General features: G+C 69.1%; 101 protein-coding genes and 6 tRNA genes. 72 read left to right on the forward strand and 35 right to left on the reverse strand.

Features of this window, described 5'->3' with window-relative positions; all coding sequences use genetic code 11:
* Positions 1-106: 106 nt before the first annotated feature.
* Positions 107-196: transfer RNA gene (locus G6032_RS10985), tRNA-Ser, on the reverse strand.
* An 83-nt stretch (positions 197-279) separates the two neighbouring features.
* On the opposite strand from G6032_RS10985, the gene nikR reads away from it, so the two are divergent.
* The 9 genes from nikR to G6032_RS11030 all read left to right on the forward strand — a co-directional run bounded on the left by nikR (position 280) and on the right by G6032_RS11030 (position 9,394).
* Positions 280-750 carry a nickel-responsive transcriptional regulator NikR gene (gene nikR, locus G6032_RS10990; protein WP_165282206.1) on the forward strand — a complete coding sequence of 157 codons (471 nt, stop codon included), beginning with the start codon at positions 280-282 and terminating at the stop codon, positions 748-750.
* 102 nt (positions 751-852) lie between these two features.
* Positions 853-2,838 (forward strand): TonB-dependent receptor, encoded by a 1,986-nt coding sequence (locus G6032_RS10995; protein ID WP_165282207.1) that lies wholly within the window; start codon positions 853-855, stop codon positions 2,836-2,838.
* A gap of 35 nt (positions 2,839-2,873) precedes the next feature.
* Positions 2,874-3,644 carry a DUF4198 domain-containing protein gene (locus G6032_RS11000; protein ID WP_165282208.1) on the forward strand — a complete coding sequence of 257 codons (771 nt, stop codon included), beginning with the start codon at positions 2,874-2,876 and terminating at the stop codon, positions 3,642-3,644.
* Positions 3,645-4,118, forward strand: a complete 474-nt coding sequence (locus G6032_RS11005; RefSeq protein WP_165282209.1) for a hypothetical protein — start codon at positions 3,645-3,647, stop codon at positions 4,116-4,118.
* Positions 4,119-4,123: 5 nt separating this feature from the next.
* Positions 4,124-4,774 carry an energy-coupling factor ABC transporter permease gene (locus tag G6032_RS11010; RefSeq protein ID WP_165282210.1) on the forward strand — a complete coding sequence of 217 codons (651 nt, stop codon included), beginning with the start codon at positions 4,124-4,126 and terminating at the stop codon, positions 4,772-4,774.
* Positions 4,753-5,334, forward strand: coding sequence for a hypothetical protein (locus G6032_RS11015; RefSeq protein WP_165282211.1), 582 nt, complete (start codon positions 4,753-4,755; stop codon positions 5,332-5,334). The genes G6032_RS11010 and G6032_RS11015 overlap by 22 nt, the downstream gene beginning before the upstream one ends.
* Positions 5,327-6,142, forward strand: a complete 816-nt coding sequence (locus G6032_RS11020) for an ABC transporter ATP-binding protein (RefSeq protein ID WP_165282212.1) — start codon at positions 5,327-5,329, stop codon at positions 6,140-6,142. Before G6032_RS11015 ends, G6032_RS11020 begins: the two co-directional genes overlap by 8 nt.
* Positions 6,132-8,222, forward strand: coding sequence for a phosphate acetyltransferase (pta, locus tag G6032_RS11025; protein WP_165282213.1), 2,091 nt, complete (start codon positions 6,132-6,134; stop codon positions 8,220-8,222). The genes G6032_RS11020 and pta overlap by 11 nt, the downstream gene beginning before the upstream one ends.
* The gene (locus G6032_RS11030; RefSeq protein ID WP_165282214.1) at positions 8,219-9,394 is read left to right on the forward strand and encodes an acetate kinase; all 1,176 of its coding nucleotides are present in this window, start codon (positions 8,219-8,221) and stop codon (positions 9,392-9,394) included. Before pta ends, G6032_RS11030 begins: the two co-directional genes overlap by 4 nt.
* Before the next feature lie 3 nt (positions 9,395-9,397).
* On the opposite strand, the gene G6032_RS11035 is transcribed toward G6032_RS11030, so the two are convergent.
* The 5 genes from G6032_RS11035 to G6032_RS11055 all read right to left on the reverse strand — a co-directional run bounded on the left by G6032_RS11035 (position 9,398) and on the right by G6032_RS11055 (position 14,917).
* Positions 9,398-9,787, reverse strand: coding sequence for an acyl-CoA thioesterase (locus G6032_RS11035; protein ID WP_206211947.1), 390 nt, complete (start codon positions 9,785-9,787; stop codon positions 9,398-9,400).
* A gap of 18 nt (positions 9,788-9,805) precedes the next feature.
* The gene (locus G6032_RS11040) at positions 9,806-10,771 is read right to left on the reverse strand and encodes a GGDEF domain-containing protein (protein WP_165282215.1); all 966 of its coding nucleotides are present in this window, start codon (positions 10,769-10,771) and stop codon (positions 9,806-9,808) included.
* Positions 10,772-10,969: 198 nt separating this feature from the next.
* Positions 10,970-11,815, reverse strand: a complete 846-nt coding sequence (locus G6032_RS11045; protein ID WP_165282216.1) for an HDOD domain-containing protein — start codon at positions 11,813-11,815, stop codon at positions 10,970-10,972.
* Positions 11,815-13,533, reverse strand: a complete 1,719-nt coding sequence (menD, locus tag G6032_RS11050; RefSeq protein ID WP_165282217.1) for a 2-succinyl-5-enolpyruvyl-6-hydroxy-3-cyclohexene-1-carboxylic-acid synthase — start codon at positions 13,531-13,533, stop codon at positions 11,815-11,817. Before menD ends, G6032_RS11045 begins: the two co-directional genes overlap by 1 nt.
* Entirely contained in the window at positions 13,526-14,917 is a 1,392-nt protein-coding gene (locus tag G6032_RS11055) for an isochorismate synthase (protein ID WP_165282218.1), read from the reverse strand. Before G6032_RS11055 ends, menD begins: the two co-directional genes overlap by 8 nt.
* Before the next feature lie 145 nt (positions 14,918-15,062).
* On the opposite strand from G6032_RS11055, the gene menB reads away from it, so the two are divergent.
* Genes menB through G6032_RS11070 form a run of 3 tightly spaced genes read left to right on the forward strand, consistent with a single transcriptional unit; the run spans position 15,063 to position 17,842 of the window.
* Positions 15,063-15,884, forward strand: coding sequence for a 1,4-dihydroxy-2-naphthoyl-CoA synthase (menB, locus tag G6032_RS11060; protein WP_165282219.1), 822 nt, complete (start codon positions 15,063-15,065; stop codon positions 15,882-15,884).
* Between the two features lie 4 nt (positions 15,885-15,888).
* A complete protein-coding gene (locus G6032_RS11065; RefSeq protein ID WP_346763805.1) occupies positions 15,889-16,800 on the forward strand; it encodes a 1,4-dihydroxy-2-naphthoate polyprenyltransferase in 912 nt (303 codons plus the stop codon).
* On the forward strand, positions 16,793-17,842 hold the full coding sequence (locus G6032_RS11070; protein ID WP_165282220.1) for an enolase C-terminal domain-like protein: 1,050 nt from the start codon (positions 16,793-16,795) through the stop codon (positions 17,840-17,842). The genes G6032_RS11065 and G6032_RS11070 overlap by 8 nt, the downstream gene beginning before the upstream one ends.
* 51 nt (positions 17,843-17,893) lie before the next feature.
* Here the strand turns inward: G6032_RS11070 and G6032_RS11075 are convergent, their stop codons facing one another.
* Positions 17,894-19,279 (reverse strand): AMP-binding protein, encoded by a 1,386-nt coding sequence (locus tag G6032_RS11075; RefSeq protein WP_165282221.1) that lies wholly within the window; start codon positions 19,277-19,279, stop codon positions 17,894-17,896.
* Entirely contained in the window at positions 19,276-19,998 is a 723-nt protein-coding gene (locus G6032_RS11080) for a class I SAM-dependent methyltransferase (protein ID WP_346763806.1), read from the reverse strand. Before G6032_RS11080 ends, G6032_RS11075 begins: the two co-directional genes overlap by 4 nt.
* A 100-nt stretch (positions 19,999-20,098) precedes the next feature.
* Here G6032_RS11080 and G6032_RS11085 point away from each other — a divergent pair, with 100 nt between their 5' ends.
* Genes G6032_RS11085 through G6032_RS11095 form a run of 3 tightly spaced genes read left to right on the forward strand, consistent with a single transcriptional unit; the run spans position 20,099 to position 22,865 of the window.
* Positions 20,099-20,485, forward strand: coding sequence for a DUF393 domain-containing protein (locus G6032_RS11085; protein ID WP_165282222.1), 387 nt, complete (start codon positions 20,099-20,101; stop codon positions 20,483-20,485).
* Positions 20,482-21,414: an NAD(P)H-binding protein gene (locus G6032_RS11090; RefSeq protein ID WP_165282223.1), complete on the forward strand. Its 933-nt coding sequence runs from the start codon at positions 20,482-20,484 to the stop codon at positions 21,412-21,414. Before G6032_RS11085 ends, G6032_RS11090 begins: the two co-directional genes overlap by 4 nt.
* Positions 21,411-22,865, forward strand: a complete 1,455-nt coding sequence (locus tag G6032_RS11095) for an SDR family oxidoreductase (RefSeq protein ID WP_165282224.1) — start codon at positions 21,411-21,413, stop codon at positions 22,863-22,865. The genes G6032_RS11090 and G6032_RS11095 overlap by 4 nt, the downstream gene beginning before the upstream one ends.
* A gap of 54 nt (positions 22,866-22,919) precedes the next feature.
* Here the strand turns inward: G6032_RS11095 and tagH are convergent, their stop codons facing one another.
* Positions 22,920-24,248, reverse strand: coding sequence for a type VI secretion system-associated FHA domain protein TagH (gene tagH / locus G6032_RS11100; protein WP_165282225.1), 1,329 nt, complete (start codon positions 24,246-24,248; stop codon positions 22,920-22,922).
* A gap of 142 nt (positions 24,249-24,390) precedes the next feature.
* Here tagH and G6032_RS11105 point away from each other — a divergent pair, with 142 nt between their 5' ends.
* The 5 genes from G6032_RS11105 to G6032_RS11125 all read left to right on the forward strand — a co-directional run bounded on the left by G6032_RS11105 (position 24,391) and on the right by G6032_RS11125 (position 32,222).
* Positions 24,391-24,732 (forward strand): DUF1820 family protein, encoded by a 342-nt coding sequence (locus G6032_RS11105; protein WP_165282226.1) that lies wholly within the window; start codon positions 24,391-24,393, stop codon positions 24,730-24,732.
* Positions 24,733-24,741: 9 nt separating this feature from the next.
* A complete protein-coding gene (locus G6032_RS11110) occupies positions 24,742-25,500 on the forward strand; it encodes an MBL fold metallo-hydrolase (RefSeq protein ID WP_165282227.1) in 759 nt (252 codons plus the stop codon).
* A gap of 108 nt (positions 25,501-25,608) precedes the next feature.
* Positions 25,609-29,490, forward strand: coding sequence for a phosphoribosylformylglycinamidine synthase (gene purL, locus G6032_RS11115; protein ID WP_165282228.1), 3,882 nt, complete (start codon positions 25,609-25,611; stop codon positions 29,488-29,490).
* A 28-nt stretch (positions 29,491-29,518) separates the two neighbouring features.
* Positions 29,519-31,213: a urocanate hydratase gene (hutU, locus tag G6032_RS11120; protein WP_165282229.1), complete on the forward strand. Its 1,695-nt coding sequence runs from the start codon at positions 29,519-29,521 to the stop codon at positions 31,211-31,213.
* 109 nt (positions 31,214-31,322) lie between these two features.
* Complete coding sequence (locus tag G6032_RS11125; protein WP_165282230.1) at positions 31,323-32,222, forward strand: SDR family oxidoreductase; 900 nt, start codon at positions 31,323-31,325, stop codon at positions 32,220-32,222.
* Here G6032_RS11125 and G6032_RS11130 read toward each other — a convergent pair.
* Positions 32,208-33,266 carry a cobalamin-dependent protein gene (locus tag G6032_RS11130; protein ID WP_165282231.1) on the reverse strand — a complete coding sequence of 353 codons (1,059 nt, stop codon included), beginning with the start codon at positions 33,264-33,266 and terminating at the stop codon, positions 32,208-32,210. The two genes, G6032_RS11125 and G6032_RS11130, sit on opposite strands and share 15 nt — an antisense overlap.
* Positions 33,267-33,457: 191 nt before the next feature.
* Between G6032_RS11130 and pepQ the strand changes: the two genes are divergently transcribed.
* Positions 33,458-34,822, forward strand: a complete 1,365-nt coding sequence (pepQ, locus tag G6032_RS11135; RefSeq protein ID WP_165282232.1) for a Xaa-Pro dipeptidase — start codon at positions 33,458-33,460, stop codon at positions 34,820-34,822.
* Positions 34,823-34,871: 49 nt separating this feature from the next.
* Here pepQ and G6032_RS11140 read toward each other — a convergent pair whose 3' ends face one another.
* From G6032_RS11140 to hutI, 3 genes are all read right to left on the reverse strand, one after another.
* Positions 34,872-35,573 carry a hypothetical protein gene (locus G6032_RS11140; protein WP_165282233.1) on the reverse strand — a complete coding sequence of 234 codons (702 nt, stop codon included), beginning with the start codon at positions 35,571-35,573 and terminating at the stop codon, positions 34,872-34,874.
* A gap of 119 nt (positions 35,574-35,692) precedes the next feature.
* Positions 35,693-37,198: a histidine ammonia-lyase gene (gene hutH, locus G6032_RS11145; RefSeq protein ID WP_165282234.1), complete on the reverse strand. Its 1,506-nt coding sequence runs from the start codon at positions 37,196-37,198 to the stop codon at positions 35,693-35,695.
* Positions 37,199-37,215: 17 nt separating this feature from the next.
* Positions 37,216-38,382 (reverse strand): imidazolonepropionase, encoded by a 1,167-nt coding sequence (hutI, locus tag G6032_RS11150; RefSeq protein ID WP_165282235.1) that lies wholly within the window; start codon positions 38,380-38,382, stop codon positions 37,216-37,218.
* A gap of 31 nt (positions 38,383-38,413) precedes the next feature.
* Here hutI and hutF point away from each other — a divergent pair, with 31 nt between their 5' ends.
* A complete protein-coding gene (hutF, locus tag G6032_RS11155) occupies positions 38,414-39,742 on the forward strand; it encodes a formimidoylglutamate deiminase (RefSeq protein WP_165282236.1) in 1,329 nt (442 codons plus the stop codon).
* On the forward strand, positions 39,739-40,566 hold the full coding sequence (locus tag G6032_RS11160) for an N-formylglutamate amidohydrolase (protein ID WP_165282237.1): 828 nt from the start codon (positions 39,739-39,741) through the stop codon (positions 40,564-40,566). The genes hutF and G6032_RS11160 overlap by 4 nt, the downstream gene beginning before the upstream one ends.
* Here G6032_RS11160 and G6032_RS11165 read toward each other — a convergent pair.
* Positions 40,556-41,365 carry a class I SAM-dependent methyltransferase gene (locus G6032_RS11165; protein WP_165282238.1) on the reverse strand — a complete coding sequence of 270 codons (810 nt, stop codon included), beginning with the start codon at positions 41,363-41,365 and terminating at the stop codon, positions 40,556-40,558. The genes G6032_RS11160 and G6032_RS11165 overlap by 11 nt on opposite strands.
* A gap of 118 nt (positions 41,366-41,483) precedes the next feature.
* Between G6032_RS11165 and G6032_RS11170 the strand changes: the two genes are divergently transcribed.
* A complete protein-coding gene (locus tag G6032_RS11170; RefSeq protein WP_165282239.1) occupies positions 41,484-42,224 on the forward strand; it encodes an FAD-binding oxidoreductase in 741 nt (246 codons plus the stop codon).
* Positions 42,225-42,264: 40 nt separating this feature from the next.
* Here G6032_RS11170 and ettA read toward each other — a convergent pair whose 3' ends face one another.
* A complete protein-coding gene (ettA, locus tag G6032_RS11175) occupies positions 42,265-43,929 on the reverse strand; it encodes an energy-dependent translational throttle protein EttA (RefSeq protein WP_165282240.1) in 1,665 nt (554 codons plus the stop codon).
* A gap of 139 nt (positions 43,930-44,068) precedes the next feature.
* Between ettA and G6032_RS11180 the strand changes: the two genes are divergently transcribed.
* The 13 genes from G6032_RS11180 (at position 44,069) to G6032_RS11240 (ending at position 55,283) form a co-directional block, all read left to right on the forward strand.
* The gene (locus G6032_RS11180) at positions 44,069-45,040 is read left to right on the forward strand and encodes an acetoin utilization protein AcuC (protein WP_346763807.1); all 972 of its coding nucleotides are present in this window, start codon (positions 44,069-44,071) and stop codon (positions 45,038-45,040) included.
* A gap of 67 nt (positions 45,041-45,107) precedes the next feature.
* Positions 45,108-46,361 (forward strand): serine hydroxymethyltransferase, encoded by a 1,254-nt coding sequence (glyA, locus tag G6032_RS11185; RefSeq protein ID WP_165282242.1) that lies wholly within the window; start codon positions 45,108-45,110, stop codon positions 46,359-46,361.
* 36 nt (positions 46,362-46,397) lie between these two features.
* Positions 46,398-46,901, forward strand: a complete 504-nt coding sequence (gene nrdR, locus G6032_RS11190) for a transcriptional regulator NrdR (RefSeq protein WP_165282243.1) — start codon at positions 46,398-46,400, stop codon at positions 46,899-46,901.
* On the forward strand, positions 46,898-48,010 hold the full coding sequence (gene ribD, locus G6032_RS11195; RefSeq protein ID WP_346763808.1) for a bifunctional diaminohydroxyphosphoribosylaminopyrimidine deaminase/5-amino-6-(5-phosphoribosylamino)uracil reductase RibD: 1,113 nt from the start codon (positions 46,898-46,900) through the stop codon (positions 48,008-48,010). Before nrdR ends, ribD begins: the two co-directional genes overlap by 4 nt.
* Positions 48,011-48,037: 27 nt before the next feature.
* Positions 48,038-48,682 carry a riboflavin synthase gene (locus G6032_RS11200; RefSeq protein WP_165282244.1) on the forward strand — a complete coding sequence of 215 codons (645 nt, stop codon included), beginning with the start codon at positions 48,038-48,040 and terminating at the stop codon, positions 48,680-48,682.
* Positions 48,666-49,811: a 3,4-dihydroxy-2-butanone-4-phosphate synthase gene (gene ribB, locus G6032_RS11205; RefSeq protein WP_276611018.1), complete on the forward strand. Its 1,146-nt coding sequence runs from the start codon at positions 48,666-48,668 to the stop codon at positions 49,809-49,811. Before G6032_RS11200 ends, ribB begins: the two co-directional genes overlap by 17 nt.
* A gap of 26 nt (positions 49,812-49,837) precedes the next feature.
* On the forward strand, positions 49,838-50,314 hold the full coding sequence (gene ribE, locus G6032_RS11210) for a 6,7-dimethyl-8-ribityllumazine synthase (RefSeq protein WP_165282245.1): 477 nt from the start codon (positions 49,838-49,840) through the stop codon (positions 50,312-50,314).
* Between the two features lie 3 nt (positions 50,315-50,317).
* Positions 50,318-50,770, forward strand: a complete 453-nt coding sequence (gene nusB, locus G6032_RS11215) for a transcription antitermination factor NusB (protein WP_165282246.1) — start codon at positions 50,318-50,320, stop codon at positions 50,768-50,770.
* Positions 50,771-50,804: 34 nt separating this feature from the next.
* Positions 50,805-51,359 carry a DUF2889 domain-containing protein gene (locus tag G6032_RS11220; protein ID WP_165282247.1) on the forward strand — a complete coding sequence of 185 codons (555 nt, stop codon included), beginning with the start codon at positions 50,805-50,807 and terminating at the stop codon, positions 51,357-51,359.
* Complete coding sequence (thiL, locus tag G6032_RS11225; RefSeq protein ID WP_165282248.1) at positions 51,356-52,309, forward strand: thiamine-phosphate kinase; 954 nt, start codon at positions 51,356-51,358, stop codon at positions 52,307-52,309. The genes G6032_RS11220 and thiL overlap by 4 nt, the downstream gene beginning before the upstream one ends.
* Complete coding sequence (locus G6032_RS11230) at positions 52,306-52,785, forward strand: phosphatidylglycerophosphatase A (protein WP_165282249.1); 480 nt, start codon at positions 52,306-52,308, stop codon at positions 52,783-52,785. The genes thiL and G6032_RS11230 overlap by 4 nt, the downstream gene beginning before the upstream one ends.
* Positions 52,782-54,098, forward strand: coding sequence for a serine/threonine-protein kinase (locus G6032_RS11235; RefSeq protein ID WP_165282250.1), 1,317 nt, complete (start codon positions 52,782-52,784; stop codon positions 54,096-54,098). Before G6032_RS11230 ends, G6032_RS11235 begins: the two co-directional genes overlap by 4 nt.
* Positions 54,099-54,797: 699 nt before the next feature.
* Positions 54,798-55,283, forward strand: coding sequence for a hotdog fold domain-containing protein (locus G6032_RS11240; protein WP_165282251.1), 486 nt, complete (start codon positions 54,798-54,800; stop codon positions 55,281-55,283).
* A 74-nt stretch (positions 55,284-55,357) separates the two neighbouring features.
* Here the strand turns inward: G6032_RS11240 and folE2 are convergent, their stop codons facing one another.
* The 4 genes from folE2 to G6032_RS11260 all read right to left on the reverse strand — a co-directional run bounded on the left by folE2 (position 55,358) and on the right by G6032_RS11260 (position 59,523).
* Entirely contained in the window at positions 55,358-56,194 is an 837-nt protein-coding gene (gene folE2, locus G6032_RS11245) for a GTP cyclohydrolase FolE2 (protein WP_165282252.1), read from the reverse strand.
* A gap of 143 nt (positions 56,195-56,337) precedes the next feature.
* Entirely contained in the window at positions 56,338-58,227 is a 1,890-nt protein-coding gene (dxs, locus tag G6032_RS11250) for a 1-deoxy-D-xylulose-5-phosphate synthase (protein ID WP_165282253.1), read from the reverse strand.
* A 127-nt stretch (positions 58,228-58,354) separates the two neighbouring features.
* Complete coding sequence (locus G6032_RS11255; protein WP_346763809.1) at positions 58,355-59,245, reverse strand: farnesyl diphosphate synthase; 891 nt, start codon at positions 59,243-59,245, stop codon at positions 58,355-58,357.
* Positions 59,242-59,523, reverse strand: coding sequence for an exodeoxyribonuclease VII small subunit (locus G6032_RS11260; protein WP_165282254.1), 282 nt, complete (start codon positions 59,521-59,523; stop codon positions 59,242-59,244). The genes G6032_RS11255 and G6032_RS11260 overlap by 4 nt, the downstream gene beginning before the upstream one ends.
* 244 nt (positions 59,524-59,767) lie before the next feature.
* Here G6032_RS11260 and G6032_RS11265 point away from each other — a divergent pair, with 244 nt between their 5' ends.
* From G6032_RS11265 to parC, 5 genes are all read left to right on the forward strand, one after another.
* On the forward strand, positions 59,768-60,190 hold the full coding sequence (locus G6032_RS11265) for a rubrerythrin family protein (protein WP_165282255.1): 423 nt from the start codon (positions 59,768-59,770) through the stop codon (positions 60,188-60,190).
* 155 nt (positions 60,191-60,345) lie between these two features.
* Positions 60,346-61,686, forward strand: a complete 1,341-nt coding sequence (locus G6032_RS11270; protein ID WP_165282256.1) for a heterodisulfide reductase-related iron-sulfur binding cluster — start codon at positions 60,346-60,348, stop codon at positions 61,684-61,686.
* A 44-nt stretch (positions 61,687-61,730) separates the two neighbouring features.
* Positions 61,731-62,312, forward strand: coding sequence for a DUF3501 family protein (locus G6032_RS11275; protein WP_165282257.1), 582 nt, complete (start codon positions 61,731-61,733; stop codon positions 62,310-62,312).
* Between the two features lie 133 nt (positions 62,313-62,445).
* The gene (gene parE, locus G6032_RS11280; protein ID WP_165282258.1) at positions 62,446-64,338 is read left to right on the forward strand and encodes a DNA topoisomerase IV subunit B; all 1,893 of its coding nucleotides are present in this window, start codon (positions 62,446-62,448) and stop codon (positions 64,336-64,338) included.
* Between the two features lie 31 nt (positions 64,339-64,369).
* Complete coding sequence (gene parC, locus G6032_RS11285) at positions 64,370-66,613, forward strand: DNA topoisomerase IV subunit A (RefSeq protein ID WP_165282397.1); 2,244 nt, start codon at positions 64,370-64,372, stop codon at positions 66,611-66,613.
* On the opposite strand, the gene G6032_RS11290 is transcribed toward parC, so the two are convergent.
* Positions 66,610-68,667, reverse strand: coding sequence for a sensor domain-containing phosphodiesterase (locus G6032_RS11290; RefSeq protein ID WP_165282259.1), 2,058 nt, complete (start codon positions 68,665-68,667; stop codon positions 66,610-66,612). The two genes, parC and G6032_RS11290, sit on opposite strands and share 4 nt — an antisense overlap.
* A 57-nt stretch (positions 68,668-68,724) precedes the next feature.
* Positions 68,725-69,786 (reverse strand): EF-P beta-lysylation protein EpmB, encoded by a 1,062-nt coding sequence (gene epmB, locus G6032_RS11295; RefSeq protein WP_346763810.1) that lies wholly within the window; start codon positions 69,784-69,786, stop codon positions 68,725-68,727.
* Positions 69,787-69,811: 25 nt separating this feature from the next.
* Between epmB and efp the strand changes: the two genes are divergently transcribed.
* The 3 genes from efp to G6032_RS11310 are packed head-to-tail and all read left to right on the forward strand — an operon-like array spanning position 69,812 to position 71,879.
* On the forward strand, positions 69,812-70,378 hold the full coding sequence (gene efp, locus G6032_RS11300) for an elongation factor P (RefSeq protein ID WP_165282260.1): 567 nt from the start codon (positions 69,812-69,814) through the stop codon (positions 70,376-70,378).
* Entirely contained in the window at positions 70,353-71,360 is a 1,008-nt protein-coding gene (epmA, locus tag G6032_RS11305; RefSeq protein ID WP_165282261.1) for an EF-P lysine aminoacylase EpmA, read from the forward strand. The genes efp and epmA overlap by 26 nt, the downstream gene beginning before the upstream one ends.
* A gap of 36 nt (positions 71,361-71,396) precedes the next feature.
* On the forward strand, positions 71,397-71,879 hold the full coding sequence (locus tag G6032_RS11310) for a GAF domain-containing protein (protein ID WP_276611020.1): 483 nt from the start codon (positions 71,397-71,399) through the stop codon (positions 71,877-71,879).
* Between the two features lie 51 nt (positions 71,880-71,930).
* On the opposite strand, the gene asd is transcribed toward G6032_RS11310, so the two are convergent.
* The 3 genes from asd to G6032_RS11325 are packed head-to-tail and all read right to left on the reverse strand — an operon-like array spanning position 71,931 to position 73,917.
* Positions 71,931-72,779: an archaetidylserine decarboxylase gene (asd, locus tag G6032_RS11315; protein WP_165282262.1), complete on the reverse strand. Its 849-nt coding sequence runs from the start codon at positions 72,777-72,779 to the stop codon at positions 71,931-71,933.
* Entirely contained in the window at positions 72,779-73,294 is a 516-nt protein-coding gene (locus tag G6032_RS11320; protein ID WP_165282263.1) for a copper chaperone PCu(A)C, read from the reverse strand. The genes asd and G6032_RS11320 overlap by 1 nt, the downstream gene beginning before the upstream one ends.
* Positions 73,291-73,917: an SCO family protein gene (locus G6032_RS11325; protein WP_165282264.1), complete on the reverse strand. Its 627-nt coding sequence runs from the start codon at positions 73,915-73,917 to the stop codon at positions 73,291-73,293. The genes G6032_RS11320 and G6032_RS11325 overlap by 4 nt, the downstream gene beginning before the upstream one ends.
* 97 nt (positions 73,918-74,014) lie before the next feature.
* On the opposite strand from G6032_RS11325, the gene prmB reads away from it, so the two are divergent.
* From prmB to G6032_RS11400, 15 genes are all read left to right on the forward strand, one after another.
* Positions 74,015-74,911: a 50S ribosomal protein L3 N(5)-glutamine methyltransferase gene (gene prmB, locus G6032_RS11330; RefSeq protein WP_346763811.1), complete on the forward strand. Its 897-nt coding sequence runs from the start codon at positions 74,015-74,017 to the stop codon at positions 74,909-74,911.
* Positions 74,911-76,011 carry a chorismate synthase gene (gene aroC, locus G6032_RS11335; protein WP_165282265.1) on the forward strand — a complete coding sequence of 367 codons (1,101 nt, stop codon included), beginning with the start codon at positions 74,911-74,913 and terminating at the stop codon, positions 76,009-76,011. The genes prmB and aroC overlap by 1 nt, the downstream gene beginning before the upstream one ends.
* Positions 75,998-77,251 carry an MFS transporter gene (locus G6032_RS11340; protein ID WP_165282266.1) on the forward strand — a complete coding sequence of 418 codons (1,254 nt, stop codon included), beginning with the start codon at positions 75,998-76,000 and terminating at the stop codon, positions 77,249-77,251. The genes aroC and G6032_RS11340 overlap by 14 nt, the downstream gene beginning before the upstream one ends.
* Positions 77,248-78,276, forward strand: coding sequence for an aspartate-semialdehyde dehydrogenase (locus G6032_RS11345; RefSeq protein ID WP_165282267.1), 1,029 nt, complete (start codon positions 77,248-77,250; stop codon positions 78,274-78,276). The genes G6032_RS11340 and G6032_RS11345 overlap by 4 nt, the downstream gene beginning before the upstream one ends.
* A gap of 105 nt (positions 78,277-78,381) precedes the next feature.
* Complete coding sequence (locus G6032_RS11350) at positions 78,382-81,507, forward strand: FimV/HubP family polar landmark protein (RefSeq protein ID WP_165282268.1); 3,126 nt, start codon at positions 78,382-78,384, stop codon at positions 81,505-81,507.
* Between the two features lie 4 nt (positions 81,508-81,511).
* Positions 81,512-82,228 (forward strand): hypothetical protein, encoded by a 717-nt coding sequence (locus G6032_RS11355; protein ID WP_165282269.1) that lies wholly within the window; start codon positions 81,512-81,514, stop codon positions 82,226-82,228.
* A complete protein-coding gene (gene truA / locus G6032_RS11360; protein WP_165282270.1) occupies positions 82,225-83,028 on the forward strand; it encodes a tRNA pseudouridine(38-40) synthase TruA in 804 nt (267 codons plus the stop codon). Before G6032_RS11355 ends, truA begins: the two co-directional genes overlap by 4 nt.
* Positions 83,029-83,119: 91 nt before the next feature.
* Positions 83,120-83,998 (forward strand): acetyl-CoA carboxylase, carboxyltransferase subunit beta, encoded by an 879-nt coding sequence (gene accD / locus G6032_RS11365; protein ID WP_165282271.1) that lies wholly within the window; start codon positions 83,120-83,122, stop codon positions 83,996-83,998.
* Positions 83,999-84,005: 7 nt separating this feature from the next.
* Positions 84,006-85,271, forward strand: coding sequence for a bifunctional tetrahydrofolate synthase/dihydrofolate synthase (gene folC / locus G6032_RS11370; RefSeq protein ID WP_165282272.1), 1,266 nt, complete (start codon positions 84,006-84,008; stop codon positions 85,269-85,271).
* 37 nt (positions 85,272-85,308) lie between these two features.
* Entirely contained in the window at positions 85,309-86,025 is a 717-nt protein-coding gene (locus G6032_RS15825) for an SPOR domain-containing protein (protein ID WP_206211948.1), read from the forward strand.
* A 17-nt stretch (positions 86,026-86,042) separates the two neighbouring features.
* Complete coding sequence (locus G6032_RS11380) at positions 86,043-86,537, forward strand: CvpA family protein (RefSeq protein WP_165282273.1); 495 nt, start codon at positions 86,043-86,045, stop codon at positions 86,535-86,537.
* A gap of 7 nt (positions 86,538-86,544) precedes the next feature.
* Positions 86,545-88,053, forward strand: a complete 1,509-nt coding sequence (purF, locus tag G6032_RS11385) for an amidophosphoribosyltransferase (RefSeq protein ID WP_165282274.1) — start codon at positions 86,545-86,547, stop codon at positions 88,051-88,053.
* A 22-nt stretch (positions 88,054-88,075) separates the two neighbouring features.
* The gene (locus tag G6032_RS11390; RefSeq protein ID WP_165282275.1) at positions 88,076-89,332 is read left to right on the forward strand and encodes a protein kinase; all 1,257 of its coding nucleotides are present in this window, start codon (positions 88,076-88,078) and stop codon (positions 89,330-89,332) included.
* Complete coding sequence (locus tag G6032_RS11395) at positions 89,329-90,669, forward strand: DUF3422 domain-containing protein (RefSeq protein ID WP_165282276.1); 1,341 nt, start codon at positions 89,329-89,331, stop codon at positions 90,667-90,669. Before G6032_RS11390 ends, G6032_RS11395 begins: the two co-directional genes overlap by 4 nt.
* A gap of 13 nt (positions 90,670-90,682) precedes the next feature.
* A complete protein-coding gene (locus G6032_RS11400) occupies positions 90,683-91,327 on the forward strand; it encodes a tRNA-(ms[2]io[6]A)-hydroxylase (protein WP_165282277.1) in 645 nt (214 codons plus the stop codon).
* 82 nt (positions 91,328-91,409) lie between these two features.
* Here the strand turns inward: G6032_RS11400 and G6032_RS11405 are convergent, their stop codons facing one another.
* Together G6032_RS11405 and G6032_RS11410 are read right to left on the reverse strand one after the other, a co-directional pair.
* Complete coding sequence (locus tag G6032_RS11405) at positions 91,410-92,156, reverse strand: UDP-2,3-diacylglucosamine diphosphatase (protein ID WP_165282278.1); 747 nt, start codon at positions 92,154-92,156, stop codon at positions 91,410-91,412.
* A 13-nt stretch (positions 92,157-92,169) separates the two neighbouring features.
* Positions 92,170-92,745, reverse strand: a complete 576-nt coding sequence (locus G6032_RS11410) for a peptidylprolyl isomerase (RefSeq protein ID WP_165282279.1) — start codon at positions 92,743-92,745, stop codon at positions 92,170-92,172.
* Between the two features lie 58 nt (positions 92,746-92,803).
* Between G6032_RS11410 and gltX the strand changes: the two genes are divergently transcribed.
* Both gltX and cysS read left to right on the forward strand, forming a co-directional pair.
* Positions 92,804-94,306 carry a glutamate--tRNA ligase gene (gene gltX, locus G6032_RS11415; protein WP_165282280.1) on the forward strand — a complete coding sequence of 501 codons (1,503 nt, stop codon included), beginning with the start codon at positions 92,804-92,806 and terminating at the stop codon, positions 94,304-94,306.
* Positions 94,307-94,317: 11 nt separating this feature from the next.
* Positions 94,318-95,808, forward strand: coding sequence for a cysteine--tRNA ligase (gene cysS, locus G6032_RS11420; RefSeq protein WP_165282281.1), 1,491 nt, complete (start codon positions 94,318-94,320; stop codon positions 95,806-95,808).
* Between the two features lie 8 nt (positions 95,809-95,816).
* Here the strand turns inward: cysS and G6032_RS11425 are convergent, their stop codons facing one another.
* The 4 genes from G6032_RS11425 to G6032_RS11440 form a co-directional block, all read right to left on the reverse strand.
* Entirely contained in the window at positions 95,817-97,193 is a 1,377-nt protein-coding gene (locus G6032_RS11425) for a tetratricopeptide repeat protein (RefSeq protein ID WP_165282282.1), read from the reverse strand.
* Between the two features lie 113 nt (positions 97,194-97,306).
* Positions 97,307-97,804: a hypothetical protein gene (locus G6032_RS11430; RefSeq protein ID WP_165282283.1), complete on the reverse strand. Its 498-nt coding sequence runs from the start codon at positions 97,802-97,804 to the stop codon at positions 97,307-97,309.
* Positions 97,801-98,535, reverse strand: coding sequence for a zf-HC2 domain-containing protein (locus G6032_RS11435; protein ID WP_165282284.1), 735 nt, complete (start codon positions 98,533-98,535; stop codon positions 97,801-97,803). The genes G6032_RS11430 and G6032_RS11435 overlap by 4 nt, the downstream gene beginning before the upstream one ends.
* A gap of 1 nt (position 98,536) precedes the next feature.
* Complete coding sequence (locus G6032_RS11440; protein ID WP_165282285.1) at positions 98,537-99,148, reverse strand: RNA polymerase sigma factor; 612 nt, start codon at positions 99,146-99,148, stop codon at positions 98,537-98,539.
* 178 nt (positions 99,149-99,326) lie between these two features.
* On the opposite strand from G6032_RS11440, the gene G6032_RS11445 reads away from it, so the two are divergent.
* Positions 99,327-100,298: a DUF4382 domain-containing protein gene (locus tag G6032_RS11445; RefSeq protein ID WP_165282286.1), complete on the forward strand. Its 972-nt coding sequence runs from the start codon at positions 99,327-99,329 to the stop codon at positions 100,296-100,298.
* 88 nt (positions 100,299-100,386) lie between these two features.
* On the opposite strand, the gene folD is transcribed toward G6032_RS11445, so the two are convergent.
* Complete coding sequence (gene folD / locus G6032_RS11450) at positions 100,387-101,241, reverse strand: bifunctional methylenetetrahydrofolate dehydrogenase/methenyltetrahydrofolate cyclohydrolase FolD (protein ID WP_165282287.1); 855 nt, start codon at positions 101,239-101,241, stop codon at positions 100,387-100,389.
* A 197-nt stretch (positions 101,242-101,438) separates the two neighbouring features.
* Here folD and G6032_RS11455 point away from each other — a divergent pair.
* The 9 genes from G6032_RS11455 (at position 101,439) to lon (ending at position 108,677) form a co-directional block, all read left to right on the forward strand.
* Positions 101,439-101,515, forward strand: a tRNA-Pro gene (locus G6032_RS11455).
* 434 nt (positions 101,516-101,949) lie between these two features.
* Positions 101,950-102,012 (forward strand) — tRNA-Ser (locus tag G6032_RS11460).
* 39 nt (positions 102,013-102,051) lie between these two features.
* Positions 102,052-102,127, forward strand: a tRNA-His gene (locus G6032_RS11465).
* A gap of 82 nt (positions 102,128-102,209) precedes the next feature.
* A tRNA-Lys gene (locus tag G6032_RS11470) sits at positions 102,210-102,285 on the forward strand.
* A gap of 173 nt (positions 102,286-102,458) precedes the next feature.
* Positions 102,459-102,547 (forward strand) — tRNA-Leu (locus G6032_RS11475).
* An 86-nt stretch (positions 102,548-102,633) separates the two neighbouring features.
* Positions 102,634-103,938, forward strand: coding sequence for a trigger factor (tig, locus tag G6032_RS11480; RefSeq protein WP_165282288.1), 1,305 nt, complete (start codon positions 102,634-102,636; stop codon positions 103,936-103,938).
* A gap of 81 nt (positions 103,939-104,019) precedes the next feature.
* Entirely contained in the window at positions 104,020-104,640 is a 621-nt protein-coding gene (gene clpP, locus G6032_RS11485; protein ID WP_165282289.1) for an ATP-dependent Clp endopeptidase proteolytic subunit ClpP, read from the forward strand.
* A gap of 111 nt (positions 104,641-104,751) precedes the next feature.
* Complete coding sequence (gene clpX / locus G6032_RS11490) at positions 104,752-106,056, forward strand: ATP-dependent Clp protease ATP-binding subunit ClpX (protein ID WP_165282290.1); 1,305 nt, start codon at positions 104,752-104,754, stop codon at positions 106,054-106,056.
* A gap of 194 nt (positions 106,057-106,250) precedes the next feature.
* Positions 106,251-108,677, forward strand: a complete 2,427-nt coding sequence (gene lon, locus G6032_RS11495; RefSeq protein WP_346763812.1) for an endopeptidase La — start codon at positions 106,251-106,253, stop codon at positions 108,675-108,677.
* 169 nt (positions 108,678-108,846) lie between these two features.
* Here lon and cydC read toward each other — a convergent pair whose 3' ends face one another.
* The 4 genes from cydC to G6032_RS11515 are packed head-to-tail and all read right to left on the reverse strand — an operon-like array spanning position 108,847 to position 114,602.
* Positions 108,847-110,502 (reverse strand): thiol reductant ABC exporter subunit CydC, encoded by a 1,656-nt coding sequence (cydC, locus tag G6032_RS11500; protein ID WP_165282291.1) that lies wholly within the window; start codon positions 110,500-110,502, stop codon positions 108,847-108,849.
* Complete coding sequence (gene cydD / locus G6032_RS11505; protein WP_165282403.1) at positions 110,499-112,199, reverse strand: thiol reductant ABC exporter subunit CydD; 1,701 nt, start codon at positions 112,197-112,199, stop codon at positions 110,499-110,501. The genes cydC and cydD overlap by 4 nt, the downstream gene beginning before the upstream one ends.
* Complete coding sequence (cydB, locus tag G6032_RS11510; RefSeq protein WP_165282292.1) at positions 112,189-113,196, reverse strand: cytochrome d ubiquinol oxidase subunit II; 1,008 nt, start codon at positions 113,194-113,196, stop codon at positions 112,189-112,191. The genes cydD and cydB overlap by 11 nt, the downstream gene beginning before the upstream one ends.
* A gap of 2 nt (positions 113,197-113,198) precedes the next feature.
* Positions 113,199-114,602: a cytochrome ubiquinol oxidase subunit I gene (locus tag G6032_RS11515; protein ID WP_165282293.1), complete on the reverse strand. Its 1,404-nt coding sequence runs from the start codon at positions 114,600-114,602 to the stop codon at positions 113,199-113,201.
* Positions 114,603-114,667: the final 65 nt, after the last annotated feature.

Raw genomic sequence — 114,667 nt, forward strand, 5'->3', positions numbered from 1 at the left:
TGGCGGAGGGGGTGGGATGGGTCGGTCCTGCGGACCGACGCCTGCGGCTCGAACCCCGGCTTCATGAACCGTGGGTTCGAATCCCGGTCAGGGATGTCGTTAGGCTTGGCGGAGGGGGTGGGATTCGAACCCACGGTACGGTAAACCGTACACTTGATTTCGAGTCAAGCCCATTCGACCACTCTGGCACCCCTCCGGAGGCCCGGCATTCTCCGCGCCGCGGCGGAGAGTGTCAATCTCGAGACCACGAACGACCATGATGGTGGAGTTGACCCAACGATGAGCGAACGATTCACGGTGTCCCTCGAGGCCGAGCTGGCGCAGCAGTTCGACGGCTACATGCAGCGCAAAGGCGCGAAGAACCGCTCCGAGGCGGTGCGGGACCTGATTCGCGAGGCCCTCGCGCGTGAGCAGCTCGACAAGGATCCCGATGTGCACTGCCTCGGGATCCTCACTTATCTCTACAACCACCACGAGCGCGAACTCAGCAAGCGCCTCACCGAAACGCACCACGCCCATCACGACCTGACCGTGACGACCCTGCACATGCATCTCGATCACGACCACTGTCTCGAGGCGGTGCTGCTGAAGGGTCCGGCCTCGCAGATCGAGGCCTTCGGCGATTCGGTCATGGCGCGACCCGGGATTCGCCATGGACGCCTGCACCGGATTCCGTCCCCGGCGGGCGAGGAAGACTCGCACAGTCATTCACATGGACACTACCGTGCGCACCATCACGATCACGACTGAGCCATCACGAAACGGCTCGCGCTGACTGCGGCAATCCCCTATTGAGGGACGGCCAGGCCATGGTAAGAATAATTCCGGAAAAATATTACCGGGAAGCTTGCCTTGGCGCCCCTCCGACTCTCCAACCGACTGGTCCACGCGTTCGCCATGGCCCTGGGCGTCGTTACGGGTATCACGACGCTGCAAGCCGAGACCGAGCAGCCCGCCTGGCTGGATGCGGTGGTGGTGACCGGGACGCGTTCGGCGCACTCGCTGGTCGGTGTTCCCGTCGACACGGTGCTGATCACCCGCGAAGACATCGAGCGTTCGCCCGCCCAGAATCTTCCCCAGTTGTTGCGCAGCATCCCCGGCGTCTCGATCACCAATCTCGATGACACGCTGGCCGCGGACAACCTGCGGCTGACGGTCCGCGGCCTGCAGGTCAACGAGGGTTACGGACTGGTGCTCATCGACGGCCGGCGCATTCACGGCGGGCTCGGCGCGCACGGCGATTATGGCGTGAGCCTCAACCAGGTCCCGATCGCGATGGTGGAACGTATCGAGATCGTCAAGGGCGCGAGTTCGGCGTTGTACGGTGCGGATGCCATGGCGGGCGTGATCAACGTGATCACGCGTCCCGTGCCTGCAACGGCCGGCGGGACGGTCTCGCTCACGCGCGGCCGCTACGACGTGCTGGCGCGCGACGGAGTGCCGGCGAATGACCCTGGCCGGGACGATCTGCGGGCGCATGCCGGTTTCGGCGCGCCGGTCGGCGAGTCGTCGGGTGTCCTGTTGCTGTTGAGCCGGGAGCAGGACGAATCCGCGGACCGTGATCCCGCAACGACCTGGCGGGAAGCATTGCTGGCGCGCTGGAGCACGGCGTTCGGGGAGCACTGGGCGGTCGAACTGCAGGCCGATGCCGCGCGTGCCCGCCGCGAACCGGCCACCGCGCCGGAACGCTTCGATCGCGAGTATGACGATCGCCGCGGCACGATCTCGCTGCGCCATGACACCGCGACCCATACCGCGAGAGCCTCGGCGTACCGCTTCACCCAGGACTTCGTCCAGGGCTACCCCGGTTTCACGCATGGCTTTCGCAGCGGCAAGATCGGCTATGACCAGGCCGAAGCCCGGTTCACCTGGCTCGGCGAGGACCACTGGCTGACCATCGGCGGGGAGTTCCAGCGCCAGGACCTCGACTATGAGTTCAGCAATTACCGCGACGGCCTGTTGGAGGCCACGCTGCCCGTGCGGCGCAGCGTGGACACATCGAGCGTCTATGTGCAGGACGAGATCTGGCTGTACGACCGGCGCCTGATGCTCGTCCCGGGCCTGCGTTTCGAACATCACTCCACCTTCGGCAGCGAGCTCAATCCGAAACTCGCCGCCAGCCTGCGCAGCGCCGACGAGCGGACTACCTGGCGCGCCTCGATCGGACGCGCTTTCAAGTCGCCGACCATCCGCCAGCTCTATTACGAAGGCCTGTACCGGCACGGTGAGAGCTACATCGAGTCGAATCCCCGGCTCGATCCGGAGCGGGCGATCAACTTCAACCTCAGCGTTGAGCGGCGCTGGACGGCGCACGGGCTCTGGGCCTCCTTCGGCGTGTTCCAGACGGATCTCGAGGACAAGGTGGTGCGCACGGACACGGGTCGCGAGACCGTGGACGGCGTGCCGATCGAGTCTTACGTGAATGTCGAGGAGGCGCGGATCCGCGGCGCCGAGTTGTCCCTGCGTGCCGGCGGCGCGCGCGGCTTCTCGATGACGGCGGGACTCGCATGGACCGGGGCGGACAATCGGGACACGGGCGACACGTTGGCTTACGTGCCCGAGTACACGGTGTCGCTGGCGCCGACGTGGGTGGCGCCGGGTGGACGTGGTGGCGTGCGCGTGGCGCTGATCGCGGTCGGCGAGCAGTTCCGCGATGTCAGCAACAGGCGGCGCGTAGACGCCCACCGCGTCGTGGATCTCCGTGCCTGGCTGGCGCTCACGACCCAGGCGACCCTCAACGTCGACATCGGCAATGCCTTCGAATCCGACAAGGGCGACGACGCCTTCGCCTGGCGACAGGGCCGGCGGATCGGCCTCACGCTGGATGTCCGATTCTGACCGGCGCCCTGCGGCGCAACCGACAGGAGAGTTTCATGAACTGTGCAAGATTCAGGATTTGCGGACGTAAAGGGCTGACCGCTGCCCTGGGGCTGGCCGTCCTGTGGCCGGCGCTGGCCGCGGCGCACTACCCGTGGATGACGCCTGCCGACTACCGGCCGGCGCCCGGTGCGACGGTCGCCTTCAATATTGGCTGGGGTCACGAGTTCCCCGGCACGGCCACGTTGGACCCCGAGCGGGTCGAGGCCGCGTGGCTCGTGGATGGCGCCGGGCCGGCCATCGCCATCGACCTGGCCGCCGGAGCGCCTTTCGTCACGCCTCCCTTGCCCGGCGACGGCCCGTGGTTGCTGGCCGCACGACAGGTGCCGGGCTTCTACAGCCGGACGCCGCGCGGGGGGCAGCGCAGCTCCCGTGCCGACAACCCGGATGCGCTCAGCTGTGGCTATTCGCGCAATGTCGTGGTCGCCTTGCTGGGCCAGGGCACGGCAATCGACACGGCGCTGGGGTTTCCGCTGGAGATCATGCCGCTGGATGGACAAGCCACGGCGGGCGAGCCGCTCGCGGTGCGGGTGACGCTGCATGGCCGTCCGTGGCGGGGCGTGGTCCGCGCCACCTATGCCGGGTTCACAGGCGGCGAGGACGAGTATCCGGCCAGTGCACAGACAGATGAGGCGGGCATCGCACGCCTGGCGCTCGAGCACGGCGGCCGCTGGATGGTCATGGCCAGGGCCAGCGAGCCTTACCCGGATCCGGCGATCTGCGACCAGAACAATTACAATGCGACCCTCACGCTGGAGGTGCGCTGAATGCCACGACGGCTGCGTTTTTTCTTGCCCGGCCTGGCCGCGACGTGTTGCTTGTGGGCGCCCGTGTCGCACGGCCATGCCCTGCTGCACGAGGTCCTCGACGGCGAGGCGGTCATCGTGCGGCTGACGTTTGCCGGCGGCGACGAATCCCCGTGGTTCGAGCCGTACGAGGTGTTCGCGCCCGGTGAAGAAACCGCGTTCCAGTCGGGTCGCGTCAATGCGCTCGGCGAGGTGACGTTCCGGCCGGACCGGGCCGGGGCCTGGAAGCTGCGCGTGATCTCCGCGGACGGCCACGGGGCGACGATCACGCTCGAGGTGGGCGACGCCGGCGACGTCCTTGCGGTGCAGGAGGCGCAGGGCAACGCGCATGGCCACTGGTCGCGCGTGTTCGCCGCGCTCGGCTACGTGCTGGGCCTCTTCGGCCTGCTGATGGTCTGGCGACAGTCGCGGGCGCGGCCGCCCCCCGCGGCCTGATCCGTATGCATATTCCTGACGGCCTGATCTCTCCGCAGACCTACCTGCCCGCGCTGGCGCTTGCGGCGCCCTTGTGGGTCATCGCAGGGCGCCGGATCCGCGACCGGCTGGGGGACGAGATGCTGCCCCGCCTCGCCGTGTTCACGGCGCTCGCGTTCCTGCTCTCGACGGTGATGCTGCCGTTGCCAGGCGGCACATCCGGGCACGCCGTCGGGGTGAGCCTGCTGGCGCTGGTGTTCGGTCCGTGGACGGCGTTCATGGCCTACAGCCTGGTGCTGCTGCTGCAGGCGGTGGTGGTCGGCGCAGGCGGCATCACGGCGTTGCCGGTCAATGCGCTGGCCATCGGTTTCGCGGGGGCGTGGACCGCTGTCGCTCTTTACCGGGGTCTCGGGTTTCTCGGTGAGACGCCGGCTGTCGTCCTCGCCGTGTGGGGCTCGGTCATGACCTCGGCATTGATTCTTGCGCTGGTGCTGGGCATGCAGCCCTGGCTGGCACATGCCCCGGACGGCACGCCACGCTTCTTTCCCTTCGGCCCGGCCGTGACGCTGCCGGCGCTGCTGATCCCTCATGCACTGATCGGCGCCGGCGAGGCGGCGCTCACGCTGTTGATCTTCCGCCACGCGCGGCGGCGGGCATGGCTGGCGGTGCGCGGGTGAGTCCCGGGGCGAATCCGCGCGTCGGCCTGTTCGCCTGGCTGGCCGCCGTCGTGGCCGCGACGCTCGTGCATGAGCCCGCCTGGCTCGCGGCCGGGTGTGCGGCGGTGGTGCTGCTCTCCGGCGCCGGGCGTCTCGACCTCGTGCTGCGCGCCCTGCGCGTGGTCCTGCCGGTCCTGTTGCTGATCTCAACGGGTTATCTCGTGATGAGCTGGCTGACCGGGACCCCGGCCTGGAGTTTCCTCCTGTTGCTCAACCTGCGCGTATTCCTGCTGGCGTTGTTGACCAGCTGGATGCTGCGCGATGTGCGGATCGAGCTCGCGTTGCAGGGCTGGCCGCGCGCGCGGCGCTGGCTGAGCATCGTCCAGGTGCAGGTGGCGACGTTCCGCCGGCTGGCGGGCGAATACCGCGATGCCGTGAAGAGTCGCAGCACCGTGGCGCCGACGCTGCGGCAACGGTATCGGGCCAGCGGCGCGCTCGGGCTGGCCGTGCTCGACAAGGCCGTGTACAACGCCGAGGCCGTGACCCAGGGGATGCGTTCGCGGGGTGCGCTGGATGACTGAGCCGCTGTTCAGTCTCGAGAAGGTCTCGGTCGATTATCCGGGCAGCGGCAAGGCGCTCGAGGGGCTGGACCTGGAGATCGCGCCCGGCGAGCGCGTCGTGCTGCTCGGCACGAACGGCTGCGGCAAGACGACCTTGCTCAAGCTTCTCGACGGGCTCGTCGCGCCCTCCGGCGGCATATTGCGCTTCGCCGGCGAGCCGCTCGACTCGGCGCGGCTGGCGCGCCCGGAGTTCGCGCGCGATTTCCGCAGGCGGGTCGCGCTGATGTTCCAGCACCCGGAGGCCATGCTGTTCAACCCGACGGTCGCGGCGGAGATCGGTTTCGGCCTGCGTCACCTGCCGGAGGCGGACGCCCGCGAGCGCGTCCGTCACTGGGCGGACGTGATGCGGCTCGACATGCGCCTCGACGCGCCGCCGTCGCAGTTGTCCGGCGGCGAGAAGCAGCGCCTGTGCCTCGCCTGCCTGCTGGCGATCGAGCCGGAGGTGCTGCTGCTCGACGAGCCGACGGCGAATCTCGACCCGCGCACCGTCGGCTGGCTGATCGACTGGCTCGCGGAGCGCGATATCACGACCGTCGTCGCGACCCACCACATGGCGCTGGCGCCGGAACTGGGCGCCCGGGCCGTGATCCTGGCGGAGAATCACACGCTGGCGTTCGACGGCCCGGTGAGCGATGCGCTCGCCGACCTGGACCTGCTGCTGGAGAACAACCTGGCGCATCGTCATCGGCACCACCATGATGGGGTGGAACACGAACATGTGCACGGCCACCCCGTGTGGGGCCCGGCCCGGGGCTTTGATGTCGAATAACCTGTATATCGCGGCCACGGAGCCCATGAGCGGCAAGTCGCTGGTGGCGCTGGGCCTGATGGAGCTGTTGTCGCGGCGCCAGGCGCGGCTGGGTTTTTTCCGTCCCGTGATCGCCCGGGCGGATCGACCCGATAACGATATCCGGCTCATCGCCGAGCGCTACGGGCTCGAGGTCGGCGTCACGGCCACCCATGCATTCAGCCACGACGAGGCGCAGCGCGAGCTGGCTGCGGGTCGTCATGACGAGGTGCTCAAGACTATTCTCGACCGCTACAAGACGCTCGAGGCGCAGTGCGACTTCGTGTTGTGCGAAGGCACCGATTACACCGGCGTGTCCTCGGCCTTCGAGTTCGACTTCAACGCCACGGTGGCCAAGAACCTCGGCGCGCCCATCCTGCCGGTGATCAGCGGCCGGGACCGCAGCGCGGACGAGATCCACAACGCCATCGAGGTCGCGCGGGAAGTGTTTCACGCCCGCGGTTGCGACGTGGTCGCGACGATCGTCAACCGCGCCACGGCCGACCCGGAGACACTCGCCGGCAACCTGCGCGAGGAACGCAACGGTGATGAACCGGTGTTCGTGATCCCGGAGGATGCGGCCCTGAGCCGCCCGTCCGTGGCGGACATCGCCCAGGCGCTGGACGCCCGGCTGCTGCACGGCTCCGCCGATTCGCTGCGCCGCGAAGTCGCGCAGGTCAAGGTCGCGGCCATGAGCCTGAACCATTTCCTGGAGCGACTCGAGCCGGGCAGCCTGGTGCTGACCTCGGGAGACCGGGCGGACATCGTGCTCGGTTGCTTCGTCGTCAATCGCTCGGCCAAGGCCAGCGGCCTGGCCGGCATCATTCTCACCGGTGACCTGGCGCCGCAGCTCGAGATCCGCCGCCTCGTCGGGGGGCTTTCCGACGAATCCCTGCCGGTGCTGGCGGTGGCCGCCGAGGCCTACGAAGCCGCCACGCGGGTACACGACGTGCGCGCCTGGCTCAGTGCCGACCACCCGGCGAAGATCGCGCGCGCACTCGGCCTGTTCGAGGCCCGGGTCGATGTCGAGGCACTCGAGGCGCGCATCGACCTGCCGCGCCCGGCGCGCGTCACGCCCCTGATGTTCGAATACGAGCTGATGCGTCGCGCGGCCCGGGCCCGCAAGCGCATCGTGCTGCCGGAGGGCGAGGACGAGCGGATCCTGCGCGCCGCCGATATTCTCGTGAAGCGCGGGACGGTGGAGCTGGTGCTGCTCGGTGACGAGACGCTCGTGCGGCGCCGGATCTCTGCGCTGGCGCTGGATCTCGGCGACGTCGAGATCATCGATCCGGCGCATGCCCCGCAGCTCGAGGATTTCGCCGCCGAGCTGCATCGCCTGCGCGCGCATCGCGGCGTCACGCCGGAGCGCGCGCTGGACATGATGCGCGACCGCAACTACTTCGGCACGATGATGGTGCACACCGGCGCGGTGGACGGCATGGTGTCCGGCGCGGTGACGACCACCGCGCATACCATCCGCCCGGCCTTCGAGTTCATCCGCACGCAACCCGGCGTGTCCACCGCCTCCAGCGTGCTGTTCATGTGCCTCAAGGACCGCGTGCTCGTCTATGCGGATTGCGCCGTGGTGCCGGAACCGACGACCGAGGAACTGGCGGACATCGCCATCAGCTCCGCGGGTACCGCGCGCATGTTCGGCATCGAGCCGCGCATCGCGATGTTGTCCTACTCGACCGGTGAATCGGGCGCGGGCGCCGAAGTCGAGCGCGTGCGCGCCGCGACGGCGCTGGTCCGCGAGCGCCGTCCCGACCTGCCCGTCGAAGGCCCCATCCAGTACGATGCAGCCGTCGATGCGGCCGTGGCGCGCACCAAGATCCCCGGCAGCGAAGTCGCCGGTCGCGCGACGGTGCTGGTCTTCCCGGATCTCAATTCGGGGAACAACGCCTACAAGGCGGTGCAGCGCTCCGCCGGCGCGGTGGTCGTCGGTCCGGTGCTGCAGGGCCTGAAAAAACCCGTCAACGACCTGTCGCGCGGCGCCAGTGTCGGCGACATCGTGAAGACGGTCGCGATCACGGCCGTGCAGGCGGAGGAGATGACGCGGTGAGGGTGCTGGTGCTGAATTCGGGCAGTTCGACGATCAAGTTCGGTCTCTTCGAACTGCCTGGCGAGACCCGCCTCGCACACGGCGTCATCGAGCGCATCGGCCAGGAGGACGCGTGCCTGCGTTACCACGATGCCGGGGGCGAGCGCACGGAGGCGCTGCCGGCGCCGGATCATGCCGCAGGCTTCGCCACCCTCCTGGAGCGGCTCGCGGCCTGCGGCCCGCCCGACGCCATCGGGCATCGCGTGGCGCATGGCGGTACCCGTTTCGGCGCGCCCGCGCGCATCACGCGCGGCGTGCTCGAGGCGATCCGCGAGATGGGCGACCTGGCGCCCCTGCACAACCCGGCGAACCTCGCGGGCATCGAGGCGGCGATGGCCGCGGCCCCGGGCGTGCCCCAGGCGGCGATCTTCGATACCGCCTTTCACCAGACGCTCCCGGAACACGCCTGGCGATACGCCGTGCCGGAGAACTGGCACGCGCGTTACGGCGTGCGTCGCTACGGCTTTCACGGCACCTCGATCCGCTACGTCAGCGGCGTGGCGAGCAGGGTCCTGGAGCGTCCGCCCGACGAGACCTCGCTGGTCGTCCTGCATCTCGGTAACGGCGCCAGCGCCACCGCGGTGCAGGGCGGGCGCAGCGTGGACACCTCGATGGGCCTGTCCACCCTGGAGGGCCTGGTCATGGGCACGCGTTGCGGCGATCTCGATCCCGCCGTGCCGGGCTATGTCGCCGCGCAATCCGGACTGGACAGCGCAGAGATCGACCGCCTGCTCCACGAGGAGAGCGGCTTGCTGGCGCTGTGCGGGGCGAGTGACATGCGCGAGATCGAGGGCCGGGCCGGCGCAGGCGATGAACGGGCGGAACTCGCCCTGGAAGTCTTCGCGCATCGCGCCAGGCGCCATGTCGGCGCCCTGGCGGCGACCCTGGGACGCTGTGATGCGCTCGTCTTCACCGGCGGGATCGGCGAACACCAGGCCGGCATGCGGGCGCGCATCTGCACGGGGCTGGAGGTGTTCGGCCTGGCGCTGGACGGCGCGAAGAACGCCGCGCCCGGACCGCTGCCGGCCGCAGTGCATGCGGCGGAGAGTCGTGTCGCGGCGCTCGTGATCGCGACGGACGAGGAGCTCGAGATCGCTCGCCAGGCCAACGCCTGCCTGGCGGACGAGGCCTGAACGTCAGGCGCCCGCGTTCTCCGGGAAGATCGGCGTGGGACGACCCGTTTCGTCGATCGACACCATGGTGACTTCGGCGCTGGTCACGCGCACGTCCACGTCCCGGTTGCGCGAGCGGGCCTGCACGTCCACGCGCAGGCGGATCGAGCTGCGGCCGATGTGAATGGTCTCGGCCCACAGGCTGACGATGTCGCCGTTGTGCACCGGCTTGTGGAATTCCACCTTGTCCATGGCGATCGTGACGAACTTGCGCGGCGCCTGGCGGCTCGCCTCGACGAAGGCGGCCTGGTCGATCAGCGACATGATCACCCCACCGAAAATCGAGCCGACCGCATTGGTGTCCTTCGGCATCATCATCATGCGGATGGCCGGTTGTTCACTGGGGGGTTTCAAGGCGCGTGCTCCGTCTGATCAGGTGCGCGCCATTCTCGCCGCAATGCGGTCGGCTGAGAAGTCCGGACGGCCGCGACGCAACGTCGTCGTCGTGCTCGACAATGCCCGGTCCTTGCCGGCGCGCTTGGCCAGGTACATCGCCTGGTCAGCCTGCTCGATGAGGTAATCCGGCGCGATTCCGGCCGCACTCGTGGCGATCCCGGCACTGAACGTCAGGGTCAGTCCGTGCAGGGCCGGGCCGTCCCGCACAAGGCCCTGGATCCGCTCGACGACCCTCATCGCGCCGTCCGCGCCGGTGGCCGGGAGCAGCAGGATGAACTCGTCGCCGCCGATGCGGAACGCGAGGTCCGACTGGCGCAGGGCGCGGGAAATCGACTGGGACACCCGGCGCAAGGCCTCATCGCCCGCGGCATGTCCCCCGGTATCGTTGACCTGCTTGAGGCAGTCGAGGTCGATCATCACCAGCGCCATCGGCTGGCCATTGCGCTCGGCCGTCGCCAGTTCCCGCGGCAACATCCGGTCGAGCGCCTGGCGGTTCAGCAGCCCCGTCAGCGCATCCTCGAACGCCTGTTTCTGCAACGAGGCGTGGGCCAGCGCGTTGCGTAGCGGCTGGAGCAGCAGGTCGGACAGACGGGCGAGTTCGTCACGCTCGCGCCGTCCGAAGGCCCGTTGGCGGTAGAACGCCAGGTGACCCAGTGAGTCGCCTTCCAGGTCCAGGCTGGCGGCGAAAGCCGGCTCGCCCTCGGTACCCCACTGGAGCCGATGTTCCGGGTGTTCGAAGGTCAGCCCCTCGACGGCGAAATGTTCATGCAGGCGGCTGGCGAAGGTGTCCACCACCACCTCGGGCTCGAGCGAGCGTTGCAGTTCGCGGAGCAGCTCGAGGGGCCTGGGCCGCGCGCTCGTAGTTGCCGTGGGCCGGGCGGTGCCGCGATCGCGCGCCTTCCGGGGCGGTATCGGGAGCGGGGTGGTATTGCTGGCATTCATGGCACGGGCATCCTGCGAGTGAACTGTGCAGAGCAGGATGCGAATATCATGCCAAAATCGGTCACATGCGTATAAGCTATTGTTATTTTTATTGTTCCTACCGATGCGCCAAGATCGGCCGGCGCCGGGAATCTCCCGTCGGTGGTGCGGGAAAGCTCCGCGGCGGCCGCAGCGTCAATTAATTGCCGCGCGCGGCCCTCAGTCCGTGAGGCCGAGACTTAAGCGCGTGGCTTCCCGGCCGGCCCAGATCGCACCGATCTCTTCGGGGCCGAGACCCACGGCGCGGAAAGTCCGGCGCTGCGCCAGTTCCTCGAGCGCGGCGGCATCCGGCTCGGCATCGAGCGCGTTGAGGGCGAGCGCTGCCCGCAACACATAGGTCATGACGCCGCAGGGCTGGCCTTCGTCCTCGGCCTGGTGCGCGACCGCTTCCGCCGCCTCGGCCGGAAGTCCCCAGGATTCCACGATCGCCTGCGCGACGTTCGTGTGCCAGCTGTCCACGAGTTCCTGCAGGACGACCGGGGAATCGAACAGGGTCGGATGATCGTCCGCGCGGCTGTAAAGGTAGATCCGGCCGATGTTGTGGATGAGCCCCACGATCAATGCTTCGTCCGGCTTGGCCTGCCTGCTGCGTTCCGCCACGAGATGGCACGTCGCCGCCACCCGGAGGCCGATCGCCCACTCTTTCTCGAGCAATTTCTTGCTCCGGCCCAGGTCCTTGTGGCTTTTCAACTGCTGCATGGCGAAGCGTACGGCCAGCACCTGCACCTTGCTCGCACCGATGCGCGGGATCGCGACCTTCAGGTCCAGGGTTTCCTTGCCGGAGCGGCGGAAGACGACGGAATTGGCCATGGTGAGAATGGAGCCCGCCAGTGCCGGCTCGGTGCCGGCGAGCTTGGCGAGGCGCGGCACGTCGAAGCCGGGTTTCGCCAGCTCGTTGCGCAGCCGTACCACGGCGCGCGGCAGCGAGGGCAGTTCGACCTGGCCCGCCGACAGTTCCGCGGCGAGGTTCTGCACGATGGCAAAGGCTTCTGCGTTGACGTTCATCAGGATCTCCCGGCTTTCGAGCCGCAGGTCTGGCTATTCCACCACGCCAGGCGTCCGGCGTGGCTGTCGGCGCGCTGGACGACGAATTCGAGTACGGCGCCGCGGCCGGTTGCGAGGGCGCTCAATATAGCGGTTTCCAGGTCGGCGGCTGCATCCAGTCGTACATGAGGCAGTTCGAACAGTGCCGCTGCACGGCCGATATCGATGCCCGGCGGCGTCAGCCAGAGTGCGTCGAACTCGGGCAGGCCGGCCTGCGGCAACTGGCCGAATATGGCCCCCCCGCCGTTGTTGACCACGATCACCACCAGGGGGCGGTCACGGCACAGCGAGAGGGCGTTCAGGTCGTGGAACAGGGCGAGATCGCCCACGACCGCGATCGTGGCCCGCCCGCAGCCAGCGGCGACACCGGCCGCAGTGGAGATGTTGCCGTCGATGCCGCTGACGCCGCGATTGGCGTACAGCGGCAACGGGGCCGCGCGCCGCGGCAGGAAACTGTCGAAATCGCGCACCACCAGCGAGTTCGCGACGAATACCGGCGTCTCCGGCGGTGCCGCGGCGGCGATCGCCTGCACGAGCGCCGCCTCCGCCGGCGGCGTCGGGAGGGCGCGCAGCGCCTCGAGCGCCGCGACTTCCCGGCGATCGAGGGCGTCCCAGGCGGCCGCTCGCAGCCCCGCCCGCGACACGGCGGCAGCGAGGGCCGAAAGGCTCGCCGCGGGCTCGCCGAGCAGCACCGTCCCGGCCGCGCGCAAAGGATCCGCCCAGTCGGTGCTGCCGGCGAGCAGCACGGTGTCGGGGCAGCGCGCCGCCCATTGCTCGACGAATCGCGACACCGGCGGCTGTCCGACGCGGATCAGCCAGTCCGGGCGCGGCGCCGCGGGATCGCGAAGAAAGGCGTCCGCGGCACAGAGAATCCGGGCATCTGCGGGTTGCCCGGCACGCAGTCCCGACAGCGGGTCGGCCAGCACCGCGCAGTCCAGCGTGCGAGCCAGTGCCACGATGGCGGCCGCGGCCGGATCGCCGGGCGCCAGGCGACCGGCGAGGATCGCGCCCCGGCGTCCCGCGAGGCTCGCCGCTATCGTCCCGAGCGCGGCGAGATCCGGCGTCATGCGCTCGGGCGCATGCACGCCCGCGCGGCCTGGCGACCACGCCGGGCAACTCGCCGGATCGGCGGCCACCAGCGGTTCCCTGAACGCCGCATTGATATGCACCGGGCCCGGCTGCGGCCACATGCAGGCCGCCGCCGCCCGGCGCCCGACATCATGCGCGTGTCCGATCGTGGCTTCCGCGTGCAGCGTGAACCGGGCGCGCGCATGAGCCGCGAACAGGCTGCCTTGGTCGGTGGCCTGGTTGGCGCCGCACCCCAGCAACTCGGCCGGGCGGTCCGCGCTGATCAGGACGAGCGGCTGGCGGTCTTCGCAGGCCTCGACGGCGGCGGGCAGCCAGTGGGCCGGCGCCGACCCCGAAGTGGCGACCAGGCCCGTCGGCCGTCCCGTCGCGCGCGCGAGGCCGAGTGCGAAGAATGCCGCGGAGCGCTCGTCGGCGATGACATGGACGCGCAGCGCGGTGCCGCGCGCCGCGGCCAGGGCAAGCGGGGTGGAACGGGATCCCGGGGAAACGACGATGGCCTCGAGACCGGTGGCACCGAGTCCGTCCAGCAGCGCCACAGCGCGCGCGTAGGCTGCCTCGGCGGTTCCGCCGGCCGCCTCCCGCTCAGTCAACGGCCAGCGCCTCGAGCATCGCCTGCAGCTTCCAGCCAGTTTCCCGCAGTTCCTGTTCCGGGTCGGATCCGGCGACGATGCCGGCGCCTGCATAGAGGCTCGCCTGGCGGTCACGCAAGGTCGCACAGCGCAGCGCGACCCAGATGTCGCCGCCGCTGTCGTCCAGCCAGCCCACCCCCCCGGTGTACCAGCCACGGTCGGCCTCGCCGTGGTGTCGCAGCCAGTCCAGGGCCAGCGCGCGGGGTGCGCCGCCGACCGCGGGCGTGGGATGCATGCGCTCGAGCAGTTCGAACACCCCGACCTCCGGCTTGACCCGCCCGTGCACATGACTGGCGAGGTGCTGCACGTTCGGCAGCCGCAACAGCGCGGGCGCATGGGACGCCACCAGGGCGGTGCACAGTGGCTCCAGTGCACTGAGGATCTCCCGCACCACCACCGCGTGTTCCGCCAGTTCCTTCGGATCGCCGAGCAGGCCGCCGCCCAGCAACTGGTCGGCATCGTCACAGGTGGCGCGCGGCGCGGAACCGGCCAGCGCGTCGGCGACGACGAGGCCGTGCTCGAGGCCGAGCAGTCGCTCCGGCGAGGCGCCGACGAGGCTCGTGCCGTCGCGGCGCACCGCGAACACGGTGGCTTCCTGGTAGCGCGCCGCGAGCCACTCGAGAATGTGGCCGAGGTTCGGACACGCGGCGAGCTCGAGATCCACACGGCGTGTCAGCACCAGTTTCTCGAGTGGCGGAGACTGGATCGCCGCCAGGGCGTGGCGCACGCGCGCCGCCCAGTCGGGGTCTTCCATGGAAAATGTCGCCGGCGCGGCCGATCGCGGCGGAGGCGCCATGCCCAGCGTGTCGGGTGACGCCGCCGCGAACAACTCGCGCGCGGTGCGGGCCCATGTCGCGACCAGTGCCTCCGGCGGCTCGTCACACCGCCCGTTGAAATGCATCAGGGTCGTGTTGCCGCGACGCTCGGCGATCACGCGGGGCACCGACAACAAGGCGTTGGGCAGTGTTTCGCCGTGGGAATCCGGGCTGAAGGCGAAGCCGAGGAAGGCCCCGCGCAGCGGTACGCTGCCGTCGAGGCTCCCCGCATGCCAGTCGGCCACCAGCGCGCGGTGGGCCGACGCAAGAGCGCGGAAACGGTCGTTACCTTCGCTTTCGGTTTCCCAGGCGCTGCCGGCGCCGACGCGAAAGTGGTGCTCGCCGCTGCGACCCCACCAGACGGCGGGACCGGTGGCCGGCAGCGCGGGACTGCCGGGAAAATCGTGCGCCCGCAGCGCCAGGCTCACGAAACGCTTGCCGGAGGCGTGCGCCAGCCCCCTGGCGAGCCGGTCCGGCAGCTCGTCGAGGAAGGCATCTTGCTGGTGTGCTTCGAGGGAAGTGGAATCCACGGTTTTCCGGCCGTTCTGGACCGCGAAAGTGTAGCACGCAGACTCGGGGACGCTCGCGCGGCGGGCGCGATGCCTGCGCTACAGGTAGACGGCGTTCCGGCCCGAAGTACAATGTCCCACTTCCGCCCAGCAGGCTGACGTAAAAATGGATTGGACAAAGGTCCCGGATCTCGGCTTCGAAGACGTGCTCTACCAGCATTCCGCAGGGATCGCACGGATCTCGATCAATCGCCCGGAGGTGCACAACGCTTTCCGGCCGGAAACCGTGATGGAGTTGCAGCGCGCGTTCACCCATGCACATCACGATCCGTCCATCGGCGTCATCATCCTGACCGGCGAAGGCGGCAAGGCGTTCTGTTCGGGCGGCGACCAGCGCGTTCGCGGCGAGCAGGGGGGCTACAAGGACGCCACCGGCACCCAGCATCTCAACGTCCTCGATCTGCAGATGCAGATTCGCCGTTTGCCCAAGCCGGTCGTGGCGATGGTGGCGGGCTGGGCCATCGGCGGCGGGCACGTCCTGCATCTCGTCTGCGACCTGTCGATCGCCGCGGACAACGCGCGTTTCGGCCAGACCGGGCCGATCGTCGGGAGCTTCGATGCCGGACTCGGCGCCGGACTGCTGGCGCGCACCATCGGCATGAAGAAAGCCAAGGAGATCTGGTTCCTGTGCCGCCAGTACGATGCTGCGCAGGCTCTGGACATGGGTCTCGTCAATACGGTGGTGCCGCTGGAGCGGCTCGAGGCGGAGACCGTGGAGTGGTGCCGGCGGATGCTGGAGCTGTCGCCCACCGCCCTGCGCATGCTGAAAGCGGCGTTCAATGCCGACACCGACGGGCTGGCGGGCATCCAGGAGCTGGCCGGCAACGCCACCGCCATGTTCTACATGACCGAGGAAGGACAGGAAGGCCGGAACGCATTCCTCGAGAAACGCCCGCCGGACTTCGGCCGTTTCCCGCGCCGCCCCTGAGACCGTGACGGCCTCGTCCGCGTCCGACGCGCTGCGCCACTGGCTGACCGCGATCCGGCCCCGGACCTTGCCGGTGGCGGTCGTGCCCGTGATCGTCGGCACGGCCCTGGCGTGGCGGGATACCGATGCGCTCTCCGGGACGATATTCGCCGCAACCGTGATCGCCGCGTTGTTGATCCAGGTGGCGACCAACCTGCACAACGACGTCAGCGACTTCGAGCGCGGCGCCGACGATCCGGGCACCCGGCTGGGCCCGCGCCGGGCCACTGCCGAAGGCTGGCTGACGGCCGGCGCCGTGCGGCGCGGTGCGGCCCTGGCCTTCGCCGGCGCCGGTCTCGTCGGCCTCTGGCTCGCGTGGCAGGGCGGCTGGCCGATCCTCGCCATCGGCGTGGCGTCGATCGCCTGTGCATGGGGTTACAGCGGCGGCGCCAAGCCGATCGCCTACTCGAGCCTCGGGGAGCTGTTCGTCTGGCTGTTCTTCGGCGTCGCAGCGGTGGCCGGCAGCTATTACCTGCAGACCGGGCGTTTCGACTCGACCGCGCTGACGGCCGGCGCGCTGCTGGGCCTGCCGGCCGCGGCCGTGCTCGTGGTCAACAACTATCGTGACCGCGACAACGATCGGCGGGCCGGGCGACGGACCTTTGCGGTGGTGTTCGGCCCACGCGCCAGTCGTATCGAGTACGGCGTACTGCTGTTGGCGCCGTTCCTCGCGTTGCCCGTGCTCGCGCTCGCCGCGGGTCCCGGCTGGTGGCTCGGGCTGCTGGCGCTGCCCTGGGCCGCCCGGCTCGTGTACCGTTTCGTGACCCTGCCCCCGGGGCCCGTGTTCAATGAACTGCTGGCCGACACGGCGCGGCTGCAACTCGTCCTCGGTGCCCTGATCTGCGCGGGATTGTTCGTCGGTGGCCTGCGTGGCTGAGCCGTTGACGCTCGCCTCGCTGCAGCTGTTCCCCTACGCGATCCCGCTGTCGCGGCCATGGAAATGCGCGCGCGGCGATACGGTGATGCGGCGCGGCTGGCTGATCCGGATCGAGGACAGCGAGGGTGGCCATGGCTGGGGCGAGACGGCGGCGTTGCCGGGCGCGGGCACCGAGACCGCGCCGCTGGCCGAAGCCGCGTTGGCCGAGGCCGTGGCGAACTTCCCGGGCCTGTCCATGGATATGGCCCATGCCCGGCTGCCGCGGCATGATCGCCCCGCCGCCCGCTGCGGCCTGGAATGCGCGTTGCTGGATCTTGCCGCGCGTCGCGCCGGGGTGCCGCTGTATCGTCACCTGCGACCGGATGCAGCGCCACGGGTGCGGGTGAACGCTTTCGTCGGCGCGATCGATGCCGGTCTCGGCGAACGCTTGGTGGCCGCCCGCGCCCAGGGCTTCGAGGTGGCCAAGCTGAAACTCGCGACGGCGCCGCTCGAGGACGAGTTGCCGCTGTTTTTCGCCGCCATGGAACAACTGCCGGCCGGGCTGCGCCTGCGCCTGGACGTGAACCGCGGCTGGAGCACGGCCCAGGCGGAAGCGACGCTGCCGCTGTTCGCCGGCCTGCCGATCGAGGCCTTGGAGGAGCCTGCCGCGGATGCCGACGCCGAAGCGCTCGCGCGGCTGCAGTCCATGGTGGATTTCTCCCTCGCGCTCGACGAATCGCTGGCGAGCTGGCCGGACGAGGGGCCGCTCCCCGTGCGCCGACAGATCCTCAAGCCGATGGTCGTCGGCGGGCCTTCGCGGGTGTTCGGTCTCGCGCTCAGGCCCCGCACCGAGAGTATCGTCACCAGCAGCGTCGATACCGCCGTGGGCCTGTGGCTGTCGGCGCATATCGGTGCGGCGCTGGATAACGGGCTGGCCCATGGCCTCGACACGGCGAGCTGGCTGAGCACGCTGCTCGGCCCGGTGCCGCCGCCGGGGGGCGTGCTCCGGTTGCCGGAGGCGCCGGGCCTGGGCTTCGATCCGGAGTTGCCCGAAGCCCGATAGGCCGTTCCGCCGGGCCAGGCTGCCCCGCCGGGCCAGGCTGTCCCGCCGGGCTCACTCGCGCGGTAGCAGCCGCCCCAGTTCACCGCGCAACAGCTTGCCCATGGCGTTGCGCGGCAGCGCCCCGACGTGCAGGAAGCGGCGGGGACGTTGCTCCGAAGCCAGCTGCGCGCGGGCCCACGCCTCGATGGCGGCGGCGGGGGCGGGGCCCGTGTAGAGCGCGACGAGGCTCATCCCCCAACGCGGGTCCGGCTGGCCGGTGACGGCGACCTCGCCGGCTCCGGGGCAGCGTGCGAGCACATCCTCGACCGGCCCAGGCGCCACGTTGACCCCGCCCGTGACGATGATGTCGTCGGCGCGCCCGAGGATGCGGAGGCGGCCGTCGTCGAGCAGTTCGCCCACGTCGGCGCTGGCAAAACGCCCGTCCGGTGTCAGGCCCGCGCCCGGCGCCAGGCCCGGCCGCGCATAGCCTGACATCAGCATGGGGCCGCCGATCGTGAGTCGGCTGTGTCCCGGGTCGACCGTCAGTTGCGCGCCGGTCACGGGCGGGCCGATCACGCCTTCGTGCCATGTCTCGTCCACTCGCCCGACGGCCACGTGGGCGCAGGTCTCGGTCATGCCCCAGCCCTGCCACAGCGGCCAGTCGCGCGCCCGGGCCGAGTCGGCGGCCCGCTGCGACAGCGGCCCCCCGCCGCTCAGCAGGCAACGCAATCCGCGCGGCGGGGGGCCGGGCGCATCGGCCAGCGCGTCCAGCATGGCCGGCACCACGGACACATGGCTGGCGCCCGCCGCCATCAACCCGCGGGCCTCGGTGGCGTCGAAGCGTTCCAGCAGGGCGAGACAGGCGCCCGCGGTCAGCGTGCGCCACGAGGCCGCCAGTGCGCCGATGGTGTTCGCCGGCAGGCAGACCAGCCACCGGTCGGCGGGACCCAGCGATGGCAGTGCGGCCATGCTGGCGACGACATGGGCATCGAGCGCCGCCGCCGGCAACATGGCCACGCGTGTCGTGCCGCCGGTGCCGCTGGTGGGCACGAGCAACGCCGGCCGGTCAGGCGCGACAGCAGCTTCGCCAGGTGGCAGGAACGCGCCCCCTTCGACTCGTGCGAGGCGTCCGGCCACGGCCTGCGCGAAGTCGGCGGGCTCCAGGAACCCGCCCGGCTCGCAGGCCGCGAGGCAGGCGTCGATGTCGCCGCGGGACGGGTCGAGGGGCAAGGCCGGGCGGCCCAGCCACAGGGCCGCGAGTGTTCCCAGGACCAGGTCCACCCGCGAGGGGGTGATCACGGCCAGCGGAGTGCCGGGCGCCCCTCGCCCGGCCGCTAGGCCGGCCAGTGCCGCCACGCGAGCGCGCAATTCTCCGTAGCTCAGTTCGCCGCCCGGCCAGGCCAGCGCGGCGGCCGCGTCGGGCCATCGCGCGAGCCGGGCGACCGGCCCGGCGGTCATGCGGGACGCGAGCCGACGTGCAGGGCGGCGATGCCCATGCTGTAGTTCCGATACCAGACGTCGGTGAACCCCGCGGCGCGGAACAGCTCGCTGAGCGCGTCCTGGTCGGGGAAGCGCCGGATGGATTCGATCAGGTAGCGGTAGGCGAGCTTGTCGCCGGCCACCGTCGCGCCGATCGCGGGGATGGCCCAGCGGTTGTACAGCGCATACGGTCCGCGCAACGGACCGATGACTTTGGAGAACTCGAGACACAGCAGCCGCCCGCCCGGTTTCAGCACGCGCAGGATTTCCTCCAGGGCATCCTCGATGCGGGTCACGTTACGGATGCCGAAGGCGATGGTGACGGCATCGACGCTGGCGTCCGGCAGGGGCATGCGCTCCGCCGTGCCCGCCACCCAGCGGATGGCGTGATGCCGGCTGTCGCGCCCCGCATCCATCATCTCGAAACTCGGATCGACGACGATCACCTGGCGATCCACGGCGGCGAGTTTCTGCGCGACATCGCCGGTGCCGCCCGCGAGATCGACGAGCACCTGTCCCGGTCCCGGGTTGACGGCCCAGGCGAGCGAGCGCTTCCACAGCCGGTGGATCCCGAAGCTCATCAGGTCGTTCATGAGGTCGTAGCGGCGCGCGACGCGGCGGAACACGTCCCTGACGAGTTGCTCACGCTCGCGCGGATCGACTTCCCGGTTGCCGAAGGTATGTGAGAGTTCTGCCACGTTCGCCGCCCTTTTGGTTAGCCGGCGTACCATACGGTAGGGTTGCGGGGGCGGCAAGGCGACGAATCCGGCGACGGCCCCGGCACCGAACTCAGGGAACATGAAGACGATCATCTATTTCGACAGCGGTTGCCCCGTCTGCGCGCGCGGCGCGGCGCACTGGCAGGCCAGGGACTGGGCCCGGCGCACCACCTGGGTGGATCTCATGGCCGAGCCGGATGCCCTGCTCGCCGAGGGCGTGGATTTCGCCACGGCCATGGAAACCCTGCATGTGCGGGACCGCAGCGGCCGGCTGATCGCGGGGGGCGATGCGTTCCTCGAGATGTGGGACCAGCTGCCGGGCTGGCGCCTGTTGTCGCGCCTGGTGCGAATGGCACGCCTCGAGCGCGCCTTCGATCGCGTCTACCGTTGGCATAGCCGCGGAAGGTTCGAACAACGTTGCGGCACCGGCGGCTGTCCGCTGCCGGGCCAGGGGAGAGCTCAATGAAGGTCGCAGTATTCGGCGGCACCGGTTTTGTCGGCAGCTACATCGTGGATGCGCTGGTCGCGCACGGTCACACCCCCCGCCTGCTGGTACGACCGGGCAGCGAGGGCAAAGTCCGGCATGCCGGGCAATGCGAGATCGTCAACGGTGACATCGACGCCCCGGCCACGGTGGCGGAGTGCCTGCAGGGGGCGGATGCGGCGATATACAACATCGGCCTGATCCGGGAAACGCCCAGCCGCGGCCTGACCTGGGAAGCCATGCATTACGAGGGCGCGGCCCGCGCGATCGACGCGGCGGTCGCGGCCGGCGTCGGGCATTTCGTGCTGATGAGCGCGAACGGCGTCAAGGCGGAGGGGACGGGCTACCAGACCACCAAGTACCGCGCGGAGCAGTACCTGGCCGCCAGCGGGCTCGACTGGACCGTGTTCCGGCCCTCCATCGTCTTCGGCGATCCGCGCGGCCGGCTGGAGTTCTGCAGCATGCTGCGCGACCAGATGATGAAGCCGCCGATTCCCGCACCGCTGTTCTACCAGGGGATCTGGCCGTCGGACGCGGGGACGTTCCGCATGTCTCCGGTGGCCGTGGAAGATGTCGCCGAATCGTTCGTGCGCGCGCTGCAAACGCAAGCCAGCCGCGGGCGGGTGTTGCATCTCGGCGGCCCGGAGGCCCCGCGGTGGCGGGAGATCCTCGAGATCATCGCCGCCGGCAGCGGCCGCAGGAAGTTGATGATGCCGGCGCCGGTCGGGCCGATCCGCGCCGTCGCGACGCTGCTGGATCGCTTCGAATGGTTCCCGCTGACCCGTGCGCAGTTGCGCATGTTGCTCGAAGGCAATGCCTGCGACGGCAGCGAGGCGTGGAAGCTGTTCGACATCGCGCCGAAGTTCTTCGTGCCCGGCAACCTGGGCTACCTGCGCGCGGGGGACGCATGAGCCGCCAGGCGGGGTTGAACCTGGTCTTCGGCGCCAGCGGCTATATCGGCGGGCACCTCGTGCCGCGCCTGCTGGCCGCCGGCAAGCCCGTGCGGGCGGCCGCTCGCGACGCGGCGTCCCTGGACCGAAACGGCTGGGAGGAGGTCGAGCGGGTGTCGGCAGATGCCCTCGAGCCGGAGACCCTGGATCCCGTCCTCGCCGGCGTGGACACCGCCTATTACCTGGTGCATTCCATGTCGGCCGGCAAGGACTTCGCCAGGCTGGACCTGGAGTGCGCGAAGAATTTCGCCGCCGCTGCCGAGCGCGCGGGGATCCGGAGGATCGTGTATCTCGGCGGACTGATCCCCTCCGGCGCCGATTCCGAGCACCTGGTGTCGCGCAAGGAAACCGGCGACCGCCTGCGCGCAGGCGCGGTGCCCGTCACCGAGATCCGCGCGGGGATCATCGTGGGTCCGGGCTCGGCTGCATTCGAAGTCATCCGCGACCTGGTGAACGCGTTGCCGGCCATGGTGACGCCACGCTGGGTGCGCGCGCGGACCCCGCCGGTGGCGCTGGACAACCTGCTGGAATATCTCGTGCGCATTCCGGAGCACGAGTCCGCCGCCGGACGGATCTTCGATGCAGCGGGGCCGGAGGTTTTGTCCTACGAGGAGCTGATGCGCGAGTTCGGGGAGATCGTGGGGCGCCAGCCGCTGATCGTTCCCGTTCCCGTGCTCACCCCGATGCTGTCGTCTTACTGGCTGGGACTCGTGACCACGGTGCCAACGCCTGTGGCGCGCGCGCTGATCGGCGGGCTCGCGTACGACATCGAGGCCGATCCGGAGCCGTTGCGGCGCCTCGTGCCGCAGAAGCTGTTGAGCTATCGCGAGGCCGTGACCGCGGCGATGGAGGCCGAACGGCTCAATGCGGTCGCGGGACGCTGGACGGAAGGCGCGCTGATGTATCGCAATTATCGGCACGACTACGCCTTTTATGCCAAGCGGGCCTCGGGGTCCGCCGTGACCTCGGCATCACCGGAATCGGCCTGGGACGTGCTCACCGCGATCGGCGGACGCAATCGGTATTACGCGCTCGATTTTCTCTGGACGCTGCGGGAGCTGGCCGACTGGTTCGTCGGCGGGTCCGGCTTCAACCGGGGGCGTCGCAACACCAGGGAACTGCGTATCGGCGATACCGTGGACTCCTGGCAGGTCATCGGCCTGGAGCCGGGGCGCAGGTTGACGCTGCTGTTCGGCATGAAGGCGCCGGGCGCCGGCGTCCTCGAGTTCGAGATCGAGCCGCACGAGGAGGGCGCAAGGATCACCGCCACCGCGTACTGGCATCCGCGCGGTGCGCTGGGACTGCTCTACTGGTATCCCCTGGCGCCGTTCCACCGCCTGATCTTCGATCGCATGACGGACGCGATCGGGCGTCGCGCTGCGGCAGGGGAGGCGGCACCGGCGACGACCTGAACCGCGCCAGCTCCTGAACCACGGCAGCTCAGGCCCGGGCGCGGTCAGGCGCGGTCAGTCCGGCTCCTTGGTTGGCTTGCGCGCCGCGGCGCGCCCCGTCAGCTGGTGCATCTCGCGATCGTAGGCGTCGGCAAACTTGCCGCCGACGATGCTGGCGAAGTTCTCGTCGCTGAAGCCGGCGATGCCCCGGTAGGCTTCTCGGTACATCTCCCAGTACTTGGTCTTGGCGGAGGGCGAGAGCAGCCCGCCGCGCTTCGCGGTGCGCTTGAAGCGCTCTTCCAGCAGCTCCGGCTCCAGCCGGTCGAGCAGGTCGCGGAACGCCACCTGCATGGCCTTGACCATGGCCGACTCGTGGGCCCGGATGTCGCGGAAGGCGTCCTCGACGGCGGCGACGGGGCCGAGGTAGCCCCCGGCCTCCTCGTAGAACAGCTGCTCGAGCGCATCCTGCGTCGTCGGCAGGAATTTCAGGGGATTGTTGTCCGACGACTGGATCGTGGTCTGTGCGAGGCGGAACTGGCCCTTGATCAACGCGCGGCTGCGCAACACCGATTGCAGGCCCTCGGCACTGGCGCGGATCAGCCGTCCGGCCGTGGCGATGACTTCCTCTTCGCTGTCGCGCGGCAGTTGCGTCGAATCGAGCCCCGCGCACTCCATCAGCAGGCGGACGGCTTCCGTGAAGTCACGTCGTCCCGCCGGCGAAAACGGGGCGCTTTCCTGCTCCGGTTCCGGCTCCGGCCGGGAATGCACTGCGTCGGCCAGGCGCAGATCGTCGATGCGCTGCCTGTCGACCTCTTTCGCCATGCTGGTTTCGATATTGCTGCGCGTCTCCGCCATTTCCTTCTCGAGCTCGTCGGCCAGCCGGACCGTCGTCTCGTATTCGTTCTCCTGGGCGGCCGCGACCAGCGGATCCGCCTCGAGCGCCAGCGCCGCATCCTCGAGCTGGTCGGCCTGGTCGCCGAGCAGTTTCAGCGACAGGCCGGCGCTGCTGTCGTCGCCCGCGACGGCCTCCTCATCGGTATCAGCCGCCGCATCGCCGCTGTCGTCGGCGCCGTCGCGGCTGACGTTCACGATGCTGACGTTGAAGACGTAATCGCCCATGCGCAGCTCGTCGCCATCGTAGAGCCGCAGCGGCGCGCCACGCCCCACCGCGTCCTCGGACTGGTTCACGTAGACGCCGTTCGTGCTGTTGTCGCGCAGGTAATACGCCCCATCGCGATAGTCGATGGTGGCATGATGGCCGGAGATGTAGCGGTCGGGATCGGGCAGCACCCAGTCATTGTCCGGCGCGCGACCAATGGATCCGCCGTGCACGCTGAACACGCGCAGGCTGTCGGCGCCGAGGATGTGCCGCTGCTTGCTGACGATTTTGAGGGTCAGGGGCATCGGTGATCCGGCAGAACATTGACTTGTATCGCCACCCGTCAAAAATAGTGTAACTCGCCGCCCCGAACAACAGCGCATAATGTGCGGCGCGTCACGAATCGTTCCGGTATTTTCTGTTCGCCCCTCATTTGCAGTGAATCGCATGCCAGCAAGACACGTCTACAAGGTCCTGTTCGTCAACCAGGGTAAGGTCTACGAGATCTATGCCCGCAGCGTTTCGCAGGGTGAGCTGTTCGGCTTCCTGGAGGTCGAGGAACTCGTCTTCGGGGAGCGGACCTCGCTGGTGGTCGATCCCGGCGAAGAGCGCATCCGGGCGGAGTTCGAAGGGGTTCGGCGAACTTACATTCCGTTGCACGCAGTGTTGCGTGTCGATGAAGTGGCCAAGCAGGGCATCAGCAAGATCAGCGCCGCCGAGGGCGGCAATGTGGCGCAGTTTCCGCTTGCCGGCTATGCGCCGGGTGGCGACAACCTGAAAGGCAAGTAGGGCCGCCGGGTGCGTTTCGCATGGCTCGGCAGCGGCAGTCGCGGCAATGCCGCGCTCGTCGAGAGCGATGGGCACTGCGTCATGGTGGATTGCGGCTTCGGGCTGAAAGCCGCGGAGCTGCGCCTCGCCCGGCTCGGGCGCACGCCGGCCGATGTCGATGCCATCCTCGTCACTCACGAGCACAGTGACCACATCGGCGGGGTGGGGCGGTTCGCGGCGAAGCACCGCATCCGCGTCATGAGCACCTGCGGCACCGCGCGCGGCTTTCGTGCGACGCCACCGCCGCGGCTCGAGCGCATCAGCGCCCACGAGGCCTTCTCGATCGGGCCGCTGGAGGTGACCCCGATGCCGGTGCCGCACGACGCCCACGAACCGTGCCAGTTCGTGTTTTCCGACGGCGCGGTGAAGCTGGGCATCGTCACGGACCTGGGCTGGGTGACGGCTCACGTGGTCGAGACCCTGCGAGGCTGTGACGCACTTGCCGTGGAGTGCAACCACGACGAGGCCATGCTGGCCACCGGTCCGTACCCGCTGCCGCTCAGGCGACGCGTCGGCGGGGATCTGGGCCACCTGTCCAACAGCCAGGCGGGCGGCCTGCTCGCGGCGCTCCAGCCGGGACGGCTGCGCCACGTCGTCGCCCTGCATCTTTCCGAGGCCAACAACACGCCGGCGCTCGCGCAGGCCGCGCTCGCGGGCGCGCTGGGCTGCGCGCCCGCCGAGGTGGCGGTCGCCGACCAGGAGGCGGGGCTCGCCTGGCGCGACCTCTGATCGGCCGGGCCTGGTTCGCGCAGCCTGCCCTTGTTCCCGGTGGGCAGGGGCGGTGGTCTGAAGTAGAATTCCCGGCCTCGCCTTTTTGCGTGCCCGCCCCGAGAAACCATGCTGACATTGCCCGGAGCGCTGGCTTGTTCGCGATTCCGGCTGGACAAGATCCTGGACGATCTCCGGGGCGCCTGTCCGGCGGTGACCTCAGTGGCGGCAAGGCACATGCACTTCGCCGACCTGGAGCGGCAACTCGATGGCGCCGAGATGCGGCTTCTCAAGCGCCTGCTCAGCTACGGACCGAGCCGGGACGTCGCCTTTCCCGAGGGGGAATTTCTCCTCGTGCTGCCGCGTTTCGGCACGATCTCGCCCTGGTCGAGCAAGGCCACCGATATCGCGCGCAACTGCGGGCTGGAGGCGGTGCGCCGGCTCGAGCGTGGCACGGCCTGGCATATCGTCGCGCGTCGGCCGCTGACCCCGGAGGAATTGCAGGCCGTCGCCGCACCGTTGCATGACCGCATGACGGAATCCGTGGTGCAGCGGCTCGACGAGGCGGCCCGGCTGTTCGAGCGGCATGCGCCGGCGCCGTTGGGGCACGTCGCGGTGCTGGACGGGGGCCGTGACGCCCTGGTGCAGGCCAACGGCAGTCTCGGCCTGGCCTTGTCGGATGACGAGATCGACTACCTGCTGGCGCACTACCTGGAGATCGGGCGCAATCCCACCGACGCCGAATTGATGATGTTCGCCCAGGCGAACAGCGAGCACTGCCGGCACAAGATATTCAACGCATCGTGGGTGATCGACGGCGAGGCGCAGGACAAGTCGCTGTTCGCGATGATCCGCAACACGCACGAGAAATCCCCCGCGGGCGTGCTCTCGGCCTACCGCGACAACGCGTCCGTGATCGAGGGCTGGGAGGCGGAACGCTTTTTTGCGGACCCCGCGGACGCCTGTTACGACTACGTCACCGAGCCCGTGCATATCCTCATGAAGGTGGAGACGCATAACCACCCGACGGCGATTTCCCCGTTCCCCGGTGCGGCGACGGGGGCCGGCGGCGAGATCCGCGACGAGGGCGCGACGGGGCTGGGCGCCAAGCCGAAGGCGGGACTCGCCGGGTTTTCCGTCTCGCACCTGCGCCTCCCGGGCCTCGAGCAACCCTGGGAAGGGATGGGGCCCGGCTTCCCGGGGCGCATCGCCACGCCGCTGGAGATCATGCGCGACGGCCCGATCGGCGCCGCCGCCTTCAACAACGAATTCGGCCGGCCGAACCTCGCGGGTTATTTCCGCACCTACGAGCAGGCGGTGGATGGCGTGGTGCGCGGCTACCACAAGCCGATCATGATCGCCGGCGGGCTCGGCAACGTGCGCGCCGGGCACGTCGAGAAAGGCGCGGTGTCGCCGGGCGCGAAGCTGGTGGTCCTCGGCGGGCCCGCCATGCTCATCGGCCTCGGCGGCGGGGCGGCCTCCTCGATGTCGAGCGGGGAGAGCACGGAGGACCTGGATTTCGCCTCCGTGCAACGCGGCAATCCGGAGATCCAGCGGCGCGCACAGGAAGTCATCGACCGTTGCTGGGCGATGGGTGACGACAACCCGATCATGCTGATCCACGACGTCGGTGCGGGCGGCCTGTCGAACGCGCTGCCGGAGGTGATCGATCACAGCGGGCTCGGCGGGCGCATCGAGTTGCGCGACGTGCCGAACGACGAGCCGGGCATGTCGCCCATGGCGATCTGGTGCAACGAGGCGCAGGAACGTTACGTGCTGGCCGTGGCGCCGGAGCGCATGGAAGTCTTTGCGGCGCTGTGCGCGCGGGAGCGCTGTCCCTGGGCGATGGTCGGCGAGACCACGGTCGAGCGGCGCCTCCTGGTGAACGATCGGCTGTTCGACGAGGCCGCCGTGGACATGCCGGTGGAAGTGCTGCTCGGCAAACCGCCGCGCATGACGCGCACCGCGCAGCGCATCGTCCGTGGCGGCGACGCGCTGCCGGAAATTCGCGACCTGCGCGAGGCGGCGATGCGCGTGCTGCAGCTGCCGGCCGTGGCGGACAAGACCTTCCTCGTCACCATCGGCGATCGCAGCGTCGGCGGCCTCACCGCCCGCGACCAGATGGTCGGCCCCTGGCAGGTGCCGGTCGCCGACGTGGCCGTCACCACCAGCGGCTACCGTGGCTACACCGGCGAGGCCATGGCGATGGGCGAACGCAGCCCGCTCGCCGTGCTCGACGGCCCGGCCTCCGGACGGATGGCGGTCGGGGAGGCGCTGACCAACCTGGCGGCGGCTGCAGTGCCGTCGCTGGGCCAGGTGCGGCTCTCCGCCAACTGGATGGCCGCCTGCGGCGAACCCGGCGAGGATGCGGCGTTGTTCGACACCGTGCAGGCCGTCGGCGAGGCGCTGTGTCCGGCGCTGGGGATCGCGATCCCGGTCGGCAAGGATTCCCTGTCGATGCGGACCCGCTGGGACGCCGGCCACGGCGAACAGGCCGTCATCGCGCCGCTGTCGCTGATCGTCTCGGCCTTCGCGCCGGTCAGCGACGTGCGTCGCACGCTCACGCCGCAGCTGCGCCCCGGGCATGGCAATTCGAGCCTGCTGCTCGTCGACCTCGGCGCCGGCCGCAACCGCCTCGGCGGTTCCGCGCTGGCCCAGGTCTACGGCTGCAGCGGCAGCGAACCTCCGGATCTCGACGACTCCGCGCGCCTGGCGGCTTTCTTCGCCACCGTCCAGGCGCTCAATGCGGCGGGCCGCCTGCTGGCCTACCACGATCGCTCCGATGGCGGACTTTGGGCGACGCTCGTCGAAATGGCCTTCGCCGGGCGATGCGGGCTGGATATCGACCTGGCCGTGCTGGCAGGCGAGCCCGCGGCCGTGCTGTTCAACGAGGAACTCGGCGCCGTCCTGCAGGTCGGGGATGCGGAGCTCGACGCGGTGCGCGACGCGTTCGCCGGCGCCGGCCTCGGGGCTTGCGTGACGCCCGTCGGGCGGACCACCGACACCGGGCGGGTGCGGGTGCGCGCCGGCGACGCCGTGCTGCTCGACGAGGCCCTGCACGAACTGCGGGACGCCTGGTCGCAGACCACGTTCCGCATGCAGGCCTTGCGCGACCATCCGGACAAGGCGCGCGAGGAACACCAGGGGCGGCTCGACGCGGAGGACCCCGGCTTGTGGGCGCGGCCCACTTTCGACATCGACGAGGATGTCGCGGCCCCGTTCATCGGCCGCGGCGCCAGGCCGCGTATCGCGATCCTGCGTGAGCAGGGTGTCAACAGCCAGGTCGAGATGGCGGCGGCTTTCCACCGGGCCGGCTTCGAACCCGTGGACGTCCACATGAGCGACCTGGCCGCAGGACAGCGAGGACTCGCAGAATTCGCCGGCCTGGTCGCCTGCGGCGGTTTTTCCTATGGCGACGTGCTGGGCGCGGGAGAGGGCTGGGCGAAGAGCATTCTCTACAATTCCCGCGTGCGCGATCAGTTCGAGGCTTTTTTCGGTCGCGACGACAGCTTTTCGCTCGGCGTGTGCAACGGCTGCCAGATGATGTCGGCGCTCAAGGAGATCATCCCGGGCGCGGCGCTGTGGCCGCGCTTCGTGCGCAACCGCTCGGAACAGTTCGAGGCGCGTTTCGGCCTGGTCAGGGTCGACGAGAGCGGCTCCGCGCTGACGGCCGGCATGGCGGGCTCCGTGATGCCCATCGTCGTTTCGCACGGCGAGGGCCGGGCCGAATTCCGCGATGAAGCCCACCAGCAGGCCTGTCTCGACGCGGAACTCGTCTGGTTGCGTTACGTGGACAACCACGGCCGGGTGGCGACACGCTACCCCGCGAACCCGAACGGTTCGCCGGAGGGCGTCGCCGGGCTGACCTCGGCCGACGGGCGCGTCACCATCGTGATGCCCCATCCCGAGCGGGTGTTTCGCAGCGTCCAGCATTCCTGGCACCCGGAAGGCTGGGGGGAGGACGGCCCCTGGATGCGCCTGTTCCGCAACGCGAGGGTATGGATCGGCTGAACGGCGCGATGCGTCGGGGAGTGCAGCGATGGGCGACGCCGGCGAGGCCACGGGAACCCGTTTTCGCGAGGGCGTGATCAGCGCGCCGCGCGGCACCGGGCTGAGCTGCCGCGGCTGGGTCCAGGAAGCCGCGCTGCGTATGTTGTGCAACAACCTCGATCCGGAAGTCGCGGAAAATCCGCGCGAGCTCGTCGTCTACGGCGGGATCGGCCGGGCCGCGCGCAACTGGGAATGCTTCGATGCGATCGTCGCCACGCTGCGACGCCTGGCCGACGATGAAACCCTGCTGGTGCAATCCGGCAAGCCGGTCGGCGTGTTTCGCACGCACGAGTTCGCGCCGCGCGTCCTGATCGCCAACTCGAACCTGGTGGGCCGCTGGGCCGACTGGGATCACTTCCACGACCTCGATCGCCGCGGCCTGATGATGTACGGCCAGATGACCGCGGGTTCGTGGATCTACATCGGCTCGCAGGGCATCGTGCAGGGGACCTACGAGACGTTCGCGGAGGCCGTGCGCCAGCACTATGGGGGCGAGGCCCAGGGTCGCTGGTTGCTGACGGGTGGGCTCGGCGGGATGGGCGGCGCCCAGCCGCTGGCGGCATCCTTCGCCGGCCTCTCCTCGCTGTCGGTCGAGGTCGATCCGACCCGGATCGCCAAGCGCCTCGAGACCGGTTATCTCGATTGTCGCATCGACGACCTGGACGAAGCGCTCGCGCGCCTGGAAGCGGCCGCGCGGGGCGGCAAGCCGGTGTCGGTTGGATTGCTCGGCAACGCGGCGGAGGTGTTCGAGGAGATCGCGGCGCGCGGCATCCGACCGGACCTTGTGACCGACCAGACGTCCGCCCACGATCCATTGAACGGCTATATCCCGGTGGGTTACGACGTGGCCGAGGCAGCCGACTTTCGCGCGCGGGATCCGCAGGCCTACGTGGCCGCAGCCAAGCACAGCATGGCCCGCCAGGTCCGCGCCATGCTCGCGCTCCAGGCGGCCGGAGTGCCCACCTTCGATTACGGCAACAACATCCGGGCCATGGCGCAGGACGCGGGCGTGTCGAACGCCTTCGACTTCCAGGGCTTCGTGCCGCTCTACATCCGGCCGTTGTTCTGCGCCGGCGTGGGACCGTTTCGCTGGGTCGCGCTGTCCGGCGATCCCGAGGACATCTGGCGCACGGATGCCAGGGCGCGGGAGCTCTTTCCCGACAAGCCGGACCTGCATCGCTGGCTGGACGGCGCTCGTGAACGGATCCGGTTCCAGGGCTTGCCGTCGCGCATCCTGTGGCTGGGCTACGGCGAGCGTCACCGGCTCGGCCTGGCGATCAACGAGATGGTGCGCCGGGGCGAACTCAAGGCCCCGGTGGTCATCGGGCGCGATCATCTCGATTCGGGCTCCGTCGCCTCGCCGAACCGGGAAACGGAGGCGATGCGGGACGGTTCAGACGCGGTCGCCGACTGGCCGGTGCTCAATGCGTTGCTGAACACGGCCAGCGGCGCCTCCTGGGTCAGCTTCCACCATGGCGGTGGCGTGGGCATGGGCTATTCGCTGCATGCGGGCGTCGTGATCGTCGCCGACGGCAGCGACCGGGCCGAGGCACAGCTCGCGCGCGTGCTGGTCAATGATCCGGGCACCGGGGTCATGCGCCACGCCGACGCCGGCTATGCACGCGCCCTCGAGGTTGCTGCGGAACGGGGCCTCGATCTGCCGATGATTCGCCCGGGGACTTGACGCGCCGCCGCCGGATTCGGGACAGTCTGCGCGGGGGCGCGGCACGCCCTATCCGCGGTAGCGGGACGGCAGGCTGCGATCGACGGGACGAGACAACGAGGAGAGAGCAATGATCCTGGTCGCCGGGGCGTCGGGTGAGCTGGGGCGGGCGATTTGTCGGAAGCTCATCGAGCGGGGCGGGACGATCTACGGCATGGTGCGTCCGACGTCCGCGCCGGAAGCCGTCGCCGAGCTCGAGGCCCTGGGGGTCACCCCGGTGCAGGCGGACCTCGCCGACCCGGATTCCCTGCGCGAAGCCTGCAGCGGCTGCGACTCCGTGGTGTCGAGCATGACCGCCATGGGCCGCCCCGCCGAGCGGATCGACAAGGTGGATCGCGACGGCCAGCTGGCCCTGCTCGCTGCGGCGGCCGAGGAAGGGGTCGAGCGCTTCGTTTACGTCTCTTATTCCGGGGTCATCGGCAAGGATGATCCGCTGACCCTCGCCAAGCGGGCCGTAGAACGCACCCTGAAGCACAGCGGCATGACATGGACCGTGCTGCGGCCGTCCTATTTCATGGAAACCTGGTTCTCGCCCGCGCTGGGTGTGGACATTGCGGCCGGCAAGGCGCGCGTCTACGGCAGCGGTCGCGAGCCGATCAGCTGGGTGGCGCGCGACGATGTCGCCGGCTTCGCGGCGGAGGCGGTGGACAGCGAGGAGGCGCGCAATGCGACCATCGAGATCGGCGGGCCGGAGGCGATCTCGCCGCTGGATGCGATCGCGCTGTTCGGGTCGCTCGCGGGACGCACCATCGAGGTCGAGACGATCGCCGAGGCCACGCTCCAGGCGCAGCTGGCCGCGGCAACCTCGCCTCACGAGCAAAGCCTCGCAGCGCTGATGATCGCCTACGCGCGCGGCAATGCCGTGCCCATGGACGACGTCGCGGAGCGCTTCGGCATGGAACTGACGGGACTCGCCGACTGGGCACGGCCTCGGTTCGCGCCCTCCGGAAGCGTTTCAGGCGCCGAGTAATTCGGTACCCAGCGCCACGGCGGAGCGCGCGTCCGGCGCATATCCGTCCGCACCGAGCTTGCGCCAGACGTCGGGCGCATCGGCGAATGCGAGCCCGCCGACCATCACGCGCACCTCGCGGCCCTCGAGCCGGCGCACGGCGGCAATGGCGTCGCCGACCCGGGGCAGCTGCACGCTCAATGCGGCGGAGAGCACCACCAGTTCGCCGTCGAAATACTGCACGGCGGTGGCCAGCTCCGTGGCAGGCAGGTTCCCGCCGAGATGAATACTGCGCCATCCCGCGATATCGAAGAAATCAGCCAGGACGCGCACGGCGATGTCATGCGTGTTACCGGCCACGGCGGCGCAGAGCACCGTCCGGCCGTTGGCCGGCGCGCGGGCCGCACGTTGTGCAAGCAGCGCGAGAAGGCGTTCCGTCGTCTGGGTGACGACGTGTTCCTCGACGATGCCGAGTTCCCCGGCGTGCCACAGGCGGCCGACCTCCTGCTGCGCCGGCACGAGCACCTCGAGATACATCCGTTCCACGCCCAGTCCGCCGTCCGTCGCCTCGAGCAGGCGCTTGGTGGCGCGGCGGCTGTCCCCTTCGAGCACGGTGGAAAGGTATTCGAGCGCGAGGCGGCCCGTTTCAGTCCCGGGATCGAGGCAGGCGCCTTGCTGTTCGGCCGGTTGGTCGAATTCCGCGATCGCGAGAGCAAGAATCCCGGCCACGGCCGCCCGGGCTGCGTCCGGCAGCTCCCGGGCGAGCACCCCGGCCAGCACCTCGAGGCTCGCGCGCAGGTCGATCTCGGGCACTTCGCGGGCCGTGAATGCACGCCGCGCCCAGTTGACGCGCGCCACGAAAAGGTCGGGCTCGCCGAGCCGCAGGGCAGTGGCCAGTTCCACGATGCGCTGGGAGAACACGCCTCTCCAGGCGCCTGTCGCATCCGTCGAGAAGCGCGCGGCCAGCGCGGGCTGGGTCGCCATCAGCCGCTCCGCGGCGAGCGCGGCGAAGCCGGCCGAACTGACTTCGAGCAACTCGGCGGCGAAACTGTTTTCCTCGCTCATGCATACGCTCCCGTGAAAATCCCTGTGCAGCGGCTTGCACCACCCCGATTATAACGGCGCCGGCCCGGCCTGCCGCACGATGCCGCCGCCGCCAGGCAAAATGGCCTTGGGCCGGGGCGGCGGATAGAATCATGATTCCGTCGCGCGCCGCGCGATCTCGCAGGAACGCATCGCCCGCAGGGAGTCACGCAATGTCAGACCCGAACGCCGCCGTCGTCGCCGAAATCGATGCATGCTATCCGGCGCACCACGCGGAACTGGCGGCACGCCATGCCTCCGTACTCGAAGCTTCCCATTTCGACTCGCTGGCGATCTATTCGGGCACGGCGCGCCCTCGGTTTCGCGATGACCAGTCCTGGCCGTTTCGCGCCGGAGCCTTCTACCAGCAATGGGTGCCGTGCGACGACCATGCGGGCAGCGTGCTGCTGTTCCGTGCGGGCAGGACGCCGTTGCTGGTGCTGAACCAGCCGCGGGATTACTGGCACTCCGTGCCGGCGACGCCTAGCGGCGCGTGGACGCAGCACTTCGAGATCGTCGTCGCGGACGACCTGGAGGGCGTGCGCGGCGCCTTGCCGCGGGACCTGTCGCGCTGCGCCCTGCTCGGCGAGGTGGATGCGACGGTGTCGGCCTGGGGCTGCGCCGCGCTGAACCCGGCGAGCATCGTGCAGGCGCTGGAGTTCGCGCGCCTCTACAAGACGCCTTACGAGGTCGATTGCATCCGGTCGGCGAATCTCATCGCCGCGCAGGGGCACGTCGCGGCCCGCGACGCCTTCCACGACGGCGCCAGTGAGTTCGGCATTCACCTCGCCTACCTGGCGGCGACCGGCCACACCGAGGCGGAGCTGCCTTACGCCAATATCGTCGCGATGAACGAGAACGGCGCGACGCTGCACTACGGTCGCTTCGAACGCGAGCGACCCCGGCCGGCCAACAGTTTCCTGATCGACGCCGGAGCACGCTGCCGCGGCTATGCGGCGGACATCACGCGCACCTGGTCGAACGGCACCGACGGCGAGTTCGCGGCGATCGTCGAGGCGCTGGACCATGCGCAGCAGGACCTCGTGGAAGCCCTGCGCATAGGCAATTCGTATATCGACGTGCACGAGAACGCCCAGCTCGCCGTGGCGGTGATCCTCGAGGATTTCGGCATCGTGGACATGGCGCCCGACGACATGGTGGCGGCCGGCGTGAGCAGCGTCTTTTTCCCGCATGGCGTCGGCCATCACCTCGGCCTCCAGGTGCACGACACCGGCGGCAAGCTCGCCGGCCCGGACGGCACCCTGCTGCCGCAGCCCGAGCCGTGGCCGTTCTTGCGCAACCTGCGGCCGCTGGAAATCGGCAACGTGGTGACCATCGAGCCGGGGCTGTATTTCATCGACAGCCTGCTGCATCGGCTGCGCGAGACCCCGCTGGGCAACTACGTCGCCTGGGACATGGTCGATTGCCTGCGTCCCTACGGGGGCGTCCGCATCGAGGACGATATCTGGATGGGGCCCGGGGGCGCGCGCAACCTGAGCCGCGAGGCCTTCGCGGCCCTGGCGGAACAGCCTGCCTGAAGGCGAACGGCGCGGCGTGTCGTCGCGCCGGGAGGCTGCGCGGTCGCGGCTAGCCGTGGGAACCGTTCTTCTGCGGCGTATCGACCTGCTCGGCCACGTAACGTCGCATCATCATCGCCTGCTGCAGGCGACCCTTGCGCACATAGCTCTCGTAGAGAATGTCGCGCATGAATTCCATCAGCACGCCCGCCTCGGTCGGCGTCACCACGGGCATGCCCTCGCGCGCCGCGTCGGTGTCGAACAACACCCGGCGGACCACGTTGAAGGTCGCGCCTTCCACTTCCGCCATGTCCCGGATCTCGTTGCACTGTTCGAAAATGCGCATCTTGCCGGTCTCGCCGAGGTCCATGAACACGCGCTGGATCGTGCGCCGGCACATCGATGCGAACGCGTTCAGCGCGTTCATGGAATAGCAATCCAGGGCCTCGCGGAACAGGGTCTCGGTCTCTTCGGGCAGGTACGTGAAATCGAAATTCTCCCGCGGCCGCTCCACCTCGATGAAGTTGGTGGACAGCTCGACCCGGTTCTCGCCATAGGATTTCACGGGGAAGCGGAGAAACACCGGCGCGTTGCAGTTGTCGCAGCGAAACACGAGCCCGGTCTCCGGCGGCTTGTAGCGCGACAGTTCGTCGAAGCAGGGCACGGCGACCGGCGTCATGTGCGCGAAGACGCCGCAGGACGCACAGGTCAACGCAAAATGTTGACCATGGTCATGCTGGAAGCCTTCGTTCTTGTCTACGAACATGGGCATGCGGCCCACTCCTCGCCGTCGTTCGACACCGCTGATATCGTCGCAGTGTAGCTGAATGACGTTGCGCCGCGCCAACCAACCGCTTATGTAAAATCAATGCCTTGGGCGCCCATGACGGGTCATGCCGCCGGCAGTTGGCGATCGTCGAAGTCGCCGGCGCGCAGCAGCGTCGCGAGGGTCGCGATATCCCGGTCGAGCCGCCGGTCGCCACGCACGAAGGGCGCGCAGGCACGGATCCTGTCGTGCACGATCGTGAGCGGGGGCGTCGTGGCGAGAGGTCGCTGTTCGTCGATGGCGTGGGCCGCGGCCAGCAGTTCGATGGCCAGCACCGTGGCCGTGTTGTCGCAGGCCGCGAGCAGCTTGTGGCCGGCCCACGGCGCCATGCTGACGTGGTCTTCCTGCCCGGCGGAGGTCGGAATGGTATCGACGGAAGCAGGGTGCGCGAGCGTCTTGTTTTCCGAGGCGAGCGCCGCGGCGGTGACGTGGGCGATCATGAAGCCCGATTCGACGCCGGGCTCGCCGGTGAGAAACATGTTCAGGTTGGGATTGACCCGGCGCGCCAGCAGGTCGATGCGCCGCTCCGATATGTTCGCCAGTTCCGCCACGGCGATCGCCATGAAGTCGGCGACGAAGCCGGCCGGCGCCGCATGGAAGTTGCCGCCCGACAGGACGTCGTCGCCGAACACCAGGGGGTTGTCCGACACGCCGTTGGCCTCGGCCTCCAGCACGCCGCGCGCATGCCCGAGGGTCGCGTCGACCGCGCCGAGGACCTGCGGCATGCAGCGCACGGAATACGGATCCTGGACGCGGTCGCAGCTCTCGTGGCTGTTGTGTATTTCGCTGTCGGTGAGCAGGCGTCGGAAGCGCGCGGCGATCGCGCGCTGTGGCGCGAGCCGGCGGGCGGCATGGATGCGGTCGTCGAAGGGCGTGTAGCTGCCGGCCAGTCCCTCGACGCTGAGAGCTCCGGCGGTGATCGCCGTGCCCAACAGGTTCTCCGCCCGGAACAGTCCCTCGATCGCGAGCGTGGTGCTGAGCTGCGTGCCGTTGAGCAGCGCCAGGCCTTCCTTTGCCTCGAGTTGCACGGGCGCACAGCCGGCCGCCTGCATCACGTCCGCGCCCGCGAGTCGCGTCGTGCCCTGCATGGCTTCGCCTTCGCCGACCAGGGCCAGCGCGAGATGGGCGAGCGGGGCGAGATCCCCGGAGGCGCCCACCGAGCCACGCCCCGGAATCAAGGGCAGGACGTCGGCATTGAGCATCGCGAGCAAGGCGTCCACCACCGCCGGGCGGATGCCGGACAGGCCGGCCGCGAGGCTGTTGGCCTTCAAGAGCATCATGCGGCGCACGAGTCCGGGCGCCAGCGGCGTGCCGGTTCCGCATGCGTGGCTGCGCACCAGGTTGTACTGCAGTTGCGCGAGCTGGGAGGTCGATATTCGCCGGTTGGCGAATGCCCCGAAGCCGGTATTGATGCCGTAGCTCACGCGGTCGGTAGCGACCACGCGCTGCACCGCGGCCACGCTGCTCTCCATGCGCGCACGCGCCGCGTCGGCCAGCGCCACGGGTCCCGGCGCGGCTTCCCAGTCGCGCAGCGCATCGAGGGTCAGTCCCCCTTCATCGAGCAGCAGCATGGGCGGCTTCTCCGTGGTCACAGGCGATGCCCCCCGATGTAGACCGCGTCGGGAAGCAGGCCGCCCAGTTGATAAGCCAGCACCGCCGGGCGGTCGATGCGCCAGGCGCTGAAATCGGCCGGCCGACCGGGAGCGAGCACGCCGGTATCGGCGCCGAGCGCCCGTGCCGCATGCCGCGTCACGCCGGCGAGGGCCTCGGCCGGCGTGAGGCCGAACAGCACGACGCTCATGTGCAGCGCGGCCAGGAGGCTCACCAGCGGCGAGGTGCCCGGGTTGGCATCGCTCGCCACGGCCATGGGCACGCCGGCCGCGCGCAACAGCGCCACGGGAGGACGGTGCGTCTCGCGGAGGCAGTAGAACGCCCCGGGCAGCAGCACCGCGACCGCGTCGCTCGCAGCCATCGCCGCGACCGCGGCGGCGTCGGCATGCTCGAGGTGATCGCAGGAACGCGCGCCCAGTGCGCAGGCTGCGGCGGTCGCGCCGGCATCCGAGAACTGGCCCGTATGCGCGCGCAGCGCGAAGCCATGGTCCCGGGCGGCGGCGAACAGTCGCGCCATGTCGGGGATCGAGAAGGCGATCTCCTCGACATAGATGTCCACCGCATCGGCGAGGCCCTCGGCGGCGATGGCCGGCAACATCACCTCGATGACTTCGTCGAGGTATTCGTTGCGGTCGCGCCCGGCCGGGACCGTGTGGGCGCCGAGGAAGGTCGCCTGGATGCGTAGCGGCTGCTCGCGCCCGAGACGCCGGATGACGCGCAGCATCTTGAGTTCGCTGTCGGTATCCAGGCCGTAGCCGCTCTTGATCTCGACCTGGGTGACGCCTTCCCGGGCGAGCGCGCGCAGCCTCGGGAGGGCGAGGGCGACAAGGGTCTCCTCGTCCGCGGCCCGCAGTGCGCGCACCGTCGCGAGGATCCCTCCGCCCTCGCGTGCGGTCGCCGCGTAATCGGCCCCCGACTGGCGTTGTGCGAACTCCGCGGACCGATCGCCCGCCCACACGAGGTGGGTATGGCAATCGACGAATCCCGGCATCACCACGCGCCCGTCGAGATCGATCCGTTGCGTGGCCGGCGTGTCCACCCCGAGCGATACGATCCGCCCGTCGGCCACGGCAAAGCAGTCCGCCGCCGCTTCGCCATCGGCCTTCGGGTAGACTTTCGCGTTATGGAAAAACTGGTCAGCCATGGAGGGTCCGGTAACAAAGGCCCGCACGAAAATGTCGCGTGAACTCAACTTCGAACATATTCTCACGCCGGCCGGCATCGAGCGCCACCGCCGGCTGAGCATCGACGGCGACGGCCGGATCACGGCGATCGAGCCCTCGGCCCCCGGCGCTGCATTCGACGGCTGGCTGGCGTTGCCCGGCATGCCGAGCGCCCACAGCCACGCGTTCCAGCGCGGCCTCGCCGGTTACGGCGAAGCCAGGCAAGGGGAGGACTCGTTCTGGAGCTGGCGAGATTCCATGTACCGGCTCGCCGCCGGCCTGGACCCGGACACGCTGTACGAGCTCTGCTGGCACACCTACCGGGAAATGCTGGCCGCCGGCTACACCTCGGTTGCGGAGTTCCATTACCTTCATCGTCGCCGCGACGGAGAGCGGGCCACGGAGTGCGTCGACGCGGTGATCCGCGCCGCCACCGATGCCGGCATGCGCCAGTCCTTCATCCCGGTTTTCTACCAGCGCGGCGGATTCGATGCGCCGGCCGGACCCGCGCAGGCGCGCTTCCTGCACCGGGACGCGGAAGATTTTCTCACGCTCGTCGCGATGTACCAGCGCCATTGCGGCGGGGTGGCGGCGCACTCGCTGCGCGCGGTGCCGGCGGACATGATCGAGGACATGGTGCTGGGTGCGGCCGAACTGCTCGGTCCGTCGGCGCCCGTTCATTTGCACATCGCGGAACAGCCGGCGGAGGTGGCGGCCTGTGTCGCGGCCACGGGCCGCCGGCCGGTCGAGCTGCTGGCCGAGACCGTGGAGCTCGGGCCGCACTGGAGCCTGGTGCACGCCACGCACACGGATCATGCCGAGCAGGCGCTCATCCGCGCGAGCGGCGCGACCGTCGTGCTGTGTCCGCTCACCGAGGGCTACCTGGGCGACGGCATGTTCCCGGCCGCCGAGTTCGCGGCCGCGGGCGGGCGCATCGCGATCGGCTCCGACAGCAACGTGCGCATCGATGCCGTGGAGGAACTGCGCTGGCTGGAATACGGGCAGCGACTGTCGACCGGTCGGCGCGGTTGTTTCGCGAACGCCGAGGGTCTCGGGGCCGCCCTCTGGGGGCGGCTCGCCGCCGGGGGTGCCGCGCCGCTGGGCCTGCCGGTCGGCGCGCTCCAGGTCGGCAGCTATGCCGACGTCGTGACCGTCGATGCGGGCGCCATGTTGTTCGCCGGCTGCGACGGTCCCCATGCCGTGCTCGATGCGCTGATTACGGCCGGCGACGGGCGGGCCATCGACCAGGTCTGGGTCGGCGGGCGGCGGCACGTTCCGCTGGAAGGCGGGGAATTCGGTCCGGCCCTGCGCCGCATCATGGCGCCCGGCGAGGGCGCGTGAACGCGCCACAGGACGCTGCCGCGCAGGACAGTGCGGCGCCGTACGGCCTGCGTCGGCCGACTGCGGCGCCGCTGCCTCTCGTCGTGAGCATTCCCCACACAGGGACCTGGATGCCGGAGTCGGTGCGCGCCGCCCTGGCCTCGCCCGCCATGCACGCGCAGCCGATGACCGACTGGCACCTGCATCGACTTTACGAATTCCTGCCCGCGCTGGGTGCGACGACGATCTTTGCGACGGTGAGTCGCTTCGTCATGGATCTCAACCGGCCGCCGCGGCCCCGGCCGCTGTATCCCGGCCGCTTCGAGACCGGGCTGGTGCCGCTGGAAACCTTCCATGGCGAGCCCGTGTTCGCCGCGCCGCCCGAGGCCGGGGAGGTGGAGGCCCGACGCCTCGCGTGGCATGCGCCCTACCACGCGCAGCTGGCGGCACTGCTCGAGGAGACGCGGACGCGCTTCGGACGGGTCGTGCTGCTGGACGCACACAGCGTCGCGTCGGTGCCGAATCGCCTGCACGGCGCCCTGGACGACGAGATCTACCTCGGGGATCGCGACGGCCGGTCCTGCGGTCGGTGGTTGCGTGACCTGCTGCAGGGGGCGTTTGCCGCCGAGGGTTTCCGCGTCGCGCTCAACGCACCCTACAAGGGCGGTTACATCACCGACCATTACGGCGCCGAGCCGGGCGTGGAGGCGCTGCAGATCGAGATGGCGCAGCGCGTCTACATGGACGAGGACGACCCGGCCGGAGGGCCGGATCATCCTCGCTTCGCCGCAGCGCAACAGCGGCTGCTGCGCGTGTTTGGCGTCCTGGCGGCGGCTATTTCTTGACGAAACGCAGGGTCATGCGATCGCTTTCGCCGATCGCTGTGTATTTCTCGCGATCCTCGTCGCCGTGTCGCAGCGTGGGAGGCAGTGCCCAGACGCCGCCGGGATGATCCGCGGTGTCGCGCGGGTTCGCGTTGATCTCCGACATGGCCTCCAGCTCGAAACCCGCGGCCTCGACCTGTTCGATCACCCACGCCTGCGGCAGGTACGCCGAGTCCTTGCCTGCCTCGGGATCGCTGCCCTCGGGCGCGCGATGCTGCACGACGCCGAACGTGCCGCCCGGCTTCAATACGGCATGGGCGTCGGCCAGGAAGGCCTCCAGGTTGCCCTGGCGCAGCAGGCCGTGGAGATTGCGGAAGGTCAGCACGAGGTCCGCGCTGCCGGCCGGCGCCAGCCCGCCCGGGGCGCCCGGCAAGTAGCCGGTGACCTCGACCTCGTCGTAGATCTCGGGTGCGGCCGCCAGCTTGGCGAGGAACTGGGCGCGGACCCGCTGCATGTATTCGACCGTGGTGTCGGCGGGAAAGTGCGCTGCGACGAGCTTGCCGTGGCCCCGCACGGCCGGCGCCAGGATCTCCGTGTACCAGCCGCCTCCCGGGGAGACCTCGACGATCGTGAGACCCTGGTCGAAGCCGAAGAATTCCAGCGTCTCCTGCGGATTGCGGGCCTCGTCACGCGCCACGTTGGCCGGTGCGCGATGTGCCCCGTCGATGGCCTTGGCGAGGGCGTCGTGGTCGTGGGCGTTCGCGGGCAGGGCCACCAGCCCGGCGGCCAGCAGGGCGGTCGAGAAAATCCATGACTTCATTGATCGGTCTCCCGGAAAAAGGGTGCGCGTGTGAAGGCCGGAACTATAGCAACTGCGGAGCGGATTGGCGCCTTCGGCACTTGTGTTCGCGCGTACTTACGTGGAAGATTCGCCGCCCATGGCTATCGAAAAATTCCCCGTCCGCTTCGCCTGGCGCCGCATGGCGACCCCGCATGTCATGCACCTGGCGTTTCGCCGCAGCGACGAAACGCCGCTCGATTTCGTCCCGGGCCAGTTCCTCAACCTGCATTTCGACACGGCCACCGGCAGCACGCATCGCAGCTACAGCATCGCCAATCCGCCCGACGCGGACGGCCTGCTGGAGATCGCCATGTCTCCCGTCGCGGGTGGCCTGGCGACCGATGTGCTCGGCACGCTCGAGCCCGGCCAGGAACTGCTGGCGAGCGGTCCCTTCGGGCGCTTCGTGCTGCGGGAAGAGCCGCCCTGCCGCTACCTGCTGGTCGGCACCGGCACCGGCATCACGCCGTACCGCTCGATGTTGCCGCTGATCCGGGAACGCCTGGGTGAAGGTTGCCGTTTCCATGTCGCGTTGGGCGTGTGGCGCCGCGAGGAGCTGCTGTTCGGCGATGATTTCCTGCGCGTCGCCGAGGACAGCCCCGGTTTCGAGTTCACGGCCTGCTACAGCCGCGAGTTCCCGGAGCAGCCGGAAGCCTGGGAGCATGCGGGCTACGTGCAGACCCTGTTCAGCAGCTTGGAACTCGATCCGGCTGCCGACACCGTCTACCTTTGCGGCAATCCGGGGATGATCGACGAGTCGGTCGAGATCCTGAAAGCCATGGATTTCACGCTCAAGCAGCTGCGCCGGGAGAAATACGTCTCCGCCCGCCCGGCGGCCTGAGCGACGCGCCCCCGGGCCGCCGCCGCGCTCTCATGCGCTCTCAGATGATCTTCTTGTAGCGCAGCCGGTGCGGCTGCGCCGCTTCCTCGCCCTTGCGCCGCTTCAGGTCGGCCTCGTACTCCGCGTAATTGCCCTCGAAGAACACGACCTCGCTGTTACCCTCGAAGGCCAGCATGTGCGTCGCGATGCGATCGAGGAACCAGCGGTCATGGGAAATCACGACCACGCTGCCGGGGAATTCCAGCAAGGCTTCCTCGAGCGCGCGCAGCGTCTCCACGTCGAGATCATTGGTCGGCTCGTCGAGCAGCAGCAGGTTGCCGCCGGCGCGCAGCACCTTGGCGAGGTGCACGCGGTTGCGCTCGCCGCCCGACAGGTTGCCGATCTTCTGCTGCTGGTCGGGGCCCTTGAAATTGAAGCGTCCCACGTAGGCGCGTGACGGGGTCTCGTAGCTGCCGACGCGGATGATGTCCTGGCCGTCGGAAATCTCCTCCCAGACGGTCTTGTCCGGGTCCAGCGAGTCACGGCTCTGGTCCACGTAGGCGAGTTCCACCGTCGGCCCGCGCTTGATCTCGCCGCCGTCGGGCTGTTCGTCGCCGATGATCATGCGAAACAGCGTGGTCTTGCCGGCGCCGTTCGGCCCGATCACGCCGACGATGGCGCCCTTGGGCAGCTCGAAGGAGAGATCGTCGAACAGCAGGCGGTCGCCGAAACCCTTCTTCAGCGCGCGCGCCTCGATGACCTGGTCGCCGAGGCGGGGGCCCGGCGGGATGTAGATCTCGTTAGTCTCGTTACGCTGCTGGTAGTCGCGCGACGACAGTTCCTCGAATCGCGCCATGCGGGCCTTGCTCTTGGCCCGGCGGCCCTTGGGGTTGGTCCGCACCCATTCCAGTTCCTGCTTCATGGCCTTGACGCGCGCAGCCTCGCCCTTGGCTTCCTGCTCCAGGCGCGCCTCTTTCTGTTCCAGCCACGAGGAATAGTTGCCTTTCCACGGGATCCCGTGGCCGCGGTCGAGCTCCAGGATCCAGCCGGCGACGTTGTCGAGGAAATACCGGTCATGGGTCACGGCGATCACCGTGCCGGAGTAGTCGTGCAGGAAATGCTCCAGCCAGGCCACCGACTCGGCGTCCAGGTGATTGGTGGGCTCGTCCAGCAACAGCATGTCCGGACGCGACAACAGCAGGCGGCACAGTGCGACCCGGCGCCGCTCGCCGCCGGACAGGCGCGTGACGTCGGCGTCCCACGGCGGCAGGCGCAGCGCGTCGGCGGCGATTTCCATGGTGCGTTCCGCCGAGTGGCCGCCGGCGGCCTGCAGCAGGTTCTCCAGCTCGGCCTGCTCCTTGGCCAGCGCATCGAAATCGGCATCCGGCTCGGCATAGGCGGCATAGATCTCGTCCAGCCGGGACTGCGCACCCTTCACGTCGCCCAGCGCGTCCTCGACGTTGCCCCGCACGTCCTTGGCGGGATCGAGCTGCGGCTCCTGCTCGAGATAACCGATGCGGATTCCGGGCTGCGGACGCGCTTCGCCCTCGAACTCCTGGTCCTTGCCCGCCATGATGCGCAGCAGGGTGGACTTGCCCGAGCCGTTCAGGCCGAGCACGCCGATCTTCGCGCCGGGATAAAAAGACAGGGAAATGTCGCGCAGGATGAACCGCTTGGGCGGGACGATCTTGGCGACGCGGTTCATCGTGTAGATGTACTGCGCCATGAGGTCTCGTTCTGGAAGTTGTTGCCGGGCGCGGCATTATGCGGCACGCGGGCCGCTGCGGGAAATCTGCCCCGCGGGCGTGTCAACTTGCGCGCGGCTGGTTTATCCTCGCGGCACGGCCATTGATCACGGAGTGCCGGTGTTTCTGAAGCGCAAGAACAAGGGCGAGTTGCGGGTGCTGGCGGGGGAGTCGATCGCCGAATACGGCTTCGGCGACGGGCATCCCTTCGGGCGTGACCGCCACGAGGTCTTCTTGCGCAGCCTGCGGGAGCGGGATCTCGAGAACCGCGTCTGGATCGAGGATCCGGAGCGCCCCGCCACCCGGGCGGAGCTCGAGCTGTTTCACACCACGCGGCACGTGCGCTTCATCGAGCGCATGTCGATCGAGGGAATCGGCTTCCTGGACGAAGGCGATACCCCCGCGTTCCCGGGCGTCTACCACACCGCTGCGAACGTCGTCGGCGCCACGCTGCACGCCGGCGAACTGCTGGCCACCGGCGAGGCCCGCCGGGTGTTCATCCCCATCGCCGGCCTGCACCATGCGGCGCGTGACAAGACCTCGGGTTTCTGCGTGTTCAACGATATCGGCGTGCTGGTCGAGAACCTGCGCAAGCGCCACGGGATCCAGCGGATCGCCTACGTGGACATCGATGCGCACCACGGCGACGGCGTCTATTACGGTTTCGCCTCGGACCCGGACCTGGTGTTCGTCGACATCCACGAGGACGGACGCTTCCTGTTCCCCGGCACCGGTCACCGGGAGGAAGTCGGCATCGGGCCGGCGGAGGGGCGCAAGCTCAATATCCCGCTGCATCCGGGCGCCGGGGACGAGGAGTTCAACGCGGCCTGGGAAGAGTGCGAGGCTTTTCTCGCGGCGGCCCGCCCCGAGTTCTACATCCTGGCGGCCGGGGCGGACAGCCTGGCCGGCGATCCGCTCACGCACCTGCAATACAGCGAGGGCGCCCACGGCCGGGCGGCCCGGGCCGTCTGCCGGCTCGCCGACGACCATGCACAGGGCCGCGTGCTGGCGCTCGGGGCCGGCGGCTACAACCGCCGCAACGTCGCCGCGGCCTGGAGCCGCGTGGTCGCGGAGTTCGCCGACAGCCTTTAGTCGCGGCCCGAGGCGGTGATGGGGTTAAAATGGCTTTTTGGCCGTCTACGCCCGGAGTGCCCCGCCGATGTTCAGCCCCGACATGAAAATCTCAGGATTCGACGACGAACTTTTCGCCGCGCTCGAGGCCGAGCGCCGCCGCCAGGAGGAGCATGTCGAGCTCATCGCGTCGGAGAACTACGCCAGCCCGCGCGTCCTCGAGGCCCAGGGCTCGGTGCTGACCAACAAGTACGCCGAGGGCTATTCCGGGAAACGCTATTACGGCGGCTGCGAATTCGTGGACCAGGCGGAGGATCTCGCGGTGGCGCGCGCGAAGGAGTTGTTCGGCGCGGACTATGCCAACGTGCAGCCGCATTCCGGCTCGCAGGCCAACGTGGCGGCCTTCATGGCCATGATCGATCCGGGTGACACGATCCTCGGCATGAGCCTGGCGGACGGAGGGCACCTGACCCACGGCGCCAAGGTCAATTTCTCGGGGCGGGTTTATCACGCCATCCAATACGGCCTGACCGCGGACGGCAGCGAGATCGACTACGACCAGGTCGCCGCGCTGGCGCAGGAGCACAAGCCGAAGCTCATCATTGCCGGGTTCTCCGCCTACTCGCGCGTCGTGGATTGGGCGCGTTTCCGCGAGATCGCCGATTCCGTGGGCGCCTATCTCATGGCCGACATGGCGCATGTCGCGGGCCTGGTCGCCGCGGGCGTGTATCCGAGCCCGGTGCCCTATGCCGACGTCGTCACCTCGACGACCCACAAGACCCTGCGCGGGCCGCGTGGCGGCATCATCCTGGCGAAGCGCAACGAGGCGCTCGAAAAGAAGCTGAACTCGCTGGTCTTCCCGGGGACCCAGGGCGGCCCCCTGATGCACGTCATCGCGGCCAAGGCGGTGGCGTTCAAGGAGGCGCTGCAACCCGAGTTCAAGGCCTACCAGGAGCAGGTCGTCGCCAATGCCCGCGCCATGGCGGAGACGTTGATGACCCGCGGCTACCGCATCGTGTCCGGCGGCACCGACAACCACCTGTTCCTGGTGGACCTGGTGGACAAGGACATCACCGGCAAGGATGCGGATGCGGCGCTCGGACGGGCTAACATCACGGTCAACAAGAACGCCGTGCCGAACGATCCGCGTTCGCCCTTCGTCACCAGCGGACTGCGCATGGGCACCCCCGCCGTGACCACGCGCGGCTTCGGCGCGGCCGATTGCCGCGTCCTGGCCGGATGGATCGCCGACGTGCTCGACAATATCCACGACGAGCGCGTCATCGAGCGGGTGCGCAAGCAGGTGCTCGCACTCTGCGCACGCTTTCCCGTCTACCGCTGAGTCGGCCGGCAGGGCCGCGCCGCGCCCGGAGGCAAGATGCACTGTCCCTTCTGTCGCCACGAGGAGACCAAGGTCATCGACTCGCGCCTCGCGGGCGACGGCCTGCAGATCCGTCGGCGGCGCCAGTGTCTCGGCTGCGACGAACGCTTCACGACCTTCGAGACCGCGGAACTCGTCCTGCCGCGCCTGGTGAAGCGCGACGACCGGCGCGAACCCTTCGACGAGGCCAAGTTGCGGGCCGGCGTGATGCGTGCGCTGGAAAAGCGCCCGGTGGCGGCCGAGGACGTCGAGGCAGCCATTTCGCGCATCCTGCAGCGGCTCCTGGCGACCGGCGAACGCGAACTGCCCTCGAGTTTTCTCGGGCAGCTGGTGATGGACGAACTGCGCCAGCTCGACGAGGTGGCCTACGTGCGCTTCGCCTCGGTCTATCGCAGCTTCCAGGACATCGAGGAATTTCGCCAGGAGATCGAGCGCCTGCGTGATGCCGCACCCGTGGGCCGCGAGCAGATGTCGTTGTTGCCGCGGGAGCGCAGCAAGTGAGCGGTCCGGCCGCCGCAACGGCGGTCGATCGACGCTGGATGGCGCGTGCGCTCGAACTGGCGCGGGACGGCCTGTACAGCGCCGCACCCAACCCGCGCGTGGGTTGTGTCATCGCCTCGGGCGACACCCTGCTCGGCGAAGGCCGCCATCTGCGGACCGGCGGCCCGCACGCCGAGGTCGCGGCGCTCGCGGCGGCCGGCACGCGTGCGCGGGGCGCCACCGCCTACCTCGGGCTGGAACCCTGCAGCCACCACGGGCGCACGCCGCCCTGCGCCGAGGCGTTGATCGCCGCGGGCGTCGCGCGGGTGGTCGCGGCGCTCCAGGACCCGAACCCGCGCGTCGCGGGACAGGGTTTCGCCGCCCTCCGGGCCGCCGGGATCGAGGTCGAGAGCGGGCTGATGGCCGAGGAGGCGACGGCGCTCAATGCGGGCTTCATCAGCCGCATGACGCGCGGGCGTCCGCGGGTGACCCTGAAGCTCGGCGCGAGCCTGGACGGCCGCACGGCCATGGCCTCCGGCGAGAGTCGCTGGATCACGGGTGGCGAGGCCCGCGCGGACGTGCAGCGCTGGCGCGGCGAGAGCTGCGCGATCGTCACCGGGATCGGCACGGTGCTGGCCGACGACCCGCGCCTCGACCTGCGTCTTCCCGATACGCTCACGCACGGACGCCAGCCGCTTCGCGTGGTGCTCGACGGCGACCTGCGCATCGATCCGCAGGCCCGGATCCTGGCGCCGCCGGGCCATGCGCTGGTCTGCACGACGCGCACCGAGGGAGCGCGCGCCGACGAATTGCGCACGGCCGGCGCCGAAGTGACGGCGCTGCCGCTGAAACCCGGCGGGCTCGATCTCGAGGCGCTGCTGGCCGCCCTGGCGGCGCGCGAATGCAACGAGGTGCTGGTCGAGGCCGGCCCTGCGCTGGCCGGCGCCTTCGTCGCGGCGGGGCTCGTGGATCGCCTGGTCGTCTATCTCGCGCCCGTCCTGATGGGCGCCGGTGCACGGGGCATGTTCGCGCTGCCGGGCCTGACGAGGATGGCGGAGCGGTTACAATGGCGTTTTATCGACGTCACGCCGTGCGGCGAGGATCTGCGGATCGTCGCGGTTCCGGCGTGACGTGACCCTTGGGCAGGAGTCCGGACCATGTTCACCGGCATCATCGAGGCCGTCGGCCGAGTCAGCGCGCTGGAACCGCGCGGCGGCGACCTGCGCCTGTCGATCGACTGCGGCGCCCTCGACCTCGCGGCGACGGCCATCGGCGACAGCATTGCCGTGAACGGCTGCTGCCTGACGGCCGTCGAGGTGTCCGGCTCGACGTTTTCGGCCGACGTTTCGCGCGAAAGCCTCTCCCTGACCACCCTCGGCGCGCTGGAGCGGGGCAGCCCGGTCAATCTCGAGCGAGCGCTGACATTGTCCAAGCCGCTCGGCGGGCATCTCGTCACGGGTCATGTGGACGGGATCGGCCGCATCGAGAGCCGGGTGGACGACGGTCGCTCGGTACGCTTCGTCTGCCGCGTGCCGGACGAGCTGGCGCGTTACCTGGCCCGCAAGGGCTCGATCTGCATCGACGGGGTCAGTCTCACGGTCAATGGAGTCGAGGGTTCGACTTTCAGCGTGAACATCGTGCCCCATACGCTCGAAGCCACGGGCTTCGGCGGCTATCGCAGCGGTTCCCGGGTCAATCTCGAAGTGGATATCGTCGCGCGTTACCTGGAACGGCTCGTCGGTGAACCCGGCGGACTGACCCGCGCGCGGCTGGAGGATTACGGTTTTGTCAAAGGTCACTGAACTCAAAGACGAGGGATTCCGCCTCGATGCGATCGAGGACGTGCTGGCCGACCTGCGGGCCGGGCGGATGGTGATCGTCCTCGACGACGAGGATCGCGAGAACGAGGGCGACCTTCTCATGGCCGCCTCGATGGTGCGGGCGGAGGACATCAACTTCATGGCGCGCTACGGCCGCGGGCTGATCTGCCTGACGCTCACCCCGGCGCGCTGCGAGCAGCTGCGCCTGCCGCTGATGGTCAGCGGCACCGACCGGGCGCGGAGCACGAATTTCACCCTGTCGATCGAGGCCGCCGAGGGCGTCACCACGGGGATTTCCGCGCATGACCGCGCTCACACCATCCGTACCGCGGTGGCGCCCGGCGCGCGCCCCGAGGATCTGCGCCAGCCGGGACATATTTTCCCGCTCATGGGCCAGCCCGGTGGTGTGCTCACGCGCGCGGGGCACACGGAGGCGGGGTGCGACCTCGCGCGGCTGGCCGGCCTCGAGCCCGCCGCGGTGATCGTCGAGATTCTCAACGAGGACGGCACCATGGCGCGCCGCCCGGACCTCGTGTCCTTCGCCCGCGGCCACGGCCTGCGGATGTGCACCATCGCGCAGCTCATCCGCTACCGGCTGGAGAAAGAGGAATCGGTCGAGCTGATTTCCGAGGACCTGGTGGAAACCGAGTTCGGCACCTTCCGGCTGGTGTGCTTCGAGGATCATGTTCACCAGGACGTGCACCTGGCGCTGATTCGCGGGGAGATCGGACCCTCGTCCGTGCCGCTGGTGCGCGTGCAGCTGACGGACACGCTGCGCGACCTCGTCGGCGTGCAGGCGCCACAACTGGGCTGGCCGCTGCGCAGCGCGATGGAGCGTATCGCGCGGGAGGAGGCGGGCATCGTCGTACTGCTGCGGCGCCACGAGCTGCCCCGCGAGCTGGTGGATTCCGTGGCGCTGTTGTCGGGCCGCCCCCTCGCGCCGGGCGATCACCGTGACGGCCAGGAGTCGCGCGTGCTGCGCACCTACGGCATCGGCGCGCAGATCCTCAGGAACCTCGGCGTGCGGCGGATGCGCGTCCTCTCCGCGCCGAAACAGATGTACGGCCTCTCGGGCTTCGGGCTCGAGGTCGTCGACTACGTGAACCAGTAGACGGTCGCCGGGAGGCACAGAGTTTCATGGACAAGCTGAGAACGATCGAGGGCGACCTGTCGGCGCGCGACCTGCGCATCGCCATCGTCGCGGCACGGTTCAACGAGTTCATCGTCGACAGCCTGGTGCGCGGCGCGGTGGATGCGCTGCTGCGCCATGGCGCCAGCCAGAAGGACATCACCCTCGTGCGCGTGCCCGGCGCGTGGGAGATGCCCTGGGCGGTGAAGAAGCTGGCGGGCAGCCGGCGCTACGACGCGATCATCGCGCTCGGCGCAGTGATCCGCGGCGCGACGCCGCATTTCGATTTCGTCGCCGGAGAATGCGCCAAGGGCGTGGCCCAGGCCGGGCTCGCGGGCGATGTGCCCGTGGCCTTCGGCGTGCTGACCACCGATTCCATCGAACAGGCGCTCGAGCGCGCCGGCACCAAGGCCGGCAACAAGGGTGCGGACGCCGCGATGTCCGCGATCGAGATGGTGCGCCTGTTGCCGCAGCTCGAGTCCTGAGCCGTGACCGAAACCCCCCATCGTCGCCCGCGGCGTGGCCGCAGCGCCTCGCGCGAACTCGCGCTCCAGGCACTTTACCAGTGGCAGTTGGGTGGGCAGCGGGGCCAGGACGTCCTGCTCGAGTTCCTGGCCGAGCGCATGACGCCGGCCGCCGACACGGAGTTCTTCAAGGAGCTCGTGATGCAGGTCACGGAGCGCAGCGCGGAACTCGACGCGGTCCTGGGGGAGTTCTCGGACCGGCCGACCGCGCAGCTCGACCCGGTGGAGCACGGCGTGCTCCTCATCGGGCTTTACGAGCTGGCCCACCGCGTGGAAATCCCGTGGCGCGTCGTCATCAACGAGGCTGTCGATCTCTGCCGGCGTTATGGCGGCAGTGACAGCCATCGCTTCGTCAATGCCTTGCTGGACCGGGCTGCGCGCCGCTATCGCGCGCTCGAGACCGGTGCCGCGGGCTGAGCCGAGTGAACCCGAACCGGGAGGAGGCCGGCGCATGCCGTTGAGCGAGCCCGCAGCACGCGAACCGATCCATCATCGCGAGATCCATTGCCGGGGTTTCCGGCGCGCGGACGGCCTGTGGGATATCGAGGGCCGGATGACCGATACCAAGGATTACGGCTTCGACAGCCGCTACCGTGGCCGCGTCGAAGCCGGCATGCCGGTGCACGACATGAAGATGCGCGTGACGCTCGACGAGCAGCTGGTGATCCGCGATATCGAGGTCGCCTCGGATGCGAACCCCTTTCCCAATTGTGCGGAGATCGAACCGGCCTATCGAAACCTGGTCGGCACCGCGTTGCGCCCGGGCTGGACCAAGCTGGTGATGAAAGAGCTGGGCGGCGTGGCCGGCTGCACGCACCTGACACGCCTGGCGCAGGAGCTGGCGGTGGTCGCGCTGCAGACCATCATGCCGCTGCGCAGCCGCGACGAGGCCGTCACCGAAGGGGCGCAAAGCAAGCCGGGGCATCTCGACGGCTGCCACGCGCTGGCCACGGACGGGCCGATCGTGCGCGAGATTGCGCCCCGGTGGTACCGGGGCGAGACGTGAGCCGGGGCGAATTCGACCTCATCGCACGGCTCGTGGCCGCGGTCCCGATCCGGCGCCGCGACGTCCTGGCCGGGCCGGGAGACGACGCCGCGTTGCTGCGCCCGCCGCCGGATTGCGATCTCGTGCAGACCATCGACACCTGCCTGGAAGGCGTGCATTTCCCGGTCGGCATGCCGCCGGCGGACGTCGGCTGGCGGAGTCTCGCCGTGAACCTCTCCGACCTGGCGGCCATGGGCGCGATGCCCGCCTGGGGCCTCTTGTCGCTGGCCATGCCGCGGGCGGACGACGCCTGGCTCGATGAGTTCGCGCGCGGCGTGGGCGAGCTGGCGCAGGCGTTCGGCCTGGACCTGGTGGGCGGGGATACGGTGCGCGGGCCGCTGGCCGTCAGCTTTGCACTCACCGGCTTCGTGCCGTCGGGCGAGGCGCTGCGGCGCCGCGGCGCGGCGCCCGGGGACGGCATCTGGGTCACGGGCGCACTCGGCGGCGGCGCGGCCGGGCTGGCGGCCTGGCAGCGGGGGGAGGCCGACGCGGCGGCGGCATTCCTGAGGCCGCAGCCTCGCCTTCTCGAAGGCGCCGCGCTGCGCGGCATCGCCAGCGCCGCCATCGACGTCTCCGACGGGCTCGCCCAGGATCTCGGCCATGTGCTGGAGTCGAGCGGCGTCGGCGCGGTGCTCGATCTCGAGGATATCCCGATAGCGGCGGCGGCCGCTGCGCATGGCGCATCCACCGGCGAGGCCATGGCATTGCGCGGCGGCGACGACTACGAGCTGTGTTTCACCGTGCCGCCGTCGCGCGACGAAGAGCTGCAACGCGTCGCGACCGCGTGGCCGGTGGCACCGTCGCGCATCGGCGTGATCACGGCCGGGCCGGGCCTCGAGTGCTGCCGGGACGGGCGGGCCGTGCAGGTGCCGGGCGCCGGCTGGGACCATTTCGGCGCCACCGCGTCATGAAGCTCTCGCCGCGCCTGCTGCTGGACCCGGTGCATTTCTTCGCACTCGGCTTCGGCACGGGACTCGTCCCCCGCGGCCCCGGCACGGCGGGCACCCTGGTGGGTGTCCTGCTCGATCCCTTGCTGCGGCCCCTGGGACTGGAAATCCGGATCGGGATCGTCGTGCTGATGTTTCTCATCGGCATCTGGCTGTGCGGCGAGAGTGCCCGCCGCCTGGGGGTTCACGATCATCCCGGGATCGTCTGGGACGAGATCGTCGGCTACCTGGCGCTGATGCTCGTGGTGCCGGCCGGCTGGCCCTGGGCGCTCGCGGGCTTCGTGGTTTTCCGCTATTTCGATATCGCCAAGCCGTGGCCGATTCGCCAACTGGATCACGGCTTGAAGGGCGGCTTCGGCATTATGGTGGACGACATCATGGCGGCGGTCTGGGGCGCACTGGTGCTGCTCGCGATCATGTTCGTCTTGGGGATTCAATGAGCGCTGAAGAAAACGATCTTGCCGCCGCGCCCGCAGGCCGTGGAAAAATGCCCTCGAAGATCGGCAAATACAGCATCATCCGCGAAGTCGGACGGGGCAGCTCCGGAACGGTGTACCTGTCGCACGACCCCTTCTACGGGCGGGACGTCGCCATCAAGCTCTACAAGGAGCCCAGCGGCGAAGACGAGGCGGAGCTGCAGGTCGCGCGCAAGATGTTCTTCAACGAGGCGCAGATGGTCGGCCGCCTCCAGCACCCGAACATTCTCCCCATCTACGACGCAGGCGAGGAGGACGGCCGCTACTACGTCGTGATGGAGCACGTGCACGGCGCGCGGACGCTGTCCGCCTATTGCCGGCCCGACAACCTGCTGCCGATCGAGGAAGTCGTCCGGGTCATCTTCAACACCGTGCGGGCGATGCACTACGCCCACACCCGCGGTGTCGTGCATCGCGACATCAAGCCCAGCAACATCATGCTGACCATGGCCAACGAAGTGCGCGTGATCGATTTCGGCATCGCCGTGTGCGTCGATACCGAGGTCTCCGTCATTCGCGGGGTCGCCGGCTCGCCGAGCTACATGTCGCCGGAGCAGATCAAGGCCGAAGAGATCGGGCCGCGCTCGGATCTCTACGCGCTCGGTGCGGTGGCCTACGAACTCCTCACCGGCCGCCGCCCGTTCAAGGCCTCCAACCTGGCCAAGCTGCTGCACCAGATCGTCTTCGCCACGCCGCACCCGATCCACAAGCTGCGTCCCGAGGTGCCCGAGGAGCTGGAAGAGGTCGTGTGGCGCGCGATGCGCAAGAAGCCGGAGGACCGCTACAGCAACGGCCTGGAGTTCGCGGCGGCGCTGACCCGCATCCACCAGACGCTGCGCAATACGCGCGATGCCCTCGATGAACGCGAGCGTGTCGCGATCCTGCGCGGGCTGCGCTTTTTCCACGACTTCTCGCACACCGAGATCCGCGAGCTGCTCAAGGCCGCGGAGTGGCGCGAGTATGCCCCCCTGCAGGACATCGTGCGCCAGGGCGAGATGGACGATCGTTTCTACATCATCGTGCGCGGCGACGTGGCCGTCGAAGTGGACGGCAAGCAGCTGGGACAGCTCTCTCCGGGCGACTGTTTCGGCGAGAGCAGCGTGGTGCCCAATGCACGTCGCCAGGCGACCATCCGGGCGCTCGAGCCGGTCACGTTGCTGCAGGTGAGTTCGACCCTGCTGGAGACGCTCTCCGCGGCGTGCCAGCTGCGCTTCAACCGGATGTTCCTGCAGACGTTGATCCAGCGGTTGCAGGGGCATGGGCACCCGAACGCCTGACCCCGCCCGACCGGTCGACCGCGGTCCGGCACCGCATGAGGGCCGCCGGGCTCGGCGAAATCTTTAGCTCCCCCGGCGGCCCTCACGCGTCGCCGGCCCGCTGCGGCTCGGCTGATCGACCGCGGTCCGGCGCCGGTTAGCCGTTCGACCGCGATCCGGCACCGCATGAGGGCCCCCGGGCTCGGCGAAGTCTTTAGCTCGCCCGGTGGCCCTCACGCGTCACCGGCCCGCTGCGGTGCAGCTGTTCGACCGCGGTCCGGCGGTTCGCTGGTGGACCGCGGTCCGGCGCCACGCGAAGGCCGCCGGGCTCGGCGAAATCTTTAGCTCCCCGGGCGGCCTTCACGCGTCGCCGGCCCGCTGCGGTGCAAGTGGTGGGCGGCGCTTCGACCGGTAGCGTTGCGAGGGCGGGTGGCCGACGGCGTTCCTCTCGTTATCCGGGCAGCGGGTGGGGGGTGTCATAGGCCGGCCGAGCGAGTTTTTCCTTGTTTGAGCGCAGGCCGGCCTATGGCGCCGCGCGCCCGCGGTCGATCAGTACCAGCTGAGCCTGCGGTCGGCTTCCGGCCGTTGTGCGCCCGCGGTCGATCAGCAGCCGATGGCCTCGCCGTGGATCAGCAGCCGTGGCGCTTGCGGTCGAGTGACGCCCGGCGCGATTCTCGGGCATGATTCCGCATCGATCCGGGCGGCCGAAGGGGCAGCGACATGGCGAGCGAAGTGCAGGCGATGCGTCTCTGGCGGCGGCTCGGGGGCAGCGGGCTCGGGCGGTGGGCGTTCACGCGGATCGTCTGCCTGAAGGCGCCGTATTTCGCTTCGATCGCGCCGCGGCTCGTGCGCCTGGAGCCGGGGCATTGCGAGGCCTGGCTCAGGCAGCGGCGGCGGGTGCAGAATCACATCGGCACGGTACACGCGATCGCGCTGTGCAATCTGGCGGAGTTGTGCGCCGGGCTCGTGACCGATGTCAGCATCCCGCGCGACATGCGCTGGATCCCGCAGGACATGACGGTCCGTTACCTGCGCAAGGCGACAGGGCGGATCACGGCGGTGGCTAAGCCCGCGACGCCGCTGGTGACGGCGACGGAACCCTATGCCGCGACCATCCACGTGACGCTCGAGGACGAGGCGGGCGAGACGGTCGCCGACGCGGATATCCACATGTGGCTGAGCCCCCGCCCGCGCAAGGCGGGCTGAGCGCGGCTTTACGGGGGCCGGCGCTCCGAGTTCCGTGCGGAGCCTGCGGTTGGAGGCTTGGGCAGAATTCGCGCCTAGCGCGGCAGCGGGCCGTCCACGTCCTTGTCGCGCGAGATCATGGCGTAGGCCGAGTGGTTGTGGATGGACTCGAAGTTCTCCGACTCCACCGTGTAGGCGCGAATGCGGTCGTCGGCGTTCAGGCGCACGGCGATGTCGCGCACGAGGTCCTCGACGAACTTGGGATTGTCGTAGGCGCGCTCGGTGACCCACTTTTCGTCGGGCCGCTTGAGAATGCCGAACAGCTCGCAGGAAGCCTCCTGCTCGGCCAGTTCGATCAGTTCCTCGAGCCACACGAAGCCGTCCACCTTGACCGCGATCGTCACGTGGGAACGCTGGTTGTGGGCGCCGTAGTCGGAGATCTTCTTCGAGCACGGGCACAGGCTGGTGACCGGCACGACGACCTTGGCCCAGATGATGCTCTCGTTGCCCCTGCGTTCGCCGATCAGGCTCGCCTTGTAGTCCAGCAGGCTCTGCACGCCGGAGACCGGGGCGGCCTTGTTGACGAAGTACGGGAAGGTCATCTCGATGTGGCCGGACTCGGCGTCAAGCCGCTCCGTGAGTTCGGTCATGATATCGCGGAAGGACTTCACCGAGATCTCGCGTTCGTGGTTGTTGAGGATCTCCACGAAGCGGGACATGTGGGTGCCCTTGAAATTGTGCGGCAGGTCCACGTACATGTTGAAGTTGGCCACGGTGTGCTGCTCGCCACCGGCCCGTTCCTGGATGCGTACCGGGTGATATATGTCCTTGATGCCCACCTTGTTGATGGGAATCTGGCGCAGGTCGGCGCTCCCCTGGACGTCCGCTATCGGATCGATGCTGATGGTTCCGGCCTCACTGATATCTTTCATATTCGCTTCCCCGGTTGGGCATTCTGTCCAAGCTCATGCCCGGCTTGACCGGGCTCGCGTGCCCCCGGTGACGTGTCTCGTGACGGGCGGCTGACCCCTCATTTCGGCGCAGCCCGCGCGCAGGATTCAATGGTGTCGGAGTTTCAGGCTTCCCCGACGGTCCGAAGTTCCGGGCGCCGGCGCCAGGCGCGTACTTTTTCGAGTATCGACGCCGCGTCCAGGCCCGCGGCGACGAGGCACTCATCACGCGAGCCGTGCTCGATGAAGTGATCGCCGATCCCGATATTGAGGACGGGGACGACGCTGCGGTGCGCGGCCAGGCACTCGCCCACGGCACTGCCCGCTCCGCCCATGACGGCATTGTCCTCGAGGGTGACCAGCGCGTCGTGGCTGTCCGCCATCGCCAGCACCATTTCCTCGTCGAGGGGCTTGACGAAGCGCATGTTCACGACGGTAGCGTCGAGCTCTTCGGCCACCTGTTCCGCCACGGGCACCATGGCGCCGAAGGCGAGAAATGCCAGGCGGCGTCCACGACGACGCAGCTCGGCCTTGCCCAGCGGCAGCGCGCGCATGGCCGTCTCGATGGGCGCGCCCGGGCCGTGGCCCCGCGGGTAGCGCACGGCGCTTGGGCCGTCCAGGGTGATCCCGGTGTACAACATCTGCCGGCACTCGTTTTCGTCGGCCGGCGCCATCACCACCATGTTGGGAATGCAGCGCAGGAACGAAAGATCGTAGGCGCCGTGATGCGTGGGGCCGTCGTTGCCGACGAGGCCGCCGCGGTCGAGCGCGAACACCACCGGCAGGTTCTGCAGCGCGACGTCGTGGATCAGCTGGTCGTAGGCCCGCTGCAGGAAGCTGGAATAAATGGCGACCACCGGGCGCACGCCCTCGCAGGCGAGCCCTGCACCGAGCGTCACGGCGTGCTGTTCGCAGATGCCGACGTCGAAATAGCGCTCCGGGAAACGCCGCGAGTACTCGACCATGCCCGAGCCTTCGCGCATCGCCGGGGTGATGCCGACGACCCGTTCGTCCGCCTCCGCCATGTCGCACAGCCAGTCGCCGAAGATCGCCGAATAGGTTTTCCCCTTGGACGGCGCCTTGTGGATGACCCCGCGCTCCGGGTCGAAGGGGCCGGGGCCGTGCCAGGCGATCGGGTCGGCTTCGGCCGGCGCATAGCCCTTGCCCTTGCGGGTCACGACGTGCAGGAACTGCGGTCCGGGCAGATCGCGCACGTTGCGCAGGGTCTTCAGGAGCACGTCGACGTCGTGTCCGTCCACCGGGCCGATGTAGTTCATGCCCAGCTCCTCGAACAGCGTGCCGGGCAACACCATGCCCTTGACGTGTTCCTCGGAGCGCCGGGCGAGTTCCCACACCGTGGGCATGCGCCTGATGAGCTTCTTGCTGCCCTCGCGGATCTGCGAATAGAGCTTGCCGGACAGGACGCGCGCGAGGTAATGGGACATCGCGCCGACGTTCTCGGAGATCGACATGTCGTTGTCGTTGAGGATCACCAGCAGGTCGACATCCAGGCTGCCCGCATGGCACAGGGCCTCGTAGGCCTGCCCGGCCGTCAGCGCGCCGTCGCCGATGATCGCCACGACGCGGCGCCGCTCGCCCCGTTGCTTGGCGGCGATGGCCATGCCCAGGGCGGCGCTGACCGAAGTGCTGGAGTGGCCGACCCCGAAGGTGTCGTAAGGGCTCTCGAAGCGCGTCGGGAAAGGCGCGAGGCCGCCCAGCTGGCGGATGCTCGCAAGGCGGTCCCGGCGTCCGGTCAGGATCTTGTGCGGGTAGGCCTGGTGGCCGACGTCCCAGACGAGCCGGTCTTCCGGCGTGTCGAACACGAAATGCAGCACGGTGGCGAGTTCGACGGTGCCGAGGTTGGCCGCAAAATGGCCGCCCGTCCTGGCCATGGTCTCGACGAGGTAGGCGCGCAGCTCTTCCGTGACCGGCCCGAGCGCGTCTTCCGGCAACGCCCTGAGGTCGGCCGGGCCCTGGATTTGCGACAGCAGGGGAAATCTCTCTTCGAGACCCATATTCACTTCACGTTCTGTCGGCCGGCGCGAGGTCGAAGCACCTGATTATCCGCCAGATGCCGGGTCCTGTCCAAGGCGCGCCGCACGGCGTATCCACACGTCGGCCGGCGAGGGGCGCGACCGGGCGTCAATGGCGACGTTCGGTCAGCCAGCCCGACAGCCAGCGCAGGGCTTCGGCTTCGGCACCGAAGACCGCCAGCGCCTCCAGCGCCTCGTCGTGCAGTTCCCGCAGCCGCGCCTTCGCCTCCGGCAGTCCGACGATGCTCGGGTAGTTCGGCTTGGCGCGTGCCGCGTCGGCCTGGGTGCGCTTGCCGAGCACGTCCGCGTCGCCCTCCACGTCGAGAATATCGTCCTGGATCTGGAAGGCGAGGCCGATGGCGGCGCCGTAGGTGTCGAGTGCGGCGGTGAACGACGCGTCGAGCCCGTCGGCGCTGGCGGCCGCCATCATCACGCTGGCGTGGATCAGCGCGCCGGTCTTCAGCCGGTGCATCCGTTCCAGCGCGGCGATCGGCAATGTCTGTCCGGCCGCCTCGAGGTCCACGGCCTGTCCGCCGGCCATGCCCGCGGTGCCCGAGGCGCGCGCCAGGAGGCGGATGATCTCGAGCCGTTGCGCGGGATTTCGCACCATTTCCGGATCGACGGCGAGGATTTCCAGCGCGAGGACCTGCAGCGCATCGCCGACGAGGATCGCCGTGGCTTCGTCGTAGGCGCGGTGACAGGTGGGGCGGCCGCGCCGGAGGTCGTCGTCGTCCATCGCCGGCAGGTCGTCGTGGACCAGCGAGTAGGCATGGATCAGTTCCACCGCGGCTGCCGGTCCATCGAGTCGCGTTTCCGGCAGCCCGAGCGCGGCGCCGGTGAAGTAGACCAGCGCGGGGCGCACGCGCTTGCCGCCGCCGAGCACCGCGTAGCGCATCGCCTCGTGGAGGCGACGCGGCTCGGCGGAGGCCACGGGGAGCCAGCGCTCGAGGCAGCGTTCCACGCGGACGCCGGAGGCGGCGAGCCGTTCCTCGGGCTTCACTGTTCGGGCTCGAACGGCTGCAGTTCCCCGTCGACGGTATTGCGGGAGAGGATTTCCACTTTCTGTTCCGCGGCCCGCAGCGCCGACTGGCAGCGGCGCGTCAGGGCCACGCCGCGCTCGAAGGCGGCGAGCGACGCCTCCAGGGGTTGGTCGCCGCCTTCCAGCTCGCCCACGAGCTGCTCCAGCGCGGCCAGCGCCTGCTCGAAATCGAGTGTTTCCACCTCTTCCGGTTCCACCTCTTCCGGAACGGCAGGCGCTGCGGATTTTCCTTTGGGCATCGGGACACGCTGGGTCTGGGTTGATGGTCGCTACGATACCGGCGCGGCCTTCGCGGAATCAATCCGTAGCGCAGTTCTCGCGCATGCGGCGACCCTGCAATTGTTGACAGGCGCAGGGCGCCGCCGTAACCTTCCGACGGTGATTTAGACTAAGTCTAAATTGAGTCCAGATCGCATTTGCGGTCGCGCAAGCTTGATCCAGGCCGCGCGCCAGGCAAGAAACCCATTCAGGAGGATACGATCCATGTCTAATCTCAAGGGCAGCAACACCGAGAACAACCTCAAGGAGGCTTTCGCGGGCGAATCGCAGGCCAACCGCCGTTACCTGTACTTCGCGTCCAAGGCCGACGTCGAGGGTTACAACGATGTCGCGACCGTGTTCCGGTCCACGGCCGAAGGCGAAACCGGCCATGCCCACGGGCACCTGGAGTACCTCGAAGCGGTCGGCGATCCGGCCACCGGCCTGCCGATCGGCGGCACGTCCGACAACCTGAAGGCCGCGATCGCGGGCGAGACCCACGAGTACACCGACATGTACCCGGGCATGGCCAAGACGGCCCGCGACGAGGGCTTCGACGAAATCGCGGACTGGTTCGAGACGCTGGCGAAGGCCGAGCGCAGCCATGCCAACCGGTTCCAGAAGGCGCTGGACAACCTCGACGCCTGATCGATCGTAACGACGGGGCGCCGCCGGCCCGGCCGGCGGCGCATTCCGTTTTCCACCAGGAGCGGCCTGCCGGCCGGCACGGGCGTGACCTTCGGGCATGCCGCCGGCGGGCGCGCCCGTAGCCGGCACAGACCGGACCCCCAAGGAGTTTTCCGATGTCCGTCGATAATCACCGTCGCGAAGGCAGTCTCGAGGCCCCGACCCGCCATCCGATCGACTGGAAGTCCCCGGAGTTCTGGGACGAGGAGAACATGTTCAAGGAAATGGAGCGCGTGTTCGACATCTGTCACGGATGCCGGCGCTGCTTCAACCTGTGCAACTCCTTCCCGACGCTCTTCGATGCCGTGGACGAATCGGACACGGGGGAAGTGGACGGGGTGGCGCGGGAGGTCTACTGGAAGGTGGTGGACCACTGCTATCTCTGCGACATGTGTTACATGTCGAAGTGTCCCTACGTGCCGCCGCATCCCTGGAACGTCGATTTCCCGCACCTGATGCTGCGTGGCAAGGCCGTGCGCTTCCGCAAGGAAGGCGCCAGCCGCAGGGATCGCATCCTCACCTCGACCGATGCCGTCGGACGCCTCGCAGGCATTCCGGTGGTCTCCGAGGTGGTCAACGCGGTCAATGCATCGTCCGGTGGCCGCAAGCTCCTGGAGAGTGTCCTCGGCGTGCATCGCGACGCGCCCTTGCCGAAGTACCACTCGAAGAGCATGCGCAGCCGCCTGCAGGGCCGGCCCGCCGACGCCGTCGGGACGCCGACGGAGGGCACGCGCGGCCGCGTGGCCCTGTTCGCCACGTGCTACGGCAACCGCAACAGTCCGGAGATCGGCGAGGATCTCGCCAAGGTGTTCGAGTACAACGGCATCCCGGTCCGCCTCGTGGACAAGGAACAGTGCTGCGGCATGCCGAAGATGGAACTCGGCGATTTCGAGGCCGTCGAGCGCGCCATGGAGGCGAACATTCCCGTGCTCGCGCGCGCGGTGGACGAGGGCTGGGACCTGGTCGCCGCGGTGCCGTCCTGCGTGCTGATGTTCAAGCAGGAGCTGCCGCTGCTGTTTCCCGACCGGGAGGACGTGAAGAAAGTCGCCGCGGCGATATTCGATCCCTTCGAGTACCTGTCGTTGCGCCACAAGGCCGGCAAGCTGCGCACGGATTTCGCCAAGTCGCTGGGCAAGGTCAGTTACCAGGTCCCCTGCCACCTCCGGGTGCAGAATATCGGCCTGAAGACGCGCGACATCCTGGCGCTCGTGCAGGACACGAAGATCGAGGCCATCGAGCGTTGCTCGGGACATGACGGCACTTATGCGGTGAAGAAGGAGTTCCACGAGAACTCCGTCAAGATCGCGCGTCCCGTGGTCAACAAGGTCAAGAGCGCCGAACCCGATCACCTGGTCAGCGACTGCCCGATGGCCGGGCAGCAGATCGCGCACGGCCTGGACAACGGCACCACGGCGAAGCACCCCATCACCCTGCTGCGCATCGCCTACGGCCTCTGAACCGGGCTGCGCACGACCGCCAGAAGCATTACGGAGAAAGACCGATGAGTCATTTGAACGCAAGCGACCTGATGAGCCTCGAGCAGTACGCGCGTGAGCGTCCCGCGTTCCGGGCCAAGGTGCTCGGCCACAAGAAGAATCGCCAGGTGGAACTCGGCCCCAATGCCACGCTCTATTTCGAGGACGACCTGACGATCCAGTACCAGGTGCAGGAAATGCTGCGCATCGAGCGGATTTTCGAGGCCGAGGGCATCGAGGAAGAGCTGTCCGCCTACAACCCGCTCATCCCCGACGGCAGCAACTGGAAAGCGACCTTCATGCTCGAGTATCCGGACGTCGCGGAACGCAAGGTCGCGCTCGCCCAGCTGATCGGCGTCGAAGACAAGGTCTGGGTGCAGGTCGACGGGCACGACAAGGTCTACGCGATCGCCGACGAGGACCTGGAGCGCGATACCGAAGAGAAGACCTCCTCGGTGCATTTCATGCGCTTCGAGCTCGATCCGGACATGGTCATGGCGCTCAAGGGCGGCGCGGGGCTCGCCATGGGCGCGGACCACGAGAACCTCAAGGTCGTCGTCAGCGTGCCCGACGCGGTGCGCGCCTCCCTGGTCAACGACCTGGCCTGAGCGAAGCCCGGACGTGCAGCGCGCCTGCGTCGCGGGTCGGCGCCGGCGCGCGGCGTCGAACCGCACCCGCGGGGCGTCGAACTGTTAGAATTCCGGCGGCCCGGGCGCACCTGCCCGGGATTGCAGGAAACCCATGAGCCAGGATTACAACGCCTCCTCGATCGAGGTCCTCAGCGGGCTTGATCCGGTCCGGCGCAGGCCGGGGATGTACACGGACACGTCGCGGCCCAACCACCTTGCCCAGGAGGTGGTGGACAACAGCGTGGACGAGGCCATCTCCGGGCATTGCAAGCGGATCGTCGTGACGCTGTTTCGCGACGGCTCACTGCAGGTCGAGGACGACGGCCGCGGGATGCCGGTGGACATCCACCCGCAGGAAAAAATCCCCGGCGTCGAACTGATCCTCACGCGGCTCCACGCGGGCGGCAAGTTTTCCAACAAGAACTATCGCTACTCGGGCGGACTGCACGGTGTCGGCGTGTCCGTCGTCAACGCGCTGTCGCGCAACCTCGAGGTGTGGATCCGGCGCGGCGGTAAAGAACACAACATGAGCTTCCGCGGCGGCGACAAGAGCGGCGAACTCGAGGTCGTCGGCACCGTCGGCAGGAACAATACCGGCACCACCATCCGCTTCTGGCCCGACGAGAAGTATTTCGACTCGCCGAAATTCTCCGTGCCGCGCCTGCGACACCTGTTACGCGCCAAGGCCGTGTTGTGCCCGGGCCTGCAGGTCACGTTGCACCAGGAGGCGAGCCAGGAGACGGAGACCTGGCATTACGAGGGCGGGCTCGGGGACTACCTCGCGGAGGCCCTGCAGGGGCTCGCGGCCATCCCCGCCACGCCGTTCACCGGCAGCGTGCAGGGCGGCACGGAATCGGCCGACTGGGCCCTCGCGTGGCTGCCCGAAGACGGAGAGCCGGTCGCCGAGAGCTACGTCAACCTCATTCCCACCGTGCAGGGCGGCACCCACGTGAACGGCTTTCGCGCGGGGCTGACGGATGCGCTGCGGGAGTTCTGCGAGTTTCGCAACCTGCTGCCTCGCGGGGTGCGCCTCGCACCGGACGACGTCTGGGCGCAGGTGGCCTACGTGTTGTCGGTCAAGCTCGAGGACCCGCAGTTCTCCGGCCAGACCAAGGAGCGGCTCAGCTCGCGCGAGTGCGCCGCCTTCGTTTCCGGCACCGTCAAGGACGCCCTCGCCATCTGGCTGAACCAGCACCCGGAGGCCGGCGAGAGCATCGCCCAGCTGGCGATCGCCAATGCCAGCGCGCGGCTCAAGGCCAGCAAAAAGGTGGTGCGCAAGCGCGTCGTCAGCGGCCCGGCCCTGCCCGGCAAGCTCGCCGATTGCAGCGCGCAGGACTCGGAGCGTTCCGAGCTGTTCCTCGTCGAGGGCGATTCCGCGGGCGGCTCCGCCAAGCAGGCCCGCGATCGGGAATTCCAGGCCGTCATGCCGTTGCGCGGCAAGATCCTCAACACGTGGGAAGTCGATTCCGCCGAAGTGCTCGGCTCGCAGGAAGTCCACGACATCAGCGTCGCGCTCGGCGTCGATCCGGGCTCCGGCGACCTGCGGGGGCTGCGCTACAACCGCATCTGCATCCTCGCCGACGCGGATTCCGACGGGCTGCATATCGCCACCCTCTTGTGTGCGCTGTTCGTGCGCCATTTTCCCGCGCTGGTGGACGCAGGCCACGTCTACGTCGCCATGCCGCCGTTGTTCCGCATCGATATCGGCAAGCAGGTGTTCTACGCGCTGGACGACGCCGAACGTCGCGGCGTGTTGCACCGGATCGAGGCGGACAATCTCAAGGGCAAGGTCACCGTGACGCGCTTCAAGGGCCTCGGCGAGATGAGCGCGCTGCAGCTGCGCGAGACCACCATGGCGCCGGAGACGCGCCGCCTGGTGCAGCTGACCCGCAGCGAGGGGGACGAGACGCACGAGTTGATGGACATGCTGCTGGCCAAGAAACGCGCCGGCGATCGCCGCGAGTGGCTGCAGGCCAAGGGCAACCTGGCCGAGGTCACGCCGTGAGTTCGGCAGGGAGCAGGGCGCGGTGAAGGAGATGAAGCTCGATTTCGAGGGCGTCGAACGCCTCCCGTTGCGCGAGTTCACCGAGAAGGCCTACCTCGATTACTCGATGTACGTGATTCTCGACCGCGCCCTGCCGCACATCTCCGACGGGCTGAAGCCGGTGCAGCGGCGCATCGTCTACGCGATGAGCGAGCTCGGCCTGTCCTCCGGGCAGAAACCGAAGAAATCGGCCCGCACGGTCGGCGACGTCATCGGCAAGTTCCACCCGCACGGCGACTCGGCGTGTTACGAGGCCATGGTGCTGATGGCGCAGTCCTTCAGCTACCGTTATCCGATCGTCGACGGGCAGGGCAACTGGGGCGCGCCGGACGATCCGAAGTCTTTCGCTGCGATGCGCTACACCGAGGCGCGCCTCACGGCTTACGCGGCGACGCTGCTGGCCGAGCTCGGACAGGGCACGGCCGACTGGCAGCCCAACTTCGACGGCACGCTCAGCGAGCCCGTGCGCCTGCCGGCGCGCCTCCCCAACCTGCTGCTGAACGGCGCCTCGGGCATCGCGGTGGGCATGTCCACGGACATCCCGCCGCACAACCTGCGCGAGGTGACGGCCGCCTGCATCCACCTCCTCGAGAACCCGGCCGCCGGCCTCGACGAGTTGCTCGAGCACGTGCAGGGCCCGGATTTTCCCGGCGGCGCCGAGCTGGTCTCGCCGCCGGCCGACATTCGTTCGATCTACGCCACGGGCAACGGCACCCTGCGCCTGCGCGCGCGGTGGGAGCGGGAGGACGGCGAGATCGTCGTCCACGCGCTGCCCTGGCAGGTCTCGGGCAGCAAGGTGCTGGAGCAGATCGCGGCGCAGATGCGCGCGAAGAAGCTGCCGATGGTCGAGGACCTGCGCGACGAGTCCGACCACGAGAACCCCATCCGGCTGGTCATCGCGCCGCGCTCGAACCGCGTCGATTGCGAGGCGCTGATGGCGCACCTGTTCGCCACCACGGAGCTCGAGCGCACCGTGCGGGTGAACATGAACATCATCGGCCTCGACGGCCGCCCCCGCGTCATGGACCTGCGCGGGCTGCTGGTCGAGTGGCTGGAGTTCCGCCTGCACACCGTGACCCGCCGCCTCAGCCACCGGCTGGAGAAAGTCGAGGCCCGGCTGCACGTGCTCGACGGGCTGCTCATCGCGTATCTCAACCTCGACGAAGTGATCCGCATCATTCGCAACGAGGACGAGCCGAAGCCGGCGTTGATCGCGGCTTTCGGCCTGTCCGAGACCCAGGCCGAAGCGATCCTCGAACTCAAGCTGCGGCATCTCGCGAAGCTCGAGGAGATGAAGATCCGCGGCGAGCAGGACAGCCTCGCCGTCGAGCGCGAAGGCCTGCAGAAAATCCTCGGCAGCAAGGCGCGCCTGAAGCGCCTGGTGCGCGAGGAACTCGCGGCCGACGCCGAACGTCACGGCGATGACCGCCGCACCCTGATCGTGGAACGCGCGGCGGCCCAGGCGCTGGACGAGAGTGCGCTGCTCCCTTCCGAGCCGGTGACCGTGGTGTTGTCCGAGCGCGGCTGGGTGCGGGCCGCCAAGGGCCACGAGGTCGATCCGTTGGCGCTCAATTATCGTTCCGGGGACGCCTTCCTGGCGGCGGCCCAGGGCCGCAGCAACCAGCTGGCGATGTTCCTCGACAGCACCGGGCGGGTCTACAGCCTGCCGGCCCACGGCCTGCCGTCGGCGCGCGGCCAGGGCGAACCGCTCTCCGGGCGCCTCAATCCGCCCGACGGCGCGACGTTCGCCGGCGTCCTGATCGGCGCGCCGGAGGACCGCTGGCTGCTCACCGCATCCGACGGCTACGGTTTCGCCGCGCGGCTCGCGGATCTCGCCTCGCGCAATCGCAGCGGCAAGCACGTGCTCAAGGCCGGGAACCGGGCGCGGGTGCTGCGTCCCGTCCCCGCGCCGGCCGATCCCGACGCCCTGGTGGCGGTCGCGAGCGACGCCGGTCGGTTGCTGTGTTTCCCGATCGGTGACCTTCCGGAGCTGGCGCGTGGCCGGGGCAACAAGCTGCTCGGCATCGACGCGAAAAAGTTCGCCGCGGGCGAGGAATCGATGGTGGCGGCCGTAGTCGTGCCGGCGGGGGCGGCGCTGCGCGTCTCCTGCGGCCAGCGCACCATGACGCTGAAAGCGCGCGACCTCGAGGCCTATCTCGGTGAGCGTTCGCGCCGCGGCGCGCTGTTGCCGCGCGGCTGGCGCAAGGTGGACGACCTCGCGGTAGAGGAGCGCTAGTCCTCCGCGAGCACGACCTCCGGCTCCCGGATCTGGTAGCCCTGGATGTACTGCACGCCGATCTGCCAGAGCACGGCCATGGTATTGGCATCCTCGACGCGCTCCGCAATGGTGACGATCTCGCGGGCCTTCGCATCCCGCACTATGGTCTTCACGCGGTCCTGCATCGCCTCGTCGCCGGCCAGGCCCTGCATGAGCGAGCCGTCGATCTTGAGATAGTCCATCGGCAGGTGCGCCAGCAATTGCGTGGACACGGGGCCGCCGGTGAAGCCCTCCAGCGAAAAGCCGAAGCCGATTTTGCGCAGCCGTGCCGCCATCTCGTGCGTCTGGCGCAGGTGGCTGGCCGCCACGTCCTCGGCCACCTGGAACACGATCACGCCTTCGGGCAGCCGGGCGTTCTTGCGGCGCGTCTCCAGCCACGCGGGCAGCATGCCGTCGAGCATGGTGTCCTTCGACAGGCGGACGAAGACGGTGGACTGCGGCCGCGAGGCGCAATAGGCGAACGCCGCGCCGATCACCCAGCGGTCAATGTTCTTGATCAGGCGGTTGCGCTCGGCCGCCTGCACGAACTGCGCGGGCAGGACTTCGTCGCCCTGTTCGTCGATCATGCGCACCAGCAGGTCGTGCAGGTCCCGCTCCTCGCCGGTGAGGCTGGCGATCGGCTGCTTGGCGAGGCGGAAACGGTTCTCGAGCAGCGCCTTCTTGATGCGCTTGACCCACAGCTGGTCGAGCTCCTCCATGCGCGTCGAGTCTTCCTCGTGGCTGCTCATGCCGACCTGCGCCATGCCGAGCTCGGTGGCTTTCTGCAGCGCGTCTTCCGCCTCGGCATGCAGCACGTCGAGATCGAGCCCGCGCCGGTCCGCCACGGCGATGCCCGCACTCACCGAGAGTGAGATCGACTTGCCGCCGGCCTCGAACAGGGTGCGGCTGACCTTGGCGATGATGCTCGTGGCCCAGGCCTTGAGGTCGCGCCGCGTGCCGCGCGCCACGAGGGCGCCGAACTCGGCGTGTCCGAGGCGCCCGTAGAGGTCGCGCGATTTCGCGGAATCGCGCAACAGGTCGGCGAGCCCGGCGAGGACGATGTCCAGCCCGCGCGTGCCGACCTGGCGCTGCACTTCATGGAACCCGTCGAGCCTGAGCAGCACGAGCGCCTGCACGCCCGCCGGCGGATCTCCCGCGAGCCGCTCCTCGAGGCACTTCAGCAGGTGCAGGCGGCCGTAGAGCCCGGTGCCGGGATCGAGACGCAGCGCCGCACCCAGGCGTTCTTCGATCGCCTCATCGTCTTCTTCCGGGCGCGCCGGGATGCGCACGCGCACGCACGGTTCCTCGTCGAAGCTCGCCGGCTCCATCTCGAGCAGCAGCGCCATCGGCTTGTCGTGTCGCGTGATGCCCGTGGCCTTGATGCCCTGCGGCGGCCAGCGCCCCTGCGCGCAGGCGACGAGCGCACCCTTGATCGCGGGCTGGTCGTCGGGTGCGAACAGGTCCATGAAGGTGAGGCCGGGAAGCTCCGACTCGTCCTCGAAACCGAACTGCTGCGTCCAGGCGCGGTTGGCGTCCAGCACGATGCCTTCGCCGACATGGGCGATGGCGTCGGCGGTCCCCGCCACGACGCGCCGCAGTTGCTCGCGGTAGGTGGATGCGCTGCTGATGGCGCCGCGCAGGGCCCGGTCCAGGCGCCCCAGGCGCAGCGCGCGATCGAAGATCGCCGCGAGCCGGTCGGGGCGCTCGAGCGTGGCCGCGTCCTGGGCGCCACAGCCGATGTCGTCCGCGATGACGCCTTCGTCCACGGTCTCGCGGCAGCTGATCAGGGGCAGCTCCAGGCCGGCGGCCTCCAGCACGGCGGCCGCCGTGATCAGCAGGTTCTCGCTCTCGTCGGCAAACACCACCAGCAGTTCGCAACTCGCCTCGCCGAGCTGCTCGGCCAGGTCGCCGGCGTCATCCAGGCGCAGCACGTGCGCCGCGCGCCCGCTGTTGCGCAGCACGCGGTTGATGGCCTCGGCATTGTCTTCATGCCGGCTGAGTACGATTACCGGGACGGCGGTCGTCTCGCTCAAGTAGGGTTCCTCGCTGCCCCGGGCAGGTTCGACCGCAGGTGCGACCAGCGACGCATTCTAGCACCCGTCCAAGGGATCGCCAGCCGCGCCGACGGGCGACTTGGATCGCGCGCCCGGGACTTCGCGCACAAGGTGGGGCACGAGATAGCCCGGCAACCGCGCCTGCAGGCCCGCATGCAGGCGCGCGGCCGTGTCGGCAGCCGTGTCGAAGTGTGCGGTGCCTGCCACCCGGTCGAGCAGATGCAGGTAGTAGGGCAGGACCCCGGCATCGAAGAGCCGGGCGGACAACTCCGCGAGGACGGACTCGTCGTCGTTGATGCCTTTCAGCAGTACGGACTGGTTCAGCAGGGTGGCGCCGCTGCGTGCCAGCGCGCCGCAGGCCGCCCGGACGTCCGCGGACAGTTCCCGCGGGTGGTTCACATGCAGCACGATGGCGACCCGCCAGGGCAGTGCCGCGAGCCAGTCGAGCAGCGGACCGTCGACACGTGCCGGCAGGACGACCGGCGTGCGGGTGTGAATTCGCAGGCGGCGGATGCCGGGCAATGCGCCGAGCGCCGTGCTGATCCGCAGCAGGCGCGCCGTGGGCAGTACCAGGGGGTCGCCGCCCGAGAGGATAACCTCCTCGAGCCCGGGCGTCGCCGCGAGCGCGGCGATCGCGGCCTGAAGCCGCGCCGGCGTCAGCGTGCTCTCGCCATAAGGAAATTCCCGGCGGAAGCAGTAGCGACAGTTCACGGCGCAGGCGCCCGTGGTCATCAGCAGCGCGCGGCCCTCGTACTTGCTCAGCACGCCGGGGACCCGCAGCGCCTCCAGGTCGCCGACGGGGTCGGGACCGAAGCCGGGATGCGTCTCGAGCTCCGCCGCCAGCGGCAGGACCTGCATCAGCAGCGGGTCGCGCGGGTCGCCGGGCCGCATGTTCGCCAGGTAGGCGCGCGGCACGCGCAGCCCGAACCGGCCGGCCGCCTGGCGCGCCGCGGGGAGCAGGCCGGGATCCAGCCCGAGCAGCTGCAGGAGCTCCGCCGGGTCGGTCACGGCATCCGCCAGTTCCCGGCGCCACGGTTCCAAGTGACGCGCCGCCGTGTCGGGCGGTATCATGGCCGGATTAGCTGCAAGGCTTTCCACGTACGCCCCATCCGCTGGTGAATAAATGGCGACCTATAGTACCAATGAGTTCCGTTCCGGCCTGAAGATCCTGCTCGACGGGGATCCCTGCGTCATCCTCGAGAACGAGTTCGTCAAGCCGGGCAAGGGCCAGGCCTTCAACCGGGTGCGCATCCGCAACCTGAAGACGGGCCGCGTGAACGAGCGGACCTTCAAGTCCAACGAGTCGGTCGAGGGTGCGGACGTCGTCGACACCGACATGCAGTATCTCTACTACGACGGCGAGTTCTGGCACTTCATGGTGCCGGACACCTTCGAGCAGCACGCCGCCGACGCCAAGGTGGTCGAGGAAGCGAAAGACTGGCTCAAGGAACAGGATCTCTGCCAGGTCACGTTGTGGAACGGCCAGCCCCTGCTCGTGTCGCCGCCCAATTTCGTCGAGCTGAAGATCGTCGAGACCGATCCTGGCGTGCGCGGCGACACCGCGACCGGCGGGCAGAAACCGGCCAAGCTGGAGACGGGCGCGGTGGTGCGCGTGCCGTTGTTCATCGAGCAGGGCGAGGTGATCCGCGTCGATACCCGCAGCGGTGCCTACGTCTCGCGCGTCAAGTAGTTCCTCCGACTGGCGTCCGTCGGCCTCGCTCGAGAGGCTGCGGCTGCGCGCGAAGGCGTTGCATGCCGTGCGGGGGTTTTTCGCGGCGCGGGGATTGCTGGAAGTGGAAACACCGCAGCTCTCGGCCGCCGCCGCCACCGACGTGCACCTCGAGAGCCTCGCAGTCCACGCGCCCGGCGGGCCCCTGTCCGGCTGGTTGCACACCTCGCCCGAATTTCCCATGAAGCGATTGCTTGCGGCCGGCGCCGGCGACATCTGGCAGCTGGCGCGCGTGTTCCGCGGCGGCGAGCAGGGGCGGCGCCACAACCCGGAGTTCTCGCTGCTGGAGTGGTATCGCCTCGATTGGGACACGGCGCGACTGATGACGGAGGTCGAGGAGCTGCTGCGCGTTCTTGCCGCCGAGCTCGCGCCCGGGCGCCCTGCGCCGGGCGAGACGGAGCGGCTGAGCTATCGCGAGGCTTTTCTCCGGCACGCGGGGTTCGACCCGTTCGTCGCCTCTGCGGCAGAGATCGTGACTGTCCTGGACGCGAAAAGGGTGTCGGTTCCGGAGAGTCTCGCGGCGGATCGTGATGCGGCTCTCGACCTCGCGCTTTCGATGCTGGTCGAGCCGGCCTTCGATGCGGCGCGCCCCACCTTCCTGGTGGACTTCCCCGCGGCCCAGGCCGCGCTCGCCCGCGTCCGGCCGGGCGATCCCCCGGTCGCGGACCGTTTCGAACTGTTTTTCGGTGGCATGGAACTGGCCAACGGTTTTCATGAGCTGGCCGACCCGCGGGAACAGGCGGCACGCTTCCAGGCGGATCTTCACGCACGCCGCGACCGCGGTCTCGACGCGCCGCCGGTGGACACGCGATTCCTCGGGGCGCTGGCGCACGGCCTGCCGGATTGTGCCGGGGTCGCGGTGGGTTTCGACCGGGTGCTGATGTGCCTGTGCGGCGCCTCGCACATCGACGAGGTCCTGGCTTTTCCGTGGGCTCGCGCGTGATGCGGGCGGATTGTTCTTTTGCTGTGAGGCACATCGATGCATGAGATGACGGGACCCGATTACGCCGACAAGGCGGCGTTCTACGCGGAGCTCGAGGCCCAGGCCCGCGCGCTCGTGAGCGATGAGCCGGACCGGATCGCCAACGCCGCGAATATCGCGGCGCTGATCTACCACGCGTTGCCGCGCATCAACTGGGCGGGCTTCTATTTCCTGCAGGGCGACGTGCTGGTGCTGGGGCCGTTCCAGGGCAAGCCCGCCTGCGTGCGTATTCCGGTCGGAAAAGGCGTGTGCGGTACGGCGGTGGCCGAGAACTCCAGCCAGCGGGTGGCGGACGTGAACGCGTTCCCGGGGCACATCGCCTGCGACGCGGCTTCGCGCGCGGAGATCGTCGTGCCCCTGCGCGACGCCGAGGGTGTGCCATGGGGTGTGCTGGACATCGACAGCCCCGAGCCGGACCGTTTCGATGCGGCGGACCTGGCCGGGCTGGAGCGCCTCGCCCAGGTCTTCGAGCGTGCCTGAGCGTCGCTGGCCGGCGAAGCGCTCGCCGGCTAAGGGCTGTTCGGCGAAGCGCTAGCCGGCGAAGCGTTGTCCCATGCGGATCGCCGCGCCCGGCACGATCTCCGGCGCAATGCGCGGACCGTCTTTCGGCAGCACGACGACGACGGACGAGCCCATGTTGAAGCGTCCCAGTTCCTCGCCGCGCGACAGTCGCACGCTGCCGGGACCTTCCTCGGGATAGCGCCAGGTGCTGGCCTGGCGATCCGGCCCGGGCGCGACCTGGCCGGCCCAGGTCGTTTCGATCGAGCCGACGTTCAACGCGCCGACGAGTACGACCGCCATGGGACCGAAATCGGTCTCGAACAGGCAGGCCACGCGCTCGTTGCGGGCGAACAGGCGGGGCACGGCGCCGACGGTGGCGCCGTTGACGCTGAACAGGGCGCCGGGCAGGTAGCGCATCTCGACGAGGCGCGCGGCGGCCGGCGCGTGGATCCGATGGTAGTGCCACGGCGCAAGATAGAGTGTCGCGAAGCTGCCCTCGAGCAAGGCGTCGGGCGTGTCGCCGCCGAGCAGCCGGGGCAGGTCGTAGCGGAAGCCCTTCGCCTGCAGGATGCGGCCGCTCTCGATGGCGGCGCTCTGGCTGACGATGCCGTCCACCGGACAGGCGAGCGCGTCCTCCTCGGCCGGCAGTTCCCGCGCGCCGGGCAGCAGGGCGCGCGTGAAGAACGCGTTGAACGTGGGGTAGGCGGTGGGATCCGTTTCCACCGCGTCGCGCATGTCGATGCGGTAGATGCGCATGAAGCCGCGGATGAGGAAATCCTTGACGCCGGGCTGCTCGATCCTCGCGAGCCACCCCACCAGGCGCGACATGGCGTGCTGCGGCAGCAGGCGCTGCAGTACGCCGAACAGGAAACCGAGCATCAGCCCCCCGGTGAGCCGACGGGGGCGTCGAACTCGATTCGCTCGCCGTCCTCCAGCAACAGGGTCATGGGCACCGTGCCGCTGGTGGGCACGCCGTCGGTCGGCTGCATGAGCATCAGGTGCAGGCCGCCGGGTTCGAAACGCACCGTGTCGCCCGGTGCGACCGTGACGGCTTCCTGCTCGCGCATGCGGGCGACCCCGTCGGTCATGATCGTACCGTGCAGCTCGACGGAACCGAAGGCGGGGCTCTCGACGCCCACGATCACCAGGGGCTCGGCGCCGGGGTTGCTGATCGACAGGTAGCCGGCGGTCATGTGCGCCGCGGGCGGTACGCGGCGGATCCAGGCGTCGCTGATGACGGGGCTGCCCGTGGCGGCTGCAGCTGGTTCCGGCGGCGTCGCATCGGCGGGCGCGGCTGATTCCGGTGGCGTCGCGCCGACGGGCGCCGATGTTTCCGGCGCGTCGGGCGCGCAACCCCAGAGCAGCGTCGCAAGTAACAGGACCGTCAGTCTCATCGTGATGCCTCCAGCTTCAGGATCCGTCGCATGTCTTCGGCGATGCCCTCGGCGGTGTGTGGGGTGGGGAACACGGCGGCCACTCTCGCCTGGCGGTCGACCACGAACACGGAGGCCGTGTGATCCACCGTGTAGCTGTCGTCACCCGCCGGCGAATAGGCGTAAGCCGCGCCGAAGCTCCGGGTCAGTTCGGGCAGGTGCGCGTCCGCGACCGTGAGGCCCCGGAATTCCGGGTGAAAGAACGGCACGTATTCGGCCAGGCGCTCGGGCACGTCGCGCTGCGGATCCACGGAGATCATCACGACCTCGGGGCGATCCTCGGCCGGCAGGTCGTCCAGCAGGCGACGCGCGCCAGCCAGCACCTGGAGCGTCGCGGGACAGATGTCCGGGCAATGCGTGAAGCCGAAAAAGGCGATCGTCCAGCGTCCCTCGAGGTCCTGGATACGCAGCGGCTCGCCATGGTGATCGAGGCCGGGCAGGTCGGGCACGGGCCGCGGCGTGTTCAGCATGCGGGCATGCACCGGCATCTCCGGGGCGCCGAGGTGCGCCGCGAGCCAGGCGCCGGCGGTGGCTGCGACGATCGCGAGAACGACCGCCGCGACGATGAAGTGGTTGCGTGACATGCCGCCATTATCTCACAGCTGGCGCGTGATCGACCCGCCGGAATGCCGCTCGGTTATGATGTCGGCTTTCGCAGCCCCGGCAAGGAAGGACACCCGCGTGAGTTCGAGCGCACAGGCGCTGCACAGCCTGCACACCATCACGGATTTCGTGCGCTGGGGCGCCAGCCGCTTCGCCGCCGCCGGGCTGCATTTCGGCCACGGCACGGACGATCCCGTGGACGAGGCGCTCGTGCTGGTGCGCCACGCCCTGCACCTGGGGCACGACCTCCCCCCGGAGTTCTACGGCGCCCGCCTGACCGATGAAGAGAAAGGCGCGGTGCTCGCCCTCATCGAAAGGCGCATCGAGGAACGCATCCCGGCCCCTTACCTCACCGGCGAGGCCTGGTTCGCCGGCCTCCCGTTTCACGTGGACCCGCGCGTGCTGATTCCGCGCTCGCCCTTCGCGGAGCTCATCGAGACCGGCTTTGCGCCCTGGGCGGAGCGCCTGGAAATCCACCGCGTGCTGGATCTGTGCACCGGCAGCGGCTGCATCGCGATCGGCTGCGCCATGGCGTTCCCCGACGCCGCGGTCGATGCCGTGGAGTTGTCCCCCGAGGCGCTGGAGGTGGCCCGGCAGAACGTCGCGCGTCACGACGTCGGGGCGCAGGTCGAACTGCTCGCGGGCGACCTCTGGGCCCCGGTGGCAGGGCGTCGCTACGAGCTGGTGGTGAGCAACCCCCCGTACGTCGGCGACGCCGAGATGGCCCGGCTGCCGCCGGAATACGGTCACGAGCCGGAAATGGGCCTGCGTTCGGGCACCGCCGGGCTCGACGTGGTGGCGAGGATCATTGCCGGCGCGCGAGCTCACCTGCAGCCCGGCGGGCTGCTGTTCGTCGAGGTCGGCAACTCTGCGCCGGCGGTGGCGGCGGCCTGGCCGGAGCTGCCGTTCACCTGGCTGGAATTCGCGCGCGGCGGGAGCGGCGTGTTCCTGCTCAAGGCCGAGGAGCTGCCCTGATGTCGGGAAACACGATCGGTCGATTGTTCACTGTGACGAGCTTCGGCGAGAGCCACGGTCCCGGCCTCGGCTGCATCGTCGACGGGTGCCCGCCGGGCCTGCCGCTGGACGAGGAGGACATCCAGCGCGATGTCGAGCGGCGGCGCAGCGGCAAGTCGCGCCACGTGAGCCAGCGGCGCGAGCCCGACCAGGTGCGGATCATGTCGGGCGTCTACGAGGGCATGACCACCGGGGCGCCGATCGGGCTCGTCGTCGAGAACCTGGACGCCAAGCCGAAGGACTACTCGAAGATCGCCGAGCTGTTCCGGCCCGGCCACGCCGACTACACCTGGGCGCGCAAGTACGGGTTTCGCGATCACCGCGGCGGCGGGCGCTCCAGTGCCCGGGAGACGGTGATGCGGGTCGCGGCCGGGGCGATCGCGCGCAAGTACCTGGCGTTGCGCCACGGCATCGACATCCGCGGCTGGCTCGCGCAGCTGGGCCCCATCGCGCTCGAGCCGGTCGCGCTCGAGACCGTCGATGACAACCCGTTTTTCTGCCCCGACCCGTCGCGCGTGCCGGAGCTGGAACGCTACATGGACGCGCTGCGCAAGGAGGGCGACTCGATCGGCGCGCGCGTCAACGTGATCGCCACGGGCGTGCCCCCCGGGCTCGGCGAGCCGGTGTTCGACAAGCTCGACGCCGACATCGCGCACGCCATGATGGGCATCAACGCGGTGAAGGCCGTGGAGATCGGCGACGGCTTCGCCGTGGTCGAACAGAAAGGCACCGCACATCGCGACGAGATGTCGCCGGAGGGTTTCCTGTCGAACCATGCCGGCGGCACGCTCGGGGGGATCTCCTCGGGCCAGGCGATTCGCGTCAGCATGGCGCTGAAACCGACTTCCAGCCTGCGGTTGCCCGGGCGCACGGTCGATGTCCGCGGCGAGGCCGCCACGGTCGTCACGACGGGACGCCACGATCCCTGCGTGGGCGTGCGCGCCACGCCGATCGCCGAGGCCATGCTCGCGCTGGTGCTGATGGATCACCTGCTCCGCGATCGGGGCCAGAATGCCGATGTCGTGCCGGGAGCGCCGCTGATCCCCGATGCCCCCCGCTGAGCCGTCCGGCGCGCCGCCGAACGTCGCGCCGACCGGCCTTCATCCGCGCCTCGCGACCTTCTACCTGTTCTACTTCGGCGCGATCGGCGTGTTCGTGCCGTTCTTCTCCTTCTACCTGCAGCAGCAGGGATTCAGCGCCGTGGCCATCGGCCAGCTGATGGCGATTCCCATGGCGATGCGCGTGCTGGCGCCCGGCCTGTGGGGCTGGGCGGCCGACACCACCGGCCGGCGCGACCTGACCTTGCGCATCGGCGTGTCGCTGGCCGCCGCGGGCGCATTGTGGCTGGCCGGCGCCTCGGGCTATGTCGCGATGGCCTTCGCGCTCGCCGCCTTTGCCCTGCCGTGGAGCGGGCTCTTGCCGCAGTTCGAGGCGACCACCCTGAGCCATCTCGGCACGCGGCCGCATCGCTACGGGTTGATCCGCCTGTGGGGCTCCGTGGGGTTCATCGTCGCCGTGACGCTGGGCGGCTTCGCCTTCGAAGGGGCGCGGCTCGCCGCGGTCCCGGTCGTGTTGCTGCTGCTGGTGGTCGGCACCGCGGTGGCGGTCTGGCGTGTGCCCGCCGCACCGCCCGCCCCGACGACGACCACAGCGCCGGGCGGGCTCGGCGCCGCATTGCGCCGCCCCTGGGTGATCGCCCTGCTGCTCGTCTGCCTGCTGCAGCAGGCGGCCTTCGGGCCCTATTACGTGTTCTTCACCATCTATCTCGACGAGCTCGGTTACGGCACGGGCGTGACGGGATTGTTGTGGGCGTGGGGCGTGGCTGCCGAGATCGTCATGTTTATCTATACTCCGCGGCTGATCGAGCGCTTCGGCTACCGGCCGCTGTTGTTGTTCGCGCTGGGCGTGTCGGTGTTGCGCTGGCTGTTGACGGCCTGGGCGGCGACGTCCCTGCCCCTGCTGGTGTTCGCGCAGACCTTGCACATGGCGGCGTTCGGCCTGTTCCACGCGGTGGTGGTGTTGCTGTTTCATCGCGCCTTCGCGGGAAGGCTGCAAGGCCGGGGTCAGGCGTTGTACAGTGCCGTGGGTTTCGGCATCGGCGGCGCCCTCGGCAGCCTGGGCAGCGGCTACGCGTGGTCGGTGGTCGGCGCCGCAGGGGCCTGGAGCGGCGCGGCGCTGCTGGCCGCGGTGGCGATGGTCGTCGCCTGGCGAGGACTGGCACATGCGGACGTCGCGGATGCGGCGCCCGCCTCGGTCACGGGACAGGATGAGGGGCGTCAGCCCATGCGAGGCAGGCAATGAGCAGGACAAAGTCGTATTCCGTGGCGGTGGTGGGCGCAACGGGCCTGGTCGGCGAGGCCATGCTGGAGTGCCTCGCGCAACGCGAATTTCCCATCCGGCAGCTGCACCTGCTCGCCAGCGAACGCTCCGCCGGTACGGCGGTCACCTTCGCCGGGCGCAAGCATGTCGTCACCGACCTCGCCGAATTCGATTTTTCCGGCGTCGATCTCGCGCTGTTCTCGGCGGGCGGCTCGGTCTCGGCGGAGCATGCGCCGCGGGCTGCGGCGGCCGGGGCCATGGTGATCGACAACACCTCGCACTTCCGCTACGACGACGACGTGCCGCTCGTCGTGCCGGAGGTGAACCCGGAGGCGCTCGAGCGGGCCTCCCGGCGCAACATCATCGCCAACCCGAACTGCTCCACCATCCAGATGGTGGTGGCGCTGAAGCCCATCCACGACGCCGCCCGCATCACCCGCATCAACGTGGCCACCTACCAGTCGGTCTCGGGCGCGGGCCGTCGCATGGTCGAGGAACTGGCCCGCCAGACGGCCAACCTGATGAACGGCCGGCCGCTCGGCGACATGCTCTCGCCCCGCCCCCTGGCGTTCAACGCATTGCCGCAGATCGATGCCTTCGAGGACAACGGCTACACGCGGGAAGAGATGAAGATGGTCTGGGAGACGCAGAAAATCTTCGCCGACCCGACCATCGGCGTGAACGCCACCGCGGTGCGGGTGCCGGTATTTTTCGGCCATTCGGAGGCCGTCCACATCGAGACGGAACGGAAGGTCACGGCAGTCCAGGCCCGTCGCCTGCTGCGCGAGGCCCCGGGCGTCAAGGTCATGGACAGGCGCGTGCCCGGCGGCTATCCCACGGCGGCCACCGAGGCGACGGGCGCGGATGCGGTGTGGGTCGGGCGGATCCGCGAGGATATCTCGCACCCGCGCGGCTTGAGTCTCTGGGTCGTCTCCGACAACATTCGCAAGGGTGCCGCGCTGAATAGCGTCCAGATCGCTGAAACTTTTGTAAAAACCTACTTGTGAGCTTATAGTTAGGCCGCTGTCATGAGGTGCTTTCTCATGATGGTCGTGCATGGCTAAAGCCGGTCTTGGCGGTGTATGCCGCAAGGTCGCCTTCAGGGAGTGACAATGTCGCGCAAGCTGATTCTTCTCGGGGTGCTGTCCCTCGTTCTCGCGCCTGGCGTGGCCTTGTCCGTCGGACTGGGCGATATCCGGCTGAATTCCTACCTGAACCAGCGCATGGACGCGGAGATTCCGCTGCGTCTCAGCTCTCGCCAGGACCTCGAATCGCTGGAGGTGCAACTGGCTTCCCGGGAGACTTTCAGCCGCTACGGGCTCGATCGTCCCGGCTTCTTCGACGAACTGGAGTTCCGCGTCCGGGGCAACGATCCCGCGAACGCGGTGATCGACGTCACGTCCGCGCAGCCGATCATCGAGCCGTTTTTGACCTTCCTCGTGGAGGTCAACTGGAATGGCGGACGCATCCTGCGCGAGTACACGGTGCTGCTCGATCCGCCGACGTTCCTGCCGGCGCGCGAGCCGGCCGCGGTCGAGACCCCGGCGGCCCCGGCCCCGGCCACCGAAACGCAGCGTCCGGCGCCCGAGGCGCGTCCCGTGCCCGCACCGCGACCCATTGCCTCGCCGGCCCCGGGCGCCGCCACGGAGTTCGGTCCGGTGCAGCGTAACGACACGCTGTGGGAAATCGCCCGGCGCGTTCGTCCGGACAGCGCGCTGACCACCAACCAGGTGATGGTGGCGTTGTACCGGGCCAACCCGAATGCCTTCGGCGGCAACATCAACCGGCTGCGCGCCGGCGCCATCCTGCGCGTCCCGAGCCGCGCGCAGATCGCGTCGGTGTCCACCGGCGAAGCGAATGCCGAGGTCCGCACCCAGAACCAGGCCTGGCAGGGCAGCGCCGCCGCGGCGCCTGCACGGCGCCTCGAACTGGCGCCGCCGACCGAAGCGCCCGATCGGGCCGCGCCGCCGGCGACCACCGCCCCCGGGGCCACCGAGCCTGCCGCGGCATCCGCTGCGGCCGCGCCGTCCCCGCAATTGCTCGAAGCCGTCGAACAGCTGCGCGGCGAGCTCGCCGAAACACGCCGGCTGATGGAATTGAAGGACGCGGAGATCGCCGCGCTGCAGTCACGCCTGGCGGAGATCGAGTCCGAGGGCGTGCCCGTGCAGCCGCTGCCCACGGCCCCCGTGGAACGCCCGGACGCCGTCGAGCCGGACGCGACCGAAGCGCCGGGCGAGGCCGTGGTCGAAGCCGAGCCCGCGCCGGAACCGGCGGTCGAGCCGACCCCGGAGCCCGCGCCTGTCGTCGTCGCGCCGGTCGTCACGCCGCCGGTGGCGGCACCGTCGCTGATGGATCGTGCGCTGCTGTTGCTGGGCAGCCTGTGGTTATGGCTGGTCCTGGCCATCGTATTGATCGTCGCAGCCGTGGTGCTGTTCCTGCGTCGCCGCAACGAGAGTGAGAGCTCCATCGAGGAAGACCTGGCCGAAACCGGCAAGTGGGCGGCCCTCGATGCGGCCGCCGGAAAAGCCGCGCCGGAGGCCACCGCCGGGATCGCCGCGGCCGCAGCCGGTGCTGCGTCCACGCCCCCGCCGCCACCGCGACCACGCGATACGCTCGAATCGATCCTGGTCGAGGAGAGCAAGCCGGCCGCGCCGCCTCCGGAGCCGGAGCCGCTGCCTGCGCCCGCGCCCGAGCCGGAAACCGCCGGCGACGAGGACTACCAGTATCCGTTCGAGGACACGATCGCCGGCGAAACGGGTATCAACCTGGACCAGTCGGATCCCATGGCCGAAGCCGACTTCCACATGGCTTATGGGCTGTACGACCAGGCGGCGGAGATCGTGAAGAAGGCGATCGAGCGCGAGCCGGATCGCTACGACCTGCGGCGCAAGCTCATCGACATCTGCTTCGTCTGGGGCAATGCCGACGAGTTTCTCGCGCAGGCCCGGGCCGTGCGCGAGATGGGCGGTGCGGACCAGGCCGCCGACTGGGCCAAGATCGCCATCATGGGACGCCAGATCGCCCCCGGCGAGGCCATGTTCGCCGCAGGGGAGGCACCGTCGGTGGACGTGGACCTGGGCGGCGACACCGCGGCACCCCAGGACACCAGCGAATCCGGGGAATGGCTCGATTTCGACGTCGGCGAGTCGGATGAACCCGTCGCCACACTCGGCGATACCCGGGAGCATCCCGGCCCGGGCGCGAGACGGCCCATCGAGGAGACCGCGGAACTGAACCTGGAGGACCTCGGCATCGACCTCGACCTCGGGGAATCGGGCGAGCACGCGCTGGAGGATCTCGCGGCGCAAGTGCCGGACGAAGCCGGCGACGAGAACGAGGACCAGTTCACGGGCACCATGCGCCTCGAGGACACCCCCGCATTCGACACCTCCGCCGACGAGTCGGACGAGCCCGATACCCGTCTCGCTCCGGGCCCTTCGTTCCCGGCCGAGGACGAGGACGATGACGGCGGCACGCTCATGATGGAAGCGCTCGATATGCCGCCGAGCGACGACCCGACCCAGCGCGGCGAAGCGCTCGGGCTGTCGGAGGACGATCCGACACTGTCGGGCCTGTCGGGCATATCGCGCGATGCGCTGGGCGAGGACGATACGTTGCTGCGCGAGGCGAGGCTGTCCGGGGAGGGCGACGAATCCCCCGGCGAGGACGATCCCACCCTGACGGGTTTCGAGTCGCTGGCGGCCGATGTCGGCGAGGACGAACAGGACGACGACGAGGATCGCACGATGCTGGCCCGCTTCGAGGCCGCGGACGATTCGCCGACCACGGAGATGGGCACGATCGACGAGGACGTCGATCTCGACCTCGACGAGCTCACGCAGGTCCTCGAGTCCGACCTGGAATCCTACAAGTCCGAGGAAGACGCCGACGCCACCCAGATGGCGCCGCGTTATCCGGGCGAATCCGACGGCGATGCGGACGCCACCATGATGGCCCCGGCGCTCGAGGAACGCGGTGAGCAGGACGAGGACGACGATGCGACGCAGATGTCGCCTCGCCCGGATGCCGAAGAGGCGGGCGCGTCGTATGAAGCGGGTGATACGCGCGAGATGTCGCCGGTCGAGATGAACGAAGTGGGCACCAAGCTGGACCTGGCGCGGGCCTACATCGACATGGGCGACCCGGAAGGCGCCCGCAGCATCCTCGGCGAAGTCCTCGAGGAAGGCGACGAGGCCCAGCGCGAAGAAGCCCGCGAGCTCCTCGACAACCTCGACTGAGGCCATGGATCCGGCGGCCGGCGTTGCCGCGCCGGATGAAAATCCCGGCGGTTTTCATCCGGCTTTCCGGATCCTCCTGCTGGTGGCGCTGGCCGCCATGCTGTTCCGCTATTCGTTGAGCGGGATCGCGCTCGCGCTCGCGGGCCTGATGCTGGGCGCGGCCGCCGCCGGCGGGGAAACCCTGCGGGGGATCCTGAAGTCCCTGCGCCGCATCCGCTGGCTGTTGCTCTCCATCGTCATCATCTATCTCTGGGTCGCACCCGAGCCGCAGGCCGCGGGTCGTCCCTGGTACCTGCCGGCCTGGAGCGATATCGAGATCGCCCTGCAACGCGCCGGCGTGCTGGTGGTGCTCGTCACGGCGGTGGAACTCCTGCGGCGTCGCACGAGCGTGCCGGCGATGGCGGCGGGGCTGCTGGTGCTGCTTGCGCCGCTGACCCGCCTGGGTGTCGATACCGGCGTCTTCGCGCGGCGGCTCGCGATGACGCTGGATGCGGTGCCGCTGACCGCGGAGCGTGTCACCGCCGCCGCCGGCGCGCGACGCGCGGGCCGCGGGCTGGCCGGCTGGGGAGACGCGGCGGCCACGCTCGTGCGTGAACTCGAGACAGGCGCAATCGAGGCCCCATCGGATGCGCGCCTGCCGCGCCTGCCGCGCCCGCGGGTCAGCGACTGGCTGTGGCTGGCGGCGGGGCTCGCGGCCTGCTGGCTGGTGGGCCGGTTGTGAGCGGGCCGTTGCCGGGCCAGCGGCGGATCGCCGTCGGCGTGGAATACGACGGTGCCGGGCTGTTCGGCTGGCAGGTACAGAAGGACGGGCCGAGCGTGCAGGCGGCGCTGGAGACCGCGTTGTCCGCGGTGGCCGACGAAGCCGTGCGGGTGGTCGGCGCCGGGCGCACGGACACCGGCGTCCACTCGACGGGCCAGGTGGCCCATTTCGACACCGCCGCCCGGCGCCGCCCCCGTGCCTGGCTGCTGGGGGCGAACAGCGCATTGCCGCCCGGCATCGCGTTGCGCTGGGCGGGCGAGGCACCGGACGGCTTTCACGCCCGCTTCTCCGCCGTGGCCCGCAGTTACAGCTACCTGTTGCTCAACCGGGAGGCGCGTCCGGCGCTGTGGCGCGATCGCGCCTGGTGGGTCCGCCGCCGCCTGGATGCCGAACGCATGCACGCCGCCGGCCAGGTCCTCGTCGGGCGGCACGATTTCTCCGCGCTGCGGGCCTCCGAGTGCCAGTCCCGGACGCCGGAGCGCTGCATCCACAGCCTGGAGGTGACGCGGCACGGTGACTTCCTGCGCCTTGACGTGACGGCCAACGCGTTCTTACATCACATGGTGCGCAACATCGTCGGCACGCTGGCCGCGGTGGGCCGCGGGGATCGCCCGCCGGACTGGGTGGCGGAGGTGCTGGCCGGCCGGGATCGACGCCTCGCGGGTGCCACGGCCCCGGCCGCGGGCCTGTATCTCGTGCATGTCGATTATGGCGGCCTGCTGCCGACGCCGCCGGCCGAGCGTCCCGGGCCGCTGAGTTGAGCGCTTTCGTTTATCATCGGCCCGGGTCGTCGCTGCGATGCGGCGGGCGCCGCGCCGCAGCAAGCCGCACGCCGAGTCGCGAGGGGAAGGCATGAACTGGTTCGACAAACTGATGCCGTCACGGATCAAGACCCAGGGCGGTACGCAGGGCCGCAGCCGCTCCGTGCCGGAGGGCCTGTGGACGAAGTGCCCGGCCTGCGACGCGGTGCTGTACCGCGCCGAAGTCGAGCGCGCCCTGTCCGTCTGTCCCAAGTGCAGCCACCACATGCGGATCAACGCGCGCGCCCGGCTGAAAATGTTCCTCGATCCGGGTACGGGACGGGAAATCGGCCAGTCGTTGCAGCCGGAGGATCCGCTGAAGTTTCGCGACAGCAAGCGCTACCGGGACCGGCTCACCCAGGCCCAGAAGACGACGGGCGAGCAGGACGCCATGGTGGCGATGACCGGCCAGCTGCTCGGTTTGCGCCTGGCGGTCTGCGCCTTCGATTTCCAGTTCATGGGCGGCTCGATGGGCTCCGTGGTCGGGGAGCGGTTCCGCCGGGCCGTCGACGCGGCCTGCGAGCAGCGCATGCCGCTGGTGTGCTTCTCCGCGAGCGGCGGGGCGCGCATGCAGGAAGGACTCTATTCGCTGCTGCAGATGAGCAAGACCGCCGCCGCGTTGCGACGCCTGGCCGATGCCGGGATGCCCTACGTGTCGGTCATGACGGACCCGACCACCGGGGGCGTGTCCGCCAGCCTCGCCATGCTGGGCGACATCAACATCGCCGAGCCGAAAGCGCTGATCGGTTTCGCCGGACCGCGCGTCATCCAGCAGACGGTCGGCGAGACGCTGCCCGAGGGTTTCCAGCGCAGCGAATTTCTCATTCGTCACGGCGCGCTCGACATGATCGTCGATCGGCGGGAGATGCGCGCCACCATCGGCGCGTTGTTGTCGATGCTCACCCATCGCCCGCTGCAACAGGCCGGCTGAGGGCCGCTTGGCAGCCCGCGACCTCGCCGCCTGGCTGGAGTGGCAGGAGCGGCTGCATCCGACCGAGATCGAGCTGGGCCTCGAGCGGGTCCGGGCCGTGCTCGAGTCGATGGACCTGGCGCAACCCCCCTTTCGCGTGGCGACGGTCGGCGGCACCAACGGCAAGGGCAGCTGTGTCGCCGTGCTCGAGGCGCTCGGGCTGGAGGCCGGCTGGGCCACCGGCGCCTACACCTCGCCGCACCTGCGCCGCTACAACGAGCGGGTGCGGATCGGCGGCGTTGACGCCACCGACGCCGAGCTGGTGGCGGCCTTCGAGGCCGTGGAGGCCGGGCGCGGGCGGACCAGCCTGAGCTATTTCGAGTTCGGCACGGTGGCTGCGCTGGAGATCTTCCGCCGGCGCGGCGTCGAGTGGGCCGTGCTGGAGATCGGGCTGGGCGGACGGCTCGATGCGGTCAACGCCGTGGACCCCGAGGTCGCGGTGGTGACGTCGATCGGGCTCGACCACGTCGAGTGGCTCGGTCCGGACCGCGAGAGCATCGGTCGCGAGAAGGGCGGCATCTTCAGGCGCGGCCGGCCGGCGGTGATCGGCGATCGTGATCCGCCCGCCACCCTGCTGGCGGCGGCCGGTGAGGACGCGCTGCGGATCGGCAGGGATTTCGACTGGCGCACTGACGGCGATCGCTGGCACTGGCGCGGCCCGAACGGCCGCAGCTATACCGGGTTGCCGCGCGGGCCGCTGGCCGCGCCGGTGCTGCTCGACAACGCCGCCTGCGCCATCGCCGCCTTCGATGCGCTCGATGCCGTGGCGGACGACGAGACGCTGCCGGCGCGCGCGCTGGCGCGGATGCGCCTGGCCGGCCGCCTGCAGCGCATCGACGGCCCGGTGACCTGGTGGCTGGACGTGGCTCACAACCCGGACGGTGCGGCGGTGCTCGCCGCCGCACTGCGCGCGGCGCCCTGTCGCGGCCGGACGATCGCGGTATTCGGCCTGCTCGGCGACAAGGACGCGCCCGGCGTGGCGGCGGCTCTCGACGGTTGCGTGGATCACTGGGTGCTGGCATCACTGCCCGGGCCGCGCGGGCGCTCCGCCGGCATGCTGGCCGATGTCGTCGTGGCGCACCTCTGCGGCAGCATCGAAACCGCGTCTTCGGTCGCGGCTGCCTGCGCCTCGGCCGCGGCGGCGGCGCGGCCGGGCGACCGCGTCGTGGCCTGCGGTTCTTTTCATGTAGTGGGCCCGACGCTCGACTGGCTTGAGGTATACTTCGCGCCCTAGTCTGAATGACGCCGGGTGGCGTTTCGGCCCTGGCAATATGGAGCGGAAGCTGAAGGAAAGACTCGTCGGCGCCACGGTCATCGTGGCGCTCGGGATCATCATTATCCCGTGGCTTCTGGATGGCCCGGCGCAGGCCCCGCGCCCGGTCGAAAGCGCGATCGAGCTGCCGCCCGTCGAGTCGCCGGGACGCACGTACACCATTCCGCTGGATCCGGGCGCCGGACCGCCCGTGCAGATCGACAGCGAGGAGCGGCAGATGAACGGCGTGGGCGCCGTGCAACGGCCGGCGCCGGTGGAGCCGGCACCGCTTGATCCCGGTGACGGAGACCCTGCGCCGGCGGGCGCGGAACAGCCCGAACAGCCGCCGCCCCGGCCGGCGCCTCAGCCCGCTGCCCCAGCCCCGGACACCGGGACCCCGGCTGCCGGAGAGAACGATCGCGCAGCGCCACCCGCGCGTGAACCTGCGCCCGAACCGGCCCCGCAACCCGCACCCGCCGCACAGCCGGCGCCGGCGAGCGACGCGTGGAGCGTGCAGGTCGGCAGTTTTTCCCAGCGCGACAATGCCCAGGCCCTGCAGCAGCGGCTCACGGCCGCCGGATTCGATGCTTTTGTCTCCCGCGTGGTGACCGACGCGGGTACCCTTTACCGCGTGCGCGTCGGGCCGGTGCCCGACCGTGCCGCGGCGGACCGATTGCTGGTGCGGGTTCGCGCCGCGGGGCACGGCGGCGCCCGGGCCGTGCGGGTCGAAGACTGATGGCAAGCAGCTGAGCCATGGTGATCATCGATTACATCCTGTTGGGCGCGCTGGCCGTTTCGGTGGTGATCGGCTTTTTCCGCGGCTTTTTTCGCGAGGCGTTGTCGCTGGTGAACTGGGGCCTGGCCGCCTGGCTCGCGTGGCGATTCTCGCCGCTGGTCGAGCCTTTCCTGGATGCGGTCAGTTCGCCCGCGCTGCAGCTCTGGCTGAGCCGGCTCATCGTGTTCGTGCTCGCGCTGCTGGCCGGCGCGCTGCTGTCGCACCTCGTCGTCATGCTGGTGCGCAAGACGGGCCTGAACGGCACGGACCGCGTGCTGGGCATGCTCTTCGGCGCGGCGCGCGGCGTGCTCGTGATCGGTATCCTGGTGATCGGTTTCCAGATGCTGGAGATGGACCGTGAACCCTGGTGGCAGGACTCGTGGATCGTCCCGCGGACGGCTACGCTGACGGGACACCTGCGTGAATTCATCGATGCCGGGCTCGACAAGGCCGGCGATCTCATCACGGAGTAGAAGATCAATGTGCGGAATCGTGGGAATCGTCGGCACAGGCTCGGTCAACCAGGCCCTGTACGATGCGCTGACCGTGTTGCAGCACCGCGGCCAGGATGCCGCGGGCATCGTCACGGCGGACGACCGGATCCACATCCGCAAGAACAACGGGCTGGTGCGCGACGTGTTCCAGCGCCGCCACATGTTCAAGCTCACGGGAAACATGGGCATCGGCCACTGCCGTTATCCGACCGCCGGCAGCTCCAGCCGCACGGAGGCGCAGCCCTTCTACACGAACTCGCCCTACGGCATCTGCCTGGCGCACAACGGCAACCTGACCAATGCCGATGAGCTCGCCGACCTGGTGATCCGCGAGGACCACCGGTATCTCAATACCGCCTCCGACTCGGAAGTGCTGCTGAACGTGTTCGCGCACGAGCTGGAAAAGGTCGACGGGGAATATCCCAGCCCGGCGCAGATCTTCCGCGCCGCCGAGGGCATCTATCGCCGCTGCCAGGGGGGCTACGCGGTCGTCGCGCTGATCATGAACACCGGCATCGTCGGCCTGCGCGATCCCTGCGGGATCCGCCCGCTGATCGTCGGCTACCGCGACGTGGACGGGCGCCGCGAACACATGCTGGCCTCGGAGAGCGTGGCGCTCGACATCGCGGGTTTCGAGGTGCTGCGGGACGTGTTGCCGGGCGAGGCGGTGTTCATCGATCTCGACGGCGGGCTGCACATGCACCAGTGCGTGCCGGCGACGCGGCGCAGCCCCTGCCTGTTCGAGTACGTCTATTTCGCGCGGCCCGATTCGATCATCGACAACATCTCGGTCTACAAGGCGCGCCTGCGCATGGGCGAGGCGCTGGCCGACCGCATCATCCGCATGCGGCCGGACCACGACATCGACGTGGTGATCCCGGTGCCGGACACCAGCCGCACCAGCGCCCTGCCGCTGGCGCACCGGCTCGGCGTGAAGTATCGCGAGGGCTTCATCAAGAACCGCTACATCGGCCGGACCTTCATCATGCCGGGACAGACGCTGCGCGAAAAATCGGTGCGCCGCAAACTGAACGCCATCGACCTGGAGTTCCGCAACAAGAACGTGCTGATCGTGGACGACTCCATCGTGCGCGGCACCACGTCGCGGCAGATCATCGAGATGGCCCGCGAGGCGGGGGCACGCAAGGTGTATTTCGCCTCGGCGGCGCCGCCGGTGCGGTACCCGAACGTCTACGGCATCGACATGCCGGCCGCGGCGGAGCTGATCGCGCACGGTCGCAGCGAGGAGGAGGTCCAGGAGCTCATCGGCGCCGACTGGCTCATCTACCAGACCCTCGAAGATCTGTCGCGCGCCGTCCAGCACGACAACGCGGACATCCACGAGTTCGACTCCTCCTGTTTCTCCGGTGAATACGTCACCGGGGGGATCACCTCGGAGTACCTGCGCAAGGTCGAGGAAAACCGTTCGGACTCGGTGCGCCATGTGCGCGACAGCCGGCACGCCGGCGCGCCGGCCGCCGTCGAAGTCTTGTAACTGCCGGCAGCGCCACGGACCGATGCGCATCCTCATCGTCGATGATCACCGCGATTACCGGACCTGGCTCGGCCATCACCTGTCCGCCGCGCAGCCGGGGGCGGACATCGTCGATCACGAGGCGGCCGGCGAAGATCCCTGGCCGGAGGGCTTTGCGGCGACCGACTGGGACCTGGTCTTTCTCGATCACCGCGTGGGCATGCACGACGGACTCGAGTTGCTGCGCGACCTGAAATCGCGCGAGGACTGCCCGCCGATCGTGTTCCTGACGCCCCAGGGCGACCAGCACGCCATCGCCCGGGCGCTGCAGGAAGGCGCGGACGATTTCCTGCCGAAGGGCCGCAGCACGCACGACCACATCAGCCGGATCGTGCGCGAGGCGCTGCGCCGGGGCCGCCGCATGCCCGGCGCTGCGACGCGCGCGGCCGACGAGGACGCGCCTTCTTTCCGCCTCAAGGGACACCGGTTCCTGAAGGCGCTGGGCAGCGGTTCGACGGCCTCGGTGTATCTCATGGAGCGTGAGCGCAACGAGCAGCTGGCGGTCGCCAAGGTGTTCCGGCATGTGCCCGACCGGGTCGATCACTTCGCCCCCCTGCAGCGTTTCCTGCGGGAATACGAGGTGATTTCCGGCATTCGCCATCCGAATGTCGTGCAGATTTTCGATCTCGGCATCGCCGACGACATGGCCTTCATCGTCATGGAGTATTTCTCCGGGGGGCACCTCGGCGAACGTCTCGCGAAGGGCATGCCGATGCAGGAGGCGCTGGAGTATCTCGCACAGGCGGCCCGCGCCCTGGCTGCGATCCACGCGGTCGGCGTGCTGCACCGGGACCTCAAGCCGGCCAACATCATGCTGCGCGACGACGCCACGCTGGCGGTCATCGACTTCGGCGTCGCCAAGCTGCGTGACGCCGCGGCCGAACTCACGGGGCTCGGCGAGGTCTTCGGCACCCCGTACTACATGAGCCCGGAGCAGGGCGAAGGCACCCCGGTCGACGAGCGCTCCGACATCTACAGCCTGGGGGTCGTGTTCCACGAGATGCTCACGGGGCGCAAGCCGTACGTGGCGGGCTCGCCCATCGCGGTCATCTGGAAGCATCGGCACGCCCCGCTGCCGCGCCTGCCGAAGTCGATGGCGGAGTGCCAGCCCCTGCTCGATCGCATGATGGCCAAGGCGCGCGAGGAGCGCTTCGCCTCGGCCGACGAGCTGCTCGCCGCGGTCGTGGCCCTGCAGGCCCCCGACCCGGTGGCCGAAGTCTCCGGGGAGCCGGGTACATGAGCGCCGACGAGACACGGAAGAGTTCCGGTGGCGCGGCCGGCGAGGAGGCGTCGCTGTTGCCGGCCGGCCATCCCCTCAGGGAGGAACTGTACGGCGAATCGCATGCGAGGCCGTTCCCGGTCGTGTCCGCCCCGGTGCGGATCAGCCACCTGGCGATGCTGGCCGATCCCGGCGAGGCGGCCGCGCATCGCGCCCGTCTCGAGGCGCTCGCCGCCGTCCACGGCGTCGCGCCGCCGCCGCCCGACACGATGGCCTGGTATGCGGCGTTCCCGGGCTTCACCGTGCGCTGGGAACGGCACACGGAATTCTGCACCTACACCTTCCTGCGCCCGGACGACCACGAGGTGCCCTTCGCCCGTACCGCGATCGACGTCCTGCCGCAGGGCTGGCTGGCCTCGCTGCCCGGCGCGCTGCTGGTGGCGGTCCACGCGACCGTCGTCGCCGGCGAGCCGCCGGACCCATTCTGTCCCGAACTGCAGGCGCAGTTCGACGGCAAGATGGTCGTGGGCAGTCGGATCGTCGACGACCGGGCGGTCGTCTGGACCTCCCTGCAGCTGCACGGCGACGGGTTTGCGCGCTACCTGGTCTGCAACATGGGCCTGAACGATTTCCAGACGGGGCGCACGGTGCAGCGCCTGCTGGAGATCGAGACCTACCGGATCCTGGCGCTGCTGGGCTATCCCGAGGCCAAGCGTGTCTGGCCGCGGGTCAGGCGGCTCGACATGGAGCTCGCGCGCCTCATCGACCGTCTCGCGCGCACCGACGGGCCCACGAGCGAGCAACAGCTGCTGATGGAGCTGTCGGGGATCTCGCAGGCGATCGAGCACATGCGCTCGGACACCAATTATCGCTTCTCCGCGACCCGCGCCTACATGGCGGCAATGAACCGGCGCCTCGAGGACCTGCGCGAGCACAAGTACCCGGGCCGCTCGTCCATCACGAAATTTCTCGAGCGACGCATGCGTCCCGCGCTGGACACCTGCGATTCGGTGGACGCGCACCTGCAGGACCTTTCGCTGCGCGTGGCGCGGGCCACCGAGGCACTGCGCGCGCGCATCGAGACCAGCATCGAGGAACAGAATCGCGACATGCTGGAATCCCTCAACCGCCGCAGCCTGCAGCAGCTGCGCCTGCAGCAGACCGTCGAGGGTCTGTCCGTGGCGGCCATCAGCTATTACCTCGTCGGCCTGTTGAATTACGGCCTGAAGGGCCTGGAGAAGGCGGGACTGGCTTTGCCGGTCGAAGCGCTCACCGCCCTGCTGATCGGGCCCGTCGTGCTGGGGGTCTGGTGGCTGGTGCGCTGGCGCCGCAACCGCATCAACGCGCGCCACAACTGATGCGGATCGGGACATGAATTCCCGCGCCGCGCCGACCGTGCCCGTCCCACCGCCTGTGCTCGCCGCGCTCGTCGAGTTTCTCGGTGCGCCGACGCCGTCCGGCTGGATCGACGCCGCTGCCGATCCGGCGGCCTTGCCGACGTTGCTGGTGGACCATGCCAATTGCGAAAAGAAGGCGGCCTCCACGGCGCTCGCGATGCTGTTTCGCTACGAGGACCACGACGCGCTGACCGAGCGGCTCTCGCGGCTTGCGCGCGAGGAGCTGCGGCATTTCGAGCAGGTCCGCCAGCTGATGCGGCGACGGGAGATCGAGTGGCGCCGCGTCCCGGCCTCGCGCTATGCGGCCGGCCTGGCCGCCGCGGTGCGCAAGGCGGAGCCCGGGCGGCTGGTCGATCGCCTGGTGGTGGGGGCCTTCATCGAGGCCCGCTCCTGCGAGCGATTCGCCTTGCTGGCGCCGCGTCTCGACGCGGAGCTGGGCCGCTTCTATGCGGGGCTGCTGGCGTCCGAGGCCCGCCATTTCCAGCATTACCTGGAACTCGCGCGCGGCTTCGCCGGGGACGAACTCGACGCACGCATCGGCGAAATTCGGGCGATCGAGAATGCGCTCGCCACGGAGTACGACACGGAGCTGCGCTTCCACAGCGGCCCGCCGTCCTGAACCCGCGGCCCGCGCGCCGATGACCGCGTAGCGATGACCGCGGGTCCGCCACCGACGACCGCGCGACCGCGGCATCGACCGATCAGGGCGCCGCGTCGTCCGGCGACTCGCGCGGCAGCGTCCGCAGCACGAAGCCCTCCGCGTCCCAGGACAACACGCTGCCCTGCGTGTACCAGTCACCGAGTACGATGCGCGTGGCCTCGCGGCCGTCGATCTCGAAGCGATGCACGGCGGGACGGTGGGTGTGGCCGTGGACCAGCAGCGTCACGTCGTGCGCCCGCATCGCGGCGACCACGGCATCCTGTTCGACGTCCATGATCTCCTCGGCCTTGCCCGCCATGCTGGCGGCGCTCGTCTCGCGCAGTTGCCGGGCGATCGCGAGTCGTTCCGCGAGCGGCCGGGCCAGCATCGCCTGTTGCCACTGCGGATTACGCACCATCTGGCGGAACGCCTGGTACTCGCGGTCCCCCGTGCACAGGGTGTCGCCGTGCATCAGCAGCACGCGCTGGCCATACAGCTCGACGACGGTCGGGTCCGGCAACAGCGTGCACCCGCTGGCGGCTGCAAAACCCTCGCCGACGAGAAAATCGCGATTGCCGTGCATGAAATAACAGGGCAGGCCGCCGTCGGCGAGGCGCTTCAAGGCCTCGATCACGCGCGCTTTCTCCGGCTCCGGGTCGTCGTCTCCCACCCACGCCTCGAACAGGTCGCCGAGGATGTAGAGCGCCTCGGCATCCCGCGTCTCCGTGGCGAGGAACTCGAGCGCCTGGGTGGTGATGTCCGGGCGCGCCGGGTCGAGGTGCAGGTCGGAGATGAACAGCGTGGTCATGGCGGGCGCAGGCTCAGTCGCCCTCGACGACGCGTGCCGAGCTGATCACCACGGGGGCCTGCGGCACGTCCGTGGGGAACGGTCCGCCGCGCCCGGTCGGAATGGAGGCGATCTTGTCGAGCACGTCGAGGCCTTCGACGAGCCGGCCGAACACCGTGTAGCCCCAGTTGCCCGGGCTGCCGTCGAGGCGCGGGTTGTCCACCAGGTTGATGAAGAACTGCGCGGTGGCGGAATGCGGGTTGTTGGTGCGCGCCATCGCGATGGTGCCGCGCTCGTTGGACAGCCCGTTGCGGGACTCGTTTTCCACGGGCTCGCGCGTGTCGCGCTCCTCGAATTCGGCGTCGTAGCCGCCGGCCTGGGCCATGAAGCCGGGGATCACCCGGTGGAAGATGAGGCCGTCGTAATGGCCGTCGCGCACATAGCGCAGGAAATTCGCCGTGGTCGCCGGCGCCTTCGCCGGATCGAGTTCGAGCACCAGGGCGCCGTGGTTCGTGAGCAGCTCGACCCGGGGGGCGGCGGAACCCGGGTCTTCGGCGCCGGCGGGGGCGGAGACGAGCGAAAGTGCAAGCGCGGAGAGAATGGGACGCATCACGGGCTCCTTCGATGACAGAGGCCGAGACATTAGTCGAGCCGGCGGTGGGGCGCAAATGGGTCTGCCGACCCCCGTGACCGGCGCGGCTGCGGCGCTTCGGTCCACGGGTCGTGTCGCGATCCGCGCAGTCCGTTACCATTACGCGCTTATGTCCATCGTCACACGATTTGCCCCGAGTCCGACCGGGCGGCTGCACGCCGGCAACCTGCGCACGGCGCTGTTCAACTGGTGCCTGGCGCGCGGCGCCGGGGGCCGCTTCCTGTTGCGCTCCGAGGACACCGACGTGGCGCGCGAGGGACAGGGCGATCTCGAGAAACAGCTCGCCGACCTGGCGTGGTTCGGCCTCGACTGGGACGGCGGGCCGGACCGCAACGCGCCCGAAGGGCCGTTTCGCCAGTCGGAGCGTCGCGAGCTCTACCGCGAGGCGCTCGGGCACCTCGCGGAGACCGGGCATGCCTACACCTGCTACCGGACGGAGCCCGAGCTGAAGCAGCGCCGCGCGGAGCTCCGGCGTCGCGGCCTGCCGCCGCGTTACGACCGCGAGTGGGCACAGCTGCCGCATGCCGAGATCGTGCGCCGCCGACAGGCCGGGCAGATGCCGGTGATTCGATTCGCGGCCCCGCAGACCGGCGAAGTCGGCTGGGACGACCTGGTGCGCGGGCCGCGCAGCCTGCCGGCCGCCGAGATCGCGGATTTCATCCTCGCGCGCAGCGACGGTTCCCCGGGTTTTTTGTTCGCCAATGCGGTTGACGATGCCCTGATGGGCGTGACCCACGTGCTGCGCGGCGAGGATCACCTGGTGAACACGGCCCGCCAGCTCGTCATCCTCGAGGCGCTGGGCCAGCCGGCCCCGCGTTACGGCCACATGCCGCTGCTCGCGGGTGAAGACGGCACCAAGCTGTCCAAGCGCACCGGGGCGATGAGCGTCGGCAGCTTTCGCGATGCGGGGATCCTGCCGCTGGCCTTCGCCAACACGCTGGCCCGGCTGGGACATCCGTGGGAGGCGCCCGGCCTGCTGTCCATGCAGGACATGGCGGCGGGGTTCGATCCCGCGCGCCTGACGACCGCGGCGCAGCGTTTCGACATGGCCCAGGTCGGGCACTGGCAGCGCGCGGCGCTCGACGCCTTGCCGGCGGCAGACCTCGCGGCCTGGGCGGGCCCCGCCGCGCTCGAGGGGGTGCCCGCGGGCTTGCAGGAAAAATTCCTCGAAGCCGTGCGCCACAACGTGCTGCGGCCCGCCGAGGTCGCCGAGTGGCAGGCGATCCTGTTCGGCCCGCCGACCCTGGACCCGCCGCCGGACACCGCTGCGGCGCCCGGCCTGTTCGCGGCCGCCCTGGGCGCCTGGGAGGCGGGGGCGACGGACCACAGGCAGCTCGCCGCCGCGGTGAAGGACGCCGTCGGCGTCGGCGGAAAGCAGTTCTTCAAGCCCCTGCGCCTGGCCCTGACGGGCCGGACCGAAGGGCCGGATCTCGGCGCCCTGTTCGCCGTGATGCCCGGCGACACCATCCGTGCGCGCCTTGCGCAGCACGTCCAACCCGCGCCCGGCGCGGAAGCCTGACAAGGGACGCCATGCTCGTCATCCACAATTCACTCAGCGGTCGCAAGGAAGCGTTCACTCCCATCGAGCCGGGCAAGGTGCGGATGTACGCCTGCGGCATGACCGTTTACGACTATTGCCATATCGGCCATGCGCGGGCCCACGTGGTGTTCGACGTGGTGGCGCGCTACCTGCGCTGGTCGGGCTACCAGGTCGAGTTCGTGCGCAACATCACCGATATCGACGACAAGATCATCCGCCGCGCCGCGGAGAGCGGCGAGACGCTGCAGTCGCTCACGCAGCGCTACATCGATGCGATGAACGAGGATTTCGCCGCCATCGGCATCCTGCCCGCCGACCATGAGCCGCGTGCGACCGAGTACACGGACAACGGCAAGATCCAGGAGATGATCCAGGCGCTGATCGAGCGGAACCACGCTTACGCGGCCGACAACGGCGACGTGTATTACAAGGTCGCGAGCTTCCCCGAATACGGCAAGCTCTCCGGCAAGCGGCTCGCCGACCTGCGCGCCGGGGCCCGCGTGGAGGTCGACGAGGCCAAGGGCGACCCGCTGGATTTCGTCCTGTGGAAAGCCGCCAAGCCGGGCGAGCCGGCGTGGGACTCGCCGTGGGGACGGGGCCGCCCGGGCTGGCACATCGAGTGCTCCGTCATGTCCACGGAAATCCTCGGCGAGCATTTCGACATCCACGGCGGCGGGCTGGACCTCAAGTTCCCGCACCACGAGAACGAGCTGGCGCAAAGCTGCGGCGCGACGGGCGCGAAGTTCGTCAATTACTGGATGCACAACGGCTTCGTGCGCGTGGACGAGGAAAAGATGTCCAAGTCGCTGGGCAATTTCTTCACCATCCGCGAGGTGCTGCAGCGCTATCCGGCCGAGGCGATCCGCTATTTCGTCCTCTCGAGTCACTACCGCAGCCCGCTGAACTACACGGAGCAGAACCTCGACCAGGCCGTGGCGGCGCTGCGGCGGCTGTACACCGCGCTGCGCGGCGTGGCTGGCTCAGGCGGGTCCGACGCGGACTGGATCGAGCGCTTCCGCGCGGTGATGGACGACGATTTCAACACCGCCGAGGCGCTCGCGCTCTACCAGCAGCTGGCCGGCGAACTGAACCGGGCCAAGGACGCGGGCGAGACGGCCCAGGCCGAGCGACTCGCGGCGACCCTCAGGGACGTCGCCGGGGTGCTCGGCCTGCTGCAGACGGATCCCGATGCCTGGTTGAAGAGCGGGGGCCGGGGATTCGGCGCGGACGGGCGGCCGATCGCACTGCAGGCCGCGGCGTTACCCGAAGGTGTCGAGGGAGCGCTTGCGCCGGGCGAAGCCGATGCCGCGACAGCATCCATCCCGCTCTGCGAGCACGAGATCGACGCGCGCATCGAGGCGCGCAACGCGGCGCGCAAGCAGAAGGACTTCGCCGCCGCCGACCGCATCCGCGACGAACTGGCGGCGGCCGGCATCGTGCTCGAGGACGGTCCTGGCGGCACGCGCTGGCGGCGCGAGTAGGGCCTGGCTCAGAACAGGCCCTGCACGCCGGCCACGACGCGGTGGCGCTGGTAGTCGAAGAACGGGGTCTTGGCATCGTTGCGTGTCCAGTCGTAACGCAACGACCATTCCCAGCGCCCTGCCAGCGGTCCGGCCAGTCCGGCCGCCAGCTCGAGGCGTCGCTCGGTGAGATCGAATACCCGCACCTCCGTGCGGCTGTCGCGCCACCCGGCGCCGAATCCCACGCGCAGCCGATTGTGCAACTCGCGCTCCCACTCGACGTCGAGACGATGCCGGTCGGCTGACAGCGCCGCGCTGTCCCGGTCGTTGAACTCGAGCCGATACTCGAACCACAGGCGCTGCGCACCGACACGGCGGTAGAGCGCGACGGCGGCCTCCTGCCGCCGGCCGCTCAGCCGCTCGAACGGCGCGCTGCCGTCGATGTCCTCGAAGCGATACTGCAGCTGCAGTCGCCAGTCGGTGGCGAAGCGGCGCGTGGCGCCGAGCAGCATGGTGAAGCGTTGCTCGTATTCCTCGCCGTCCAGCCAGTTCAGTCCGGCGCCGGCAGCGATCTCGCCGTCCCAGGCGCCGAGCGCCGCCTGGTACACGAGCTCCGCCTGGGCGCCGGCCTGGTCGAACTCCGACGCGTCGGCGTGGCGCAGCACGAAGCCCGCCGCCTCGAGGCTGAAGGCGCCACCCAGCGGCACGGACAGGCCGAGGCTGGTTTCGGCGAAGGCGCTCGGGGTGTCGCTCGACCCCAGCAGGTCGCCGTCCGCGACGAGCGCGACATTGTCGTCGTAACCCAGCGAGGCGGCGACGAATACCAGCACCGGATCCCGCGCGCGCCGAGCCACGCGCCCCACGGTCGCGGCGGCCGGCGCGAGCCCTTCGAGCTGCAACTCGGCGAGCTCTCGCAGCGTCTCCTCTTCGCTGTGTTCGCGCGCCCGGCGGAACCAGTCCCGCGCGGCCTCGGGATCATCGCGGCGCAGGCTGACGAGGCCGAGATTGTAATAGGCGAGCGCGGCCATCTCCGGGCTGCGTGCCACGACGAGAAAAGCCTCGCGAGCGAGCTCCAGCCGGTCGAGCTCCCACGCCGACACGCCGATGTTGTAATGCACCGCGGCGCCGTCCATGCCGGCGTCGCGTGCCGCGATGAAGAACTCGAGCGCCGTGGCGAAATCGCCTTCGCGAGAGGCCGCCGTGCCGGCGGCGAAGAGGGCGCGCGGATCGCTGCTCGCCCGGGTCTCTGCGGTCCCGGTTTCGGCCATCGCCGAAACCGTCGTCGCCGTCGCGGCCATGCGCCCCGACGTGTCGGTGGCCTCGGGCGGCAAGGGGCGGGCGGCGAGCTCGGGGGTGCCGAGCAGGCAGGCGAGCACCGGCAGCAGGAGATGTCGGGGCGTCTTCAAGTGCGAGACCGACAGGAGCCAGGGAGGGCGTCAGGATAGCAGGAGGAGATGTTGCGCCGAACCGGCGCCCGCCGTGGCCGGCGATGCGCCGCGGCTGCCGCCCTCGCGCTTGCTCATGGCCGGCCGGGTGGCCGAGGGCGATTCGGGGGGTCGGGTCGCTCCGGTCGCAGTTCCTCGGCGCGGGACCGTCCGAAGTCTTCGCGCCGCTCGCGTGCCTGCTCCGCCATGTCCCGGGCGCGTTCCGCCGCCTGCTCGCGCAGCGGCCGACCGCTTCCGCGACCGGGTGCCTCGCCACCGGCCTGGTCGCTTCGGCCGTCTGGCGGTCTGCTGTCCACCTCGCGCAATCGCGGCGGCGGCAGGGACAAACGGCGTGTCACCGCTCCCGCGCCCAGCGCGTCGGGATCCTCGATGATGCGCATCGTGAGGGAGAGTTCGGGGCGATCCGGGCGCTCGGCCGCGGTCTCGCGCGGGGGATCGGGTGGAGGATCGCGTGGAAGGTCGTCGTCGGCCGCCGCCACGGGGCCGCCGAAAAGGAACACGCCGCAGATCGCCGCCAGGGTGAGTGCGGGCAGAACCCGCCTGGAACCCGGGTTCGACGTCATCGCTTTCATGGGGCGTCCACCTGGATGCGCAGCTCGACCTGCTGTGTCATTTCACCATGTTCGACCAGCGCCGTCAGCCGGCCCTGCTCGAGCGAATGGGCAATGATCGGCAGCGGCAGCACGTTGGTGCCCGCATCCAGGTCGGCCTGCCACTGCAGTTCGCGCTGCGCGCCGAAGCCGACCAGGTCGATACCTCCTTGCAGGGTGATGGTCAGCAGGGCGCCCGGCAACGCCGCGTCGGCATCGATGGCGACGCCGATTTCGCGGGGCTCGTAGAGCGTGAGGCGCAAGTCCGCGGCGTCCTGCGGCATGTGCGCGTCGCGGGGCACACCCCACAGCATGACCATCAGCGCGGCCGCGGCGGCGGCGCCCAGCACGCCGCCGAGCCACAGGTCGAGACGGCGCCGCGGGACCTGGCGGGAGCGGCCCCGGAAACCTGTCGTCTTGCTGGAGGCGGATTCCGCGGGGCCGGGCACAGGGCTGTCGCTTGTGGCCACCGTCAGGCGATTGCGGGCCACGGCACTGGCCAGCGCGGCGCCGGCGAATCCCGGCCGCGGGTCGGGCACCGGCATGTCGCGCAATGCCTGGTTAAGGCGTCGGGCGCCGGCGAGCGCCGCGGCGCAGTCACGGCAGCCGGCGAGGTGGGCATGCAAGGGCGCGGCCGCGGCCGGCGACAAGCTGTCGTCGAGCAGGTCATCGAGCCGTTGCAGTGTGGCTTTGCAATCCGCCGGGTAGTTCATTTCATGGCCTCTCGAGCTGTTCACGAATGACCGCGGCAAAAGGTTCCGTCGCCAGGATTTCACGCAACGTGGCGCGGGCCCGATGGAGCCGCGACTTGAGCGTGCCGACGGGCACCTCGAGCAGCGTCGCGAGTTCCTCGAGCCGGTAGCCCTCGACATCGTGCAGTGCGATCACGGCGCGCTGGTCGGGGTTGAGCCGTCCCCATGCCTCGGCCAGCGCATCCCGGGCATGCTCGCGTTCGAGCGCCTCGCCCGGTTGCGGCGCGTGGTCTGCGAAGACCTCGCCGAAATCCTCGCCGCCCGCCGCGCCGGTGGCCGGCGCCTCGTGCATGGGACGCACCGGCGAATTGCGGCTGCGCCGGTGCTGGTCCACGAAAATCCGGTACATGACGCGCAGCGCCCACGGTTCCACCCGTTCCAGCTCGGCCAGCTTCGCCATCTGCGGGTAAAGGCGCACCAGGAGTTCCTGCACGAGGTCTTCCGCCTGGTCACGCGCGGCCGTCCAGCGATAGGCATGCCGGAACAGGGTCGGGATCAGGGGCTCGAGCAGGCGCGTGAATTCCTGCGCCGAATCACCGACAGGGCGGTCGCCCCGGCCGCGGCCGGGTTTCACGGCCGACCGACGCCCGCTCGGCGTCGCGGCCGCCCCGGTGGCGGAGGGAACCGAATCACCGCGCCGTTCGTGTGAGAGGCTGAGAGGATGCGAAATGCTCCTTGGCGTGGTGGCGCCGCGAGATTCGGCGCCGAAATCAAAAACAGGCCTGATCATTATGGCCGAACGGAGAAATTCAATGCGAAGCACTCATACCGCCCTCGGCACGGCCCTGCTGGCTGCCGGGGCCCTGGCCCTGGCCGGCTGCGGCGGCGACACGATCTCTTCCGAAGAAGAATCCGGCGCCTCGGGCGTCGTGACTTTTTCCATGACCGATGCGCCGGTGGACGAAGCGCACGCCGTGGTCATCGCCATGACCGAGTTCGAGCTCAAGCCGGTCGATGGACCGTCGTTCCGCATCCCGGTCAACGAGGCCGGCCGGCAGCTCGACCTGTTGCAGCTGACCAACGGCCAGTCGGCGACCATCATCGAGGACGAAGACATTCCGGCCGGCGAATACGAGTGGCTGCGCATACATTTCGACCAGGCGGCTTCCTACGTGCAGCTCGAGGAAGACGGCGGCCAGTACGGCTTTTTCATGCCGAGCGGCGCGCAGACCGGCTACAAGGTCGTCGGCGGCCTCGAGGTCCCCGTCAACGAGCCGGTCGAATACATCCTCGATTTCGACCTGCGCAGGTCCCTGCTCAAGCACCCCGGCATGAGCCGCGGGCCTTTCGGTGAAGATCGCGCCTTCCTGCTGAAGCCGACGGTCCGCATGATGAATCGCCGCATCACCGGCGGCGTGCGTGGGCTGGTCGCCGAGGAGCTGCTCGCCATGAACAACGTCGAGGCCTGCGGCGCGGACGGCGTGGACGCGGTGTACGCCTTCGAGGGCTTCGATGTCGATCCGCTCGGTGCCGGCGTGGTGCCGCTGGTCAGCGATCTCGTCGAGCCGACGATGGATGCCACGGCCTATGCGTACGTGTTGCGTTTCCTCCTCCCGGGCGAGTACACGCTGGGCTTCACCTGCGTCGCCAATCTCGACGACGGCGTGGTCGAGAACTACCCGGCGGAAGGCCTGGTGTTCAGCGAGACGGCCAACGTGGAGATCGTCGCCGGCGAGGTGAAGTCCTGCGACCTGCCACGGCCCGAGGGTGCCGATCCCTGCTGACACGTTGCAGCGGCGGCCATCCGGCCGGCATGACATGAGGGGTTCGCGCGGTGACGCGCGGACCCCTTTTCAGTCACGGGTTTTCCAGTCAGGGGTCGCGGCGCTCCGCCGCGTCCAGCGTGTTCTTCATCAGCATGGCCACGGTCATGGGACCGACGCCGCCGGGCACGGGGGTGATCCAGCCGGCGCGCTCGGCGGCCGCGTCGAACTCGACATCGCCGCACAGCTGGCCGTCGGGCAGGCGGTTCATGCCGACGTCGATCACCGTCGCGCCGGGGCGGATCCAGGCGCCGCGCACCAGTCCCGGCTTGCCGACCGCGACCACGATGATGTCGGCGCGCGCCACCTCCGCGCCCAGGTCCGCCGTGAAACGGTGGCACACCGTCGTCGTGGCGCCGGCCAGCAACAGCTCCAGTGCCATGGGCCGCCCGACGATGTTCGAAGCGCCCACCACCACGGCGCTCCGGCCGCGCACCGGGATGTCGCTCCGGGCGAGCAATTCCATCACGCCGGCCGGTGTGCAGGGCCTCAGCAGCGGAATGCGCTGCGCGAGGCGGCCGATGTTGTAGGGGTGGAAGCCGTCCACGTCTTTCGCGGGATCGATCGCCTCGATCACGCGGCGCGCATCGAGCTGCTCCGGCAGGGGCAGCTGCACGAGAATCCCGTCGATCGCGGCATCGGCATTGAGCCCGGCCACCAGGGCGTCGAGCGCGTCCTGGTCCGTGTCTTCCGGGAGGTCGTAGGCCACCGAGCGGATGCCGACCTCGTCGCAAGCCTTGCGCTTGTTGCGCACGTAGATCGCCGAAGCCGGGTCCTGCCCGACCATGACCACCGCGAGCCCCGGGGGCCGCCGGCCCGCCGCGACGCGGTTCTCGACGCGGGCCCGCAGGTCTCGCTGGAGGTCGGCGGCCACTTGCCGCCCATCGATCAGTCGTGCCGTCACGCGTCTCGGAACCCGCTGCGAAGGGGGCCGGATTGTCTCACGCAAGCATCGGAGCGAACAAGAAAAACCCGCATTTGCTGCGTTGACGCGTCGGTGGGCCGGGCGTATCATTCGACGCCCTTGCAGGGCGGGCGAGCGAAGATCGGGCGCCGGTCGTGCCGGGGGCAGTCTCGCGTGGCGAGGACCGGGTGACACGCCGGGGCATAGCGCAGTCTGGTAGCGCGTCTGCTTTGGGAGCAGAAGGTCGGGGGTTCGAATCCCTCTGCCCCGACCAGTTTTATTGCGAGGGAGTTTAGACCAGTCAAGTTGATGCGCCCGTAGCTCAACCGGACAGAGCATCGGCCTTTGAGTGAGGAGCCTGCAGCGGGAAACACAACCGTTGCAGTGAACCGCACCGTAACGGGGAAACCTTAACAGGTAATGCTGATGGCAATCCCGTGGAAACCTGCAGGTGATCCCCGTCCCGAGGTGAATCGCGGCTCGATGCAGTCGAGTTCCTCGCATCACGGATAAGGATCACCTGGGCGACCTGAAGGCTCAGTGAATTCGGTTCGAACGTATCGCTGAGGGTAAGGGCAGCCGGGAACGGTCAGTCACGAAACGTAAATTTCGCAGCTGATTACCGCGGGGTTCCGTAGAGACTAGACGTGCGGCGCCTGAGATGGCGAAGGGATAGTCCAGACCACAAACCCGCCAGGTTGCGGGGCCGCGAAAGCGGTAGTTGGTAAGCTAAGCCGAGGGTTGCAGGTTCGAGTCCTGCCGGGCGCGCCATTTCCGGAAAACTGGTTTATGATTACGCGCCTGACAATGGTGGGCGTAGCTCAGTTGGTAGAGCCCTGGATTGTGATTCCAGTCGTCGTGGGTTCGAGTCCCATCGTCCACCCCATTTTCCCGGCGCGCATCAGCGGTTCTTTACAAAGCCGTGACACGCGGCCAAAATTCGCGTCTTGCCTTCGCGGCAAGGCACCGGGCCGCTAGCTCAATTGGCAGAGCAACGGACTCTTAATCCGCAGGTTGAAGGTTCGATTCCTTCGCGGCCCACCAAATCGACCCCCGCGAGACCGCCGCAAGGCGGTCTCGTCATTTGGGGCGCCGGCTGGTGGCGGCGATCAAGCCACCCGGAGCGCCGAAAAACAGGAATACGGAGGCGTTCCTAGGTATACTTTGCGGCTGGTCTGGCGCGGGCAAGGCCGGACTCGGCCTCCCCGGTCCCAAGCGCGAAAGTGGCGGAACTGGTAGACGCGCCGGGTTTAGGTCCCGGTGGGGTTGATCCCCCGTGAGAGTTCGAGTCTCTCCTTTCGCACCAGCCTCCCGAGCCCGGGTGACGGGCAACGACAACATGCGCCGCGAACGCCTGCGGCGGATCGCTTAGCAAAGAGGAACGATGCTGTGATGGTTTCTGTGGAGTCCACCGAGGGCCTCGAACGGCGCATGACGGTCGAAGTGCCGGCCGAGCGCGTCGAGGGAGAGATTGACAAGCGGCTCAAGGACATGAGCCGTCGCGCGAAGATCAAGGGCTTTCGCCCCGGCAAGGCGCCGCTCAAGGTGATTCGCCAGCAGTACGGGCCCCAGATCCGCGAGGACGTCGTTTCCGAGATGCTGCGCAACAGCTGGATCGAGGCGATCTCGGAGAAGAAGCTTCGCCCGGTCGGCAGCCCGCGCATCGAGAGCCACAAGGCGACCCCGGCGGACGGCCTGAGCTTCACCGCGGTGTTCGAGGTGTTTCCCGAGATCGAGCTGCAGGACGTCAATAACATCCAGGTCGAGCAGCCCACGGCGGAGATCAGCAGCGCGGACGTGGACGCGATGGTGGACAAGCTGCGCGGCCAGCGGACCGTGTGGACCGAGGTGGAGCGCGGCGCCGCCGAGGGCGACCGGGTCACCATCGACTTCGCCGGGACGATCGACGGCGAGGCCTTCCGCGGCGGCGCCGGCAACGATATCGGCATCGTGCTGGGCGAGGGGCGCATGCTCAAGGACTTCGAGGCCGGCCTCAAGGGCATCGCCCCGGGCGAGGAGCGGGTCATCGAAGTGGAGTTCCCGGCCGACTACGGCGCCGAGGAACTGGCCGGCAAGCAGGCCGAGTTCAAGGTCACCGCGCGCAAGGTGGAAGAATCCGCCTTGCCCGAGGTGGACGAGGATTTCTGCCGTTCCTTCGGCATCGAGGAAGGCGGTGTCGAGCGGCTGCGCGCCGAGGTCGAGGAGAACATGCGCGAGGAGGCCCGCCTGCGGGTGCGCGACACCCTCAAGCGCCAGGTGCTCGACAAGCTCGTGGCGGCCAACACCTTCGACGTGCCGGCCGCGCTGGTCGAGGAAGAGGTCCGGAGCCTGCAGCAGGACATGGCCCGGCGGATGAACCCCGACGCGGAAGCCGGCAACGCCGAGCTGCCGCCGCGCGAGCCTTTCGAGGCGCCGGCGAAGTTCCGCGTCGCCCTCGGCCTGCTGATCGGTGAGATCGTGCGCAACAACGAGATCCGCGTCGATCCCGCGCGCGTCCAGGACAGATTGCAGTCGATCGGCGAGGGTTACGGCGACGCCGAGGCGGTGATCAAGATCTATCGCAACAACCCGGACCTCATGTCCCAGGTCGAAACCAGCGTGCTGGAGGACCAGGTCGTGGACTGGCTGCTCGAGCGCGTCCAGATCGAGGAAAAACCGGTCCCCTTCGGCGAACTGATGAACCAGGAGAACGGCTGAGGCCGGGCGCGCTTGCGCGCCGTCCCGGGTTCGGATACTTGTAGAGACATCGTCGCCGGCGGGCGGCAGCGGAGTGAAAGAATGACGACCAAGGCGTTGAACCTCGTCCCCATGGTGGTGGAGCAGACCGCGCGTGGCGAACGGGCTTACGATATCTATTCGCGGCTCCTCAAGGAGCGCGTGATCTTCGTGGTGGGCCCGATCGAGGATCACATGGCGAACCTGATCGTCGCGCAGCTGCTGTTCCTCGAGTCCGAGAACCCGGACAAGGACATCCACCTGTACATCAACTCGCCGGGCGGCGTCGTCACCGCCGGCATGTCGATCTACGACACGATGCAGTTCATCAAGCCGGACGTCTCGACCATCTGCGTCGGGCAGGCGGCGAGCATGGGCGCGATCCTCCTGGCGGCCGGCGCCCACGGCAAGCGCTTCTGCCTGCCGCATTCGCGGATCATGATCCACCAGCCGCTGGGCGGCTTCCAGGGCCAGGCCTCGGACATCGACATCCATGCGCGCGAGGTCCTGAAGATCCGCGACCGCCTGAACGAGCTGCTGGCCGCGCACACCGGGCAGGACAAGGAAAAGGTCGCCAAGGACACCGATCGGGACTTTTTCATGGGCGGCGACCAGTGCGTCGAATACGGCCTCGTGGACCGCGTCCTGAGCCGCCGTGGCGAGGCGCTGCCCCTGCAGGGCTGAGTCCCGCACCGCAGCGTGTTTTTTGCAGCCGGTCACGGCGGCGTGATATATAAGCTCTGCCGGAATGCGCCTGTGCGCCCGGTTACCGGTTTGAACCCCCGAGGTTAAGGAATGGCTGACGACCACCGCGGCAAGCACGACGACGGCAAGCTGCTTTATTGCTCCTTTTGCGGCAAGAGCCAGCACGAGGTGCGCAAGCTCATTGCCGGTCCGTCCGTGTTCATCTGCGACGAATGCGTCGAGCTGTGCAACGACATCATCCGGGAAGAGCTCGAGGACAAGAGCGAACCGGGCAAGAGCAAGCTGCCGCGCCCGCAGGAAATCAACGCCGTCCTCGACCAGTACGTCATCGGCCAGGCCGCAGCCAAGAAAGTGCTCGCGGTGGCCGTCTACAACCACTACAAGCGTCTCGAGAGCCGCAACGCCGAGCGCGGCCGCGCCGACGAGGTGGAGCTGGCGAAGAGCAACATCCTGCTGATCGGCCCGACGGGCTGCGGCAAGACGCTGCTCGCCGAGACCCTGGCGCGCCTGCTCAACGTGCCCTTCACCATCGCCGACGCCACGACGCTCACGGAAGCGGGCTATGTCGGCGAGGACGTCGAGAACATCATCCAGAAGCTGCTGCAGAAGTGCGACTACGACGTCGAGCGGGCGCAGACGGGCATCGTGTACATCGACGAGATCGACAAGATTTCCCGCAAGTCGGACAACCCCTCGATCACCCGCGACGTGTCGGGCGAAGGCGTCCAGCAGGCGCTGCTCAAGCTGATCGAGGGCACGGTGGCCTCGGTGCCGCCGCAGGGCGGGCGCAAGCATCCCCAGCAGGAGTTCCTGCAGGTCGATACGCGCAACATCCTGTTCATCGTGGGCGGCGCCTTTGCCGGCCTCGAGAAGATCATCGCCAACCGCTCCGTGAAGAGCGGCATCGGCTTCGTCGCCGAGGTGCAGGGCGTCCTGGACCAGAAGACGGCCGGGCAGCTGTTCCACGACGTCGAGCCCGAGGACCTGATCAAGTTCGGCCTGATCCCCGAGTTCGTCGGCCGGCTGCCCGTGGTGGCGACGCTGGAGGAGCTCGACGAGGACGCCCTGGTGCGGATCCTGGTCGAGCCCAAGAACGCGCTGACCAAGCAGTACCACCGCCTGTTCGAGATGGAAGGCGCCGAGCTGGAATTCCGCGAGGACGCGCTGCGCGCCCTGGCGCGCAAGGCGATGGCGCGCAAGACGGGGGCCCGCGGCCTGCGCACGATTCTCGAGACCGTGCTGCTCGACACCATGTACGAGCTGCCCTCGATGGAGAACGCCTCGAAGGTGGTCGTCGACGAGACCGTCGTCAACGGCGAGACCAAGCCGTACATCGTTTACGAATCCGACGACTCGCGGCTCGACGAAAAACGTCCCGCCGGGTCCGCGTACTAGGGATCCGGGCGGATCTCCCGACAACCGGCCGCCACCTGTTCGTGGCCGCCCGGAGAAACCTTCCGGGGAACCCCTGGCGTCGGGGGGAGTCTGCTTGATAACGACCCGCTGCGCCCCCATATCTCCCACTGGGCCGGGGTCGGCACCTGCCGATCTCGCCCTGTTGCTAATGTTTTCATGAGGATACCCCCAACGTGGCAGAAGACACTTCGAACAGCCCGCAGACTCCCGTGATCCCGGAAACCGGCGCCCCGGTGCTGCCGTTGCGGGACGTGGTGGTCTATCCGCACATGGTCATACCGCTGTTCGTCGGGCGGGACCGCTCGGTCCAGGCGCTGAACCAGGCCATGGAGGGCGGCAAGCAGATCGTGCTCGTGGCCCAGCGCCAGGCCGACGTGGACGAGCCCGGCCCCGGTGATCTCTACGACGTCGGCACCCTGGCCACGGTCCTGCAGTTGCTCAAGCTCCCCGACGGCACCGTGAAGGTGCTCGTGGAGGGCGGCCAGCGCGTGGCGTTGAAGAGCATTCACGAGGGCGAGTATTTCCACGCCGACATCGAGATTCTCGAGGACACGGACGGTCGCGATGACCGCGAGATCGAGATCCTGACGCGCTCCATCGTCACGCAGTTCGAGAACTTCGTGAAGCTCTCCAAGAAGGTGCCGCCCGAGATCCTGACCTCGCTGTCGGGCATCGATCATCCGGGTCGCCTCGCCGATACGGTCGCGGCGCACATGTCGCTGCGTCTTTCCGACAAGCAGCGCGTGCTGGAGGCCGCCAGCCTGCGCGCCCGCCTCGAGCTCGTCATGACGCTCGTCGAGGGCGAGATCGACGTGCTGCAGATCGAGAAGCGCGTGCGCGGACGCGTCAAGCAGCAGATGGAGAAGAGCCAGCGCGAGTATTACCTCAACGAGCAGATGAAGGCGATCCAGAAAGAGCTCGGCGACATGAACGACGAGGCCAACGAGGCCGCCGAGCTCGAGAAGAAGATCGAGGCCGCCGGCATGCCGGCCGAGGCCAAGGAAAAGGCCACCTCCGAGCTGAACAAGCTGAAGATGATGTCGCCCATGTCCGCCGAGGCGACCGTGGTGCGCAATTACATAGACTGGCTGCTGAAGGCGCCGTGGAAGAAGCGCACCCGCGTCCTGAAGGATCTCAGCCGCGCCGAAGGGGTGCTGGAAGAGGATCATTACGGGCTGGAGAAGGTCAAGGAGCGCATCGTCGAGTACCTGGCGGTGCAGCAGCGCGTGAAGAAGCAGAAAGGCCCGATCCTGTGTCTCGTCGGGCCGCCGGGCGTCGGCAAGACCTCGCTGGGCAAGAGCATCGCGCGCGCCACCAACCGCAAGTTCGTGCGCATGAGCCTCGGCGGCGTGCGTGACGAGGCCGAGATTCGCGGCCACCGGCGCACCTACATCGGTTCCATGCCGGGCAAGATCATCCAGAACATGTCGCGCACGGGGGTGCGCAACCCGCTGTTTTTGCTAGACGAAGTGGACAAGATGTCGATGGACTTCCGCGGCGATCCGTCTTCGGCGCTGCTCGAAGTGCTCGACCCGGAGCAGAACTCGAGCTTCAACGACCACTACCTCGAGGTGGACTTCGACCTGTCCGAGACGATGTTCATCTGCACGGCGAACAGCCTGAACATCCCGGCGCCGCTGCTGGACCGCATGGAAGTGATCCGCATCCCCGGCTACACCGAGGACGAGAAGCTCAACATCGCCAAGCGCTACCTGGTGCCGAAGCAGATCAAGAACAGCGGGCTCAAGGAGAGCGAGCTGGCGCTGACCGACGGCGCGCTGCGCGACGCGATCCGCTACTACACGCGGGAAGCGGGCGTGCGCAGCCTGGAGCGCGAGCTGGCGAAGATCTGCCGCAAGGTGGTCAAGGAGATGGTCCTCGACCCCGAGCAGAAGAAAGTCACCGTCAAGCCGGGTTCGCTCGACAAGTATCTCGGCGTGCGGCGTTACCGCTACGGGCGGGCGGAGGAGACCGATCGCGTCGGGCTCGCCACGGGGCTGGCCTGGACCGAGGTGGGCGGCGAACTGCTGACCATCGAGGCGGCGACCCTCCCGGGCAAGGGCAAGCTGATCCACACCGGCACGCTCGGCGACGTGATGAAGGAGTCGATCCAGGCCGCCATGACGGTGGTGCGCAGCCGCTCGCGCGTGCTGGGCATCGATCCCGAGTTCTACGCCAAGCACGACGTGCACATCCATGTGCCCGAGGGCGCGACGCCCAAGGACGGCCCCAGCGCCGGTATCGGCATGTGCACGGCGCTGGTCTCGGCGCTCACGGGCATTCCGGTGCGCTCCGACGTCGCGATGACCGGCGAGATCACGCTGCGCGGCGAAGTGCTGCCGATCGGCGGACTGAAGGAGAAGCTCCTCGCCGCCCATCGCGGGGGGATCGGCATCGTGCTGATCCCGGAGGAGAACGAGAAGGACCTCGTCGAGATCCCGAAGAACATCAAGGGCAAGCTCGATATCCGCCCGGTGAAGTGGATCGACCAGGTGCTGGAGGTGGCGCTGACGCACCTGCCGACCGCCAGTCCCGAAGTGCCGGAGGAGCCGCCGGCCGGGGATGCCAAGCCGGAAGGCAAGGGCGTGCACGCGCACTGAAACGTGGCCATTGATTGAACGGCTGGCGGGGTGCCACGCGCATCCGCGTTCGGAACCCCGCCAGCCATCCCGCCAGATCATCCGCCATATTTCGCTTTCAATCAGGCTAATAGTCTGTTCTAGAGAGAAATATGGCCCGTAAAAAACCCGCCAATAATCCCGCCTGCGACTAATTGACGCCGCCTACCCGGACGATGCGGTCGTAGGGCGGCAGCAGCTCCGGGTCGTGGGTGATCATGATCACCGTGCGCCCCGCGAGCCAGCGGTCGAGGGTCGCCGCGATCGCGCGAGCCGTGCCCGCATCCAGGCCGGTGGTCGGCTCGTCCAGGATCACGATCGGGCAATCGCTCAGCACGAGCCGGGCGAGCGCGATGCGCCGGGCTTCGCCGCCCGAGATGTTGCTGGCCGCCTCGTCGATCCAGGTCTCGGGGCCGTCTTCGAGTCCTGCCGCGAATTCCCCGAGGCCCGCGGTCTCCAGCGCCTCGAACAGCTCGGCATCGCTCGCCCCGGGCGCCGCGAGGCGGAGATTCGCGGCCAGCGTGTCGTGAAACAGCACGGGGCGCTGCGCCAGCAGGCCGATGTGCCGGCGCAGCAGGTCCTGGTCCAGCTGCCGCAGGTCCACGCCGTCGAGACAGACGCTGCCGCTATCCGGGTCGAGCTGGCGCATCATCAGCATCGCGAGGGTGCTCTTGCCGGCGCCACTCGGGCCGACCAGCGCGAGCCGCTCGCCCGGCGCGATCTCCAGGTCGAAGCCGTCGAGCACCGGCGGCAGGTCGTCGCGGTAACGGAAGCTCACGCTGCGCAGCTCGAGCCGCTGGCCGGCCGGCGCCAGCCCGGGATCGGCCGGTGCCAGCAGCGGCTCGCGCTCCATGGTGTCGCCGAGCCGTCCGGCGGCCCCGCGGCACTGTTCCAGCCGTCGCCAGGCGCCGGGCAGTGGCTGCCAGGCTTCGCCGAGGGCGAGCACGCCGAGTGCCAGCAGGCCGAGCACCGGCCCCGTGATGTTGCCCTCTTGCAGCAGGCCGATGCCGAGCACGAGGGCGAGCCACACGGCACCGAGGCCGGTCAGCGTCACCAGCGCCTGGGCGATCGCGTCGAGTTTCTGCAGCCGTTCCTGCAGGCCGATCACCTGGCTTGAACGATCCTCCAGCTCGCGCCGTTCGCGGTCACCGAGATCGAAGGCCACCACGTCCTGCAGCGCCTCGAGGTTGTCGCTGGCGTGACGGCGCAATCCTGGCAGCGCCGCCACCAGCGCGCGGCTGGCGCCGCGGCCGCGCCGCCGCGTGAGCTCAGCCACCAGCGGGTTGACCACGAGCATGAGTCCGAGCGCGGCCACGGCCAGCCACGGATCCACCAGCAGGCCGGTCAGCAAGCCGGCCAGCACAGTGAGCAGGAATGCCGAGACCCCCGGCCCGATCACGCCGAGGAACAGGTGGTCCAGCGTGTCCACGTCCGCCGTGAGACGATTCAGCGTGTCGCCGCGCTGCAGGCCGCGCAGCTGCCCCTCGTCCAGGGTGAGCAGCCGGTCGAAGAGCCGCAGGCGCAGGTCGGCGAGCAGGCGGAAGGTCGCCTCGTGGGTGACAAGGCGCTCGAGGTAGCGCGACACCGTGCGGCTGATGGCCGCGAACTGGATGCCCGCGCCCGGACTGAACACGTCGAGCGCGGCGATCAGGCCGAGCCCGGTGAGCGCGCTGGCCGTGAGGAACCAGCCGGACAGCGACAGCAGGATCACCCCTGAGACCAGGCTGAGGAAAATCAGCAGCACGCCGCCGACCAGCCACCAGCGCCGGTGGCCGAGCAGCGGACCGAGGCCGAGGCGGTCTCTCATCGCTCGATCTCCCGCAATGCCCCGTCGGCCAGCAGCAATGCCCGGTCGGCCCAGCGCAAGGCGAGCGCGCTGTGGCTGGCGCAGATCACCGTCATCGGTCCGGCCGCGAGCGCGCGGTCCAGGTCGGCCCAGAACTGTTGCTCGGTGTCCGCATCGAGGCTGGCCGTCGGCTCGTCGAGCAACAGCAGCGGCCGAGGCGCCAGCAATACTCGCGCGAGGGCGATGCGCCGCGCCTGCCCGCCCGAGACGCCGAGCCCGTCCTGCCCGAGAAGGGTGTCGAGTCCGGCCGGGAGCGTGGCGAGAAAGCGCTCCAGCCCGGCGAGGGCGACGGCGCGTCGCAGCGCCGCGTCGTCGGCGGGATGCCCGAGCAGGATGTTGTCGCGAATGCTGGCGGCGTAGAGGAACGGCTGTTGTCCGAGATAGGCGCGGACCCGGCTGAGCTGGGTGCGGGTCAGGGCGGCCAGGGGCGTCTTGCCGAGCAGGATCTCGCCGGCATCGGGCTGGACGAACCCACCGACGATCGACAGCAGCGTGGATTTGCCGCTGCCGCTGGCGCCGGCGATGACGAGTTTCTGCCCCGCCGGGACGTCGAGGTCGAGGCCGGTGAACAGCGCGGGCCGGCCGGGCAGGGCGATGTGCACCTCCCGGATGTGCACCGGGCAGGCCTGCGTCGGGATCGCTTCCGCCGGGCGCGCCGGTTCCGGGCGCGCCACCGGCGCGGCGAGGACTTCGCGGATGCCTTCCGCCGCCGCGAGCGCGCCGGCCCGGTCGTGCCAGTGCTGGGCCAGGGTGCGCAGCGGGTTATAGAACTCGGGCGCCAGGAGCAGGATGAACAGGCCGGAGAAAAGGGTCAGCGTCTCGGCCGGGCCCAGCGTGATGAAGCCGAGCAGCCCCATGCCGATGTAGATCGCCAGGGTGGCGATGGCGATCGCGCTGAAATACTCCAGCACCGCGGAGGAGAGGAACGCGACCCGGAGGACGCGCATGGTGCGTGCGCGGAAGTCCTCGGCGAACGCGGCGATCCGCGCGGATTCGCGCTGCTCGGCGCCGAAGCGGCGGATGGTGTCGAGGCCGCGCAGGCGATCGAAGAACAGGCCGCTCAGGCGGCCCAGCGCCTGTTGCTGGGCGCGCACCACCTGCTGGGCGCCCATGCCGATCAGGATCATGAACGCGGGGATCAGCGGCGCGCTGAGCAGGAGCAAGGCGCCGGCCAGCCAGTTGGCCCAGAACACCGCCACGAGGATGGCCACCGGCACCACGGTCACCGTCGCCATCTGCGGCATGAAGCGGGCGTAGTGGGGATCGAGGCTTTCCACCTGTTCGATCAGCACGGTGGTCAGCGATCCCGTGCCGAGCCGGCCTTTCAGCAGCGGTCCCGCGTCGAGCATGCGCACGAACAGTTCGCTGCGCAGCTGCTGGCGGACTTCGCCCGAGGCGCGCGCTGTCAGCACGCCGCGCACCCCGCCCACCAGCGAGCGCAAGGCGAACACCGCCAGGAGGCCGATCAGGGGGAGCTGCAGCGCGGCCAGTTCGCGCGCATCGACGACCGCGGCGGCGATGATCCAGGCCAGCAACCCGGCCTGGGCGAGGACGCAGAAGGCCTCGGCCGTCGCGAGGCCGAAAGAAGCGGGCGCCAGCCAGGCCGGCGCCCGCGATTTCAGCCAGCGGTTATGCCCTGACCGTGTTTCAGTGGCCAGCGTATCCCGCCCCGCGCTTCACCTTGCCGCGGAACACCCAGTAGGTCCAGGCGGTGTAGCCGAGGACGATGGGGATCAGGAACATGAAGCCGATGAGCAGGAACAGCTGGCTGCCCGGGTCGGAGGCCGCATCCCAGAAGGTGTAGTTCGGCGGCACCGCCAGCGGCCACATCGAAATCAGGATGCCCAGGTAGAACATCGAGAACAGCGTCATCGAGCCGAGGAACGGCGCGGTCTCGGCCCGCTTCCTGAGTTGCACGAACACCCATGCGGCGAACGCGATGGTCAGCGCCGGGAAAATCCACAGCCAGTTGACGTGGTCGAACCAGCGGGTCATGACGCGCTCGTTGGTCAACGGCGTCCAGATGCTGACCAGCACGAAGAAGCCCAGCACGATGACGAGCAGGCGCGGGGCCAGCTTGAAGGCCCAGTCCTGCGTCTTGCCCTCGGTCTTCATGATCGTCCAGGTCACGCCGAGCAGCGCATAGCCGGCCACCACGCCGAGTCCCGTCATCAGCGTGAACGGCGTCAGCCAGTCGAAGGCGCCGCCGACGTAGCGGCCATCGACGACGTTGAAGCCCTGCACGTAGGAGCCGATGACGGCGCCCTGCGCGAAGGACGCGACGGTCGAGCCGCCGAAGAAGGCGTAATCCCACCAGTGCTTCTGCGTCGTGGCCTTGAAGCGGAACTCGAACGCGATGCCGCGGAAGATCAGCCCGGCGAGCAGCAGGAAAACCCCGATGTAGAGAGCCGGCAGGAACACCGAGTAGATCATCGGGAAGGCGGCCAGCAGGCCGGCGCCGCCGAGGATCAGCCAGGTCTCGTTGCCGTCCCACACGGGGGCGACCGAGTTCATCATCTCGTCGCGGGATTCTTCGCTCGGTGCGAAGGGGAAGAGGATTCCGACGCCGAGGTCGAAGCCGTCCATGAGCACGTACATGAACACGCCGAAGCCGATCAGCAGCACCCAGATGAGTGTCAGGTCAATCAGTTCCATGTTCAGCTCCTTGCCGGTTCGGGCGAATCATCCAGGGGCGTGGAGACTGCCGACCAGGGGCGCTTGGGCCGGCCTTCCTCGGAATCTTTCTCTTCGGGCGTCGGCCCGGCGATGATGACCTTGCGCAGGTAGAAGACACCGGCGGCGAACACGATCGCGTAGACCGCGATGTAGCCGATCAGCGTGACCAGGGCCATCCAGCCCGTCAGGGACGGGGTGAGGCCTTCGCCGACCGTCATCATGCCCTGGATGATCCAGGGCTGGCGGCCCACTTCGGTAACGAACCAGCCTGCGAGCACCGCCACGAAGGGCAGCGGGATCATGTAGCTGAGGATCTTGAGCAGGCCGCGCGACTCGTAAAGCGTGCCGCGGAACAGCTTCCATGCGCCCGCGAGCGCGACGGCGATCATCAGCATGCCGATCGCCACCATGATGCGGAAACTCCAGAACACGATGCCCACCGGCGGGCGCTCCTCGCGGGGCACCGAGGTCAGGCCCACGACCTCGCCGTCCCATTCATGCGTGAGGATCAGGCTGGCGAGCTTCGGGATGCCGATCTCCAGGTGATTGGTCTCGTTCTCGGCGTCGGGAATGGCGAACAGGAACAGCGGCACGCCGGTGCTCGTTTCCCAGTGGCCTTCCATCGCCGCGACCTTGATGGGCTGCTCTTCGAGCGTGTTGAGCCCGTGCATGTCGCCGGTCAACAGCTGCAACGGCGTCGCGACCGCCAGCATGATGATGCACATCTTGAGGGCTTTCTGCGCCATCGCCTCGTGCCGGCCGCGCAACAGGTACCACGCGCTCACGCCGGCGACCACGAAGCCGCCCGTGATGAAGGACGCGAGGGCGAAGTGGACGAAGCGATAGGGGAAGGAGGAATTGAAGATCGCCTGGGTCCAGGAGGTCATCTGGATCATTCCGTCGACCATCTCCACGCCCGCCGGGGTCTGCATCCAGCTGTTGGCGGCCAGGATCCAGAACGACGAGATGAAGGTGCCGACGGCGACCATGCAGGCGGCGAACAGGTGCATGCCGTGCGGCACCTTCTCGCGCCCGAACAGCAGCACCCCGAGGAACGTCGCCTCGAGGAAGAACGCCGTGACCACCTCGTAGGCCAGGATCGGGCCGATGAAGTTGGAAGCCGAATAGGAGAAGTTGCTCCAGTTGGTGCCGAACTGGAAGGCCATCACGATGCCCGACACGACGCCCATGCCGAACACGACGGCGAAAATCTTGATCCAGAACTTGGAGAGTTCCAGGTAGACGGGGTTTTCGGTCTTGAAGTAAAGGCCTTCGAGCACCGCGATGTAGGCGGCGAGGCCGATGCTGAATACCGGGAAGATCGCGTGGAATGAGACGACAAACGCGAACTGGATGCGTGAAATCAACAGTGGATCGAGTTCCATCGGCACGGCTCCCTGTGAATGCTGGGCGATATGATACATCGTATCGCGCTGATATGGCGCCGGTT

The organism is Wenzhouxiangella sp. XN24 (assembly GCF_011064545.1).
In the GTDB taxonomy this organism is placed as follows: Bacteria; Pseudomonadota; Gammaproteobacteria; order Steroidobacterales; family XN24; genus XN24.

Excerpts from the sequence above, each read along its gene's own strand:
- nikR (WP_165282206.1), top strand. The coding sequence starts at position 280 with ATGAGCGAACGATTCACGGTGTCCCTCGAGGCCGAGCTGGCGCAGCAG.
- G6032_RS11000 (WP_165282208.1), top strand. The coding sequence starts at position 2,874 with ATGAACTGTGCAAGATTCAGGATTTGCGGACGTAAAGGGCTGACCGCT.
- G6032_RS11005 (WP_165282209.1), top strand. The coding sequence starts at position 3,645 with ATGCCACGACGGCTGCGTTTTTTCTTGCCCGGCCTGGCCGCGACGTGT.
- G6032_RS11010 (WP_165282210.1), top strand. The coding sequence starts at position 4,124 with ATGCATATTCCTGACGGCCTGATCTCTCCGCAGACCTACCTGCCCGCG.
- G6032_RS11015 (WP_165282211.1), top strand. The coding sequence starts at position 4,753 with ATGGCTGGCGGTGCGCGGGTGAGTCCCGGGGCGAATCCGCGCGTCGGC.
- G6032_RS11020 (WP_165282212.1), top strand. The coding sequence starts at position 5,327 with ATGACTGAGCCGCTGTTCAGTCTCGAGAAGGTCTCGGTCGATTATCCG.
- pta (WP_165282213.1), top strand. The coding sequence starts at position 6,132 with ATGTCGAATAACCTGTATATCGCGGCCACGGAGCCCATGAGCGGCAAG.
- G6032_RS11040 (WP_165282215.1), bottom strand. The coding sequence starts at position 10,771 with ATGAATGCCAGCAATACCACCCCGCTCCCGATACCGCCCCGGAAGGCG.
- G6032_RS11045 (WP_165282216.1), bottom strand. The coding sequence starts at position 11,815 with ATGAACGTCAACGCAGAAGCCTTTGCCATCGTGCAGAACCTCGCCGCG.
- menB (WP_165282219.1), top strand. The coding sequence starts at position 15,063 with ATGGATTGGACAAAGGTCCCGGATCTCGGCTTCGAAGACGTGCTCTAC.
- G6032_RS11075 (WP_165282221.1), bottom strand. The coding sequence starts at position 19,279 with ATGACCGCCGGGCCGGTCGCCCGGCTCGCGCGATGGCCCGACGCGGCC.
- G6032_RS11085 (WP_165282222.1), top strand. The coding sequence starts at position 20,099 with ATGAAGACGATCATCTATTTCGACAGCGGTTGCCCCGTCTGCGCGCGC.
- G6032_RS11090 (WP_165282223.1), top strand. The coding sequence starts at position 20,482 with ATGAAGGTCGCAGTATTCGGCGGCACCGGTTTTGTCGGCAGCTACATC.
- G6032_RS11095 (WP_165282224.1), top strand. The coding sequence starts at position 21,411 with ATGAGCCGCCAGGCGGGGTTGAACCTGGTCTTCGGCGCCAGCGGCTAT.
- tagH (WP_165282225.1), bottom strand. The coding sequence starts at position 24,248 with ATGCCCCTGACCCTCAAAATCGTCAGCAAGCAGCGGCACATCCTCGGC.
- G6032_RS11105 (WP_165282226.1), top strand. The coding sequence starts at position 24,391 with ATGCCAGCAAGACACGTCTACAAGGTCCTGTTCGTCAACCAGGGTAAG.
- purL (WP_165282228.1), top strand. The coding sequence starts at position 25,609 with ATGCTGACATTGCCCGGAGCGCTGGCTTGTTCGCGATTCCGGCTGGAC.
- hutU (WP_165282229.1), top strand. The coding sequence starts at position 29,519 with ATGGGCGACGCCGGCGAGGCCACGGGAACCCGTTTTCGCGAGGGCGTG.
- G6032_RS11125 (WP_165282230.1), top strand. The coding sequence starts at position 31,323 with ATGATCCTGGTCGCCGGGGCGTCGGGTGAGCTGGGGCGGGCGATTTGT.
- G6032_RS11130 (WP_165282231.1), bottom strand. The coding sequence starts at position 33,266 with ATGAGCGAGGAAAACAGTTTCGCCGCCGAGTTGCTCGAAGTCAGTTCG.
- pepQ (WP_165282232.1), top strand. The coding sequence starts at position 33,458 with ATGTCAGACCCGAACGCCGCCGTCGTCGCCGAAATCGATGCATGCTAT.
- G6032_RS11140 (WP_165282233.1), bottom strand. The coding sequence starts at position 35,573 with ATGCCCATGTTCGTAGACAAGAACGAAGGCTTCCAGCATGACCATGGT.
- hutH (WP_165282234.1), bottom strand. The coding sequence starts at position 37,198 with ATGCTGCTGCTCGATGAAGGGGGACTGACCCTCGATGCGCTGCGCGAC.
- hutI (WP_165282235.1), bottom strand. The coding sequence starts at position 38,382 with ATGGCTGACCAGTTTTTCCATAACGCGAAAGTCTACCCGAAGGCCGAT.
- hutF (WP_165282236.1), top strand. The coding sequence starts at position 38,414 with ATGTCGCGTGAACTCAACTTCGAACATATTCTCACGCCGGCCGGCATC.
- G6032_RS11165 (WP_165282238.1), bottom strand. The coding sequence starts at position 41,365 with ATGAAGTCATGGATTTTCTCGACCGCCCTGCTGGCCGCCGGGCTGGTG.
- G6032_RS11170 (WP_165282239.1), top strand. The coding sequence starts at position 41,484 with ATGGCTATCGAAAAATTCCCCGTCCGCTTCGCCTGGCGCCGCATGGCG.
- ettA (WP_165282240.1), bottom strand. The coding sequence starts at position 43,929 with ATGGCGCAGTACATCTACACGATGAACCGCGTCGCCAAGATCGTCCCG.
- glyA (WP_165282242.1), top strand. The coding sequence starts at position 45,108 with ATGTTCAGCCCCGACATGAAAATCTCAGGATTCGACGACGAACTTTTC.
- nrdR (WP_165282243.1), top strand. The coding sequence starts at position 46,398 with ATGCACTGTCCCTTCTGTCGCCACGAGGAGACCAAGGTCATCGACTCG.
- G6032_RS11200 (WP_165282244.1), top strand. The coding sequence starts at position 48,038 with ATGTTCACCGGCATCATCGAGGCCGTCGGCCGAGTCAGCGCGCTGGAA.
- ribE (WP_165282245.1), top strand. The coding sequence starts at position 49,838 with ATGGACAAGCTGAGAACGATCGAGGGCGACCTGTCGGCGCGCGACCTG.
- G6032_RS11220 (WP_165282247.1), top strand. The coding sequence starts at position 50,805 with ATGCCGTTGAGCGAGCCCGCAGCACGCGAACCGATCCATCATCGCGAG.
- G6032_RS11230 (WP_165282249.1), top strand. The coding sequence starts at position 52,306 with ATGAAGCTCTCGCCGCGCCTGCTGCTGGACCCGGTGCATTTCTTCGCA.
- G6032_RS11235 (WP_165282250.1), top strand. The coding sequence starts at position 52,782 with ATGAGCGCTGAAGAAAACGATCTTGCCGCCGCGCCCGCAGGCCGTGGA.
- G6032_RS11240 (WP_165282251.1), top strand. The coding sequence starts at position 54,798 with ATGGCGAGCGAAGTGCAGGCGATGCGTCTCTGGCGGCGGCTCGGGGGC.
- folE2 (WP_165282252.1), bottom strand. The coding sequence starts at position 56,194 with ATGAAAGATATCAGTGAGGCCGGAACCATCAGCATCGATCCGATAGCG.
- dxs (WP_165282253.1), bottom strand. The coding sequence starts at position 58,227 with ATGGGTCTCGAAGAGAGATTTCCCCTGCTGTCGCAAATCCAGGGCCCG.
- G6032_RS11260 (WP_165282254.1), bottom strand. The coding sequence starts at position 59,523 with ATGCCCAAAGGAAAATCCGCAGCGCCTGCCGTTCCGGAAGAGGTGGAA.
- G6032_RS11265 (WP_165282255.1), top strand. The coding sequence starts at position 59,768 with ATGTCTAATCTCAAGGGCAGCAACACCGAGAACAACCTCAAGGAGGCT.
- G6032_RS11270 (WP_165282256.1), top strand. The coding sequence starts at position 60,346 with ATGTCCGTCGATAATCACCGTCGCGAAGGCAGTCTCGAGGCCCCGACC.
- G6032_RS11275 (WP_165282257.1), top strand. The coding sequence starts at position 61,731 with ATGAGTCATTTGAACGCAAGCGACCTGATGAGCCTCGAGCAGTACGCG.
- parE (WP_165282258.1), top strand. The coding sequence starts at position 62,446 with ATGAGCCAGGATTACAACGCCTCCTCGATCGAGGTCCTCAGCGGGCTT.
- parC (WP_165282397.1), top strand. The coding sequence starts at position 64,370 with ATGAAGCTCGATTTCGAGGGCGTCGAACGCCTCCCGTTGCGCGAGTTC.
- efp (WP_165282260.1), top strand. The coding sequence starts at position 69,812 with ATGGCGACCTATAGTACCAATGAGTTCCGTTCCGGCCTGAAGATCCTG.
- G6032_RS11310 (WP_276611020.1), top strand. The coding sequence starts at position 71,397 with ATGCATGAGATGACGGGACCCGATTACGCCGACAAGGCGGCGTTCTAC.
- asd (WP_165282262.1), bottom strand. The coding sequence starts at position 72,779 with ATGCTCGGTTTCCTGTTCGGCGTACTGCAGCGCCTGCTGCCGCAGCAC.
- G6032_RS11320 (WP_165282263.1), bottom strand. The coding sequence starts at position 73,294 with ATGAGACTGACGGTCCTGTTACTTGCGACGCTGCTCTGGGGTTGCGCG.
- G6032_RS11325 (WP_165282264.1), bottom strand. The coding sequence starts at position 73,917 with ATGTCACGCAACCACTTCATCGTCGCGGCGGTCGTTCTCGCGATCGTC.
- aroC (WP_165282265.1), top strand. The coding sequence starts at position 74,911 with ATGTCGGGAAACACGATCGGTCGATTGTTCACTGTGACGAGCTTCGGC.
- G6032_RS11340 (WP_165282266.1), top strand. The coding sequence starts at position 75,998 with ATGCCCCCCGCTGAGCCGTCCGGCGCGCCGCCGAACGTCGCGCCGACC.
- G6032_RS11345 (WP_165282267.1), top strand. The coding sequence starts at position 77,248 with ATGAGCAGGACAAAGTCGTATTCCGTGGCGGTGGTGGGCGCAACGGGC.
- G6032_RS11350 (WP_165282268.1), top strand. The coding sequence starts at position 78,382 with ATGTCGCGCAAGCTGATTCTTCTCGGGGTGCTGTCCCTCGTTCTCGCG.
- G6032_RS11355 (WP_165282269.1), top strand. The coding sequence starts at position 81,512 with ATGGATCCGGCGGCCGGCGTTGCCGCGCCGGATGAAAATCCCGGCGGT.
- accD (WP_165282271.1), top strand. The coding sequence starts at position 83,120 with ATGAACTGGTTCGACAAACTGATGCCGTCACGGATCAAGACCCAGGGC.
- G6032_RS15825 (WP_206211948.1), top strand. The coding sequence starts at position 85,309 with ATGGAGCGGAAGCTGAAGGAAAGACTCGTCGGCGCCACGGTCATCGTG.
- G6032_RS11380 (WP_165282273.1), top strand. The coding sequence starts at position 86,043 with ATGGTGATCATCGATTACATCCTGTTGGGCGCGCTGGCCGTTTCGGTG.
- purF (WP_165282274.1), top strand. The coding sequence starts at position 86,545 with ATGTGCGGAATCGTGGGAATCGTCGGCACAGGCTCGGTCAACCAGGCC.
- G6032_RS11390 (WP_165282275.1), top strand. The coding sequence starts at position 88,076 with ATGCGCATCCTCATCGTCGATGATCACCGCGATTACCGGACCTGGCTC.
- G6032_RS11395 (WP_165282276.1), top strand. The coding sequence starts at position 89,329 with ATGAGCGCCGACGAGACACGGAAGAGTTCCGGTGGCGCGGCCGGCGAG.
- G6032_RS11400 (WP_165282277.1), top strand. The coding sequence starts at position 90,683 with ATGAATTCCCGCGCCGCGCCGACCGTGCCCGTCCCACCGCCTGTGCTC.
- G6032_RS11405 (WP_165282278.1), bottom strand. The coding sequence starts at position 92,156 with ATGACCACGCTGTTCATCTCCGACCTGCACCTCGACCCGGCGCGCCCG.
- G6032_RS11410 (WP_165282279.1), bottom strand. The coding sequence starts at position 92,745 with ATGCGTCCCATTCTCTCCGCGCTTGCACTTTCGCTCGTCTCCGCCCCC.
- gltX (WP_165282280.1), top strand. The coding sequence starts at position 92,804 with ATGGGTCTGCCGACCCCCGTGACCGGCGCGGCTGCGGCGCTTCGGTCC.
- cysS (WP_165282281.1), top strand. The coding sequence starts at position 94,318 with ATGCTCGTCATCCACAATTCACTCAGCGGTCGCAAGGAAGCGTTCACT.
- G6032_RS11430 (WP_165282283.1), bottom strand. The coding sequence starts at position 97,804 with ATGAAAGCGATGACGTCGAACCCGGGTTCCAGGCGGGTTCTGCCCGCA.
- G6032_RS11435 (WP_165282284.1), bottom strand. The coding sequence starts at position 98,535 with ATGAACTACCCGGCGGATTGCAAAGCCACACTGCAACGGCTCGATGAC.
- G6032_RS11445 (WP_165282286.1), top strand. The coding sequence starts at position 99,327 with ATGCGAAGCACTCATACCGCCCTCGGCACGGCCCTGCTGGCTGCCGGG.
- tig (WP_165282288.1), top strand. The coding sequence starts at position 102,634 with ATGGTTTCTGTGGAGTCCACCGAGGGCCTCGAACGGCGCATGACGGTC.
- clpP (WP_165282289.1), top strand. The coding sequence starts at position 104,020 with ATGACGACCAAGGCGTTGAACCTCGTCCCCATGGTGGTGGAGCAGACC.
- clpX (WP_165282290.1), top strand. The coding sequence starts at position 104,752 with ATGGCTGACGACCACCGCGGCAAGCACGACGACGGCAAGCTGCTTTAT.
- cydC (WP_165282291.1), bottom strand. The coding sequence starts at position 110,502 with ATGAGAGACCGCCTCGGCCTCGGTCCGCTGCTCGGCCACCGGCGCTGG.
- cydB (WP_165282292.1), bottom strand. The coding sequence starts at position 113,196 with ATGGAACTGATTGACCTGACACTCATCTGGGTGCTGCTGATCGGCTTC.
- G6032_RS11515 (WP_165282293.1), bottom strand. The coding sequence starts at position 114,602 with ATGGAACTCGATCCACTGTTGATTTCACGCATCCAGTTCGCGTTTGTC.